General features: G+C 71.1%; 80 protein-coding genes (1 of these 80 running past the window's edge). 46 read left to right on the forward strand and 34 right to left on the reverse strand.

Annotation, left to right across the window (positions count from 1 at the left end):
* The 5 genes from JW592_RS15075 to JW592_RS33375 form a co-directional block, all read left to right on the forward strand.
* Nucleotides 1-237, forward strand: partial view of a GMC family oxidoreductase gene (locus tag JW592_RS15075; protein ID WP_209265576.1) — the final stretch only. It extends 1344 nt beyond the left edge of the window; 237 of the gene's 1581 nt are visible here — the last part of the coding sequence; its start codon lies off the left edge, out of view; its stop codon occupies nt 235-237.
* Nucleotides 237-1391, forward strand: coding sequence for a quaternary amine ABC transporter ATP-binding protein (locus JW592_RS15080; protein ID WP_209265577.1), 1155 nt, complete (start codon nt 237-239; stop codon nt 1389-1391). Before JW592_RS15075 ends, JW592_RS15080 begins: the two co-directional genes overlap by 1 nt.
* 70 nt (nt 1392-1461) lie before the next feature.
* Entirely contained in the window at nt 1462-3501 is a 2040-nt protein-coding gene (locus JW592_RS15085) for an ABC transporter permease (RefSeq protein ID WP_209265578.1), read from the forward strand.
* Between the two features lie 73 nt (nt 3502-3574).
* The gene (locus JW592_RS15090) at nt 3575-4534 is read left to right on the forward strand and encodes a glycine betaine ABC transporter substrate-binding protein (protein ID WP_209265579.1); all 960 of its coding nucleotides are present in this window, start codon (nt 3575-3577) and stop codon (nt 4532-4534) included.
* 154 nt (nt 4535-4688) lie between these two features.
* Nucleotides 4689-5759 carry a CopD family protein gene (locus JW592_RS33375; RefSeq protein ID WP_209265580.1) on the forward strand — a complete coding sequence of 357 codons (1071 nt, stop codon included), beginning with the start codon at nt 4689-4691 and terminating at the stop codon, nt 5757-5759.
* Between the two features lie 43 nt (nt 5760-5802).
* Here JW592_RS33375 and JW592_RS15100 read toward each other — a convergent pair whose 3' ends face one another.
* Both JW592_RS15100 and JW592_RS15105 read right to left on the reverse strand, forming a co-directional pair.
* Nucleotides 5803-6546: an isocitrate lyase/PEP mutase family protein gene (locus JW592_RS15100; protein WP_209265581.1), complete on the reverse strand. Its 744-nt coding sequence runs from the start codon at nt 6544-6546 to the stop codon at nt 5803-5805.
* Nucleotides 6543-7022: a carboxymuconolactone decarboxylase family protein gene (locus tag JW592_RS15105; RefSeq protein WP_209265582.1), complete on the reverse strand. Its 480-nt coding sequence runs from the start codon at nt 7020-7022 to the stop codon at nt 6543-6545. The genes JW592_RS15100 and JW592_RS15105 overlap by 4 nt, the downstream gene beginning before the upstream one ends.
* 46 nt (nt 7023-7068) lie before the next feature.
* Here JW592_RS15105 and pdxR point away from each other — a divergent pair, with 46 nt between their 5' ends.
* Nucleotides 7069-8604: a MocR-like pyridoxine biosynthesis transcription factor PdxR gene (pdxR, locus tag JW592_RS15110; protein ID WP_209265583.1), complete on the forward strand. Its 1536-nt coding sequence runs from the start codon at nt 7069-7071 to the stop codon at nt 8602-8604.
* Nucleotides 8605-8742: 138 nt separating this feature from the next.
* Entirely contained in the window at nt 8743-9324 is a 582-nt protein-coding gene (locus JW592_RS15115; protein WP_209265584.1) for a hypothetical protein, read from the forward strand.
* Nucleotides 9325-9545: 221 nt separating this feature from the next.
* On the opposite strand, the gene JW592_RS15120 is transcribed toward JW592_RS15115, so the two are convergent.
* A complete protein-coding gene (locus JW592_RS15120) occupies nt 9546-10286 on the reverse strand; it encodes a GntR family transcriptional regulator (RefSeq protein WP_229376056.1) in 741 nt (246 codons plus the stop codon).
* Nucleotides 10287-10438: 152 nt separating this feature from the next.
* Between JW592_RS15120 and JW592_RS15125 the strand changes: the two genes are divergently transcribed.
* Nucleotides 10439-10753, forward strand: coding sequence for a hypothetical protein (locus tag JW592_RS15125; protein ID WP_209265585.1), 315 nt, complete (start codon nt 10439-10441; stop codon nt 10751-10753).
* Nucleotides 10754-10873: 120 nt separating this feature from the next.
* Here JW592_RS15125 and rocD read toward each other — a convergent pair whose 3' ends face one another.
* Entirely contained in the window at nt 10874-12109 is a 1236-nt protein-coding gene (rocD, locus tag JW592_RS15130) for an ornithine--oxo-acid transaminase (RefSeq protein ID WP_209265586.1), read from the reverse strand.
* A gap of 211 nt (nt 12110-12320) precedes the next feature.
* Here rocD and trpS point away from each other — a divergent pair, with 211 nt between their 5' ends.
* The 3 genes from trpS (at nt 12321) to JW592_RS15145 (ending at nt 15219) form a co-directional block, all read left to right on the forward strand.
* Nucleotides 12321-13334, forward strand: a complete 1014-nt coding sequence (gene trpS, locus JW592_RS15135) for a tryptophan--tRNA ligase (protein ID WP_209265587.1) — start codon at nt 12321-12323, stop codon at nt 13332-13334.
* An 11-nt stretch (nt 13335-13345) separates the two neighbouring features.
* Nucleotides 13346-14026, forward strand: coding sequence for a 2'-5' RNA ligase family protein (locus tag JW592_RS15140; protein ID WP_209265588.1), 681 nt, complete (start codon nt 13346-13348; stop codon nt 14024-14026).
* Nucleotides 14027-14163: 137 nt separating this feature from the next.
* On the forward strand, nt 14164-15219 hold the full coding sequence (locus JW592_RS15145) for a YihY/virulence factor BrkB family protein (protein WP_209265589.1): 1056 nt from the start codon (nt 14164-14166) through the stop codon (nt 15217-15219).
* Here JW592_RS15145 and JW592_RS15150 read toward each other — a convergent pair.
* The gene (locus JW592_RS15150; RefSeq protein ID WP_504739932.1) at nt 15125-16393 is read right to left on the reverse strand and encodes a D-alanyl-D-alanine carboxypeptidase family protein; all 1269 of its coding nucleotides are present in this window, start codon (nt 16391-16393) and stop codon (nt 15125-15127) included. The two genes, JW592_RS15145 and JW592_RS15150, sit on opposite strands and share 95 nt — an antisense overlap.
* 386 nt (nt 16394-16779) lie before the next feature.
* On the opposite strand from JW592_RS15150, the gene JW592_RS15155 reads away from it, so the two are divergent.
* Together JW592_RS15155 and JW592_RS15160 are read left to right on the forward strand one after the other, a co-directional pair.
* Complete coding sequence (locus JW592_RS15155; protein WP_209265653.1) at nt 16780-17019, forward strand: SCO4848 family membrane protein; 240 nt, start codon at nt 16780-16782, stop codon at nt 17017-17019.
* A gap of 54 nt (nt 17020-17073) precedes the next feature.
* Entirely contained in the window at nt 17074-18501 is a 1428-nt protein-coding gene (locus JW592_RS15160; protein ID WP_209265654.1) for a metallophosphoesterase, read from the forward strand.
* A 55-nt stretch (nt 18502-18556) separates the two neighbouring features.
* On the opposite strand, the gene JW592_RS15165 is transcribed toward JW592_RS15160, so the two are convergent.
* On the reverse strand, nt 18557-19819 hold the full coding sequence (locus JW592_RS15165; protein ID WP_209265590.1) for an acyl-CoA thioesterase/bile acid-CoA:amino acid N-acyltransferase family protein: 1263 nt from the start codon (nt 19817-19819) through the stop codon (nt 18557-18559).
* A gap of 290 nt (nt 19820-20109) precedes the next feature.
* Here JW592_RS15165 and JW592_RS15170 point away from each other — a divergent pair, with 290 nt between their 5' ends.
* On the forward strand, nt 20110-20991 hold the full coding sequence (locus tag JW592_RS15170) for an alpha/beta hydrolase (RefSeq protein ID WP_209265591.1): 882 nt from the start codon (nt 20110-20112) through the stop codon (nt 20989-20991).
* Nucleotides 20992-21135: 144 nt separating this feature from the next.
* Here JW592_RS15170 and JW592_RS15175 read toward each other — a convergent pair whose 3' ends face one another.
* The 5 genes from JW592_RS15175 to JW592_RS15195 all read right to left on the reverse strand — a co-directional run bounded on the left by JW592_RS15175 (nt 21136) and on the right by JW592_RS15195 (nt 25312).
* Nucleotides 21136-21918: a succinate dehydrogenase iron-sulfur subunit gene (locus JW592_RS15175; protein WP_209265592.1), complete on the reverse strand. Its 783-nt coding sequence runs from the start codon at nt 21916-21918 to the stop codon at nt 21136-21138.
* On the reverse strand, nt 21918-23690 hold the full coding sequence (gene sdhA, locus JW592_RS15180) for a succinate dehydrogenase flavoprotein subunit (protein WP_209265593.1): 1773 nt from the start codon (nt 23688-23690) through the stop codon (nt 21918-21920). The genes JW592_RS15175 and sdhA overlap by 1 nt, the downstream gene beginning before the upstream one ends.
* 31 nt (nt 23691-23721) lie before the next feature.
* Nucleotides 23722-24219 (reverse strand): succinate dehydrogenase hydrophobic membrane anchor subunit, encoded by a 498-nt coding sequence (locus tag JW592_RS15185; protein WP_209265594.1) that lies wholly within the window; start codon nt 24217-24219, stop codon nt 23722-23724.
* 6 nt (nt 24220-24225) lie between these two features.
* Nucleotides 24226-24606 (reverse strand): succinate dehydrogenase, cytochrome b556 subunit, encoded by a 381-nt coding sequence (gene sdhC / locus JW592_RS15190; RefSeq protein ID WP_016469340.1) that lies wholly within the window; start codon nt 24604-24606, stop codon nt 24226-24228.
* 226 nt (nt 24607-24832) lie between these two features.
* Complete coding sequence (locus tag JW592_RS15195) at nt 24833-25312, reverse strand: 2-oxo-4-hydroxy-4-carboxy-5-ureidoimidazoline decarboxylase (protein WP_229376058.1); 480 nt, start codon at nt 25310-25312, stop codon at nt 24833-24835.
* A gap of 208 nt (nt 25313-25520) precedes the next feature.
* Between JW592_RS15195 and JW592_RS15200 the strand changes: the two genes are divergently transcribed.
* From JW592_RS15200 to JW592_RS15215, 4 genes are all read left to right on the forward strand, one after another.
* A complete protein-coding gene (locus JW592_RS15200; protein WP_209265596.1) occupies nt 25521-27182 on the forward strand; it encodes a beta-N-acetylhexosaminidase in 1662 nt (553 codons plus the stop codon).
* 114 nt (nt 27183-27296) lie between these two features.
* Nucleotides 27297-27545: an SCO4226 family nickel-binding protein gene (locus tag JW592_RS15205; protein WP_209265597.1), complete on the forward strand. Its 249-nt coding sequence runs from the start codon at nt 27297-27299 to the stop codon at nt 27543-27545.
* Nucleotides 27546-28146: 601 nt separating this feature from the next.
* Nucleotides 28147-28905 carry an RNA polymerase sigma factor gene (locus JW592_RS15210; protein ID WP_209265655.1) on the forward strand — a complete coding sequence of 253 codons (759 nt, stop codon included), beginning with the start codon at nt 28147-28149 and terminating at the stop codon, nt 28903-28905.
* The gene (locus tag JW592_RS15215; RefSeq protein ID WP_209265598.1) at nt 28905-30359 is read left to right on the forward strand and encodes a hypothetical protein; all 1455 of its coding nucleotides are present in this window, start codon (nt 28905-28907) and stop codon (nt 30357-30359) included. Before JW592_RS15210 ends, JW592_RS15215 begins: the two co-directional genes overlap by 1 nt.
* A 379-nt stretch (nt 30360-30738) precedes the next feature.
* Here the strand turns inward: JW592_RS15215 and JW592_RS15220 are convergent, their stop codons facing one another.
* A complete protein-coding gene (locus JW592_RS15220) occupies nt 30739-31641 on the reverse strand; it encodes a L,D-transpeptidase family protein (RefSeq protein WP_209265599.1) in 903 nt (300 codons plus the stop codon).
* 136 nt (nt 31642-31777) lie between these two features.
* Between JW592_RS15220 and JW592_RS15225 the strand changes: the two genes are divergently transcribed.
* Nucleotides 31778-33385: an acyl-CoA mutase large subunit family protein gene (locus JW592_RS15225; protein ID WP_209265600.1), complete on the forward strand. Its 1608-nt coding sequence runs from the start codon at nt 31778-31780 to the stop codon at nt 33383-33385.
* A gap of 198 nt (nt 33386-33583) precedes the next feature.
* Nucleotides 33584-34996: an amidase gene (locus JW592_RS15230; protein ID WP_209265656.1), complete on the forward strand. Its 1413-nt coding sequence runs from the start codon at nt 33584-33586 to the stop codon at nt 34994-34996.
* Here JW592_RS15230 and JW592_RS15235 read toward each other — a convergent pair.
* Nucleotides 34974-36320 (reverse strand): polysialyltransferase family glycosyltransferase, encoded by a 1347-nt coding sequence (locus JW592_RS15235; RefSeq protein WP_209265601.1) that lies wholly within the window; start codon nt 36318-36320, stop codon nt 34974-34976. The genes JW592_RS15230 and JW592_RS15235 overlap by 23 nt on opposite strands.
* Nucleotides 36320-37357 carry a glycosyltransferase family 2 protein gene (locus JW592_RS15240; protein ID WP_209265602.1) on the reverse strand — a complete coding sequence of 346 codons (1038 nt, stop codon included), beginning with the start codon at nt 37355-37357 and terminating at the stop codon, nt 36320-36322. The genes JW592_RS15235 and JW592_RS15240 overlap by 1 nt, the downstream gene beginning before the upstream one ends.
* Before the next feature lie 331 nt (nt 37358-37688).
* Here JW592_RS15240 and JW592_RS15245 point away from each other — a divergent pair, with 331 nt between their 5' ends.
* From JW592_RS15245 to JW592_RS15260, 4 genes are all read left to right on the forward strand, one after another.
* A complete protein-coding gene (locus tag JW592_RS15245) occupies nt 37689-39203 on the forward strand; it encodes a DUF6716 putative glycosyltransferase (RefSeq protein WP_307805427.1) in 1515 nt (504 codons plus the stop codon).
* 197 nt (nt 39204-39400) lie between these two features.
* Entirely contained in the window at nt 39401-40648 is a 1248-nt protein-coding gene (locus JW592_RS15250; protein WP_209265603.1) for an acylneuraminate cytidylyltransferase, read from the forward strand.
* 197 nt (nt 40649-40845) lie between these two features.
* On the forward strand, nt 40846-41799 hold the full coding sequence (locus tag JW592_RS15255) for an N-acetylneuraminate synthase family protein (RefSeq protein ID WP_209265604.1): 954 nt from the start codon (nt 40846-40848) through the stop codon (nt 41797-41799).
* 143 nt (nt 41800-41942) lie between these two features.
* Nucleotides 41943-43127 (forward strand): hypothetical protein, encoded by a 1185-nt coding sequence (locus tag JW592_RS15260; RefSeq protein WP_229376059.1) that lies wholly within the window; start codon nt 41943-41945, stop codon nt 43125-43127.
* 33 nt (nt 43128-43160) lie between these two features.
* Here the strand turns inward: JW592_RS15260 and JW592_RS15265 are convergent, their stop codons facing one another.
* On the reverse strand, nt 43161-43841 hold the full coding sequence (locus JW592_RS15265; RefSeq protein WP_209265605.1) for an NADPH-dependent F420 reductase: 681 nt from the start codon (nt 43839-43841) through the stop codon (nt 43161-43163).
* Nucleotides 43842-43925: 84 nt separating this feature from the next.
* Here JW592_RS15265 and JW592_RS15270 point away from each other — a divergent pair, with 84 nt between their 5' ends.
* From JW592_RS15270 to JW592_RS15305, 8 genes are all read left to right on the forward strand, one after another.
* Nucleotides 43926-44282 (forward strand): winged helix-turn-helix transcriptional regulator, encoded by a 357-nt coding sequence (locus JW592_RS15270; RefSeq protein ID WP_209265606.1) that lies wholly within the window; start codon nt 43926-43928, stop codon nt 44280-44282.
* A 156-nt stretch (nt 44283-44438) separates the two neighbouring features.
* Nucleotides 44439-45746, forward strand: a complete 1308-nt coding sequence (locus JW592_RS15275) for an amidohydrolase (protein ID WP_209265607.1) — start codon at nt 44439-44441, stop codon at nt 45744-45746.
* 397 nt (nt 45747-46143) lie between these two features.
* Nucleotides 46144-47175, forward strand: a complete 1032-nt coding sequence (locus JW592_RS15280) for a BMP family lipoprotein (protein WP_209265608.1) — start codon at nt 46144-46146, stop codon at nt 47173-47175.
* A 229-nt stretch (nt 47176-47404) separates the two neighbouring features.
* The gene (locus tag JW592_RS15285) at nt 47405-49129 is read left to right on the forward strand and encodes an ABC transporter ATP-binding protein (protein ID WP_372446509.1); all 1725 of its coding nucleotides are present in this window, start codon (nt 47405-47407) and stop codon (nt 49127-49129) included.
* Complete coding sequence (locus JW592_RS15290) at nt 49126-50307, forward strand: ABC transporter permease (RefSeq protein WP_209265609.1); 1182 nt, start codon at nt 49126-49128, stop codon at nt 50305-50307. Before JW592_RS15285 ends, JW592_RS15290 begins: the two co-directional genes overlap by 4 nt.
* Nucleotides 50304-51617 carry an ABC transporter permease gene (locus JW592_RS15295; RefSeq protein WP_209265610.1) on the forward strand — a complete coding sequence of 438 codons (1314 nt, stop codon included), beginning with the start codon at nt 50304-50306 and terminating at the stop codon, nt 51615-51617. The genes JW592_RS15290 and JW592_RS15295 overlap by 4 nt, the downstream gene beginning before the upstream one ends.
* Nucleotides 51618-51681: 64 nt before the next feature.
* Nucleotides 51682-52026: a cytidine deaminase gene (locus tag JW592_RS15300; RefSeq protein WP_209265660.1), complete on the forward strand. Its 345-nt coding sequence runs from the start codon at nt 51682-51684 to the stop codon at nt 52024-52026.
* 61 nt (nt 52027-52087) lie between these two features.
* Complete coding sequence (locus JW592_RS15305) at nt 52088-53362, forward strand: thymidine phosphorylase (protein WP_209265611.1); 1275 nt, start codon at nt 52088-52090, stop codon at nt 53360-53362.
* 31 nt (nt 53363-53393) lie between these two features.
* Here JW592_RS15305 and JW592_RS15310 read toward each other — a convergent pair whose 3' ends face one another.
* Entirely contained in the window at nt 53394-53681 is a 288-nt protein-coding gene (locus JW592_RS15310) for a hypothetical protein (protein ID WP_209265612.1), read from the reverse strand.
* A 547-nt stretch (nt 53682-54228) separates the two neighbouring features.
* Between JW592_RS15310 and JW592_RS15315 the strand changes: the two genes are divergently transcribed.
* Entirely contained in the window at nt 54229-55377 is a 1149-nt protein-coding gene (locus JW592_RS15315; RefSeq protein WP_209265613.1) for a helix-turn-helix transcriptional regulator, read from the forward strand.
* Nucleotides 55378-55458: 81 nt separating this feature from the next.
* Here the strand turns inward: JW592_RS15315 and JW592_RS15320 are convergent, their stop codons facing one another.
* From JW592_RS15320 to JW592_RS15345, 6 genes are all read right to left on the reverse strand, one after another.
* A complete protein-coding gene (locus JW592_RS15320) occupies nt 55459-55740 on the reverse strand; it encodes a hypothetical protein (protein WP_209265614.1) in 282 nt (93 codons plus the stop codon).
* A 73-nt stretch (nt 55741-55813) separates the two neighbouring features.
* On the reverse strand, nt 55814-60169 hold the full coding sequence (locus JW592_RS15325; RefSeq protein ID WP_209265615.1) for a DUF6531 domain-containing protein: 4356 nt from the start codon (nt 60167-60169) through the stop codon (nt 55814-55816).
* The gene (locus JW592_RS15330; RefSeq protein ID WP_209265616.1) at nt 60166-60699 is read right to left on the reverse strand and encodes a hypothetical protein; all 534 of its coding nucleotides are present in this window, start codon (nt 60697-60699) and stop codon (nt 60166-60168) included. The genes JW592_RS15325 and JW592_RS15330 overlap by 4 nt, the downstream gene beginning before the upstream one ends.
* A 2-nt stretch (nt 60700-60701) precedes the next feature.
* Entirely contained in the window at nt 60702-61040 is a 339-nt protein-coding gene (locus JW592_RS15335; RefSeq protein ID WP_209265617.1) for an SseB family protein, read from the reverse strand.
* Nucleotides 61041-61163: 123 nt separating this feature from the next.
* A complete protein-coding gene (locus JW592_RS15340; protein ID WP_209265618.1) occupies nt 61164-65474 on the reverse strand; it encodes a non-ribosomal peptide synthetase in 4311 nt (1436 codons plus the stop codon).
* A gap of 87 nt (nt 65475-65561) precedes the next feature.
* On the reverse strand, nt 65562-66860 hold the full coding sequence (locus JW592_RS15345; protein ID WP_209265619.1) for an MFS transporter: 1299 nt from the start codon (nt 66858-66860) through the stop codon (nt 65562-65564).
* A 103-nt stretch (nt 66861-66963) separates the two neighbouring features.
* Here JW592_RS15345 and JW592_RS15350 point away from each other — a divergent pair, with 103 nt between their 5' ends.
* Nucleotides 66964-67989, forward strand: a complete 1026-nt coding sequence (locus JW592_RS15350) for a LysR family transcriptional regulator (RefSeq protein WP_372446510.1) — start codon at nt 66964-66966, stop codon at nt 67987-67989.
* Nucleotides 67986-68897, forward strand: a complete 912-nt coding sequence (locus tag JW592_RS15355) for a class I SAM-dependent methyltransferase (RefSeq protein ID WP_209265620.1) — start codon at nt 67986-67988, stop codon at nt 68895-68897. The genes JW592_RS15350 and JW592_RS15355 overlap by 4 nt, the downstream gene beginning before the upstream one ends.
* A gap of 183 nt (nt 68898-69080) precedes the next feature.
* Here JW592_RS15355 and JW592_RS15360 read toward each other — a convergent pair whose 3' ends face one another.
* Nucleotides 69081-69956, reverse strand: a complete 876-nt coding sequence (locus JW592_RS15360; protein WP_209265621.1) for a prolyl oligopeptidase family serine peptidase — start codon at nt 69954-69956, stop codon at nt 69081-69083.
* Nucleotides 69957-70042: 86 nt separating this feature from the next.
* Between JW592_RS15360 and JW592_RS15365 the strand changes: the two genes are divergently transcribed.
* Together JW592_RS15365 and JW592_RS15370 are read left to right on the forward strand one after the other, a co-directional pair.
* Nucleotides 70043-71173, forward strand: a complete 1131-nt coding sequence (locus JW592_RS15365; protein WP_209265622.1) for an adenosine deaminase — start codon at nt 70043-70045, stop codon at nt 71171-71173.
* Nucleotides 71174-71381: 208 nt separating this feature from the next.
* Entirely contained in the window at nt 71382-71819 is a 438-nt protein-coding gene (locus tag JW592_RS15370) for a hypothetical protein (protein WP_209265623.1), read from the forward strand.
* A gap of 147 nt (nt 71820-71966) precedes the next feature.
* Here JW592_RS15370 and JW592_RS15375 read toward each other — a convergent pair whose 3' ends face one another.
* The 5 genes from JW592_RS15375 to afsQ1 form a co-directional block, all read right to left on the reverse strand.
* Nucleotides 71967-72170, reverse strand: coding sequence for a PspC domain-containing protein (locus JW592_RS15375; RefSeq protein WP_209265624.1), 204 nt, complete (start codon nt 72168-72170; stop codon nt 71967-71969).
* A 115-nt stretch (nt 72171-72285) separates the two neighbouring features.
* A complete protein-coding gene (locus JW592_RS15380) occupies nt 72286-72957 on the reverse strand; it encodes a VanZ family protein (RefSeq protein ID WP_209265625.1) in 672 nt (223 codons plus the stop codon).
* An 88-nt stretch (nt 72958-73045) separates the two neighbouring features.
* Nucleotides 73046-73696, reverse strand: coding sequence for a hypothetical protein (locus JW592_RS15385; protein WP_209265626.1), 651 nt, complete (start codon nt 73694-73696; stop codon nt 73046-73048).
* A complete protein-coding gene (locus JW592_RS15390; RefSeq protein WP_209265661.1) occupies nt 73693-75432 on the reverse strand; it encodes an ATP-binding protein in 1740 nt (579 codons plus the stop codon). The genes JW592_RS15385 and JW592_RS15390 overlap by 4 nt, the downstream gene beginning before the upstream one ends.
* Nucleotides 75433-75577: 145 nt before the next feature.
* Complete coding sequence (gene afsQ1, locus JW592_RS15395; protein WP_209243345.1) at nt 75578-76255, reverse strand: response regulator; 678 nt, start codon at nt 76253-76255, stop codon at nt 75578-75580.
* 203 nt (nt 76256-76458) lie between these two features.
* Here afsQ1 and JW592_RS15400 point away from each other — a divergent pair, with 203 nt between their 5' ends.
* Entirely contained in the window at nt 76459-77406 is a 948-nt protein-coding gene (locus JW592_RS15400; RefSeq protein ID WP_209265627.1) for a SigE family RNA polymerase sigma factor, read from the forward strand.
* A gap of 246 nt (nt 77407-77652) precedes the next feature.
* Here JW592_RS15400 and JW592_RS15405 read toward each other — a convergent pair whose 3' ends face one another.
* The gene (locus JW592_RS15405; protein ID WP_372446512.1) at nt 77653-78321 is read right to left on the reverse strand and encodes a uridine kinase family protein; all 669 of its coding nucleotides are present in this window, start codon (nt 78319-78321) and stop codon (nt 77653-77655) included.
* A 212-nt stretch (nt 78322-78533) separates the two neighbouring features.
* On the opposite strand from JW592_RS15405, the gene JW592_RS15410 reads away from it, so the two are divergent.
* The gene (locus JW592_RS15410) at nt 78534-79622 is read left to right on the forward strand and encodes an S-(hydroxymethyl)mycothiol dehydrogenase (protein WP_209265628.1); all 1089 of its coding nucleotides are present in this window, start codon (nt 78534-78536) and stop codon (nt 79620-79622) included.
* Nucleotides 79622-80227 (forward strand): MBL fold metallo-hydrolase, encoded by a 606-nt coding sequence (locus tag JW592_RS15415; RefSeq protein ID WP_209265629.1) that lies wholly within the window; start codon nt 79622-79624, stop codon nt 80225-80227. Before JW592_RS15410 ends, JW592_RS15415 begins: the two co-directional genes overlap by 1 nt.
* Before the next feature lie 90 nt (nt 80228-80317).
* Here the strand turns inward: JW592_RS15415 and JW592_RS15420 are convergent, their stop codons facing one another.
* Entirely contained in the window at nt 80318-81529 is a 1212-nt protein-coding gene (locus JW592_RS15420) for a pyridoxal phosphate-dependent aminotransferase (RefSeq protein WP_209265630.1), read from the reverse strand.
* Between the two features lie 89 nt (nt 81530-81618).
* Between JW592_RS15420 and JW592_RS15425 the strand changes: the two genes are divergently transcribed.
* Nucleotides 81619-82326 (forward strand): winged helix-turn-helix transcriptional regulator, encoded by a 708-nt coding sequence (locus tag JW592_RS15425; RefSeq protein WP_229376061.1) that lies wholly within the window; start codon nt 81619-81621, stop codon nt 82324-82326.
* Between the two features lie 198 nt (nt 82327-82524).
* A complete protein-coding gene (locus tag JW592_RS15430) occupies nt 82525-84651 on the forward strand; it encodes a SpoIIE family protein phosphatase (RefSeq protein WP_209265632.1) in 2127 nt (708 codons plus the stop codon).
* Nucleotides 84652-84692: 41 nt separating this feature from the next.
* On the opposite strand, the gene JW592_RS15435 is transcribed toward JW592_RS15430, so the two are convergent.
* The 3 genes from JW592_RS15435 to deoC are packed head-to-tail and all read right to left on the reverse strand — an operon-like array spanning nt 84693 to nt 87988.
* Entirely contained in the window at nt 84693-85577 is an 885-nt protein-coding gene (locus JW592_RS15435; protein ID WP_209265633.1) for an aldehyde dehydrogenase family protein, read from the reverse strand.
* On the reverse strand, nt 85564-87006 hold the full coding sequence (locus JW592_RS15440; protein ID WP_209265634.1) for an aldehyde dehydrogenase family protein: 1443 nt from the start codon (nt 87004-87006) through the stop codon (nt 85564-85566). Before JW592_RS15440 ends, JW592_RS15435 begins: the two co-directional genes overlap by 14 nt.
* A gap of 4 nt (nt 87007-87010) precedes the next feature.
* Complete coding sequence (gene deoC, locus JW592_RS15445) at nt 87011-87988, reverse strand: deoxyribose-phosphate aldolase (protein WP_209265663.1); 978 nt, start codon at nt 87986-87988, stop codon at nt 87011-87013.
* Between the two features lie 248 nt (nt 87989-88236).
* On the opposite strand from deoC, the gene JW592_RS15450 reads away from it, so the two are divergent.
* The 4 genes from JW592_RS15450 (at nt 88237) to JW592_RS15465 (ending at nt 90727) form a co-directional block, all read left to right on the forward strand.
* Nucleotides 88237-88854 carry a TetR/AcrR family transcriptional regulator gene (locus JW592_RS15450; protein ID WP_209265635.1) on the forward strand — a complete coding sequence of 206 codons (618 nt, stop codon included), beginning with the start codon at nt 88237-88239 and terminating at the stop codon, nt 88852-88854.
* Between the two features lie 73 nt (nt 88855-88927).
* Complete coding sequence (locus JW592_RS15455; RefSeq protein WP_209265636.1) at nt 88928-89482, forward strand: SRPBCC family protein; 555 nt, start codon at nt 88928-88930, stop codon at nt 89480-89482.
* A gap of 86 nt (nt 89483-89568) precedes the next feature.
* Nucleotides 89569-89910 (forward strand): hypothetical protein, encoded by a 342-nt coding sequence (locus JW592_RS15460; RefSeq protein ID WP_209265637.1) that lies wholly within the window; start codon nt 89569-89571, stop codon nt 89908-89910.
* 112 nt (nt 89911-90022) lie between these two features.
* Complete coding sequence (locus JW592_RS15465; protein ID WP_209265638.1) at nt 90023-90727, forward strand: PH domain-containing protein; 705 nt, start codon at nt 90023-90025, stop codon at nt 90725-90727.
* A 23-nt stretch (nt 90728-90750) separates the two neighbouring features.
* Here JW592_RS15465 and JW592_RS15470 read toward each other — a convergent pair.
* The coding region (locus tag JW592_RS15470; RefSeq protein ID WP_307805425.1) for an arylamine N-acetyltransferase family protein at nt 90751-91665 on the reverse strand (915 nt) is incomplete at its 5' end.

Here is a 91665-nt window from a genome sequence, read left to right on the forward strand (position 1 = left end):
CACCCGGCGGGCACCTGCCGGATGGGCGCCGAGGACGACGCGCTCGCCGTCGTCGACCCGCGGCTGCGCGTGCGCGGCCTGTCGGGCATCCGCATCGCGGACGCCTCCGTCTTCCCGACCATGCCCGCCGTCAACCCGATGATCGGCGTGCTGATGCTCGGTGAGAAGGCGGTCGATCTCATCCGACCCACTGTGTCCGACAACCGAGCTACTACGGCACCGGGAGGTGTTGCGTGATGTCCGAGGCCGCTGAAACCACCGCCACCGCCGAGAACGAGGACGCGCAGACGAACGTGAAGGCGAACGACAACGACACCCGGACCGGTCCCGTCTTCTCGGTCCGCAACCTGTGGAAGGTCTTCGGGCCCAAGGCGGACCGGGTACCGGGCGACCCGGAGCACGCCGCGCTCTCGCAGACCGAGCTGCGCGAGAAGACGGGCTGCACCGCCGCTGTCCGCGACGTCTCCTTCGACGTGCACAAGGGTGAGGTCTTCGTCGTCATGGGCCTGTCGGGCTCCGGCAAGTCCACCCTGGTGCGCTGCCTGACCCGGCTGATCGAACCCACAGCGGGCACGCTGGAGTTCAACGGCGAGGACGTCATCTCCATGGGCAAGGACGCCCTGCGCGAGCTGCGCCGGCACCGCGCCTCCATGGTGTTCCAGAACTTTGGCCTGCTGCCGCACCGCAGCGTGCTGGACAACGTGGCCTACGGCCTGGAGATCCAGGGCATGGCCAAGGCCGTACGCCGCGAGCGCGCCGCCGAGATGGTGGCCAAGGTCGGCCTGGAGGGCCTGGGCGAGCGCCGTCCCGGGCAGCTGTCCGGCGGCCAGCAGCAGCGCGTCGGCCTCGCCCGCGCGCTCGCCGTCGACCCGCAGGTCCTGCTCTTCGACGAGCCGTTCAGCGCGCTGGACCCGCTGATCCGCCGCGACATGCAGGAGGAGGTCATCCGGCTGCACCGCGAGGAGGGCCGCACGATGATCTTCATCACCCACGACCTGTCCGAGGCGCTGCGCCTCGGCGACCGCATCGCGCTGATGCGGGACGGCGAGATCGTCCAGCTGGGCACCCCCGAGGAGATCGTCGCCAACCCGGCCGACGACTACGTACGCGACTTCGTCCGCGACGTCCCGCGCGAGCAGGTCATCTCGGTGCGCCGCGCCATGCGCCCGGCGGACGCCGCCGAGGCCGCGACGGGCACCGAGATCACCCCGGAGACGCTCGTCTCGGACGCGATCGCGACCGTCGCGCGCACCGGCGAGCACTGCCGTGTCGTCGAGGACGGCCACGTGCGCGGCGTCGTCGACCACGCGAGCCTGCTGACCGTCGTGGCCGGTCTCGACAAGGACTCCGCCGGCGAGGACGGCATGGAACGGGAGGTGGCCGCCGTATGAGCACGGCAAGCTGTAGGAGCACCACACGCCACGGCGCCGCGCAGGCGGCTCATACCGGCGGGGGGCTGATATGAGTTCCCCGACCCTCACCAAGGACGAGACCACACAGTCCTCGCCGCCGAGCAGCGGCTCGTCCGGGCCCCGGACCACACCTGAAGCACCCTCGGCGCTCGCCCGCTTCGCGGCGAACCCCAAGGCCCTCGCGCTGGTCGTCGCCGCACTCGTGGTGATCGTCAGCGGGCTGGTCTCCGGTGACGGCACCTGGCCGCACTCGCTGACCGCCGATGTGAAGTCGCCGCTGAACGACCTGGACAACTGGCTGGTCGACAACCGCGACACGCACTGGATCTTCCTGTACTTCCTGCTGCACCTCAGCAACACCGCGCAGGTCTGCTACGACACGCTGCTCAGCCTGCTGGAGTCGATGAGCTACGTCGGCGTCATCGTCGTCGGCACCCTGATCGCCTGGGCCGCCGGCGGGGCCGACCTGTCCCGGCGCGCGCTGCGTACCGGCGGCACGGCACTCGCGGTCTTCGTGGTGTGCGGTGTGCTGGACGTGTGGGAGCCGACGATGGAGACGCTGGCGCTGATGATCGTCGCCGTCGTCTTCTCCGCGCTCCTGGGCGGCCTGCTGGGTCTGGCCTCCGGGCTCTCGGACCGCTGCGAGAAGATCCTGCGGCCCGTCTTCGACACCATGCAGGTGATGCCGGCGTTCGCCTACCTGCTGCCGCTCATCCTGATGTTCGACATCGGCGTACCCTCCGCGCTCATCGCGACGGTGATCTACGCGGCCCCGCCGATGGCCCGCCTCACCTCGCTCGGCCTGCGCCAGGCCGACCCGACCGCGCTGGAGGCCGCCACCTCGCTGGGCGCCGACGCCCGGCAGCGGCTGCTGACGGCACGGCTGCCGCTGGCCCGCAAGCAGATGATGCTGGGCCTCAACCAGACGATCATGATGTGTCTGTCCATGGTCGTGCTGGCCTCCCTCATCGGCGCCGGCGGCCTGGGCTCCGAGGTCTACGAGGCGCTCGGTGCCCTGAAGATCGGCGATGCGCTGGTCGCGGGCATCGCCGTGGTCCTGCTGGCCGTGCTGCTGGACCGTACGACGGCCGCTGCCGGTGAGCGGCTCGACGACGTCGCCACCTCGGGCATCTCGCGCACCGTGGAGCGGCTGCGGCTGGCCGTCTGGGGCGGCATCGTCGTGCTGATCGGCGTCTTCGCGGCCGTCGGCACCGCCATCGCCGGGAACGAGTGGCCCGAGGGCTGGGTCGTCGACTTCTCCAACTCCGTGGACACCGCCGTCGACTGGTTCACCGACCACCTCGGCTCCGGCATCCCCGTCCTCGGCGGCACCATCACCTGGGCCCAGGGCTTCACCGAGTACGTCCTCAACCCGCTGCGAGACGGCCTGCTGGCCACCCCCTGGTGGGGGCTGGCGCTGCTCGTCGCCGTCATCGGATGGATTGTCGGCACCTGGCGCGCCGCGCTGACCGGTGTGATCTGCCTGGCGCTGATCGGCTGGATGCGGCTGTGGGACGTCGCCATGGACACCCTCTCGCAGGTGCTCGCGGGCCTCTTCCTGACGATCATCGTCGGCGTGCTGGTCGGCATCCTCTGCGCCCGGGTGCAGCGGGTGGACCGCATCATGCGGCCGGTGCTGGACACCATGCAGACGATGCCGCAGTTCGTCTACCTGATCCCCGTGATCGCGCTGGTCGGCCAGAACCGCACCGGCGGCATCCTCGCCGCGGTCATCTACGCGGCTCCGGCGGTCATCCGCATCACCGCGCAGGGGCTGCGCACCGTCGACCCGGCGGCGATGGAGGCATCCACCTCCCTCGGTGCCACCGGCAAGCAGCAGCTGTTCGGTGTCCAGCTCCCGCTGGCGCGCAAGTCCATGCTGGTCGCGCTCAACCAGGGCGTCGTCCTGGTGCTGTCCATGGTCGTCATCGCAGGACTCATCGGCGGCGGCGCGCTCGGCTACATGGTGGTGCAGGGCCTCTCGAAGGGTGACCTCTCGCAGGGCTTCCCTGCCGGTATCGCCATCGTCTGCCTCGGCATCATGCTCGACCGCCTCTCCCAGCCGGTCGGAAAGCGCGTCCGCGACTGAGGCTTTCCCCCAGAAAGAACCCCGCCCCCGACGGATCTTCCCCGTCCGTCCCCCTTGAGAAAGAGAAATTCGCATGAGAATGAAGCGCATAGGCACCATCGGCGTCGCCGGCGCCGGCATCCTGGGCGTCCTCGCCCTCACCGGCTGCGCCGCCGATACCAAGGCGAGCGGCGGCGGCGACGACAAGGTCGTCCTGGCCGAGCCGTCCTGGGTCGGCGCGACCGCCAACGCGGCTGTTGTCAAGAAGCTCCTCGAGGACGAACTCGACGTGAAGGTCGAGGCCAAGCAGATGGACGAGCCCGTCGCCTTCGACGCGCTCAACAGCGGCAAGGCCGACGCCATTCTCGAGGACTGGCACGGCGTTCCGAAGAAGGAGAAGCTGTACGTCGAGAAGAAGAAGACCGTCGTTTCCGGCGGCGACCTCGGCGTGGTCGGCCACATCGGCTGGTTCGTGCCGAAGTACTGGGCCGACAAGCACCCGGACGCCGTCAAGGACTTCAAGAAGCTCAACAAGTACTACAAGGACTTCAGGACCTCCGAGAGCGGCAAGCTGGGCCACTTCATCGGCGCAGCGCCGTCGTACTCGCAGCACGACAAGGAGCTCATCAAGAACTTCGACATGAAGTTCAAGCACATCCCGTCCGGCGCCGAGGCGGCCCAGCTCAAGGAGCTGAAGCGGCTGTACGACGCCAAGAAGCCGTTCCTCACCTACTGGTGGGAGCCGCAGTGGATGAACGAGAAGATCGACATGGTCGAGGTGAAGCTGCCCAAGCACACCCCCGGCTGTGAGGTGCCCGCGTCCAAGGCGAAGTGCGGTTACGAGACCAACCAGCTCGAGAAGTTCTTGAACGCGGACTTCGCGAAGAGCAACAGCAAGGCCGCGCAGTTCATCAAGAACTTCCACTGGAGCACCGAGGACCAGAACGAGGTCGCCGGAATGATCGCCGGGGAGAAGATGGACCCGGAGGACGCCGCCGCCAAGTGGATCAAGGAGAACAAGTCCAAGTGGGAGAAGTGGATTCCCAAGAAGTAAGGCTCCGCCTCTCTGCGAGGCTCAGCTTCTCTCCGAGGCCCAGCCCCGCTACGAGGCCCAGCTTCTCTCCTTGAGGCAGCCCCACCGATACGCCCCCGCCCCCGTGACGCCCACCGTCACGGGGGCGGGGGCGTACTGGGGCAGAATGACCGGTGTGAGTCAGCGCCCTTCGTCCGCCCCGGCCCCTGTGGGCCGCGGGCGGCACCGGGCGTCGCGGGGCGGGCGGCGAAGACCCCTGCTGCCGCTGCTGCTGGTCACCGGCTGCGCCGCGATCCTCGTCGCCGTCGCGCTCACCGGCACCGATCTGGCAACGGACAGCACCGACGACCCACGGATACCCGGCGGCGGTACGACCACCCTGCTGCGGTCCGTGCTGCTGGCGGCGCTGTGCGTGCAACTGGGCGAGCTGGCCGGGCGGCGGCTGGCCCGCGATGTCGCCCGCACCCTCCCCGGCACCCAGCTGCCCGGCACCCAACTCCCCGGCACCGCGGCCGACGGCCCCCGGCAGCCCCCGGAATGGGCCGCGGGCGCGGCCCTCGCCGGGATGCTCGCCGCGCTGGGCCTCGCCTCCATGGCCGCCGCCGGGGACGGCCGACTGGCCGCGGGGCTCCCCGAACTGAGCGAGATCTACGCCACCCGTGACGGACTGCTGGCCTTCAGCGAGGCCAACGGCTTCCTGCTGGCGGCCCTGAGCGTCTTCCTCGGCCGGCCGGTGTGGGCGGCAGCGCCGCTGTCCGCGGTCCTCGCCGCCGAAGCCGTACGGGCCCACCCGGAGTCCGGGACCCCGGCCGTCGGCGTCTCCCTCACTCTCGTCCACCTCACCTGCACGGTGCTGTGGGCCGGGGGGCTCATCCAGGTGCTGCGCACCATGCGTGCCTGGCACGGCGAACCGGGCGCGGCCCGCGCCCTGCTTGCGGCCTACGCCCGCCGCGCCTTCTGGCTGTTCGCCGCCCTGTGCCTGACGGGCACCCTCAGCACCCTGCGGAAGCTGCCGTCACCCGGCGCGCTCACTTCTTCCGCGTGGGGCCGCACGCTGCTGGTGAAGCTGGCGGTGGTGGCAGCGGTCGCGGCGTGCGCCGTCGCGGCCCGGCGGGTCCTGATGCGCGACCGCGCCCGCACGACCTACGCGCATGTGCTGCGGCCCACCGCCTGGGAACTGGCCGCACTGGGCGGGGTGCTGGCGCTGTCGGCCCTGCTGACGGTGGCACCGGCGCCGCGACCGTAGGGCCGGCACCCCCGCAGCCCGCGAACAGCAGACAGCGGCCCCCTCACCGGTGCAGCTCGGCCGCCATCTCCCGTACGCCCTTGTACGCGTGCTCCGCGAGCCCGCCCCCGAAGGTGACCCGCGCGCAGCCGGCCGCCGCCAGCTCGGCGACGGAGGGCCCGCCGTCGGCGAACCGGGCCAGCCCGTTGACCGGCACCGGCAGCTCGCGGGCCAGCACGGCGAGGTCGTTGAGGGGTGCGCCGATCGGATACACGCCGTCAGCTCCCGCGGCGACATACGCGCGGCCCCGCGCCAGCGCCTCCTCCAGCGGCTTCTCGCTGCCCCGCAGATGGACATCGACGCGGGCGTTGAGGAACGGACCGTCCGGGCCGTCCCCCAGCGCCTCGCGCACGGCCGCCAGGAACTCGGCCTGTTCCCCGGCCGCCACCAGCTCGCCGTCCACCGAGTCCTCCAGGTTGCATCCGACGGCCCCGGCGTCCCGCAGCCGCTCGGCGATCTCGGACGGCGGGAGCCCGTATCCGCGTTCGATGTCGGCGCTCACCGGGATTCCGACCGCCCTGACGATCCGGGCGACGGCGGCGAACATCTCGTCGGCGGGGCACTCGCCGTCGGCGTATCCGAGTGAAGCGGCCACGCCCGCGCTGGGTGTGGCCAGCGCGGTGAACCCCGCCTGGGCGAAGGCGCGCGCGGCGGCCGGGTCCCAGGCGCCCGGCAGCACCAGCGCCTCGCCCGGCTTCCTGTTGTGGTGCAGCTCCCGGAGCCGGGCGGCGGCAGCGGTGCCGGTCATCCCGCGGAGCCGCGCGCGCCGTCGAGCATGCTCTGCGGCACCCCCCGCACCGTGACGCTGAAGCGGTTCCAGGCGTTGATCGCCACTATCTGCCCGATCAGCGCGGCCAGCTCGCGCTCGTCGAAGTGCTTGGCGGCCCGCTCGTAGACTTCGTCGGGCACGTAGCCGTCCGTCAGTTCGGTGACGGCCTCGGTCAGCGCCAGCGCGGCCCGCTCCCGCTCGGTGAACAGGTCGCCGACCTCCTCCCAGGCCGCCAGCAGATCCAGCCGCTGCTGCGTCTCGCCCTTCTTGCGGGCGTCGGTGAGGTGCATGTCCAGGCAGTAGGCGCAGCGGTTGATCTGCGAGGCCCGGATCTTGACCAGTTCAGCGATCACGGAGTCGAATTCTTCGGCGGAAGCGGCCTGCTGGAAGCCTCGCATCCCCTTCATCATGCTGGGGGCGACCTTCCAGAGGTCCATACGCGGTGTCGTCGTCATGCCTCTGAGCCTATGCCGGAGTGGGCCATCGGTATGGTCCACTTTCATGGCAGATTCGTGGGCCAATTCGACCTCGTCCGGACAGCACGGTTCGGCCCCGTCCGGGCGGCAGCGGCACCGCCAGGCGCGCCGGAGCGGCAGCGACCTCCACCTCGACCTGCCACCGTCCGCAGGCCCCCGGCCCCGCGCGGCGCTGCTGGCCGCACTGCGCGAGGCCGTCCGCACCGGGCGCCTCGCCCCGGGGACCCGCCTGCCCTCGTCCCGTACCCTCGCCGCCGACCTGGGTCTGGCCCGCAACACCGTGGCGGGCGCGTACGCCGAACTCGTCGCGGAGGGCTGGCTGACGGCGCGGCAGGGCTCCGGCACCCGGGTCGCGGACCGCGCCGAACCGGCACCCCCGCGCCGCCCGCGCCCCCGGGGCGGCACCGAGCAGCCCTCCCGGCTCTCGCTCAGCCGCCACCTGCGCCAGCAGCACCGCCCCGCCCACGATCTGCGCACCGGTGCGCCCGATGTCTCCGCCTTCCCCCGCTCGGCGTGGCTGACCTCGGCCCGTCGCGCGCTCACCGCAGCACCCGCTCACGCCTTCTCGCACGGTGACCTGCGCGGGGCCGTCGAGCTGCGGCGGGCACTGGCCGCCTATCTGGCCCGGGTGCGCGGCGTGCGCGCCGACCCGGAGCGCATCGTCGTCTGCGCGGGCTTCGCTCAGGGCGTCGCGCTGCTGGCGAGGGTGGTCGCCGGGGACGTCGCCGTGGAGGAGTACGGCCTGCCCTTCCACCGCGAGCTGCTGGAGACGACACCGGACCGCACCCGCCCCCTTCCGGTGGACGCACACGGCGCCCGTACGCACCTCCTGGACACCGACCCGCACTTCGGCGGCGTACGCGCGGTGCTGCTCACCCCAGCACACCAGTACCCCCTCGGCGTCCCGCTGCACCCCGACCGCAGGGCGGCCGTCGTCGACTGGGCGGGACGCACCGGCGGCCTGGTCGTGGAGGACGACTACGACGGCGAGTTCCGCTACGACCGTCAGCCCGTGGGCGCGCTCCAAGGGCTCGACCCCGAGCGCGTCGTCTACCTCGGCACCGCCAGCAAGGCGCTGGCCCCCGCACTCCGGGTGGCCTGGATGGTGCTGCCCGAACACCTGGTGGAGCCGGTCCTGGCGGCCAAGACGCCCGCCGAATGGACCACCGGCGCCCTCGACCAGCTCACCCTCGCGGACTTCCTGGAGTGCGGTGCCTACGACCGCCACGTACGGACCATGCGGCAGCGGTACCGGCGCCGCCGTGACCGGCTGGTCGAGCATCTGGCGGCGCACGTCCCCGAAGCCCGCGCAACCGGCATCGCCGCCGGTCTGCACGCCGTCCTCCGCCTCCCACCCGGCGTCACCGAGCTCGCGGCCCTCCGCGCCCTCGACCGCGCCGGCACGGCGCTCGACGCCCTCACGGCCTTCCGTCACCCCGCCGCACCCGGCGACCCGCCACCCCCCTCCCTGGTCGTCGGTTACGGAACCCCACCCGAACACGCCTACACAGCCGCCCTGGACGCCCTGTGCGGAACGCTGGCGCGCAGCCGTCACTCGTGACGGGGCCTGACGGCGCCGATCCGGAAACCGGCCGCGAGCCGGGCATACGCCGTCCCTTTGCACAGATGGCCAACTAGGGGGAGAGTTCCATGAATTTGCCGCGATGCGGTGGCTGATACCTCACTTGCGGGGTATTCGATGCAGATTCTCAAGGAATTCACGGGTGTCGACCACCGCCCCGCCAGGCACCCGGCCAGCCACCCCGACAGGAAGTCGCAAAAGCCCCCTCAAATTCCCTCGATGCCGACCACAAATCCAAGTTGCCCATGTACTGTTCAACTTCGACGCGCGGCGAACAGCGGCGTCTCGCGTTTCAAACGGGAGGAAGAGAAATTGAAGGTCAGGAAACTGATTGGGGTCGTGGTCGGAGCACTGGCGATGACGGCCATGGCGTCCGCGCCGGCATCCGCCGATGAGGCGGTCACCGGCGGCAACGTGGAAATGGTGATTTTCGGCAGCGGCTACCACGTCAGCTCGGTCACGATCCACGGGGTCCCCGAACCCCAGGGCCCGGCCCAGTACCAGTTCACTTACTACGCCACGACCTCGCCGACCAAGACGCACACAATGATTTGCGGCGGCAGCAGCACCGGGAACAGTTGCAGCCACAAATTCAGCATCAACGCCACATACGCGGGCGGTGCTGGAATCCGAAGCTGCGGCTCGATCAAGCGTGTCGACAACCAGCAGATCCTCGGAACCGCCTGCAAGAAGTGGTGATCGGCAACGGCCCGCAGGGCTGAGGCCAACGCGCAACTGAGTCCAACCCGACGGCGGATCCGCCCCGTTGGGCGACTCGACGACGCGATGAAGCCCCTGGCAGCAGGCGTCACGACCAAGCCCCACCGCCACCTGCCAGGAGCTTCTCGCGTTCGCCTCCACCCCGGCGTCACCGAGGCCGCAGCGCTGCGCACCCTCTGCGGGGCGCTGGCGCGCCGCCCTCAGGTATCGGTGGCTGCCCCACCTGGATCGGTCTCGTAGGAGAGGGTGAGCCGGGGCGGCAGGCACCATTCGCCGTAGAGGATCATGCCGTCCTCGTCGCTCCAGCGGTGCGCGCCTGCGAGAGTCGGCGCGCCTGGCGGGATGCCGAGGTGTCCGGCTTCGCGTCGGTCGGTCTCACGGGCGTGCATGTCGTCGCGCGCGTAGGTGGGGTTCCGCCCGGTGGCTTGAAGGACTTTCGGCAGCAGCCCGTGCACTTTGCCGGGCGCTGTGCTGAGCAAGTCCGGTACCAGCGCCGCGAAGTGGGCGGGAAACCAGTCGACGGCCAGCATCAGCCGGGCCTTGCCGCGCCCGACGACGTACTCCCGCCGGACGACCTGATCACCGTGGTCGAGGTCGAAGATCTCTCCCACATACAGCGGGGGCACAATCAGTTCCGCCGCTGTGACGACGACCGACTCATGGCCCGTCAGCACGCTCCCGGTCCTGCGTGCCAGCCCCGCGCGTTCGGTGGGCGTCAGGCTGACCGGTGCCTCGTCTGCGACGAATGTGCCGCGAGGCGACGTCCGTACGACGCCTTCGACCACCAACTGTCCCAGTGCGCGTTGCGCGGTCGCCCCTGCGCAGCGGTAGGACGCCGCCAACTCCTTGACGGTCGGCACCTTGTCCCCGGGCTCCAGCTCTCCGCTCAGGATTCGGTCCCGCAACTCCGCCGCGATGTCCATGAAGCGCTGCTCTGCCATACGACGCACGCTAACCGGTGTGCTAGTTCACTGGAAGCACCCAACGGCGAACCAGTACACCCCTGATGGGTGACAACTGGCGGATTGGCTTGCGAGTGACCTAGGACGGCTGGACAGTGAACTAGTACACCGCATCTGGCCAAGGAGCGCTGATGAGCCCCGAGAAGGAACCCCTCTTCCAGGAAGACCTCCGGCTGTTGCCGTGGACGTCCGACACGGGCAAGCCCTGCTATCTGGCACCCGGCGCCGACGACGGGATGATCTCCGCGTTGGCCGACGCGGCCGAGGACCGGCAGATCGGCGAGGCCGCACGGGTGCTGAGGGAGTGCGAGGCCGTCCTGGCGCAACCAGCCGCAGGCGCCCTCGCCTTGCGGCTGGCCTTGACGGCGGCGGCTCGCGCTCTCCGCGACGTGGCGCGCGTCGCGCACAGCCGGGGGTTGCGGCTCGGGGCCTGTGGTGAGGAGTAGCCGGCCCTCCGGAACGATCGCGGTGCCCCCTCACGACCCCGATCGGCACCCCACTGCGCCGCCTCCCGTGAAGCACGCACTCGGCGTGCGGGGTCGGCGAGCGCAGCAGGGGCCGACCCGCTACTTCGTCAGAACCGCCCGCAACTGCTCCAGGCCCCAGTCCAGGTCTTCCTTGGAGATGGACAGGGGTGGGGCGAGGCGGATGGTGGAGCCGTGGGTGTCCTTGACCAGGACGCCCTTGGCCAGGAGCTGTTCGGAGATCTGGCGGCCGGTGCCGTGGGAGGGGTCGATGTCGACGCCGGCCCACAGGCCGCGGCCCCGGACCTCGCGGACGGCCGAGCCGGGCAGCAGCCGCAGTTCGCGGTGGAGGTGTTCGCCCAGTTCCCTGGCGCGCTCCTGGTACTCACCGGTGCGCAGCATGGCGAGGACTTCCAGGGCGACCGCGCAGGCCAGTGGGTTGCCGCCGAAGGTGGAGCCGTGTTCGCCGGGGCGGTAGACGCCCAGCACCTCGTGGGTGGAGACGACTGCGGAGACCGGCACCACGCCGCCGCCGAGCGCCTTGCCGAGGACGTACATGTCGGGGACGACGCCCTCGTGCTCGCAGGCGAAGGTGGCGCCCGTGCGGCCGAGCCCCGACTGGATCTCGTCGGCGACGAACAGCACCTGGTGCGCGCGGGTCAGCTCGCGGACGCCCGCGAGGTAGCCGGGCGGCGGGACCAGTACGCCGGCCTCGCCCTGGATGGGTTCCAGGAGCACGGCGACGGTGTGCTCGTCGACGGCCGCCTCCAGCGCCGCGAGGTCGCCGTAGGGGACGATTTCGAAGCCGGGCGTGTACGGTCCGTAGTCGGCTCGGGCCTCCTCGTCCGTGGAGAAGCTGATGATCGTCGTCGTACGGCCGTGGAAGTTGTTGTCCGCGACGACGATCTTGGCCCGGCCCTCGGGGACGCCCTTGACCTTGTAGCCCCACTTGCGTGCCGTCTTGACGGCCGTCTCCACCGCCTCGGCGCCGGTGTTCATCGGCAGCACCATCTCCATGCCGCACAGGTCGGCCAGCTGCGCGGCGAAGTCGGCGAAGCGGTCGTGGTGGAAGGCGCGGGAGGTGAGAGTGACCCGGTCGAGCTGGGCCTTGGCCGCCTCGATGAGCCGCGGATTGCGGTGGCCGAAGTTCAGGGCCGAGTAACCGGCCAGCATGTCGAGAAAGCGGCGCCCCTCGACATCGGTCACCCACGCGCCGTCCGCTGTGGCGATGACGACGGGGAGCGGGTGGTAGTTGTGCGCGCTGTGAGCTTCCGCTGTGGCGATGCTCTGGGCGCTCGAAGCACCCGTGGCGCTGGAGGGGCTTGAGAGGGTGGACATCGTCGTCTCCGTTCCTCTGTGCATACCGGCGTGCCTGCCCGGTGGGGCCGCACCTTTCTATCCTCTGTCGACCAGGGGCGTCTGCTCCGGCGCCCGGCGTATTTCCCTGCGCCCCTCGCCCGGCCCATGTGCTCCCACCGGCCGGGCCCCGTGCCCCAGCTCACCCGAAACCGGGGCGCAGGCGGGTCCGGACACCTGAGAGAATGGCCGCATGGCCAATGATCGTCCTCGTGTGCTCTCCGGAATCCAGCCCACCGCCGGTTCGTTCCACCTCGGCAACTACCTCGGCGCCGTACGCCAGTGGGTGGCGCTCCAGGAGACACACGACGCGTACTACATGGTCGTCGACCTGCACGCCATGACGATCCCGAAGGACCCGGCCGACCTGCGCAACAACTCGCGGATGGCCGCAGCGCAGCTGCTGGCCGCCGGGCTGGACCCGGAGCGCTGCACGCTCTTCCTGCAGAGCCATGTGCCCGAGCACACCCAGCTGAGCTGGATCGTGGAGTGCCTCACCGGCTTCGGCGAGGCCGCGCGGATGACCCAGTTCAAGGACAAGTCCGCCAAGCAGGGCACCGACCACACCAGCGTCGGGCTGTTCACCTACCCCGCGCTGATGGTCGCCGACATCCTGGTCTACCAGGCGCACCAGGTCCCGGTGGGAGAGGACCAGCGCCAGCACCTGGAGCTGACCCGCACCATCGCGGAGCGGTTCAACGGGCGCTACGGCGCCACCTTCCCCGTCCCGGAGGCGTACATCCTCAAGGAGACGGCGAAGATCTACGACCTGCAGGACCCGGCGGTCAAGATGAGCAAGTCCGCCTCCACCCCCAAGGGCATCATCGAGCTGCTGGACGAGCCGAAGACCACCGCCAAGAAGATCAAGAGCGCGGTCACCGACACCGACACCGTCATCCGGTTCGACCGGGACAAGAAGCCCGGTATCAGCAACCTGCTGACGATCTACTCGACACTCACCGGCGCCGGAATCCAGGAACTGGAAGATAAGTACGCGGGCAAGGGCTACGGTGCGCTGAAGACGGATCTCGCTGAGATCGTCACGGACTGGGTGACGCCTTATCGTGACCGGACGCAGGAGTTCATGGGCGACCCGGCGACGCTGGACAAGATCCTGACCGACGGCGCCGAGAAGGCCAGGGCCGTGGCGAGCGAGACACTGCGGACCGTGTACGACAAGGTGGGCCTTGTGCCCGGCAGGCGGTGAAGGGAGAACCTATGGGCGCGGGAGCGACCGTCACCCTCGGCGTATCGCTCGCCGTCCCGGAGCCGTACGGCACACTGCTCCAGGCGCGGCGGGCCTCCTTCGGCGACGCTGCGGCCCACAGCATCCCCACCCACATCACCCTGCTGCCGCCCACCGAGGTGGCGGCCGCCGCGCGGCCGGCCGTCGAGGCGCACCTGGCGGGCGTGGCCATGTCCGGCCGCGCCTTCCCGGTGCGGCTGTCGGGTACGGGCACGTTCCGGCCGCTGTCCCCGGTGGTCTTCGTACAGGTCGTGGAGGGCGCCACGGCCTGCTCCCGGCTCCAGGAGCGCGTCCGCGACCCGGAGGGCCCGCTCGACCGCGAGCTGCACTTCCCGTACCACCCGCATGTGACGGTCGCGCACGGAATCCCTGAGCCGGCCCTGGACCGCGCCTACCAGGAGCTGTCCGAGTTCGAGTGCGCGTGGACCGCCACCGGCTTCGCCCTCTACGAGCAGGGCAGCGACCAGGTGTGGCGGCTCGAGCGGGAGTTCCCCTTCGCGCAGCACCCGAGCCCGAGCCCGAGCCCCGGCCATCCGCAGGGTGGCCCCGCGCTCGACGGCCCGCCGTCCCTGGAGATCCCGGCCCCGGCCGCGCCCTGCCGCCCGCCGCACCAGCGCCGTTCGTCCCTGCGGCCGCCCGCCGCCACGCTCTGACGGCCGCCCGTCGCCACGCTCTGAGGGCTGTCCGTCGCCACGCTCCAGCGCCGCGCCCGCGGCAGTCGGCGGGGGCCGTCGGCAGGCGGTAACGTCCAGCAACGGCTGAAGATCGCTGGGCTGGGCAGGTGGCTGGTGTGGAGAGAATGAAGAAGCTGCCGCTGGTCGGCCCGCTGCTCGGGCCGCTGACGGCCTGGTTCCGCGCGGTGCTCGGACGGCTCCGCACCACCCGCGTCTGGCGGATCTACCAGCACCTGGACGAGCGCAAGTGGACACGGCTGGCCGCCGCCATCACCTTCACCAGCTTCCTGGCGCTGTTCCCGATGCTCTTCGTGGGCGTGGCCGTCGCCGCCGCGCTGTTGTCCCACGACCAGACGAACCGGCTCCAGCACACCCTCACCGAGCAGGTGCCCGGCATCTCCGACCAGCTGGAACTCCAGTCGCTGGTGGACAACGCGGGCACCGTCGGAGGCGTCGCCGGCGGTGTGCTGCTGTTCACCGGCGGACGCTGGGTCGGCACCCTGCGCGAGAGCCTGCGCGCCCTGTGGGACCTGGAGGAGGACCCCGGCAACCTCGTCGTCCGCCGGGCCGTCGACATCGGCATCCTGCTCGGCCTCGGCGTCATCGGACTGGTCTCCTTCGGTGGCTCGGCGTTCGCGGTGACCGCAGCGCGGTGGGTCGCCGAGCAGCTGGGAGCGGCCCAGGGCAGCGCGGGGACGGTGCTGCTGCGCGCTGCCGCCTACGCCGCCGCCGTGGCCGCCGACTTCCTCCTGCTGTGGTACGTGCTCACCCTGCTGCCCCGCGTACGGCCGCCGCACCGTGCGACCCTGGCGGCGGCCCTCCAGGGCGCGGTCGGCTTCGAACTGCTGAAGCTGCTGCTGGGCGGCTACCTCCAGCAGGTCGCGGCCAAGAACGTCTACGGTGCCTTCGGCGTGCCCATCGCCCTGCTGCTGTGGATCAGCTTCATGACCAAGCTGCTGCTCTGGTGCGCCGCCTGGACGGCGACGGCCCCCGCGCCCGGCGGGGACCCCGATGCCCAGCAGCCCGTCGAGGACCTCGCCGTGGGCCAGACGGACACCTCATCCGACGGCGAGGACGTCAACGGCGGCGACGACGCGCCAGCTCCGGAAGCGGCCACCGGCGATGCACCCCGTACGCCACCAGAGCCAGGGCCACCAGAACACCGGCAGTGACTGCCAGCGCCGTCCCGGCACCGCCCGAGGGCTTGCTGTGGGTGTGCGCTGCCGCGTGGGCATCCGAGCCGCCGGCCTCGCCGCCCTTGCCCGCGGGTGCGCCCCCGCCCGCGGCGGCATTGCCGGGCGCCGCCAGCTCACCGACCGGCTGCACCTTGCCGTCCGCCGCGAAGCCCCAGTCCAGCAACCTGGCCGCCTCCTTGTAGACGCCGTGTGCCTCGCCGCCCTCCGGATGCATGACCGTCACCAGCAGCACCCGGTCACCGCGCTGTGCCACGCCGGTGAAGGTGTTGCCCGCGTTGGTCGTCGAGCCGTTCTTCACCCCGGCGATGCCCGGGTACGGCTTGATCCCGACGTCACCGGTCAGCAGCCGGTTGGTGTTCTGGATCTGGAAGCTCCCGCGCTTCTTCTTGCCGGTCTTCTTGTCCTTCTTCGTCTCACCGGGAAACTTCGCGGTGGCGGTGGCCGCGTACTCGCGGAAGTCCTTGTTCTGCAGCCCGGACCGCGCGAACAGCGTCAGGTCGTACGCCGAGGAGACCTGGCCCTTGTGGTCGTACCCGTCCGGGCTGACCACCTTGGTGTCATTGGCGTGCAGGGTGCGGGCCCGCTCGTTCATCTCCCGGACCGTCTTCTCCTTGCCGCCGTTCATGGCCGCCAGCACGTGCACGGCGTCGTTTCCGGAGCGCAGGAAGACACCGAGCCACAGGTCGTGCACCGAGTACGTCTCGCCCTCCTTGACGCCGACGAGGCTGCTGCCCTCACCCATCCCCTCCAGGTCCGAGGGGACCACCTTGTGGACGCGGTCCTTGGGCAGCTTCGGCAGCACCGTGTCGGCGAAGAGCATCTTCAGCGTGCTGGCCGGAGGCAGCCGCCAGTGCGCGTTGTGCGAGGCCAGCACCTTGCCCGACTCCGCGTCCGTGACGATCCAGGAGCGCGCCGAGACCTTGGTGGGCAGCTCGGGAGCGCCCGGCGCGAGGTCCACCTGGGTCCCGGGGCGGCCCAGCCGCTCGCCGCCGATGGTCGACATCTGCGCGGGCGGCTTGGGCTGCGACTGCTTGCCGGCCGGTTTGTTGTCGTCGGCGTACGAGGGCTGGGTCCCCGCCGCGGTCACCAGGCAGAGGACGAGTGCGGTGGAGGCAAGGCCACCGAGCGTGGTCGCGCGGCGCCTGCGCAAGACGCCGCGCCGGTAAGGGCGCGCGGCGTGGTCTGAATAATGCGAAGAAATGGGCACCCTGTGAACGTACAGGCCCTTCGGCGCGTTGGGGATGTCGCGCCCCTCCATGCGAAGCTTCCCGTCGCCCAACTCGCCCAGCCCGCTAGCCCAATGGGGGGTGGCCCGCCGCTCAGCCCCCGCCGTGTGACGGCCACGGGACCCCGCCGGACAGCCGATCCGGCCTACGCCCGGCTTCGCTGTGTCCGACGGTCTCGAGGCTCGGGGTCCCGGCCGCCGGGGTTCCGGGCACGGCGGTCATACTGGACAGCATGCGCGACACCTCCACCGCACCCCCCACCGCGGACCCCGGGCAGGGGCCGGAGCCCCGGGCGGGACGGCGGGCGGGCCTGGTGCTCTCCCGGCGTACCTCGTGGTTCCTGCTGGCTTTCGGGGTCTGGTCCTGGTTCGTCTGGATCACTTTCGTCAAGAACCTCTGGAAGGACAGCAGCGGACTGGCTTTCGACGACGCCGGTGATCCGACGGGTTATTTTTGGATCCACCTGCTGCTGGCGATCACCTCGTTCCTGCTGGGGACGGCGATCGGTCTGCTCGGGCTGCGCGGAGTGCGCGCTGCCCGGCGCGCCTGAGGCCGCCCGGGCAGGTCCGGGAGCGGGGGAGAGCGAGGGGGAGGGACGGTCGTGATGGTGGTTGTGTTCGTACTGGTCGGACTGGTGGTGCTGGGCCTGCTGGCCGGCAACCATCTGTATCTGTGGCGGCGCTTGGTACGTGACGTGTCCGCGCCCGGGAGCTGGTGGCGCCGGCTGGGCACGGTGCTGGCGGTGGTGCTGCCCGTCACCCTGTTCGGCGCGCTGATTTCCGGCCGCGCGAACGCCCCCTTCACGGTGGAGCGCGTACTGGCCTGGCCCGGCTTCCTGTGGCTGGCCTGCCTGCTCTATCTGACGCTGGCGCTGCTCGCCGGGGAACTGGTGCGGTTCGTGGTGCGCCGCACGCCGTGGGGGAGGGAGCGGCAGGCCCGGTCCCGGTCGGCGGAGCCGCCTGCCGCGGCGGAGGTACCGGAGGCGAGGGAGGCCCCCGCGGCGGCCGAGGCGCCCGCGGCGGCGGAGGTTCCCGCGGCGGCGGCAGCGGAGTCGGGCGGCGGCACCGGCACGGGCGGCGTCACGACCGAGCCCGGCGCTGCCACGCGTACCGCCCCGCGGACCGACCCGCCTACCGCCTCGCGGGCCGACGCGCCTACCGACCGGCGTACCGGCCAGGCCACCGTCCCCCTCTCAGCGCCCGTCCCCACCCGCCGAGTCTTCCTCGCGCGCACCCTCGCCGTGACCGCCGCCACAGCCGGTCTCGGCACCACGGCGGCCGGGGCCTACAGCGTGCTGAACGGGCCGACCCTCAAACACGTCACCGTTCCGCTGACCAAGCTGGGCCGCCGCACGCACGGCTACCGCATCGCCGTCGTCAGCGACATCCACCTCGGGCCGGTCCTGGGACGCGCCCACACCCGGCGGATCGTCGACACCATCAACAGCACGCAGCCGGACCTGGTGACGATAGTCGGCGACCTGGTCGACGGCAGCGTCGCCCACCTGGGCCCGGCCGCCGAACCGCTGCGCGAGCTGCGATCCCGCCACGGCTCGTTCTTCGTGACGGGCAACCACGAATACTTCGGGGACGCCCGCGAGTGGATCGACCACCTGCGCGAGCTGAACGTCCACCCGCTGGAGAACGCCCGGCGCGAGCTGCCGGGCTTCGACCTCGCCGGGGTCAACGATCTCGCGGGCGAGGACCAGGGCGAGGGCCCCGATTTCGCCAAGGCGCTCCGCGAGCGGGACACCGCACGCGCCTGCGTGCTGCTGGCGCACCAGCCGGTACAGATCCACGAGGCCGTCGACCACGATGTCGACCTGCAGCTGTCCGGCCATACGCACGGCGGCCAGCTGTGGCCCGGCAACTATCTCGCTGCCCTCGCCAACCCGACCGTCGCCGGGCTGGAGCGCTACGGCGACACCCAGCTGTATGTCACCCGGGGCGCCGGCGCGTGGGGCCCGCCCGTCCGGGTGGGCGCCGAGTCGGACATCACCGTCGTGACGCTGGCGGCCAAGCGGGAGGCTTAGCAGCCGCCTTCCTGGGAGGGGTGCCCCTTACGGGGCCCCGACCCCGACCAGCAGTTCAGCTCTCCAGCAGCCGCAGCACCCTCCGCCAGGAGTCGGCCCGTGCCACCTGGTCGGCGCGTGATGTGCTGACCACGGCGCCGTTGCGCCCGCCCTCCTGGCCGGGCTGGCCGAGTGGGAACCAGTTCACGTGGTGGCCGGCGTCCGGGTAGACCAGCTTCTTCGCGCCCTGCCGGGCCATGGCGGCGGCCGAGGCGGCCGAGCCCCACATCTTGTCGTTGCCGCCCGCGACGGCGAGCACCGTGCCGCGTACGCGGTCCAGCGGGATGGGCCCGGTCGGGATCGGCTCGCCGTGGTCGGTCCAGGCGGTGGTGCCGCTCAGATAGGGGCCGTTGACCTTGGAGGAGGGTGCGTAGGCGATCACGTCGTGGAAGACGGACGGGCGGCGCTGTCCGAGGAGCTGCGCAGCCTCGCTGCCGCGCGAGTTGCCCATCACGGCCAGCCGTCCGGGATCGGCGCCCTCCTGCTCGCGGAGCAGGTTCCCGGCGCGGGTGAAGTAGTCCAGGTCGATGTCGTCGATCCCGTTCGGGCGCCCGGAGCCCTTTCCGCAGCGGAAGTAGCACACCGACATGGCCGGGTGTCCGTGCGAGGCGAGCAGCGCGGCCGTGTACGTTCCGGCATTGCCGCCCTCCGAGCCGCCGAACACCAGCACGGGCGCCTTCCGGTCGCCGCCCTTCGGGGGCAGGTACAGATCGCCTGCGATCCTGTCCTTGGCGACGGTGAGTTCCCGGTGCTCCGTGCCCTTCTTCAGCCACTGCCGTACCAGGTCGTGGCGGGCGACGCGCTCGCCCTTGTCCTTGCCGGACAGGGCGGTGGCGCTGAGCCCGAGTTTGTAGGAGCGCTGTTGTCCGGGCGGGCCCGGGTGGTAGGAGAACGCCTTGCCGCTGCCGATCAACTGCTGTGCGCGTCCGCCCGTCGGCAGCATGCTCCCCAGCAGCCGCGCGCTTCCCTTCTCACCCAGGTCGACAGTGCCCTCGCTGTCCGCCGTACGGGAGGCAGAGGCCGCCCATCGGGTGCCGTGCCGGTCCTCGGCCCGGACGCCGATCTCGACCCGGGTGCGGGGGGCGAGTCCTTCGAGCCGTATCCGCACCGGTGCGTCCGCGAGAGCGACCGTCCCACCGGTCTCGAAGCGCACCGCGTGCTGCCCCGAGGGTTTCGCCGGGCCGCCCTTGTCCGCGCCGTCGCCGCCCGAGCAGCCCGCCGCGGTGAGCGCGAGAGCGAGGGCCGCCGTTGCCGTCGGTACGATCCGCATCCGTCCCATCGGCCGCACGATACGCACCTCGGTGGCGGCGCCGTCCAGCAGCCCGGGGCTGTCCGCGGTCCGCGGAGCCGTAGCATCACAGGAAGAATGTCAGGCGGCCTGACAGCACAGCGTCGGAGTCGCCGCAGGGCCGGCGGCGCCTTCGAGTGTTTCTTCGAAACCCTGGGTGAACCCACCGACCGGCACGGGCTGCCGCCCCGGCCCGTCGTACCGGCCCCGCACAAGTCGCCACCGTGCCCGCGCAGTACGACGTACGCTTCCTGCCCGACCACCACCGATGGAGGCCCCCCGTGACCGCTCCCAGTCCGGACCTGCTGCGACAGCTGCCCGCGCCGCATCCGGACGTCGCCCCCCTGCCGCCCGCCGTACGCCTCGGCGGCGTACGGCTGCTGCGTGGCGTGCCCTACGCGGTCCCCGACGGAAGCCGCCCCCTCGAACTGGACCTGTGGCTCCCCGAGGGACCGGCCGCTGCCCCCGCTCCTGTGGTGCTGTACGTCCACGGGGGCGCGTGGCGGCGCGGGCGTCGCGACGACATGGGCATGCGCACCCGCGACTGGGACCCCGCCCCCTTCGCTCGGATCGCTGCCGCGGGCTTCGCCGTCGCCTGCGTCGACTACCGCCTCAGCGGAGAGGCCCGCTTTCCCGCTCCGCTGGACGATCTGCGTGGGGCGCTGCGCTGGCTTGGGCAGCGGGCGGGGGAGCTCGGTGTCGACCCTGGGAGGGCGGTCGCCTGGGGGGAGTCCGCCGGCGGGCACCTCGCGGCGTTGCTTGCGCTGACGCCGGGGCCTGCGGCGCCTTTGGCGGGGGGCGTGGTCTGGTACGGCCCTGCTGATCTGACCACCGCGCGGGGAGGGTTCCGCCCGGATGACGCGGCCACCCCTGAGGCCGCGCTTCTGGGGGCCGCCCCCGCTGAGGCGCCCGCCTTGGCGCGGGCCGCCAGCCCCTTGCACCAGGTGCGGGAGGGGTCGCCGCCGTTCTTCCTCGCCCATGGGGAGCGGGACACGATGGTGGACCGCTCCCACACCGAGGATTTGGCAGCCGCGTTGAGGGAGCTCGGCGTGCGGGTCGAGCTTCGGCTCGTGCCCGGCGCCGACCATGGCTGGTACGGCGCCCCGGACGCGGAGGTCTCCGACCTCTTCGCGGCGTCCCTGGACTTCATCCAGGCCCTGTGAGACCCGGGGCACCCGCTTGTGGACGGACGCCCCGTTTGTGTCCCGGCTGGTGCCGAGGGCCGTGTCGGGGGCTTCTCCCCCGGACGGAGTCCGGGGGAGAAGCCCCCGACAACGGAGGCGGTCAGAGGGCTCGGCCCTCAGCCATTAGAAGCGGCGAGTGATGAGCGCTCGCTTGACCTCTTGAATGGCCTTGGTCACCTCGATACCCCGCGGACACGCATCCGTACAGTTGAACGTGGTGCGGCAACGCCACACCCCGTCCCGGTCGTTGAGAATCTCCAGCCGCTGCTCCCCGGCCTCGTCCCGCGAGTCGAAGATGAACCGGTGCGCGTTCACAATGGCCGCAGGCCCGAAGTACTGGCCGTCGTTCCAGAAGACGGGGCAGGACGACGTGCACGCCGCGCACAGAATGCACTTGGTGGTGTCGTCGAACCGTTCCCGGTCCTCGGCGGACTGGTACCGCTCACGGGTCGGCTCGTTCCCCTTGGTCACCAGGAACGGCATGACGTCCCGGTACGCCTGGAAGAAGGGCTCCATGTCGACCACGAGATCCTTCAGCACCGTGAGCCCCTTGATGGGCTCCACGGTGATCGGCTTCTCGGGCGAGATGTCCTTCAGGAGCGTCTTGCAGGCGAGCCGGTTGCGCCCGTTGATCCGCATGGCGTCCGAGCCGCAGATGCCGTGCGCGCAGGAGCGGCGGAAGGTGAGGGTTCCGTCCACCTCCCACTTGATCTTGTGCAGCGCGTCCAGGACGCGCTCCTTGGGATCGATCTCCAGCGTGAAGTCCTGCCACTGCGGCTCAGCGGCGACCTCGGGGTTGAACCGGCGGATCCGCAGCGTCACGGTGATCAGGTGCGCGGCAGCGGCGTTCTCCCCCGAGCCGGCGGGCCCGGCGGAGTCGTTCTTCTCAAGGGTCGCGGTGCTCATCAGTACTTACGCTCCATCGGCTGGTAGCGGGTCTGTACGACCGGCTTGTAGTCCAGCCGGATCGACTCGGTGCCGTCGTCGCCGACCTCGCGGTACGCCATGGTGTGCCGCATGAAGTTGACGTCGTCGCGGTTGGGGAAGTCCTCGCGGTAGTGGCCGCCGCGGGACTCCTTGCGGGCGAGCGCGGAGACCGCCGTGACCTCGGCCAGGTCGAGCAGGTTGCCCAGCTCGAGGGCCTCCAGGAGGTCGGTGTTGAAGCGCTTGCCCTTGTCCTGGACGCTGATGTCGCGGAAGCGCTTGCGCAGGGCGCCGATCTCCTCGACGGCCTCCTTGAGCGTCTGCTCCGTGCGGAAGACCATCACGTTCTTGTCCATGCACTCCTGGAGCGCCTTGCGGATCTCGAACACCCGCTCGTTGCCCGTGGCGTCGCGCAGGTTCTCGATCTCGTCGAGCACGAACTTCGCGGGCTCCTCGGGGAGTTCCACGTACTCGGCGGTGTCCGCGTACTCGGCGGCGGCGATGCCGGCCCGGCGGCCGAAGACGTTGATGTCCAGCAGCGAGTTGGTGCCCAGCCGGTTGGCGCCGTGCACGGAGACGCAGGCCACCTCGCCGGCCGCGTACAGGCCCGGGACCGGGGTCTCGTTGTCGGCCAGCACCTGGCCCCGCACGTTGGTGGGGATGCCGCCCATCGCGTAGTGCGCGGTCGGCTGGATCGGCACCGGGTCGGTGTAGGGCTCGATGCCGAGGTAGGTGCGGGCGAACTCGGTGATGTCGGGCAGCTTGGCGTCCAGCTGCTCCGGCGGCAGGTGGGTGAGGTCCAGGTAGACGTGGTCGCCCTCGGGGCCGCAGCCGCGGCCCTCGCGGATCTCGGTGTAGATCGCGCGGGAGACGACGTCGCGGGAGGCGAGGTCCTTCATGACGGGCGCGTACTTCTCCATGAAGCGCTCGCCGTCCTTGTTGCGCAGGATGCCGCCCTCACCGCGGGCGCCCTCCGTGAGCAGGATGCCCATCTTCCAGATGCCGGTGGGGTGGAACTGGAAGAACTCCATGTCCTCCAGCGGCAGCCCGCGCCGGAAGGCGGCGGCCTGGCCGTCACCGGTGAGGGTGTGCGCGTTGGAGGTGACCTTGAAGAACTTGCCGTTGCCGCCCGAGGCGAAGACGACGGCCTTGGCCTGGAAGACGTGCACATCCCCGGTGGCCAGCTCGTAGGCGACGACGCCGGCGGTCTTCTTGATGCCGTCGACCTCGTTGAGCAGCAGGTCCAGGACGTAGAACTCGTTGAAGAACTCCACGCCCTCCTTGACGCAGTTCTGGTACAGCGTCTGGAGGATCATGTGCCCGGTACGGTCGGCCGCGTAGCAGGAGCGGCGCACCGGGGCCTCACCGTGGTTGCGCGAGTGCCCGCCGAACCGGCGCTGGTCGATGGTGCCGTTCGGGGTGCGGTTGAAGGGCAGGCCCATCTTCTCCAGGTCGAGTACGGAGTCGATGGCCTCCTTCGCCAGGATCTCGGCGGCGTCCTGGTCGACCAGGTAGTCGCCGCCCTTGATCGTGTCGAAGGTGTGCCACTCCCAGTTGTCCTCCTCGACGTTGGCGAGGGCAGCGGCCATGCCGCCCTGGGCAGCGCCGGTGTGGGAGCGGGTGGGATAGAGCTTCGTCAGCACCGCGGTGCGGCTGCGCTTGGTGGCCTCGATGGCCGCGCGCATGCCGGCGCCGCCCGCGCCGACGATGACGGTGTCGTACTTGTGGATCTTGACGTTGTTCACGTTGCTCATCGGGAAAACCTCAGCCTTCAGCCCCGGTACGTCAGCGGATGTTCGGGTCGAAGGTGAAGATCACCAGCGTGCCCAGCAGGACGGTGAAGACGGTGGCGGTGTACAGCAGCATCTTCAGCCAGAAGCGGGTGTTGTCGCGCTCGGCGTAGTCGTTGATCACCGTGCGCAGCCCGTTGGCGCCGTGCAGCATCGCCAGCCACAGCATCAGCAGGTCCCACACCTGCCAGAAGGGCGAGGCCCAGCGGCCCGCGACGAACGCGAAGCCGATCTTGCTCACGCCGCCGTCCAGGACGAGCTGGATCAGCAGGTGGCCCAGGACGAGGACCACCAGCACGATGCCCGACAGCCGCATGAACAGCCACGCCTGCATCTCGAAGTTGCCGCGCGACGCCTTCGGCGTCTTCGCGGTCCGCTTGCGCGGCGGCTCGATCACGGGCGCGGGGTGGTCCACGTCGAACAGCGCGACGTCGTCAGTGGGCTCTTCGGCGCCGTCGTTCTTGGCGGCCTCGGTCGTCTCGGTCGTCGACATCACGCATCAGCTCCCGAACAGCTCTCGCAGCGTGTGCTGCAGGACCGGGTAGAAGGCACCGGCCATGAGGACGATCCACACGCCCATCACGGTCCACAGCATTTGCTTCTGGTACCTCGCGCCCTTCGACCAGAAGTCCACGGCGATGACCCGCAGGCCGTTGAGCGCGTGGAAGAGGATGGCGGCCACCAGGCCGTACTCCATCAGGTTGACGAGCGGAGTCTTGTAGATCGCGACAGTGTCGTCGTACGCCTCGGGCGAGACGCGCACGAGCGCGGTGTCGAGGACGTGCACGAACAGGAAGAAGAAGATGAGGACGCCGGTGACTCGGTGAGCCACCCAGGACCACATTCCTTCCCGGCCGCGGTACAGCGTTCCAGCCGGCACGGATAAACCCTCCGGGAGCGGATATTGGGGCCTGCCGGCTTCGGTAGGTCGGGCGGGCCCGGCCGGGTACGGTCCACCGGCCTCGGTCATCGTAGCGACGGGGTGTCGGCACGTTCGCCCAGGGGTATGCAGGTGTGATCAATCAGGCACGGACGGCCTATGTGTGATGTGAGGGGTGACACACGGCCTGCTCGGGCCGCGTGCCGCCATTTGCCCCTTTCATCGTTTACTCGGGTGAATCGGACCCGACCAGCCGTCCCAGCCGGCCCTGTGCGAGGCGCCGCAGTTCCTCGGCGGTCACGCACAATTCGTCCTCCGCATCGTTCTCCAACCGCAACCGGATGCCGGCCAGCGCCTGGTCCAGTCGCTCCTCCACCGCGAAGCCGTCCAGGCAGCACAGGAACGCGTGCCCGAACTTCCGCTCGTAGGCACCGTGAGCGGCCCGCAGGGCGGTGTGCGCAGCCAGGATGCCCAGCTGCGGCTCGCCCTCCAGGGGGTGCGCTGCCGACTCGTCGACCAGCGCCTCGCGCAGGTCGGCCGAGGTCAGGTCGTAGCTGGCCTCGTCGGCAGCCGCCAGCAGCGCCGCCACGTCCGGATAGGGGCGGTGCGCCACGATCCGGCGCGCCCAGCGGCGGCTGCCGCAGCAGCGCAGCAGCAGGGGCTCGACCGTCGCTTCGGCAGCGGTGTTGAGCCGCTCCAGAGACATCCGCCGTGTTCGCGGCTGCGATGGTGAAGGAGTGGGAAAGCTCATGCGCTCCGTATGGTCCGAAGAATCCCGAGGTCGGCCCGGCTTCGTCACCGTAGTGGTGAGCGGGCAAGATCGGCCGTTGGCACCGTGTTTTTCACCCGGAAGGGAACGCGTGGGAGCGCATAGCTGACGGGGAAGGGTTGAGAAGGGGAAATACCGTAGTCGTATGGGACGAAACTGGTCGAAGAAGTCCGGACGGGCCGATGCCGGGGCAGCCCGCCGCCCCAGCAGCCTGCTGGCACTCACCCTCGGCACCGCTCTTCTCGGGCTGGCCGGGCTCACCGGGCTGACCGCCTGCGGCGCGAACGGCGACGGAGGCGGCGAAGGCGACCGGGACACCCCCTCCGCCTCCCAGCGCGACGGCGACCGGCCGCCCAAGGGGCCCGACCGGCTCGGCCCGTCCCCCGTCGCGGTTCCCTCCGTACGCGAATGGAAAGCCGTACGCGGCCCCGGCTGGCAGCTGACGAAGCACACCCGCGTCATCGCCGCGCACGACTCGCTCCGCGACGAGGCGAAGCTGCTCGCCGACGAGCTGAAGGTGCAGGTCGCCAAGGGCCCCGCCCGCACGGACGACGTCGAACTGGACCGTGCCAAGGGCGGCGAGCAGGGCAAGCCCGGCGGCGGCCCCGAGGGCTACCGGCTCGTCAGCCGCGACGGCAAGGTCACCATCACCGGCGGCGACGACGCCGGGGTCTTCTACGGCACCCGCACCCTCCTGCAGACCCACCGCGCCCAGGGCCGTTTCGCCGAGGGCACCGTGCGCGACGCCCCGGACCGCCCGCAGCGCGGCTTCTCCCTCGACATCGCCCGCAAGAACTTCAGCGCCGACTGGATCAAGGCCCGTATCCGCGAGATGGGCGACCTCAAGCTCAACCAGCTCCAGCTGCACCTCTCCGACGACCAGGCGTTCCGCGTCGAGAGCGATACCCACCCCGAGATCGTCTCCGACCCCCACCTGACCAAGGCCCAGGTGCGGGACATCGTCGAGCTGGCCTCCTCCCGGCACATCACCGTCATCCCCGAGATCGACTCACCCGGCCACCTCGGCGCCGTACTGAAGGCCCACCCCGACCTCCAGCTGCGCAGCGCCTCGGGCGCCACGCCGCGCGGCGCCATCGACATCAGCAAACCGGCCGCGGCCGAACTCGTCGACGACCTGCTGGTCGAGTTCGCCGACCTGTTCCCCGGCAAGTACGCGCACGCCGGCGGCGACGAGTACCAGGCGCTGATGACGGAGAACCCTGAGCAGACCTACCCGGGCCTCGCCGAGGAGGCGCGGAAGCGGTACGGCAAGGACGCCAAGGTCCAGGATCTGGCCACCGCCTGGCTCAACGACCGCACCGAGACCCTGCGCAAACACGGCAAGACCCCGCAGGTGTGGAACGACGGCATGCACCGCGGCGGAGTCGTCAAGCCGGACAAGTCGCGCCAGGTCGCCTACTGGACCGGGCGTGAGGCGGGGCAGCGGCAGCCGGCCGAGTACCTGGAGGGCGGCTGGGAGGTCGTCAACCTCAACGACGAGTACCTGTACTACGTCCTCGGCCAGCCCAACAACTTCACCTACCCGACGGGCCGCCGCATCTACGAGCACTGGACGCCCGCGGTGGTGCGCGGCACCGAGCCGGTGCCCGGGAAGTGGGCCGACCGCAAGCACATCGTCGGCGGCCGGTTCGCCGTCTGGGGCGACCTCGCCGACGCGCAGACCACCGAGCAGGTCGCTCGCGGCATCCGGCTGCCGCTCGCCGCGACGGCCCAGAAACTGTGGGACCCCGCGAAGCCCGACCGCTCCTGGTCCGACTTCGTGAAGCTGGTCGACCAGGTGGACTGACCGCGCCCACTCGCTGCTCCCGCGGGGCCGCACCCGGCACCCTTCGGCCCGGCATGCGGGACGAAGGGTGCCGGGAGCACCATGGAGGGAGGAACGTCCACCACAGGAGCAGCGATGACACGGTTCATGGACGTACACCGCGGCCTCAAGGGCATCACGGCCGAGCAGCTCAAGGCCGCGCACCAGGCCGACCAGGAGATCGAGGGCGACGAAGGGGTCCACTTCGAGCGGGCCTGGGCGGACCCGGACTCGGGGATCGTCTACTGCCTCTCGGAAGCACCCTCGGCGGACGCCGTGCAACGCGTGCACGACCGCGCAGGCCACCCGGCAGACGAGATCCACCCGCTGCCCCTGGTCGTATGAGACCGGGGTGGGGGCGCTCCGGCAGGTGAGCCGGAGCGGAAAGCCGAAGACGACCGGGGTCGCCACCCCCCACAGGAGAGACCCCGGTCGCCGTCGGACACGGGCTCACTACGCCAGCGGCTTGCCCGTACTCCCCTCAGCGTCACTGCCGCGCAATCTGTTACGCCCTCCTCCCGCACCACTCCGCGCGCGCGTCACCACGCGAGCCCCGGCGCGCGCGACGCCCGCTCCGCGAGCGCGCGACGCCCGCACTCGGGCACGCGCGACGCCCGCTCGCACAGCGCGACGCCCGCTCGGCGCGGGCGTCGTCCAGGACACAGCGGGCGTCCCCGGCTCGGCTCCGTCCCCGGCTCGGCTCCGTGCCCGGCTCTGCTCCGTGCCCGCGTCACGGCCCGCACCGCGCAGCGACGGCGGGCGACCAGGTCCTCACACACAGCGCCCGGGGCGTCCACCACTGACTCCGGCATGGACGAGCGTGCACACTTGGCCTTAGCGTGCTCCTCGCGCCGCGCCAGGTAGACCGAGCCTGGCAGCCGGGACGCTGACCCACGGCAACGGCGCACGGCACAGACACCTTCGCGGAGTGGGGCGAGACACGAGCGTGCAGGGGGACGACGCGGAGCTGACCGCTGCGGTACGCGCGGCGCAGGAGGGGGACGAGGCCGCCTTCCGCACCGTCTACCGCTCCGTGCACCCGCGCCTGCTCGGCTACGTCCGCACACTGGTGCCGGACGCCGACGCGGAGGATGTGGCCTCCGAGGCGTGGCTGCAGATCGCCCGCGATCTGCCCCGCTTCAAGGGCGACGCGGACCGGTTCCGCGGCTGGGCGGCGCGGATCGCCCGCAACCGGGCGCTCGACCACCTGCGGATGCGCGGGCGCCGTCCCGCCGTCGGCGGCGACGAGAGCGAACTGACCGGCCTGCCCGCAGGAGCCGACACGGCGGACGAGGCGCTGGAGGCCCTCGGTACGAGCAGCACGATGGCCCTCATATCCCAACTCCCGCGCGACCAGGCCGAGGCGGTCGTGCTGCGGGTCGTGGTCGGCCTCGACGCCAAGAGCGCCGCGCAGGTACTCGGCAAGCGGTCCGGCGCCGTACGGACGGCCGCGCACCGCGGACTGCGCAAACTCGCCGAACTGCTGGAAGAGGGAGCCCCCGGGCAACCCGGGAGCGCGCCCGACGGCACGGGCGGGCAGCTGGGCGACCGGCCGGTGACCGACGGCGCGGTGGAGGACTCGATCGGCGGCTCCGGAAAGCGCGGCGCGGGGCCCAGGCCGGGCGGGGGCGTGACCAAGGGCCGTGCTCGTGGCATGGCGCGCGGTGTGACGCAGAAAGCCACACGAACGCTGAGGGAAACGTGATGGCGGACGACCGGTACAGCTGGCTGGATGAGGAAACCGCGGAGCGTTTGCTCCGCGGGCTGCCGGTCGACGCCTGCGAGGGCGACGACCCGGGAACGGGCTTCGCGCCGGGTCCCGAGCGGGGTTCCGGATCCCGTGCAGACACGGTCGAAGGGGCGGCCGAGGAGCCGAACGCCGGACCAGGGGCCGCCGGGTCACGGGCCGCCGGTCGGCCCGGCGGGTACGAGCCCTCCGCCGTGCCGCAGGAGTCCACGGTGCCGGGCGAGCCCCGCGAGGCCGCCGTGGCGGGACGTACGGGCCGGGCCCGCCGGAGCGGGCGATCCGGTCGAAGAGCCGAGGGCCGTCTCGACGTGCCCTCCCACGACTGGTCCCGCGAAGCCGACCGCCGCACGGTCGTCCGGCTCGCCGCCGCGCTGGACGAACTGTCCACCGCCTACACCACGCCCACACCCACCTCCACCGCACCCGGAGCCACCCCCGTCGAACTCCCCGGAGAGGCCGCGGCGCTCGACGCGTTCCGCGCAGCCCGGGTCGGCGCGCCGCGCGGCGTATCCGGTGCGGCGCCGGTGAGCCCGCTCGGGGGCGGCGGGGCACCGGGCGGCGCCCGCAGCCGGGCCCGCCATCTCCTGACCGGCAGGCCACTGCGCGCCGGCTTCGCCGTCGCCCTCGCGGGCTGTGCGCTCGGCGGTGTGGCGGTCGCGGCCGGTACGGGCATGCTGCCCACCCCCTTCTCCAACGGCGACGCGCCGTCGGTCAGCGTCTCGCCCGGCGGCACCTCCCAGGGGAAGACCCCCGCCAGCGGAGGCGCCAGCAGCGACGGCGAGACGCCGGGCAGCGACGGCAAAGGCGACCGGCACAGCGGCGCCGGCCAGGCCGGCGGCCACGACGGTGACGGCAAGGGCGGCGACGGGGACAAGTCGCGGGACGGCTCCCGCGATCTGGCCGACTCCGGCGGCGCCGGGCGTGACAAGAACGACAAGGACGACAAGGACCGGGACAACGGCAAGCAGCCCGGCTCCGGCCGTCACCTCGACGACTCCCAGAAAGACGCCATCGCCACCGCCCTGTGCAAGGCGTACGCGGCCGACAAACTCGATGCCGACGACCGCCGGAAGCTGGAGCGCGCGGCCGGCGGCCGCACGGTGGTACGGAAGTTCTGTGCCCAGCACGGCAACGCAGGCTCCGGCGACGGAGGCAGCCGGGGTGGCGCGTCGGGCGGCGGAGGCCAGGGCAGCGGCGACTCGGGTGGCTCCGGCGGTTCCGGCAGTGACGGCGGCGGACAGGGCAGTGGCAGTGACAGTGGTGGTGGCGGAGGGGGCGGCGGATCGACCGGTGGTGACGGCGACCCTCCACCCCCGGGTGACTCCGGCGGATCGGCCACCGGTGGCTCCGGCGGGGCGGACGGCGACGCGTCGTCCCCCTCCAGCACGCCCTCGTCGAGCCCCACCTTTTAGCGGTACGCGGCCGTGACGGGCGCCACAGCAGAACACTGAGCCGACGGTGTGACACTTTCGCCGGGCACGGCGCTGAAGAGAGTGAGCCGACTGGTCATCGGCGGCGCGGTAAGCCCGAGGTTCCCCCCGTACCTCTGGGTTCGCGCGATGGCGCGGGTGGGACACGTTCCCCCGGTCCCACCCGCGCCCCCTTCGTTCCGGTCTTCCGGGCACTTCTTCTCCGGCCCGTCCCTTTTCCCCGGCTGCGGCGGTGAGCAGCCGATGCCATGGCGGCGGATGCTCGCCGTAGGTGCTCGTGATTGGCCGGCTGCGGGCATGCCGTGGTTGCTCGCGCAGTTCCCCGCGCCCCTGCGGGGCGCCCCTTCCGGGGCGCCCGGGGTTACTTGTATACGACCACCTTGTCGCCCGGGTGGATCTCGGCGAAGACCTTGGCGATCTTTTTCTTGTCACGGACGTTCACACAGCCGTGTGAGGCTCCGGCGTAGCCGCGGGCTGCGAAGTCGGCCGAGTAGTGCACCGCCTGGCCCCGGCTGAAGAACATCGCGTAGGGCATCGGGCTGTCGTAGAGGGTCGAATGATGGTGGCGGCTCTTGAAGTCGACCTTGAACCGGCCTTCCCGGGTCGGCGTGTACGCCGACCCGAACCGCACGTCCATGGCCGTCCGCACCTTCCCGTCGACCATCCACGCCGCCGTGCGGCTCGTCTTGCTGATGCACAGCGCGCGCCCCGTCAGACAGCGCGGGTCGGGCTTGGCGAGCGGCCGGCTGGTGGGCGGGTACAGCTCGGTGCGGGTGGGCTGGTGGGTACGCGCGCGCAGCGCGCTCAGCACCGCGTCGGTGACCTTGCCCGTACGGGCCATTCCGCGCTGCTGCTGGAACGCGGAGACCGAGGCGGCCGTCACCGGGCCGTAGTAACCGGTCGGGTTCCGGTGGAAGAGGCCGAGCTGCCGCAGCCGCGCCTGGAGTTCGCGTACGTGTGCGCCGCGCGCGCCGGGTGCCATCCGCACGCTCTGTGCCACCGGCTGTGCCGCTTCGGGCTTGCGCGGTGGTGACTTCGGCTGTGCGGGCTGCCGCACCGGCTTCGGTGGCGCGTTCGTGTGCGCGGGCGCCGTCGACGGTCTCGACGGCGGCTTTCCCGGCACCTGTTGCGGTGCCTTGGAAACGCGGACAGCCGGCGCGCCCGCGCCCTCCTCGACCTGGCACCCGGCGAGGGCGCCCGCCGACAGCAGTACCGCCGTCGAGGCCGCTACGCCGCGCCAGGCTGCTGATCCCCTCCTGTGCATCCCCCCACCCCCGGAAGGTTCAACGGATGTACGTGTCCATCAATGCCCAGCGCGCCGCCCTCGCGAACCTGTGGTGTGCCGGGGGATGCTGGGAGGGACGCCCGCCGCGCGCCCACGCGTCCTCTGGAGGCTCTTGATGACACGTCCCACCGATTCCGGCCGTCGGCTGACCGAGTCGGGGCTGCCCGTCGAGCCCGTCTACGGACCGGACGCGCTGGCGGGCTGGGATGCCGCCGTCCGGCTGGGGGAGCCGGGCGGCTACCCGTTCACGCGGGGCGTCTACCCGACGATGTACACGGGGCGGCCGTGGACGGTGCGGCAGTACGCGGGTTTCGGTACGGCGGCCGAGTCCAACGCGCGCTACCGGCAGTTGATCGAGCACGGCACCACGGGGCTGTCCGTCGCCTTCGACCTGCCCACCCAGATGGGGTACGACAGCGACGCTCCGCAGGCCGCCGGTGAGGTGGGCAAGGTGGGGGTGGCGATCGACTCCGTCGAGGACATGCGGGCGCTGTTCGACGGTATCCCGCTGGGCGAGGTCTCCACTTCCATGACCATCAACGCGCCCGCCGCGCCACTGCTGTTGCTCTACCAAATCGTGGCCGAGGAGCAGGGGGTGGCGCCGGGCGCGCTGACCGGCACCGTGCAGAACGACATCCTCAAGGAGTACATCGCGCGCGGCACGTACATCTTCCCGCCGAAGCCCTCGCTGCGCCTGACGGCGGACATCTTCCGCTACTGCGGCGCCGAGATGCCCCGCTGGAACACCATCTCCATCTCCGGCTACCACATGGCCGAGGCAGGCGCGACGCCCGCGCAGGAGATCGCCTTCACGCTGGCCAACGGCATCGCGTACGTACGCGCCGCGGTGGCGGCGGGGATGGACGTGGACGCGTTCGCACCCCGGCTGTCGTTCTTCTTCGTGGCCCGTACGACGCTGCTGGAGGAGGTGGCCAAGTTCCGTGCGGCGCGCCGGATCTGGGCGCGGGTGATGCGCGAGGAGTTCGGCGCGCGCAACCCCAAGTCGCAGATGCTGCGGTTCCACACGCAGACTGCGGGTGTGCAACTGACCGCGCAGCAGCCGCAGGTGAACGTCGCACGGGTCACGGTGCAGGCGCTGGCCGCCGTACTGGGCGGCACCCAGTCGCTGCACACCAACTCCTACGACGAGGCGCTGGCGCTGCCGTCGGAGTCGGCGGCCCGGCTGGCGCTGCGCACCCAGCAGGTGCTGGCGCACGAGACGGACGTGACCGCGACGGTCGACCCGTTCGCCGGCTCGTACGCCGTCGAGTCGCTGACCGACGGCGTGGAGGAGGCGGCGCTCGACCTGATGCGGCGGGTCGAGGACCGGGGCGGCGCGGTGGCCGCCGTCGAACAGGGCTTCCAGAAGAACGAGATCGAGCGCAGCGCCTACGCGGTCGCACAGGAGATCGAGAACGCCGAGCGGGTGGTCGTCGGCGTCAACCGCTTCCGCACCGAGGGGCAGGAGGAGCCGTATGTGCCGCTCACCGTGGACCCGGGGCTGGAGGAGGCGCAGGCCGGCAAGCTGGAGCGGCTGCGCGCCCGACGGGACGGTGCCGCCGTACGGTCCGCGCTGGACGCGCTGCGCACCGCTGCCGAGGCGGAGGAGGAGAACGTGCTCCACCCGATGAGGGAGGCGCTGCGCGCCCGGGCGACGCTGGGCGAGGTGTGCGACGCGCTGCGCGAGGTGTGGGGCGCCTACACCCCGTCGGACGCCTTCTGAGGCGCGCGCCTCCCCGTGCGCCGCCCGCGCCCCCACCAAGTTGTTACTCACGGGTTTCAACGGGGCCGGGGATCGGGGACAGTAGGCGCAGGCGTGACCGACGACCGACGAGCAGCCTGCGAGGTGTGCGTGGCGACCGATATCAGGACCGGGTCCGCCGACGAGCCCGGCGCGCACGGGGAAGGGGCCACCCGGCCGCTGCCCGGCCTGGCCGCCGCAGCGGCGGCGCTGGCGGCGGGCGAGACGACCTCCCGTGAGCTGACCGAGCGGGCGCTGGCCCGTATCGAGGCGACCCGGTCCACGCTGAACGCCTTCCGCCTGCTGCGCGCGGAAGCGGCGCTGACCGAGGCCGAAGCCGCTGACCGTGCGCTGGCCGGCGGCGAGCGGCGGCCGCTGCTGGGCGTGCCGGTCGCGGTCAAGGACGACACGGACGTGTGCGGCGAGCCCACCGCGTTCGGCTGCGCCGGGACCTTCCCGCTCAAGACGGCCGACGCGGAGGTGGTGCGCAGACTGCGGGCCGCCGGAGCGGTCATCGTCGGCAAGACCAACAGCCCGGAGCTGGGCCAGTGGCCGTTCACCGAGGGCAGCGCCTTCGGCGACACCCGCAACCCCTGGAACGGGGCCCACACCCCGGGCGGCTCCTCCGGCGGCGCGGCAGCGGCCGTCGCGGCCGGGCTGGTACCCGCGGCGCTGGGCTCGGACGGCGCGGGCTCGGTGCGCATCCCCGCGGCGTGGACGCACCTGGTGGGCATCAAACCGCAGCGCGGCCGCATCTCCACCTGGCCTGACCCAGAGGCGTTCAACGGCATAACGGTCTTCGGCCCACTGGCCCGTACCGTCGAGGACGCGGCGCTGCTGCTGGACGTCGCAGCGGGCAATCGGGAGGGCGACCTGCACCGGCCGCCCCCGGTCGATGTGCGGTCAGCGGTCGGCCGGGACCCGGGGCGGCTGCGGATCGCGCTGTCCACCAGATGGGCGTTCACCGCCACCCCGAAGCGGCTGGACGCGCGGGTGGAGGCCGCCGTACGCGCGCTGGCCGAACGGCTCGCCGCGCTGGGGCACGAGGTGGAGGAGGCCGATCCGCACTACGGCCCGATCGGACTGACGTTCGTACCACGCGCGACAGCGGGCATCCGCACCTGGGCGATGCGCACCCCGGAACCCCGCCTGCTGGACCCCCGCACCCGGGCCGCGGCCCGCACCGGACGGCTGCTGGGCGGCCCGGTGCTGCGGGCCGCACGCGCCGCCGAGGGGCCGCTGCGCCGCCGCGTCGGCCGGATCTTCCGCAGCTACGACGTCGTCCTCACCCCCACCACCGCCACCCCGCCGCCCCGGATCGGCGACCTGGCGCGGCTCTCCGGCTGGCAGACCGACCGCCGCATGATCGCGCACTGCCCGTACGCCTGGCCGTGGAACGTGCTGGGCTGGCCCGGCGTCAACGTCCCGGCCGGGTTCACCCGCCCTGACCACCTCCCCGTGGGCGCCCAACTCCTCGGCCCGGCCCACAGCGAACCCCTGCTGATCTCCCTCGCCGCCCAACTGGAAGCCGACCAGCGCTGGTACGAACGGCGGCCACCGGAGCAGCGCCTCAGCCCAGGGCGGCGCGCTTGAGGGCGCGGGCGCGGCGGGCGACGCGGCGGACCGCGCGATTGCGGGGCACGAACGCGAACTGCCGGGGTACCGCGCCGGGCAGCGCCAGCGCGGTCAGCCGGCGGCGCTTGAAGTAGCGGCGGGTCGCCGGGGACAGGCTGGCCGCCAGATAGCGCTCGGCCTCCGGGCGCAGCTGCGGATGGATCTGCGGCTGCATACAGAACCCGACAGCACGGATCAGGCCCGTCAGTTCGCGCGCTGAGGGCGGAGTGAAACCGGCTCCGGCGGCCTCCGCCTCCAGCTCGGGCAGCAGCGCGTCCACCAGCGTCACCGGTACGCGATTGCTGTTCTGGTACGGCGTCACCCGCTCCAGCAGCAGCTCGGTGCCGGTGCGCGCCACCGGCAGGCCGTAGAACGCCGAGGCGGTCAGCAGCGCCGTCGAGAAACAGCCCACCACCAGCGCCGGACGCATCCGCTCGTACAGCGCCTCGGCCAGCACAGGCGAGTCCAGCACCGTCAGGTCGACGCCCAGCTCGCCCGCCTCCTTCTCCAGCGCGCGGGACCAGCGGGCCGGAGCCACGGGGTGCGGCTTGAAGACCACCTCGCGGTGCCCGCGCGCGGCGGCACCCCGCAGCATCCGCAGGTGCAGCCGCTCCTCCTCGTCAGGGGAGAGGATGTCCAGCGCCGAGAGGTACTGGCCCAGCAGCAGCGCCGCGCCCGTGGGCGCCTCGGTCACCGAAGTCGGCACGTCCCGCGCCACCTCGGCGAGCACCGCGCGGAAGGCGTCGGTGGAGACGAGTTCGGGCTCCACGCCGAACTCCGAGAGCAGCATCGGCGTCAGGCCAGGCACCAGGTCCAGATGGAGCAGTCGGCGCGCCCGCGAACCCACCAGCGGGTCCAGCTTGTTGCGGGTGGGCCCGTAGCTCATCAGCCCGTCCGCGTACACCTCGATCGGCGCGTCGGGGAACAGCCGTGCCACCGCCAGCGCGGGCTCCACCTGGATCGACTCCAGGACGAGCGTGATCTCGTCCTCAGGGCCTTCGCCCAGGCCCCACAGCAGCCGCAGATACCGCTCCCACAGCGGGACGTCGTCCCCGCGGGGCGACCAGCCGGCCGGGTGGAGGGGCCGGATCGTCTCGTTCCACGACAGCAGGCGGTCGAAGCGGCCGCGCAGCCGCTCGAAGCCGGGCATGGTGTCGAGCGACGGCGCCGTCTCCGGATTGGCCGCGTTGTTGCTGACCAGCAGCAGCCGCTGGTCGGCGGGTTCGAAGTGGTCGGCGTCGACGGCCGCGGCGAGCGTGGCGGCGCCGTAGAGGGTGGAGGCGAAGAAGATCTGCGTACGCATCAGGCCGCCACCTCCGTGCTGCCGGTGCTGCCGGTGCTGCCCGTGCTGTGCGGGCCGTGCGGTGTCGTGGGCCGGGCCGGGCGCCTGCGGAGCCGCCGCAGCCGGGCGGCGCGCTCGTGGTCCATGGAATCCAGCGCCTCGGTCAGCAGGTCCGCCGGCAACCGCTTGAGCGCTGCCGCGCCCATGGCCCGCAGCTTGCGCGCCACCTGCGGCTCGAACCTGTCGCTGCTCAGATGGTGCGCGAGGATCGCGCAGTAGGTGCGGATCGCCTTCGGCAGCAGCTGCTCGGCGTCCCGGTCCTGGGCCGTCTCCTCGATCACCTGATCGAAGGCGCGGATGAAGTCGAGCTGCCTCACATCACCGATCTGGGTGAGCGAGGAGGCGACCCCGCGCCGGTAGAAGACGCCCAGCAGGCCCACGGCGGCGAACGAGCGGGCCTCGCGGTGCAGCCGCCAGATCCACGGCCGGTCCTCGGCCGTGCGCAGCCCGTCGGTGAAGTGCAGCAGCCCCTCGTCCAGCAGTCTGCGATGGTAGATCCCGGCCCAGGCGTAGGCGTAGTCCACCGAGGTGCTGCGGGTGGCGGGCAGGATCGCCGCGCGCGGGTCCTGCACCACGCCCCTGCGACCGTGCGGCACCCGCGCCAGCGTGCGGGAGCGGGCCGTGCACTGCACATGGTCCGTACGGACGAAGTCGCAGCCCAGCCGCTCGATGCAGGCGACCAGCTCCTCGTAGTAGCCGGGCGCCAGCCAGTCGTCACCGTCCAGGAAGGTGACGAATTCGCCGCTCGCCCGGTCCAGCCCCGTGTTGCGCGCGGTCGCCAGGCCGCCGTTGCGCGAGTGCCGGGTCCGGATCACCCGTGCGACGTCTCTGAGATCGCTTTCGGCGCGTTCGAGAATCTCCGGCGTCTCGTCCTTGGAAGCGTCGTCGACGAGAATGAACTCGAAATCCTGACGCGCGTTGGCTCGGAGACTCCGCAGGGTTTCCGGGGCGTATGACTGCACGTTGTAAAACGGCACGATGACGGAGAGCTTGACCACCCGAGGGACCTTAGAGTTCGCGCCCCGCCCCGTCTTGACCTCGGGCGGGCCCGTGGGTGAACGACGCGTGGCGGGATGATGAACGGCCCGTCGGCGCCAGCGGGTTGGGCATTCGTCGGTGTGCTGTTAACCGGCTGTTGCCTTTACGTTGGGCCGCCTTCCCCAATCCCTTCCTAGCGTCGACGACGTGTCCTCCCGAGAAATCCTCTCTGCCTCCACCGACGCGCAGACCGCCGCCTCCGTACTCGTATCGAACGAGCGGTCGGCGCACGTTTCGCGCGAACGGTCGGAGTCCGTTTCGCACGAGCGGCCGGTGCCCGGCCGGGTGGCCGTGCTGGCGGATTCCGACACCCGGTGGAAGTGGGGTGTGCTGACCGCGCGCAGGCTGGCCCCCGAGGCCGCCATCGACGGCCTGCTGCTGCGGGGCCGCGCCACGCCCACGCCGCGCCAGCTCGCGGAGGTCGGTGTCACCGTGGACACCCTGCGTGAGGTCACCACCGCCGAGTTCCTCGGTACGGCCACCGCACCCGGCGCCTACGACATGATCGTCCTGGCCTGCGTCGGCGGCGCCGTCCAGGCCATGCTGCACGGACTGGGCCGGGCCGTGACGGGAGCCGCCGAGGAAGCTGCGGCGGAGGGCGCCGGGGGAGCCGTCGGGGGGCGGCTTGCGCGGCGCCCCGTGATCGTCACCGGGTACGTGGGTGTCGTCTACGAGAAGCTCACCGACGGGCTGCTGTTGCGGCACGGCGCCGATCTCGTGCTCGCCAACTCGCCCTACGACGCGGACCGGTTCCGCGCCGTGTACGAGGGGGTGGGCACGGACGCCAGGAGCGTGGTGGAGTGCGCGCTGCCGTTCCTTGAGGGGACCGGCGGGGCGGATGACGCGGCAGGGTCGGAAGGTGCGTCGGGGCCGGAAGGTGCGTCGGGGCCGGAAAGCGCGGCGGGGGATGCGGCGAAGGCTGCTGCGCCTGCTGCGGATGTTGTGCCTGCTGCGGATGCTGTTGTGGGGGGCGCTGCGGACGGCGTGGCCGGTGACGGTCGGTTCACCGTCGTCTTCGCCGTACAGCCGTCCGTCCCGGCCGGCCGCGCCGACCGTGCGTACCTGCTGCGCCGGGCAGTCGGCCACGCGCTGCGGCACCCCGAGCGCGACGTACTGATCAAACTGCGCAGCAAGCCCGGCGAACACACCACGCACATCGAGGAACTCCCGTACCAGAAGCTCGTCCGAAAGCTGCCGGGCACCGGTGGCGGGGAGAGTGGCGGACTGCCGCCCAACTGCCGCCTCGTCTACGGCAACATGGGCGAGATCCTCGACCGGGCGCAGCACACCGGCGGACTGCTGGTGACCGTCAGCTCCACCGCGGCGCTCGAGTCACTGCACCGGTCGCTGCCCACCGCGATCCTCACCGACCTCGGCGTCCGCGAGGCCCTGGGCAACCACTACTTCACCGGCTCCGGCTGCCTCGCCTCCTGGGACGAGCTCGATGACGGCCTGCTGCCGCAAGCGGATGAGAAGTGGGCGCTGCGGCAGGGAGTACGCGGCGGTGACGGTTTCGCGGCCGCGCGTGACCGGGTCGCCGCGCTCGCAGCGCGCGCCGGGCTGCCGCCGCTCGCGCCGTACTACACCGTCCGGACAGCGCCCGGCTATCTGCCCGGCATCCTGCGCCGCTACGGACTCGCACCGGACGGCACCCCGGTCGGCGGCCCCGCCGGTGACGCGGCGGCGGGGCAGGGAGCGGCCGGGCGCGGGGTGGTGCGGCGCGTCGTCCGCGAAGCGGCGCGGGGCGCCTACCGGCACGGGGTCCAGCGGGTTGCCCCGCTGATCCGGAAGGCGGGCGAACTGTGATGCCGCGCGTCGTCCGGCCGGCGTCGGACCCCTCCGAGGCGGTCTCGGCCGCTGCGGTGTCCTCGGCTGCTGCGGTGTCCTCGTCCGGTTCCGGGTCGTCCTCGTCCGGTTCGTCTCTCTCCGTTTCCGCGTCGGCTCCGGGTCTCTCCGCGTCGATGTCCGATCTGTCCGAGTTCCAGCCTCACTCAGGAGCCAGCATGTCCCCAGCCCCCGCCGTGCTCGCGGTGATACCCGCCCGGGGCGGGTCGAAGGGCGTGGCCGCGAAGAACCTCGCCCCGGTCGCGGGCGTTCCGCTGGTCGCCCGCGCCGCCCGCGAGTGCCTGGCAGCGCGGAACGTGACCGACGTCGTCGTCTCCACCGATGACACCGCCATCGCCGAGGCAGCCCGCTCGGCAGGCGCCGAGGTGGTCGAACGGCCCGCCGACATCGCCGGTGACCTGGCCACGAGCGAGGCAGCGGTGCTGCACGCCATGGACGTGTACGAGAAGCGGCACCGCAGACCGCTGCAGACGGTGCTGCTCGTGCAGTGCACCAGTCCCTTCCTCGTACGGGAGGACGTGGAGCGAGTGGCGGCGGCCGTCATCGACGACGGCGCGGACAGCGCGCTGACGGTGGCGCCCTTCCACGGCTTCGTATGGCGGGACGGTGCCGCGGCCGGCGAGGGGGCTGTCGAGGGGGCGGCTGGGGGAGGCGCGGGCGCCGGCGCGGCGCACAGCGCGTACGGCGTCAATCACGACCGTGCCGTGCGCCCCCGGCGCCAGGACCGGCCCGAGGACCTGTTGGAGACCGGCGCCGCGTACGCCATGGACGCCATGGGGTTCCGCGAGTCCGGCCACCGGTTCTTCGGACGGACGGCCGTCGTCCGTACCGACCCGGCGCGCGTCCTGGAGATCGACGACCCGCACGACCTCGACCGCGCCCGCGCGCTCGCACCCCTGCTCGACGCCCACCGCGACGGGCCGGGCGCGCTGCCGACGCGGGACGACGTGGACGCGGTCGTACTGGACTTCGACGGCACCCAGACCGACGACCGGGTCTACATCGACGCCGAGGGACGGGAGACCGTCGCCGTGCACCGCGGTGACGGACTCGGTATCGCGGCGCTCCGGCGCTCGGGTCTGGAAGTGCTGATCCTCTCGACCGAGACCAACCCGGTTGTGGCGGCTCGCGCCGCCAAGCTGAAGCTGCCCGTGCTGCACGGCATCGACCGCAAGGACCTCGCGCTCAAACAGTGGTGCGAGGAGAAGGGCATCGCGCCCGAGCGCGTGCTGTACGCCGGCAACGACGCGAACGACCTGCCGTGCTTCGCGCTCGCGGGCTGGCCCGTCGCCGTCGCCGACGCCCACGACGTGGTGCGCGCCGCCGCCCGGGCCGTCACCACGCGGGGCGGGGGAGCGGGGGCCGTCCGCGAGATCGCGGGGTGGTTGGTGGGGGCGGAGTTGTGAGGGGGCGTGGGGGCGTACGCGTACCGCAGCTCGTTGGTTGGGCCCACCCATAAAGGGAGCCCGCCGGAGCCCGACGCCCACACCCGCCACCTCCTGACCTGCGAAAACCCTACCCCGCCCCACCCACCACACCCCCCGAAAACCACCCACCGACCTTCTGCACCCACCCAAGAACGAAACCCCCGGAAATGGTGAACATGTCCAGCAACGCCCGCACCCGCACCCGCACCCTCGGCACCAAGACCGTCGGCCCGGACCACCCCGTCTACGTCACCGGCGAGATCGGCATCAACCACAACGGCGACCTCGACAACGCGTTCGCCCTCATCGACGCCGCCGCCGAGGCCGGCTGCGACGCGGTCAAGTTCCAGAAGCGGACCCCCGAGATCTGCACCCCACGCGACCAGTGGGACCTCGAGCGGGACACCCCATGGGGCCGCATGACGTACATCGACTACCGGCACCGCGTCGAGTTCGGCGAGGACGACTACCGCGCCATCAGCGAGCACTGCGCCAAGCGCGGCATCGACTGGTTCGCCTCCCCGTGGGACGAGGAGGCCGTGGCCTTCCTGGAGAAGTTCGACGTGCCCGCGCACAAGGTGGCCTCCGCCTCGCTCACCGACGACGACCTGCTGCGGGCCCTGCGCGCCACCGGCCGCACGATCATCCTCTCCACCGGCATGTCCACCCCGAAGCAGATACGGCACGCGGTGGAGGTGCTGGGCAGCGAGAACATCGTGCTCTGCCACGCGACGTCCACCTACCCGGCCAAGGCCGAGGAGCTGAACCTGCGGGTCATCCACACTCTCCAGGACGAGTTCCCGAACGTGCCGATCGGCTACAGCGGTCACGAGACGGGCCTGCAGACCACCCTGGCCGCCGTCGCGCTCGGTGCCGTCTTCGTCGAACGCCACATCACCCTCGACCGCGCCATGTGGGGCTCCGACCAGGCCGCCTCCGTCGAGCCCCAGGGCCTCCAGCGCCTGGTGCGGGACATCCGCACGATCGAGGAGTCCCTCGGCGACGGCGTGAAGAAGGTCTACGACAGCGAACTGGCACCCATGCGCAAGCTGCGCCGCGTCAAGGGCGTCGTGGCCGAGGACGCCGAAGCCACCAGCGAGACCGAGACCCGCGAGCCGGTCACGGTCTGACGGCACCAACCCCGGGCCGCCCCGGGGCCACAGCCCACCCGGGGCCACCCCCCCCCGGACCCCCGGCCCCCGGACCCATCACAGGGCCCATCTCACCCCACCGGATTCACCCACCCCCACAGCGGAACGGAGCGTATGCGCACATGTCCCGTAGCCGCTCCGTCCAAGGAGCCGAGCCGGCCGAGCTCCAGTCAGCGGCACCGTCCGCGTCCGAACCCGGGGGTGGAGCCGATCCCGGGGAGGGAAAGCGGGACGGGGCTCTCGCCATCGTCGAGAGCCCCGTCCAGCTCCTCAACGTCCTCGAATGGGCCCACAACCACCCCGCCCCCGACACCGCGAAGCCCCTCACCCTCGTCGTGCTGCCCCCGCGCGACCCGATGACCCGCGGCCAGTTGCGCCGCATGGCAGAGCTGGCCCGGGACGAGGGCATCACCGTCAGCTGGCGGGAGGCGCGCGACGGCATGGGAGGCGCCGTCACCAGCCTGCTGTCCCTCGCCCGCAGGCTGCGCAAGGCCCGCACCCTGGTCATCGGTGACCCTTTCTCGCGCTACGTGCAACTCCTCCTCGCCCTCACGCCCGCCCGCGCCGAGCGGCAGATCACCGTGGTGGACGACGGTACGGCCACCATGGAGTTCGTCTCCCAACTGGCCAGTGGCGAACGCTTCGTACGCTGGCACCGACGCGGCGTACGCGGAGGGGCGCGCGGTCTCCTCTTCGCGCCCGTCTCCCGCCGCGCCCGCCGCCGCCTCACTCCGCGCCCGGATGGCAAGCGCCCCGTCGAGGTCTTCAGCTCGATGCCCGTGGAGCCGCCCGCGAACGTGACCGTGACGGCCAACGAGTTCGCCTGGACCCGCGCCCGCTTCGGACCACCCCGCCTCACCAAGGGCGCCGACCTGGTGGGCACCTCCCTTGTGGAGACGGGCGTGGTCGACACCGAGCGCTATCTGGAAGCTGTCGCCTCGCTGGCCCACGAGTACGGCGCCACCCGCTACTTCGCGCACCGCCGCGAGAGCAGCGAGAAGCTCCAGCAGGTCAGCGCCGCAACCGGACTGGAGATCGTCCGCCCGGACCTGCCACTGGAGCTGGTCGCCCGCCGCGGCCCCGTCGGCCGTACGATCCTGAGCTTCCCCTCCACCGTCGTCCACACCCTCCCCCTGGCGCTCGCCGGGACAGCGGTCACCGTCGCGGTCTGCGATGTGGACCCGGACTGGCTCACCCGTACCGCCTCGCCCCGAGCCCAGGGCTTCCTCGCCGGGGTCACCGGCACTGCCCGGGGCGTCCGCCGCCTCCCCTCCGCCCTCCCCACCCCACCGGGCCAGAGCGCCTGAGGCTTCCGAGCCGGCCGGCCCTCAGCCCGGCTCTCAGCCCGCCTCTGACCCCGCCCCCGGCTCCGGCCCCGCCCCAGCCCCCGTCGCATACGCCAACGGCGGCGCTATCGCCTGCGCGTCCGCGCCCTCTCCCACCCACAGTCCGATGAACAGCGCGGCCGTCGCCTCCAGCAGCCCGGCTCGTTCGAGTCCGCCCCCGGCCACGGCGTCACAGCCCACGTCCCGCACCAGTTCGCCGACGAGCGCGCAAGCCCCCGAATCGTCGCCGCAGACCGGCACCGCCAACGGCCGTCCGTCGAAGACCGGCGGGTCCATCCGCCATACGTCCTCGTGGCACAAATTGAACGCCTTGACGACCCGTGCGCCCGGCGCAGCCGCTGCCAGCCGTTGTGCTGCCGAGGGGCCGCCGTCAGTCAGCAGCCGGAAGCCAGGTCCTACCGGGTTGGAGCAGTCGACCAGCACCTTCCCGTCCAGGGCCGCGCCCAGCTCAGCGGCCACCTCCTGGCCCACGCCGTACGGCAGCGCGGCCAGCGCCACCTCGCCGAACCCGGCTGCCGCACGCAGGCTCCCGTGGCGAGCGCCGCCGATACGTGCCGCGAGCCGCCGCGCCTTTCCCTCGTCCCGTCCTCCGATCAGCACCTCGTGCCCGGCCCGCACCCAGTGCGTGGCGAGTGCGTCCGCCATGTTGCCTGTTCCCAGTACGCCGATGCGCATCAAAAGCCCTCCTTGTCAGCTGGGTCAGCTGGGTCAGCTGCTTCGGTAAGGACACTAGGAAGCCGCTCAGGCACCATTTGGTACGTGACGACCGACGCCTTCCTCGCCGACTGCCGGGCCCGCCTCGCCTTCGACCTGCTCTCCAACACCTGGAACGCCGTGGTCCTGTGGGCGCTGCGCGAGGGCCCGTACCGCCATGGCGAGCTGCGCGAACGCATCGGCGGCATCAGCTCGAAGGTGCTCACCGAGACGCTTCGGCGCCTGGAGTTCAACGGTCTGGTGGAACGCCACGCCCACGCGGAGACCCCGCCCCGCGTCACATACGAGCTCACCTCCCTCGGCCTCACCCTGCTCGGCCCCATCGGCACCATCGGCGCCTGGGCCTTCGCACACGGTGACGAAGTCATGGCGGCCCAGGACCGGGCGACCGGGCTCGAGTGACCCCGTGGCTGTCCACGGGGCGTGGGCAAAGCGCGTAGGTATACCCATCCGCATCTGGACATAACCGCCGCCCAGCCTAGATTTTCTTCCCCTGGGAGGTTGAACTTTGGTGGATCTCTAGTGAGTTGCGGTGTCAAGGGGCCTACTCTTCGGACCATGAACGAACTCCTGTCCCCTGCAGCACCGGAGGTAGACGCACGCGGGGCCGCCGGCGTACTTCCCGAGCTGCCCGGCCGGCTGACCGAATCCCTCCGCCGTGAGCTCATCGCTTTCCGTCGCGACCTCCATATGCACCCAGAGCTGGGCAACCAGGAGTTCCGCACGACCACGGCCATCAAGACAAGACTCGAACGTGCGGGTCTGCGTCCCCGAGTGCTGGCCATGGGCACAGGACTCATCTGCGACATCCACCCCGAGGCGGGGGCAGGGGAGGGGGCGGGCGAGCAGGGTGCCGCCCCCGAGGCCCCGGGCCCCGGCGAGGGCGCGGCGCCGCCGGCCATGCTGGCTCTCCGGGCCGACATCGACGCGCTGCCCATTCCGGACACCAAGGAGGTGCCCTACCGCTCCACGGTCCCGGACCGGGCCCATGCCTGCGGGCACGATGTGCACACCACCGTCGTGCTCGGTGCCGGGCTGGTGCTGGCCGAGCTGGCTCGCGCGGGCGTGCTGCCCCGCCCGGTGCGGCTGCTGTTCCAGCCGGCCGAGGAGGTGCTGCCGGGCGGCGCTGCCGACGCGGTGGACTGCGGGGTGCTGGACGGGGTCGGCTCGATCCTTGCCGTGCACTGTGATCCACGGGTTGACGTGGGCCGGATCGGGCTGCGCGCGGGGCCGATCACCTCGGCCTGCGACCGGCTGGAGGTGGTGCTCAGCGGCGCCGGCGGGCACACCGCGCGCCCGCATCTGACCACCGATCTGGTCACGGCGGCCGCCAAGCTGGTCACCGAGGCGCCGGCGCTGCTGGCCCGCCGGGCGGACGCGCGCTCGGGGCTGTCGCTGACCTGGGGCCGGATCGAGTCCGGGCACGCGCCGAATGTGATCCCGCAGCGCGCGGAGCTGTCCGGCACACTGCGCTGCCTGGATCTGCCGACCTGGCGGGAGGCCCCCGACCTGGTGCACGCGGCCATCGACGAGCTGGCGACGCTGCACCGGGCCAAGTGCGAGCTGACGTACGTACGAGGCGTTCCCCCGGTGGTCAACGAGCCGTCGGCGACGGCGCTGCTGCGGGAGGCGATGGCGGCGCGCTCGGGCGCGGCGTCGGTGGAGACGACGGAGCAGAGCCTGGGCGGCGAGGACTTCTCCTGGTATCTGGAGCATGTGCCCGGCGCGATGGCCCGGCTGGGGGTGCGGCCCGTCGGCGACCGCCGCAGCCGCGATCTGCACCAGGGGGACTTCGACGCGGACGAGACCGCGATCACCACCGGCGTCGAACTGTTCACCGCCGCCGCACTGCTGCACCGTTCGTGACGCCCGCGAACTGAGACCGGCGACGGCCGTGCCCGAAGACGTCCGCTGCACGTACGGCGCCGTCCGCGGCGTCTGCCGACGGCCGCGTCCGGAACGGCGCCGAACGAGCACCACCGCCCCCTCCCACCGGGAAGCCCGCCAGGGAACCACACCAGGAAACCCGCAGGGAAACCCCACCGGGAAACCCTCAGGGGAGAAATCCCGAACCAGGGGAAATCCAAAACGGGCAAAAAGGGGCAGCAGTGTGGAATTCGGCGCCGTTCGCGACGATCCGATAACAGCGGTTCCCGTCTTCTTCTGCTGGTTATCTACGCGCGTTAATCTGTGGCCGTCTCAAGGGCCGGAACCCTACTGCGGTGCCGGAACCGGTGCTCCACGACTCGTAAGGGGACTCCTGTTGCGTCGGGTAACAAAGCTGGCTGCCGCGGTCACCGCCACCGCGGCTCTCGCACTGACGGCCACCGCGTGCGGTGAGAGCTCTACGGAGTCGGGTGGCAAGAAGAACAAGGGCGTCGGGCTCGCCTTCGACGTCGGCGGCCGCGACGACCACTCGTTCAACGAGGCGGCCGCCCGCGGTACGGACAAGGCCGAGAAGGAACTCGGCGTCAAGACCAAGGAGATGACCGCCGGCAACAACGAGACGGAGGAGACCCGCGAGCAGCGTCTCACCTCCCTCGCCAAGGCCGGCTACAACCCGGTCATCGGTGTCGGCTTCAACTACGGCAAGTCCGTCAACAAGGTCGCCAAGGAGTTCCCCGACACCACCTTCGGTGTGGTGGACGAGCAGTCCCACGCCAAGAACGTGGTCGGGATGACGTTCGCCGAGAACGAGGCGTCCTACCTGGTCGGCGTGGCCGCGGCCAAGAAGACCAAGACCAACAAGGTCTCCTTCATCGGCGGCGTGGACAACGCGCTCATCCAGAAGTTCGAGGCCGGCTACGTCAAGGGCGTCAAGGACACCAACCCCAAGATCAAGGTCGAGGTCGACTACCTCTACAAGGAGTCCGACAAGGGCTTCAACGACCCGGCGCGCGCCAAGAACATGGCCAAGGGCATGCTCGCCCGCGGCAACGACGTGATCTACACGGCGGCCGGCCAGTCCGGCGCCGGCTCCATCGAGCAGATCAGCAAGAAGAAGGGCGCCTGGGCCATCGGGGTCGACTCCGACCAGTACCGGCAGAAGGGCCTGGAGAAGTACAAGGACGCCATCCTGACCTCCTCGGTCAAGAACGTCGACGTCGCCGTCTACGAGCTGATCAAGAGCGTCAAGGACGGCAAGCCGCTGAAGGGCAACCAGACCTTCTCCCTCAAGGAGAAGGGCGTCTCGGTCGCCACCTCCGGCGGGTTCATCGATGACATCAAGGGTGACATCGACAAGGCCACCGAGAAGATCGTCTCCGGCGAGATCAAGGTCCCGACCAGGCCCTGACCCGGACCTGCCCTGAGCGGCACCGTACGCAGCGCGGCGCGCGAGAGCCGCGGCGCGTACGGTGCCGCCCGTAGTCCCTCACCAAGAGCCGCCGCGCCCGCACGCGAAACCGGACCGCGTGCCCGCACGCGGAATCAGACCGTGTGCCGGAACGCACACGCGGAACCAGACCGTGTGCCGGTGCCGTACATCAGCGGCCTCAGCGCCAGCAAGGGAGCGCGTCAGTCAAGTGTCCAGCGAGTCCAGCGGCAGCAGTGGCGCGCCGTCCGGTTCGGGCCAGGAGTCCGCGGCGGCCGTCGAACTGCGCGGCATCACCAAGCGGTTTCCCGGCGTCGTCGCCAACCGCGACATCGACATCCGGGTCGAGCGCGGCACCGTGCACGCTCTTGTGGGCGAGAACGGCGCCGGCAAATCCACCCTCATGAAGATCCTCTACGGCATGCAGCGGCCGGACGAGGGCACCATCAGCGTCGACGGCGAGGACGTCACCCTGCACAGCCCCGCGGACGCCATCGCCCGCGGCATCGGCATGGTCCACCAGCACTTCATGCTGGCCGACAACCTCACGGTGCTGGAGAACACCGTCCTGGGAGCGGAGAAGCTCTACGGCATCGGCTCCCGCGCCCGTAAGAAGGTCATGGAGCTGTCGGACGCCTACCAGCTCGGTATACGCCCCGACGTCCTCGTCGAGGACCTGGGTGTGGCCGACCGGCAGCGGGTGGAGATCCTCAAGGCCCTCTACCGCGGCGCCCGTGTCCTCATCCTCGACGAGCCGACGGCCGTCCTCGTCCCGCAGGAGGTCGACGCGCTCTTCGCCAACCTCCGCGAGCTCAAGTCCGAGGGTCTGACGGTGCTGTTCATCTCGCACAAGCTGGGCGAGGTGCTCTCGGTCGCCGACGCGATCACCGTCATCCGGCGCGGTACGACGGTCGCCTCCGTACGGCCTCAGGAGACGACGCCCAAGCAGCTCGCCGAGCTGATGGTGGGCAGCGAACTGCCGTCGGCCGAGACCCGCGAGTCGACCGTCACCGACCAGCCGCTGCTGCGCGTTACGGACCTGCACCTGTCGGCCGCCGACCCCGACGGCGGCCTGCGCACGGTGCTGGACGGGATCTCCTTCACCATCCACAAGGGCGAGGTGCTCGGTGTGGCCGGTGTGGAGGGCAACGGGCAGGCCGAACTGGTCGAGGCCATCATGGGCATGAGCGACCCGGACGGCGGCAGCGTCACCCTCGACGGCCAGGACATCTCCCACGCGTCCACCCGCAGCCGGCGTGAGAGCGGCATCGGCTACATCCCCGAGGACCGCCACCGGCATGGGCTGCTGCTGGAGGCCCCGCTGTGGGAGAACCGCATCCTGGGGCACGTCACCGAGAAGCCCAACACCAAGGGCCCGGCGTTCGGTATCCCCGGCGCGCCGCACCTGCTCGCGCTCAAGGAGGCGCGGGCCGACGCCGAGCGGATCGTCGAGGAGTACGACGTACGCACCCCCGGCATCGAGGTGTCGGCGGCCAGCCTCTCGGGCGGCAACCAGCAGAAGTTCATCGTCGGCCGCGAGATGAGCCACGACCCCAAGCTGCTGATCGCCGCGCACCCCACCCGGGGCGTGGACGTCGGAGCCCAGGCGCAGATCTGGGACCAGATACGCGCTGCCCGCCGTGAGGGCCTGGCTGTGCTGCTGATCTCGGCCGACCTGGACGAGCTGATCGGACTCTCGGACACCCTGCGGGTGATGTACCGGGGCAAGCTGGTGGCGGACGCCGACCCGGCGACGGTCACCCCGCAGGAGCTGGGCTCGGCGATGACAGGCGCGGCCACCGGCCACCTGGAGCACCGCGAGGAGCACCGCGAGGACGGCCCGGCGCCGGATACCGAGGACGCCCAAGGCGCCGAGGACGCCGAGGACGCGCGGGACTCCGACAGCGACACCTCCGAGAGGGGAGGCGACAAGTGAGCCGTCTCAAGGACAAGTTCAGCGCCCAGGCCGTGCTGCAGGCGCTGGCGGCGCCCGCGCTCGCCCTCCTCACGGCGTTCGTGCTCTCCTCCGCCGTCATCGCGGCGACCGGCAAGGACCCGTTCCACGCCTTCTACGTGATGATCGACTTCGGCTCGAAGAGCGACAGCCAGGTCTGGATCATCAACAAGGCGATCCCCTACTACCTGTCAGCGGCGGCCGTGGCCATCGGCTTCCGGATGAACCTCTTCAACATCGGCGTGGACGGGCAGTACCGGGTGGCCGCGTTCTTCGCCGCGGTCGTCGGCGGCGCCCTCGCGCTCCCCGGCGTGCTGCAGATCGGCGTGATCATCGTCGTCGCCATGGCGGTCGGCGCCCTGTGGGCGGGCATCGCGGGCGTACTGAAGACCACGCGCGGGGTCAGCGAGGTCATCACCACGATCATGCTGAACTCCATCGCGGGTTCGCTGATCGGCTACTTCCTCTCCGAGGACAAGCTGGCCGTCAAGGACGGCAACCTCTTCCACACCCCGACCATCCCTGAAGCCGCCCGCTTCTTCCTCATCCCGACCTCGCCCGACCCGATCTACGGCACCGTGGTCATCGCCGCCGTCATCGGACTGGCCTACTGGTTCGTGCTCGGCCGCACCCGCTTCGGCTTCGACCTGCGCGCCGTGGGGCGCAGCGAGTCGGCTGCCTCTGCCAGCGGCGTCAGCGTCCGCCGGATGGTCGTCACCAGCATGGTGCTCTCCGGCGCCGTCGCCGGTCTGGTCGGTATGCCCACGCTGCTGAACAAGTCCTTCAGCTACGGCACCGACTTCCCCACCGGCGTCGGCTTCACCGGCATCGCCATCGCCCTGCTGGGCCGCAACCACCCCATCGGCATGGCACTGGCCGCGCTGCTGTGGGGCTTCCTGGAGCGCACCGGCATCCAGCTGGAGTTCGAGGGATACGCGCAGGAGATCGTCGGCGTCATGCAGGGGATCATCGTGCTGTGCGTCGTCATCGCGTACGAGATCGTCCGCCGCACGGTGCTGCGCAGGCAGCAGAGCGCGGTCGGCGCCGAGCTGAGCGCACAGGGCACACCGGGCGCCCCCGCAGGCCCGGACGCCGCGGAGGCGCAGGACGGAAAGAGCGCACAGAGCACCCAGTCCAAGAAGGCGGGGACCACCGCATGAGCACCACTACGTCCGCGTCGTCTGCGTCGAAGAACGCCCCCGCGGCGCCCGCCGCCCCACGCGGCAAGCGCAAGCTCTCCTACCCGCTCGTCCTGCTGCTCATCGCGGGAGGTCTGCTGCTGCTCTCCCTCGTCCGCCTCATCACCGGTGACGAGCAGCTCAGCAACAGCGACCAGTTCGCCTCCGCGCTGAGCGCAGCCGTCCCCATCGGGCTGGCCGGACTCGGCGGACTGTGGGCCGAACGCGCCGGTGTCATCAACATCGGCCTCGAGGGCATGATGATGCTCGGCACCTTCGCGGCCGGCTGGATGGGCTGGCAGCACGGGCCGTGGGCCGCCATCCTGGCCGGCATCGTGGGCGGCGCGCTGGGCGGGCTGCTGCACGCGCTGGCCACCGTCACCTTCGGTGTCGACCACATCGTCTCCGGTGTCGCCATCAACATCCTCGCGCTCGGCCTCGTCCGCTATCTGGCCAAGCTGTGGTTCGGCGCCGAGGGCAGCGAGGCGGCCGCGGCGGGCGGCAACGACAAGCAGTCCCCGCCGATGGACAGCATGCCCACCTTCACCGTCCCCGGCCTCGCCGACGGACTGGCCGCCATCGAGAAGCACCACTGGTTCCTCGTCTCCGACCTGGCGGGCATCCTGCGCGCCCTGGTCGACGACGTCTCCTGGGTGACGGTGCTGACGGTGCTGCTGTTCGTCGGCAGCTTCTACGTCCTGTGGCGCTCCTCGTTCGGACTGCGGCTGCGCTCCTGCGGCGAGAACCCGGTCGCCGCCGAGTCGCTGGGTGTGAACGTCTACAGGTACAAGTACGCGGCGCTGGCCGTCTCCGGTGCGCTGGCCGGACTCGGCGGCGCGTTCCTCGCCGTGGGCGTACACATCTACCAGGAGAACCAGACCGGCGGCCGCGGCTACATCGGCCTCGCCACCATGATCTTCGGCAACTGGCGCCCCGGCGGCGTGGCCATGGGCGCAGGGCTCTTCGGCTTCATGGACGCGCTGCGCGTCGTCGGAGGCGGCACCACGGTGCACGCCATGCTGCTGCTGATGGCCGTCCTGCTGGTCGTGCTCGCCGTCTGGAAGCTCCGCGCGGGCCTGCGCGGTGCCCGCGGCGCCCGTATCCAGGCCGCCGTCAGCCTCGTCATCGCCGTACTGCTCGTGCTGTGGTACACGGCGACCGACACCGTGGCACTGGAGTTCGTCGAGATGACGCCGTACGTCACGACGCTGCTGGTGCTCTCACTCGCGGCCCAACGCCTCCGCGCGCCACGCGCGATCGGCAAACCGTACCGCCGGGGCGAGGGAACGTAGCGTGGGGGCCGTGCACAAGGCGGACATCGACTGGAACACCCTGCGCGGACAGGCACGGCAAGCCATGTCCCGCGCGTACGCCCCCTACTCCGGCTTCCCCGTCGGCGCTGCCGCGCTGGTCGACGACGGGCGCACGGTGACCGGCTGCAACGTGGAGAACGCCTCCTACGGAGTCGGCCTGTGCGCCGAATGCGGCCTGGTCTCCGAGCTCTTCGCCACCGGCGGCGGCAGGCTGGTCGCCTTCACCTGCGTCGGCGGCGACGGCTCCGTCGTCGCCCCCTGCGGCCGCTGCCGCCAACTGCTGTGGGAACACGGGGGCGGCGCACTGCTGGTGGAGGCGCCCTCGGGCGTACGCCCCCTGTCCGAGCTGCTGGCCGAAGCGTTCGGCCCGGAGCAGCTGGCCCGCTGACCTGCCCGCTGAACAGGCACCCGCACCCTCCGGGCCGGTCGAAAGAAAGAGGTACTCAGGCATGGACGCCATCTCCGTCATCCGCGCCAAGCGCGACCGCCACGAGCTGACCGGCGAACAGATCGACTGGATCATCGACGCCTACACCCGCGGAGTGGTCGCCGACGAGCAGATGTCGGCGCTCGCCATGGCCGTCTACCTCAACGGCATGAGCCGTACGGAGATCTCCCGCTGGACCGCCGCGATGATCGCCTCCGGCGAGCGGATGGACTTCGGCGCGCTGCAGCGCCCCACCGCCGACAAGCACTCCACGGGCGGCGTCGGCGACAAGATCACCCTGCCGCTCGCCCCCCTGGTGGCCGCCTGCGGCGCCGCCGTCCCCCAGCTGTCCGGCCGCGGCCTCGGCCACACCGGCGGCACCCTGGACAAGCTGGAGTCCATCCCCGGCTGGCGCGCCTCGCTGACCAACGACGAGATGATGAACGTCCTGCGGGAGACCGGTTCCGTCATCTGCGCGGCCGGCGACGGCCTGGCCCCCGCCGACAAGCGCCTCTACGCGCTCCGCGACGTCACAGGCACCGTGGAGTCCCTCCCGCTGATCGCCTCGTCCATCATGTCCAAGAAGATCGCCGAGGGCACGGGCGCGCTGGTCCTGGACGTCAAGGCGGGCTCCGGCGCCTTCATGAAGAACGTCGACGATGCCCGCGAACTGGCTGCCACCATGGTCGAGCTGGGCCACGATCACGGCGTCAAGACGGTCGCCCTCCTCACCGACATGAACACCCCTCTCGGCCTGACGGCGGGCAACGCCCTGGAGGTCCGCGAGTCGGTGGACGTCCTGGCGGGCGGCGGCCCCGCCGACGTCGTGGAACTCACCCTCGCCCTGGCCCGCGAAATGCTCGACGCGGCGGGCCTGCCGGACGCCGACCCCGCGAAGGCGTTGGCCGACGGCTCCGCCATGGACGTCTGGCGCCGCATGATCACCGCCCAGGGCGGTGACCCGGATGCCGAGCTCCCCAAGGCGCGCGAACACCACGTGGTGAAAGCGGAGACCTCCGGCGTACTGACCCGCCTGGACGCCTACGCCGTCGGCCTCGCCTCCTGGCGCCTCGGCGCGGGCCGCGCCCGCAAAGAGGACCCCGTCCAGGCCGGCGCGGGCGTGGAACTGCACGCCCGTGTGGGCGACCACATCCCCGCGGGCGCCCCTCTCCTCACGTTGCACACGGACACCCCGGAAGCCTTCGCCTACGCGGAGCAGGCCCTGACGGACGCCTGGGACATCACCGACTCGCCCTCGTACAAGCCGACACCGCTGATCCTGGACCGCATCGGGTAGGACGCTGACGGCGGACGGGCTCGCTGCGGGGCTACTGGACGTCCAGGCAGTCGGCGCACGTGACGCGCCGCTGCCACTCGTCCACCTCGCCGACGGCACCGCAGAGCGGCGTGCCGTCGCGCACCTTGTGCACGGTCATCACGTCGTCTCCGACCGTGCCCGGCACCCAGTCGGACGCGCCTTGGATCTTCCTCCGCATCTTGGCGAGCAGTCGGGCCCGCTCCGCGCTCTGCTTCCGCGCGCCGGCGTCGTCCTTGTCGGCCAGCGCGTGGCGCGGCCCGTTGCCCTTCGGACGCTGCCAATCGAGAGGGCGGCTCATTCCTGCCCCCTTCCGTCGGCGGCGGACAGTGCGCCGTGTTCAGGATGCCGCTTCAACAAGACATCGCAGTCGGTCACCCGGCTGAAGTCCCCCACACCCCTCGCCGTATCCCTCTCCCGCTCCAGCTGGGCACACTCGGCACACTGCGTGTCGCTCATACGGGCATCACCCGCCGTGCCTCCTCGAGCCGTCGGGCTGTCTCGCACGAGGTACCGGGCGTGCAGACACCGCATTCCTGCCGGTGCATCACGTAAGCCGCCTGAAGCTGCGCGATGTCCGCACTGCGCGGGTGGTCGGATACATCAACTGGAATCGCCTCCGATCCCGCGGCCGACGACTGCCACCTGGTCCGCTTCATGGCTCTGCCTTCCCTTTTCAGGTGGGTATCCATGGTCCCCCGCAGCCGGTGGCCCTTCGGGGGCGCCATGGCTGGCCACTTCACCGGAGAAGAGGGATCAGCACCACGGCGGAACTGCCGCATCCAGGCTGCACTTTGGCTGCACGAGGTACCCTGACCAGGGGAGACGGCAGCCAAAGGAGTACGGGCATGGCGGGTAAGCGGCAGCGTCTGACACAGCGCCGGAAGTCATGCGGCTATACACAGGAGACGTTCGCTGAATCCCTGCGAGTGGATCGCACGACGGTGCAACGCTGGGAACGCGGCGAAGTCGACCCTCAACCGCACCAACGGCCGAGAATCGCAAAGATTCTGGGAATCGCACCCGAAGAGTTCGACGCGCTACTGGAACCCGATACGCCGAAGCTGTGCGCGCTCAATGGGCGCAAGGGTGAAGATCTCGCCCTGGCCATCCGAGAGTTGTCACAGCACCTCGTGGCACTGGACAACGAATTGGACGGTCTTCCCATCGCAGACACGGCAGCGCGTTCCTTCAAGAAGGTGCACCGTCGTCTGGGAGAGGGAGACTACGACCACAAGGCGGAGCACGACGTTCAGGCAGCGGCAGCAGAGTTGGCCGAAGTCGCAGGCTGGGCGCTCTTCGACGCCGAGGAGCAGGCTGCTGCCCGCAGGCTCAACCAGGAAGCCCTGTTGTTGGCGAGGCTTTCCGGGGACCGGGAGATCGAACTTCTGATCTTGCAGAACATGGCCATGCAGGCAGGATGGGTGGGGCGTCCCCGAGAAGAGCTGGCAATCGCGCGAGCTGTTATCGAGCAAGGGCGGATCTCACCCCGCGTCGAAGCCATCTTCAGACTCCGCGAGGCCAGGGGGCTGGCGGGGACAGGGCAGGAACGCGAAGCCGTTCGGACCTTCGACCGTGCCCGGTCTCTCCTCCAAGACGGTGAGCGGCGCGACGACCCCCCTTGGGCATGGTGGGTCACCACGGATGAGCTCGACGGGCAGTTGGGGTCCACTTTCCAGGAGGCAGGCCAATGGAAGCGGGGGATTCCCTACCTTCAGCAAGCCGTGCAACAGAAGGCAGGAGCAAAGGTGGGCTACAGGTCCATTTCCGCCGCCCGTCTTCTCGGCTGCTACCTGGAAGAGCACGCATGGCGGGACGCCGAACGCCTGGCTGAGTCAATTGTGCCCAGCATCGGTGAGACGTCATCCGCCCGCACGCTCGGATTGCTCAGCAGCACTGCGAATCGGGGGAAGTCCGTCCGCACCGCGCCGAGCAATCTGCGGGATGCGCTGCATCGGATCGATTCCATGATGCAGGAAGATCCATGCGAGATCTGACTTCTGCTGCTGGGCGAACACATCGAGCAGAGGTCACTGCGCGTGGTGGGAAGTCGCCGTCTGTGAATTGATCTTCGTGTGTTAAGTGCGGGCGCGCAGCCACTGCGATCCTTTTGTGGTGTTTGCCAGCCACCACAATCCTCCCATGGGTTTCCAGTTGCATGCTTCGCAAGCTCGCTTGAACTTGTCGAGGATCTGGTCAATCGGCTCTTCCCATGCTTCGAATCCACTTTCACCCAGCTCTCCGATTTCCATGAGCCCGTCATCGAGCAATTCCTTCAGGAGGGCCAGGGAAACCTCTCGGAAGTCCCCGCCATGAGCGCTTGTGTGATCTTCTGCTGTCCCGATGAGGAAGTCAACCATCACCCAATCGTCTTCGCCTTCCCGTAGTATTTCCTCTGCTGACCTTGCGAGGCTTTCTCTCACCTGGGTCTCTCTATTCCGGCGGCTCAATGTGGACCTTTCGAGGTTTATTGCTTTCCGGGTAGATCATGTCTATAGTTTCGCCGCCTGAAGTGGAAGATGTCCTCCATTGGATCACTGTGCCGTCTTCCAGTTTATAGACTTCGGGGACCTTGGGGCCGCGTGCCGGTAGCTTTTCTGCTCCCTCTGTCCACTTGTCGAACAGGTTACGGAGCTCCTCCGGTGTGTCGACGAGCCCGGTTCGGTTCGTCGAACCCTTGCGGAGGGAACTGAACTCTGTCCTCACTTCCTTAGGGCACTTGGCCAGCCCCAGCGGGTCAGAAGACGTACAGGGATTTTCGACGAATAGCTGGTGATTGGGCGCTGGGCTGAGCCCCAGCGGGTCCGGCGTCAGATAGTGGGCCGTTTCCGGGTCGTAGTAGCGGAAGTAGTTGTAGTGGAGGCCCGTTTCGGGGTCAGCGTATTGGCCGGGGAAGCGGAGGGGGCAGTTCGCTGCTCCCGGTGGGTTGGGGAGCGGTGTGCCCCAGAGGGTGGTGCGGGATTGCCAGGCCAGGTTGCCGTCAGAGCTGAGGAGCTCGGTTGGTGTGCCCACCACGTCCGTGACGATCGCGTGGAATGCGGGGTTCTGTAGTAGGGGGTCGCGGGTGGTCTGGCCCAGGGGGCGGTGGGTTCCTGGGGAGTAGTCCCAGGTGGTTGTGGTGCCGGTGTCGGTCGTCTGTTCCGTTACCCGGGTGCCGTCCCAGATGAAGACGAGGGAGCGGCCGTCGGGGCCTGACTTGGATATGCGGCGGCCCAGCGGGTCGTAGGCGTAGTGCCACTCCTCCCCGCTCGGGTTGGTTGCCGAGATCAGGCGGTCCTCGGTACTCCAGGTGTAGGTCCAGGTGCGGGTCTGGCCGTTGAGGAGCTTGCGGGTCTTGCGGATCAGGCGGCCCGCGGTGTCGTGTTCATAGGTGGTGCGGCCCGCCCGGCGGATCAGGGTGCCATCGTGCACGCGTTCGCCCGCCGCCGAGTGGGTGGGGGCCTGCGCGTGGGACTGGTTGCCTGCCGCGTCGTAGGCGTACTTCTCCGTCCAACCGTGCGCCTGGACGCCGGTGACGCGGCCCGCCTTGTCGAGGTCGAAGCGGCGGGTGCCGGATGTCAGTTCGCGGATCTCGGTGATGTAGCCGTCCGGGCGGTAGGCGTACGCGCGGTGCTGGAGGAGATCTCCGTCGGCCTCCTCCACCGTTTGGCGAGTGAGACGGTCGGCTGCGTCCCATGCCTGGGTGAGGGTCACCGCCTCGGTGAGCCAGCGGTGGGTCTCGCGGCCCGCCGCGTCGTGCGTGAAGGACAGCGCGCCGCCGTCGGTCGTCAGGGAGAGGGGGCGGTCCGCCGCGTCGTAGGTCCAGGTGGAGGTGTGCCCGGAAGGGGTGGTTAGGCTGGTGTGGCGGCCCGCAGCGTCGTACGCGTACGAGACCGTACGGCCGTTGACCGTCTCCGACAGGACGCGGCCCAGTTCATCCCGTTCCAGCGTCACCTCCGCCGCCGCGTTCGCCGTACGGGCGAGCGCGCCCGCAGCGTCGTACGCGTACGTCGTCACCTCGCCCGTCGTCTCGTCGCGCTGCTCGACGGGTCGGCCCAGCGGGTCGAGCGCGTACGTCAGCCGCTCGCCCAGAGCGTTGGTCCGCGCGACGATGTTGCCCGCCGCATCCAGTTCATACGTCTGCGTCGCCCCGTTGAAGTCGGTCTCCGCGACGAGGCGGCCCACCGGGTCGTACTCGTAGTCCCACGTCCTGCCCTGGGGGTTGGTGACCTGGACCAGGCGCAGCTCGGTGTCGTACGCGAAGGCGTACTCCGCGCCGTCCGGGTCGGTGCGGGTGACGGGCAGGTCGAAGTGGGTGTGGGTGTAGGTGGTGGTGTGGCCGGCGGCGTCGGTGTGACTGACCAGGTTGCCCTCGCCGTCCCACTGCCAGGTCTCGCGGCTGCCGTCCGGGTTCTCGCGCCAGGCGGGCCTGCCCTCGATGGTCCAGCCGTGGCGGGTGGTGTGGCCCAGCGGATCGGTCACCGCTGTGACGCGCCCGTGCGGTCCGCGTCGGACATGGGTGGTGTTGCCGAGTGGGTCGGTGAGGGCCACCGGGAGACCCGCGGCGTTCGGGATGACGGTCGTCGTGTTGCCGAGCGGGTCGGTGATCCCTACGAGGTGGCCCGCGTCGTTGTAGGCGTAGTGGGTCGCCGCGCCCGTGGGGTCCGTGGTGGAGGTGCGGTTGCCGCGGTCGTCGTAGGTGTGGCGCCACACGCCGCCGTTGGGGTCGCGGATCTCCAGCGGGAGGCAGTCGTCGTCGTGTACGGCGGTGACCGTGCTGCCGTCCGGACGTTCGATGCCGGTGAGATTGCACAGATCGTCGTACGTGTAGCGGGTGGTGCGGCCCAGGGGGTCGGTGACGGCGACGGGGAACCGGTTGCTCTCGTCCCACTCCGTGCGGGTCGTATGACCGAGGTTGTCCGTCTCCGTCACGATCTTGTACGCCTCGTTGTAGACGTAGACCGACTCGTGGCCGAGGGAGTCGATGTAGCGGGTGGTGCGCACCGCCTCGTCGTAGAAGAAGCGGCCGGAGAACGTGCCGTTGGGACCGACGGTACGCAGCACGCGCCCGCGATGGTCGTAGACGTAACCGAACGTGGCGCCGTTGCGGTCCTCCCACGAGGTGATGCGGTGCTCGTCGTCGTAGCGGTAGCGGAGGGGAAGACCGGAGGAGTTGACGACCTGGACCAGATCGCCCGCAGCGTCGTACAGGTAGGAGGCCAGTGTTGTGCTGCGCTCGCCGTCCTTGCCGTGCAGTAGGCGAAGCCCGGTGATGCGTAGCAGCTCCGGGTCGGTGTCCACGGCCACGTGGTAACCGCCTGAGTGGGTGACGTCGCGCGGGGCCCCCTCCTCGTCATAGGCGACGGTGATCCGGTTGCCGGACCGGTCGGTGATGGCTGACAGGGCCAGTTCCCGGCCGCCCCCGGCGGGCAGCGGAGTGAAGTGCAGGATGCGGTTCCGCTCCGGGAGGGTGACCGTCATGGTGCTGTCGGGCTTGCCGTCCCAGCGCAGCGGCCAGTGCGGACCGCTGGTGGGCGAGGTGGGAACCTCCGGCTCGGGTACCGGGTAGGTCAGCACCCTTCCGTCGTCCGCCACATAGACGATGCCCTGGTCGTCCAGTTCGAGACGCTGGTCCAGCGTCCCCGCCCAGGTGGGGCCGAACCAGCCGCCGCACGGGTGGCCTGATACGTAGTGCCGCTCCAGGGCCAGCGGAAGAACGCCGGGGAAGTCCACATCCGTCGCCGAGGTGAACATCTCGCCGGTGGCCGCGTCGACGGGCTCGTTGAGGCCCGTCTTGTCGCCGTTTCCCTTGTTGGCCTTCTCCGGGTCGCCGTCCGCGTGCTCCCGGGCGCTGCCGTCCCGCCGTAGCGCCCGCTCGCGCCCCGCCAGCCGCTTGGCGGCGTCCTTGGCGGCGGAGGCTCCCTTGCGCAGGGCGCTTCCTCCCCCTGTGGCCAGTGCGAGCAGCAGGTCGGGGGTGAGCTGGCCCGCCGCGCGGTACGGGTGGCGCTGCCACTCATCCCAGTTGCTGACCGCCTTGGCGAACTCCCTGGGGTTGTGGGCCGCGTACGCAACGCCGTCGGCCATCCCGGCGATTTGCATGGATGCGCCGCCGTAGCCGTCTTCGACCAGGTATTCGCCCTGCTTGTACAGACCGTGGAGGCTGTCTCCGACACCGCCGAAGAACTCTCCCAGCTTCTCCTTGACATAAGCCCCGCCTTTGGGCGAGTCAGGGGCCTTCTCGGCCGCCTTCTTCAGCTTGTGCTTGGAGGCGTCGACGACGCGTTGGAGCTCGTTCTCCAGGATGTCCAGGCGCCGATAGCAATCGCTGAGGGCGGAGACGCCAGGATTCTCGTCCGGTGGCTTGTCCGGCAGGTCCTCGTCACCACGGGCCACGGCCGCGTCGTACTTGTGGGACTGCTCGACGTATTTCTTGGAGGCTGCCCGGGCAGCGTCCGCGTCCGCGATGATCGGCTTGACCCGCTTGTGCACGGAGCGCAGCTTGTCGGCGTAGGCGTCCAGGGCGCCGGCGGCCGAGGTGAAGTACTTGTGAGCTGCTTTGAGTTCCTTCGGCAGTACCTCGATGGCGTCGTTGAAGCCACGGGAGGCGGCACCGGTCCACGCCATCCGGGTGAGGACGTCCAGCTTGCCGTCCCCCTCCTTGAACGCTCCCGCATAGGCGCGGAGTTTGACGACGAGGTCATCGATCTTTCCGGGGTCGCCGGGGATGACTTCGCCGGGTTCGGCGTGCGGTGGTATGCGTTCTGTGGTGCTGCCCGGCGCCCCGCCCTCGGTCGCGTCCTTCGAGCTCACCGGAGTTCACCACCGTCGCCGACCCAGCCCTGTCCGCCTTCGACCCGGCGGCTGGGGCCGTCCTTGCGCTCGGCGTCGTCCTCCCACTGTTCCTGGAGGCTCTTCGGCGCCGGGTCGAATTTCCCCCGGTCCCCCTGCTTCCAGGTCTCCAGGCCGTGGTCGCCGACCGGGAGTTTGGCCATGTTGTCCTCCGTCGGTGAGAAGTCCTTCACCCGCAGCAGGTCGGCCATGATGTAGGCGGAGATGACCCGTTGCAGCGTCCTGAGGATTTCTTCCGTGTGCTCGGCGAGGCGGCCCATGCCGAAGCCCCACTCGGAGAGCACGTCCTTGGCGGGCTTCTCGATATCGATGGTCGCCGCGTAGTGGATGTCTGCGGCCATCGACTTCCAGTCGTTCTTGATCCTGTGGGCCGCGATCACGGACTCCTCCAGCGGATTCATGACCTTGCGGACCGAGGCGATCTCAATCGCGTACCCGTCGCCCGGCTTCGGGCCGCCCCCGCCCTCACCGGCCTTGCCGTCTCCCGCCACCCCTACTCCCCCCGGAGTTCGGCCGTCTCCTCCATCGCTTCGGTGTCCAGCAGAAATGGACGCGGCCCCAACGGGTCGACAAGCGCCCGCACTCCTTCCGGCAGCAGCTCCACCAGGTCCTCAGCCGTGGTGGATGCCCACTCGCACGCGCCTGCGAAGAGGGCGAGCCGCTCCCAGGAGGTGAAGACCGGTACGACCGGGCCCTCCACGGTCTGAGAGACGAAGAAGCCCGGCTGTTCGGGCCGCTGGAAGTAGAGCCGCAGGGAACGCAGTTGTGCGAGGCGCTGTTCCGGAGACATCCCAGCGACGCTCTCTTGGCGCACCAGGTCACGCAGCGACACCGCTTGCTCCCCCCTGTTCGCACCGTCACCGGACGGACACCAACAGGTATGGTCGCACACCCGTCCTGGCGCCGTCGGCGCGGTTTCCCGGTCCGGCTCCTGAGCCGTCGCAGTTGCTCCGGGCTACTCCGGGTTGGTCAGCGACGGACTCAGTAGGCGGCCCACCTCGGCCATCACATCCGGGCGGCCCATGGCGGAGTGGGTGCAAGGGAGGTGGTGGAGGGTGAGGGTGCCGGTGAGGTAGGGGCGCCAGGCTTCGGGGGTGCGGGCTTCGAGGGCGCGGGCTTCGCGGGCCGGGGGGTCCTCCGGCGCGGCCTCGGTGGCGCTGAAGTAGTGCGCGTCGCCCCGGTAGACGGCCGGGGTGTAGGTGGGGCGCAGGGCCGCGTAGTGGCCCAGCATGCGGGTGACGGCGCTCAGTTGGGCGTCGTCGGCCAGGTCGTGACCTACGGCCTCGGTGACCAGGCGGTGGACGACGGCCGGGTCGGCGTCAAGGTCGAGGGGCGGTGTCCGGTCGAGGGGTGCCGAGTCCAGCAGCGCCAGGGTGTCGACGTTCTCGCCCTCCTCCTGCAGGCGAGCGGCCACGGCGTGTGCCAGTGCGCCGCCCAACGACCAGCCCAGCAGCCGGTAGGGGCCGTGCGGCTGTACGGAGCGGATGCGTGCCGCGTACTGGGCGATCAGCTCGGGAAAGGTGCCGACGGGCTCGTCCGTCGGGCGCAGGCCCTGCGCCTGGAGGGCGTAGACGGGGACGGACGGCGGCAGATGCGGCGGGAGGGTGGCGTAGCACCAGCCGAGGCCGCCTGCTGGGTGGACGCAGAACAGGGGCGCCGCCTCGCCGGCCGTACGCAGCGGCAGCAGCATGTCGTACGCGTGCTCGGCCGGCGGGCCGGGTTCGGCGGCCACGTCCAGCAACTTGGCCAGCTGCGCCACGGTGGGCGCCTGGTAGAGCGCGCCGAGTGAGAGCTCCGTGCCGAGCTCGGCGTGGACGCGGGCCAGCAGCCGGGTGGCGGACAGCGAGTGGCCGCCCAGTGCGAAGAAGTCGTCGTCGAGGCCCACTTCGGGTACTTCCAGGACCTCGGCGAACAGCGCGCACAGGGTCCGCTCCGGGCCGGTGGCTGCCGTACGCGGCTGCGCGTTCCTGGACGCGCGGGTGGCCTGGGCGGGCAGCGCGGCGGCCGACAGCGCCGCACGGTCCAGCTTGCCCTGCGGTGTCATGGGCAGCGTCTCGTGGGTGTAGAAGGCGGCGGGCACCATCGCGGAGGGCAGCCGGGAGGCGGCCCACGAGCGCAGCTCGGCGGGGTCCAGCTCGGCCGGCTCCGGCGGGGGAGTGGGGGAGGGGCTGCCCTCCTGGGGTGCGGAGTGGCGGTTCTCCCCGGGCGCGCGCCGACCGGGCTCGGGCGCCCGCCGACCAGCTTCGGGCGCGCGCCGCCCCGCGTCGGCTGTCCGCCCTGCGTCGGCTGTCCGCCCTGCGTCGGCTGTCCGCCCTGCGTCGGCTGTCCGCCCTGCGTCGGCTGTCCGCCCTGCGTCGGCTGTCCGCCCCGTGTCCGCCGTCCGCTGCGCCGGCACCACGTGTGCCGCCAGATGGACCGGACCGCCGGACGGATCGTCCCCGGCCCGCTGTGCCGCGACGGCGACCTGCGCCACGTGCGGGTGCCGAGCCAGTACGGTCTCGACCTCCTGCGGTTCGATGCGTACGCCGTGCACCTTCAGCTGGGTGTCGGTGCGGCCGAGATACTCCAGCACACCGTCCCGCGTCCACCGCACCCGGTCCCCGGTGCGGTACATGCGCCCGTTCCGGCCAGGCGCGTTGCCGTCGTCGGCGAACGGGTCCCGGACGAACTTCTCCGCCGTCAGCTCGGGAGCACCCAGATAGCCGCGGGCCACCTGGGCCCCGCCCAGGTGGAGTTCGCCGGGCACACCCGGGGGCACCAGGCGGCCGTGCCGGTCGAGTACGTAGGCGCGCAGGTTGTGGCCGGGGCGGCCGATGACCGGGTCGGGCCCCTCGGCGTCCAGGCGGCACCACACGGCGTCCACCGCGCACTCGGCGGGGCCGTAGCAGTTGTACGCGGCGACGCCGGGCAGGGCACGCAGCCGCTGCCACAGGGCGGGATCGAGGGCCTCTCCGCCGATCAGCAGGGTGCCGGGGCGGTGGCTTCGGCCGGGGCCGAAGAGGCCGGCGGCGAGCAGGGCCCGCACATGGGTGGGGGTGAGGGCGAGCAGGTCGATGCGCTGCTCCTCGACGCGGGCGGTCAGGGCCGCCGGATCGTGGCGCACCTCGTCCTCGATGAGGTGCAGTTCGTGCCCGGCGGCCAGGCACAGCCACGCCTCCCAGGAGGCGTCGAAGCAGAACGAGGCGGTCTGCGCGGCTCGCAGCCGGCGTCCGGTCGTCCCGGTGACCTCGGCGGCCGCGGGGGACAGCAGTGCGGTGCGGTGGTCGTGGTACAGGTTGGCGAGCTGCCGGTGCTCGACCTCCACGCCTTTGGGCCGCCCGGTGGTGCCGGAGGTGAAGGCGAGGTAGGCCACGTCGTGCGGCCGCAGGGCGCGTGGCCGGTCGCCGTCGCCGGGGTCGGTTGCGGGTCGGCGCGCCAACTCGGCTTCGGTCGCCGCCGCGTCGACGACCAGCACGGGTGCCCCGCCGGACGGGACGGCGACGCAGACCGGTTCGCCGCCTCGGGCCGTGGGCGTGGAGACCGGTGCGGCGCCTCCGCGCCGGGCGGCCAGCACGCACACCGGTGCGGCGTCGGCGAGCATCTGCCGGGTGCGTTCGACCGGGTGGTCGGCGTCGAGTGTCAGACAGGCGGAGCCCGTCTTGAGGACGGCGAGCAGCGCGACGGCGTAGTCGGCCGAGCGCGGCAGCGCGAGTGCGACGGTGGTGCCGGGGCCCGCGCCCCGCGCCAGCAGCAGGTGCGCGAGCCGGTTGGCCCGCGCGTTGACCTCGCCGCGCGTGAGGCTGACCGCGTCGGCGCCGGACCCGCACACCAGCGCGGTCGCGCGGGGCTCCTCGCGTACCCGCTCCTCGAAGGCGGCGTGCAACGGCAGGTGGGGCAGCGCGCGCTCGGGCCCGCGCCCCCAGGCCAGTACGCGCTCCCGCTCCGCCGCCGTCACCAGCTCCACGTCCTCCAGCGCTGTCGTCTCCGTGGCGGCGGTGAGGGTGCGCAGCAGGTGGAGGAAGCGGCGCTGGTGCGCGGCGATCGTCTCGGCCGGGTAGATGTCAGGGTCGGCCTGGAAGTCGATGCGCAGGGAGCCGTCGCAGGGGCGGTCGTAGACGTTGACGGCCATACCGGTGACCGGGCCGTTGGACAGGTTGTGCAGGGTGGCCGGGTGGCGGCCGAAGCTGATCTGCGGATCGTGGAGCATCACATTGAGGCCCCAGTCCTCCATCCGCCCGGCGGCCGGGCGCCGCGCGTGCGGGCCGCGCACCAGGTTGACGTACGAGTATCGCTGGTGCCGCAGCAGGGCCTTGGCCTGCGTCGCGGTCTTGCGCAGCAGATCCCCCACCGTCCCGGACGACGGCTGCGGGACGCGCAGCGGAAGCACGTTGGCGACCATGCACGGTACGTCGCGGGTCGCCGGGCCGCGCGCAGCGACGGTCACATCCACGACGGCGTCGTCCCGCTCGTCGTCGGACAGCCGGTGCACATACAGCGCCAGCGCGGCCATGGCCGCCGTCGCCAGGCCCGTACGGGCTGTGCGGGCCAGCGCCCGCAGCGCGTCGGCGGTCTCCGCGTCCAGGTGGCCGGTCTCGCGTACGAAGGACGGCGCCGGCTTGGGCAGCCGGGCCGCGGTGGCGGGCGCGGAGACGGCGCACCTGGCCAGTTCCTCGGCCCAGTAGGCGCGGTCGCGCTCCTCGCGTTCGGAGTGCGCGTAGGCGGCTTCGTCCTCCAGCGCCTGCCGCAGCGGACCCAGCCGCGAGGGCGGCACCGCCTCGCCGCCCTCCAACGCGCTGTAGATCTCCGCGACCCGCGGCACGAACAGGCTGGTGGCGTAGCCGTCCATGAGGATGTGGTGGCTGCACATGTAGAAGAGGAAGCGCTCGTCGGTGACACGCAGCACGGCGAACGAGAAGAGCCCGGCCCGGTACATGTCCATCGGGGTGCGCAGGTCCTCCCACATCCAGGCCAGCGCCGCCGCATCGGGATCGGCCTCGCCCCGCAGGTCGACCCGCGGGAACCGCCAGTCGGCGCAGGGGTCGATGATCTGCCGTACGCCGTCCTCGCCGTTCGGGCCGGTGGGCACGAACCGCACGCGGAGCGCCTCCGTCTCGATGACGGCCTGGCGCAGGGCCCGCTCCAGCAGCTCCACCTCGACGGCGCCGTGGATCTCGATCACTTCGGCGGGCCGCAGGCAGGGGCTGTCCGGAGCGAGCTGCTGCGTGAACCACATCCCCGACTGCGCCGCCGTCAACGGCAGACCCTCACCGATGTCGAACCTGGCCATCCGTACCAACTCCCGATCGCAGCCTCACGTCTGGGAGCACAACGAGAGGGGCAGGCGAGAGGGCACCTTCCCGGTGGGGACCCCAGCTCAGGCGCGTGCCAGAACCGCCGCGCGCCGGGTTGCGTACAGGGTGATCCCGGCAGCGAGCACCATGGCGCCCAGCGCCAGCGCCACGGTTGCGGCCCAGCCGCCGGCCGCGAACGCCACGGCGCCGAGCGCCCCGCCCAGCGAGCTGCCGATGTAGTAGCTCATCTGGTACAGGGCCGAGGCTTGCGCCGCCCCGTGGGTGGCGGTGTGGCTCACCGAGCCGGAGGCGACCGCGTGCCCCGCGAAGAACCCGGCGGTGATCAGGACGAGACCCGCGACGACGGCCACGATGCTGTCCGCGAGGCTGATCAGCAGGCCGGCCGAGGCGGTGCCGATGCCCAGGTACAGCGTGCCGCGCCGGCCGAGCCGCGCGTTGAGCCGGCCCGCCGTCGCCGAGGCGGCCGTCCCCACCAGGTAGATGACGAAGATGGAGCCCACCAGGCCCTGGGAGAGTCCGAACGGCTCGGCCACCAGCCGGTAGCCGATGACGGTGTAGACGGCGCCGAACACCGTCATGAACAGCAGCCCGATCGCGTACAGCCGCATCAGCAGCGGGTTGCCCAGGTGCGCGCGTACGGTCGCGGCGACCCGGCGCGGATGCAGGGGCGCGGGGGTGAAGTGCCGGGCCGGCGGTACGAGAATCCGGAAGGCGACCGCGCACAGCAGCGAGGTGACGGCGACCGCGCCCAGTCCGGCACGCCAGCCCCACGCCTCGGTGACCCAGCCGGTGAGGATGCGCCCGCTCATGCCGCCGACGCTGTTGCCCGCGACGAACAGCCCGACGGCGCCCACCAGGTGCCTGGCCCTTACCTCGTCGGAGAGGAACGCCATCGCCGAGGCGGGTACCCCGGCGACCGCGGCGCCCTGCAGCGTCCGGAGCGCGATCAGCACCGGCAGGCTGGGCGCGAACGGGATGACGAGGGCGAGGGCGACCGCGACCGCCATGGAGACGGTCAGCATCCGGCGCCGTCCGAAGCGTTCGGAGAGCGCGGCCAGCGGCAGTACGGCGACGGCCAGTCCGATGGTCGCGCCGGAGACCGTCCAGCTCGCCTGCGCGGGCGCCGCGTGCAGGGCGCGGGAGATCTCGGGGAGGAGTGCCTGGGTGGAGTAGAGCAGTGCGAACGTGGACAGACCGGCGGCGAACAGCGCCAGGCGCATCCGCCCGTGCCCGGGGTCACCCGGGCTCAGCTTCGTCGCGTCGGAGGTCGCGGATACGGCGTCGGAGGTCTTGGATACGGCGGGGGCGACAGCTGAGGCGTCCACCTGCTCGGTGGACGCCCCGGTATCAACAGCGGGCATGCCTCGAACGTACGAGCAGGCGTTTCATCCGTCCAATGCATGAAAGTGCGACAATCGATCCCCTGATGCATCACAGCAGCTAGCCGCCTTCCGTGGGAGCCCAGTGTCACCGTCACGCAACAAGAAAGACATCTCCGTCACACCGCCACCAGGCACCGCGGCGCTCCCCGCCTTCTCCCTCGCCCCACGTCTGGCGCAGTTCGCCGCCGTGGCCCGCCACGAGCACGTCACCCGCGCCGCCGGCGAACTGGGCATCCCGCAGTCCTCGCTCAGCCGCGCCCTCGCCCGGCTGGAGGAGGACCTGGGCGTCGCCCTGTTCGCCCGGCACGGCCGTACGCTCTCCCTCACCCCCGCGGGACGGACCTTCCTCGCCTCGGCCGAACGCGCGCTGACCGCCCTCGAACAGGGTGCCGAGGCCGTACGGTCCGACGCCGACCCCGCCACAGGCAAGGTCGCCTTCGGCTTTCTGCACACCCTCGGCTGGGAGACGGTCCCCGAACTGCTGCGCGCCTTCCGGGCCGACCACCCGCGGGTCCGTTTCGCGCTGGTGCAGAACTACGGTGACGCCATGCTCGAGCGACTCCGCGCCGGCGAGCTGGACCTGTGCCTCACCTCGCCCATCCCCGAGGCGCCCGACCTGGTCGCCCGGCGCCTGGACGAACAGCGGCTGCGGCTGGTCGTACCGGACGACCACCGGCTGGCGGCCCGTAAGCGGGTCCGGCTGGCCGAGGCGGCCGAGGAGTCCTTCGTGACCCTGGAACCCGGCTACGGTATGCGGCGCATCCTCGACACCCTGTGCGCCGAGGCCGGGTTCACGCCCCGGATCGCCTTCGAGGGCGAGGAGGCCGAGACCATCCGTGGCCTGGTCGCCGCCGGGCTCGGCGTCGCCCTGCTGCCGCCGCCCGTCTTCCCCCGACCCGGGGTGCGCGAGCTGACCGTCACCGCGCCGCGCGCGGTCCGCGAGATCGGGCTCGCCTGGTCGGCCGGGCGTCCCGACACCCCACCGGTCGCCGCCTTCAAGAAGTTCCTGCTCAGCCGCAGGGGCCAGCTCCTGCGCACCCAGTCGGCCTCCGGCCCCGATACCTCACCTGACCACCCCGCCGGTCCACGCCCCCAGGAGGCACCGTGACCCCGCACGAGCACCCCCACCCCCACCCCCACGCGCACTCCCACTCCCACGGGTCCGGTTCCGCCACCGAACCCGACTGGGAAGCACTCGGCACCCACCTCGAACGCGAGGCCGAGCTGAAGGCGGGGTTCATCGAGGAGGCGGCCGGCTGGCTGCGCGATCTGCTCGGCCACCGGGACGTCACCCGGGTCCTGGACCTGGGCAGCGGCCCCGGCGTCACCACCACCGCGCTGGCCCACGCCTTCCCCGGTGCCGAGACGGTCGCCGTCGACAGCACCCCCGGGCTGCTGGAGCGCGCCCGTGCCCGCGCCGAACGCGAGGGACTCGCCTCCCGTATCACCCTCCGGGAGGGCGAACTCCCCACCGACCTGCCCGGCCTGGGCACCGCCGACCTCATCTGGACCAGTAACGTCGTCCACCACCTCGGTGACCAGCGCGCAGCCCTGGAGAGCTTCGCCTCGGCGCTGCGTCCTGGCGGCGTGCTGGCGGTGCGTGAACGGGGTCTGCCCACCCGCTTCCTGCCCCGCGACATCGGCATCGGCCGCCCCGGACTGCAGGCGCGGCTGGACGCGGCCGAGGAGGACTGGTTCAGCGAGATGCGCGCCCAGCTGCCCGGTCACACCCGCACCGTCGAGGACTGGCCCGCGCTGCTCGTCGCTGCGGGGCTCGCACCCACCGGCAGCCGTACGTTCCTGACCGACCTGTCCGCACCACTGGACCCCGTCGCCCGCACCCATCTGCGCGACCGCGTCGCCCGCTTCCGTGAGAGCCTTGCCGACAGCCTCTCGGCAGAGGATCTCGCGACCCTCGACACCCTGTTGGACGACGCGTCCCCGGACGGCATCCTGCGCCGCCCTGACGTCTTCTTCCTGACGGCGACGACGGTCCACACGGCGGCCCGCACGTAGGGCTCGGTCGCCCTCTCACGGGCGCGGGGAACTGCTCCCCCAGACTCCGTCCGGGAGGTGCCCCCACAGCCACCACGCACGGGCGGCCTGCGGACGGCGGAGGAGGCACCCCCTCACCAGTGCACCGGGAGGGGGAGGCGAGCCGAAGCATCCCGTGGCGCGCTGTGTCGCGCCATGACGCGCCTACCGCAGGTTCTTGCCGAAACCACTGGCCAGCGGCATCCGCAGCCCCAGCGGCGGCGGAGCGGCCAGCGCGTCGGTCAGCGGGCGGCACAGATCGCCGCCGCAGAGGGTGCCCAGGACGAAGTCCTGGGTGAGGGCTGCGACTTCGGCGGCGTAGCCGCGCAGCCCGTGCCCGTCGGTGTGCACCTCGAAACGGCACACCTGCGCGTTGACCTTCTTCGCGCGCTCGGCGAGGCGGAAGGAGAGCTCGGGGTGACACCGGGTGTCGTTCGTCCCGTGCACGATCAGCACATGGCGGCCCCGCAACTGCTGCACGGGCTCCTCGTCCCCGCCGTCCACGGGCGCCGCTCCGGCCCCGTCCGCGGGCTCGCACAGCAGGGGTCCCAGGGCCGCCACCGAGGCCACCGCCTCGTGGCCGGCCGTGCGCAGCGCCGCCAGGGCACCGATGTCGGTGCCGACCAGGCAGACGGGCACATCCCCGTACCGACGCACCACTTCCGCGACGGCGCTCTCAGCGTCGGCCGCGCACGCGGCCGCCACCCGGCTCACGCCGTCACCGTGACCGTGACCGGCACCGGAGGCCGCACCGGAGGCGGAGGCGCCCACGCCCGCGCCCACGCTCGGGTCCGCACCCCTGCCGCCGTGGCGGTAGTGCACGATGTGCGTGATCACGGGGTCGTCGTCCGAGGTGGTGCGCGCCAGCCGACGGGCCAGTGGTACCGCGGAGACCGTGGCGGCCAGCGCGGCGCCCCGGCGCGTTCCGCCCGTCCGCCCACCGCCCGGCAGTACGAGGACGACCGCGTGCGGGGCCCTTCCCACGGCCCCCCGGGGCCGTCCCAGTCGTGTCTCCCTCTCGGGCAACGCTCGCTGAGCCATGGCGCAACAATGGCACGCCCTCACGCGTTCGTAAGGCGGTTCGCAAAGCACATGCGTTCTACGCGCGTAGGCGCTACAGTGCCGTGATGGCAAGCGATTCCCCGAACACCGTCCCCACCCGGGAGCAGATCCGCCGCGCACCCAAGGTTCTGCTCCACGATCACCTCGACGGCGGGCTGCGCCCCGCGACCATCGTCGAGCTGGCCCGCGAGACCGGCTACGACGCGCTGCCGGAGACCGACGCGGAGCGGTTGGAGGTCTGGTTCCGCGAGTCCGCCGACTCCGGCTCGCTGGAGCGCTATCTGGAGACGTTCACGCACACGGTCGGCGTGCTGCAGACGCGCGACGCGCTCTTCAGGGTGGCCGCCGAGTGCGCCGAGGACCTGGCAGCCGACGGCGTGGTCTACGCCGAGATCCGCTACGCGCCCGAGCAGCACCTGCTCGGCGGGCTGACCCTCGAACAGGTTGTCGAAGCCGTCGACGAGGGCTTCCGCGAGGGCGAGCGCCGCGCCCGCGCCGGCGGCAACCGCATCCGGGTCGGCGCGCTGCTGACCGCCATGCGGCACGCCGCCCGCGCCCTGGAGATCGCCGAACTGGCCAACCGCTACCGCGATCTGGGCGTCGTCGGCTTCGACATCGCCGGGGCCGAGGCGGGCCACCCGCCCACCCGCCACCTGGACGCCTTCGAGTACCTCAAGCGCGAGAACAACCACTTCACCATCCACGCGGGCGAGGCGTTCGGTCTCCCGTCCATCTGGCAGGCCCTGCAGTGGTGCGGCGCCGACCGGCTCGGGCACGGGGTGCGCATCATCGACGACATCCAGGTCGCCGAGGACGGCACCGTCAAGCTGGGCCGGCTGGCCTCCTACGTGCGGGACAAGCGCATCCCGCTGGAGCTGTGCCCCACCTCCAACCTGCAGACCGGCGCCGCGCCGTCCTACGCCGAGCACCCCATCGGGCTGCTGCGCAGGCTGCACTTCCGTACGACGGTGAACACGGACAACCGGCTGATGAGCGGCACGAGCATGAGCAACGAATTCGAGCAGCTCGTGCACACATTCGGCTACACGCTGGACGACATGCAGTGGTTCACGGTCAATGCGATGAAGTCCGCGTTCATTCCTTTCGATGAACGTCTCGCCATGATCAATGACGTGGTCAAGCCCGGGTACGCCGCGCTCAAATCCGAATGGCTTTTCCAGGAAAACCCTCACTGACCCCGGGTGACCAGGGGTTCAGCCGTCGTCGCGCCTCGCGCGCGGGGCGGCTGAACTCACTCGGAAGGCCCCTTTGAAGCAGTGTGGAACGGCGACTTACGGCGGCGTCGGCTTGTTTGCGGCTCCTCGGAATTCCTGGCTACGTTCGCCAGGCTGCTCAAGCCCCCTCCGGGCTGCTCAAGCCCCCGTTCCGAGGACGTAAACACTGATGAAGCAGGTAGCCAAGAAGACCCTGGGCGTCGCCGCGATGAGCGCGGCGGTCGTCGCGGCGGGCGCCGGTACCGCCAACGCGCTCCCCCTCGACACGATCGGTACCCCCACCGATGTGCTCGGCTCCAAGGCGGTCGGTGCCAGCGGCCGCGCCCTCGGTCCGGTCGCCAAGAGCGCCGCCATGACCGCCGGCAAGACCCTCAAGGAGCTCCCCCTCGAGGAGGCCACCCAGGGTCTGCCGGGCGGCCTCTCCCAGCCGGTGGGCGTCGCACAGGAGGCACTCGCCGGGACGCTGACCGGCACCCCGCTCGACGGCACCGAGACGGTTGCCGACCACGCCCGTAAGGCGGCCAAGGGCAAGAGCTCCAGCCCGGGCGGCGGCATGATCGGCGGCCTGCCGCTGGGCAAGGCCCTTCCGATCGGCGGCTCGCACTGAGCGAGCACCCGGTGTGTTCCTGACGCGCGGACGGCGGGTGTCCTGTGGGCCACCCGCCGTCCGTGTTGCGCCTCGCTCCCGGGCGTCGGCCCCCAGGCACCGGCTCCGGGCGTCGGCCACCAGCAGGAGCCCCCTACCAGGAGCCCGCTACCAGGCGGAACTGTGGGTGCGGCCCTCCTCCGGGAGGAGAATCCACAGCGCCAGGTAGACAAGGAACTGCGGCCCCGGCAGCAGACACGAGGCGAGGAAGATCACCCGCATCGTGGTGGGTGTGGTGCCGAACCGGCGGGCGAGCGCGGCGCACACGCCGCCGATCATCCGGCCTTCGGTGGGGCGGGCAAGTGTGGACATCAGGACGGCTCCTTCGCTGTCCGGTCTGCACGGCGCTTCGCGTTCGCGGCGCGGTACGGCTGTCGTCGCCGTACTCCTTCGACGGTAGACCGGACTTCCCGGACGAAACCTCGCCTCAGGGTGCCATTCCGACCCTGGTCGTTCTCGGGGTCGAACCCTGACTTTTCTCCTTACGCTCGCCGAGCCCGCCCCGGGGCGCGACGGCATGCGACCGCTGCTCCCGCTCTCCGAGCCGGTCGCCGTGGCCCCCGTAGTCGCCGTCCCGGTGCCGCAGCCAGCGGCGCAGCAGCGGGAAGAGCAGACCGGCCGAGAGCGCCACGCCCGTGGTGTTCAGCAGCACCGAGTCGATGTCGGCAACGTGCCCCGGCACCCCCGTCTGCGCCAGGGTGAGGACGACCGACACCATCGCCCCCGCGAAGACCGTGCGTGCCACGGTGCCCGGCAGCCGTCGGTGCAGCCGCCCGGTGGCCAGCGGCAGCAGCACCCCGAACGGCGCCAGCAGCAGCAGTCCGCCGCCGATTCCCTCCAGCGTCGCCCGGGGCCCCTCGGCCAGGTCCGAGCGGATGCTGGCCAGCGGATGCAGATTGGCCGGCGCCACCCAGGGCACCGACAGCGGGCGCAGCGTCAGCCAGCCGACGAGACACAGATGCGCCGCCAGCAGGAGGAGTCCCGCGAGGCGGATTCGGGTGGCGGAGGGTGTCGGGCCGCCGGAGCCTAGGCGCTGCACGTCATGGAAGACGCCGACGCGTTCCGCTGTGGTTCCGGGGTGGTGTGCCGAGCAGGTCATGGCTGTGTCACACGACGGTTCCGCACCGTGCTCCGCCCGGCGCTCCGTGACGCGTGCGGCGCATGCGTCACCTGCGACGCATGCAGCGTCACAGGTGGGTGCCAGCCGTCTCGGCGGACTGGGGATGGGTGCGCAGCGCGGAGCCGCACTCGTAACGCCGGAGCGGCGAGCCGTCCCCGTCGTTCCCGTCCCCGTCACCGTTCCCGTCCCTCTTACCGCTGCCGGCGGGTCCGCCCAGGACCACACCGCCCTCGGCGTCGGCGGCCGAGGTGTCCGCGTAGGTGCACACGATCTGCGCCAGCGCGTACGGCGGCAGCTTGTCCAGCGGCTCGCTGAGCCGCAGCGCCTCGTCCGGGTCGCCGTCCGTGCCCTTGCTGATCGTCAGCCTCCTGGGGACGGCGGTCTCGAAGCCTGCCGACTTCTCGACGGTCTGCGGCGGCTTCCTCAGCTCGTTCAGCAGTTTGCGGGCCACCGGCAGCCGCTCCGCAGAGGAGCGCCCGCCCGGCATCCGCACCTCCCGCTCGACGGGCGAGACGCGCGAGCCGCACACCAGATAGACGCGGACGACGGAGGCGGAGCCGCCTCCCTCGGGGCTCTCGCGGTCGTCAGACAGCACACAGCCCACCCGGGAGGGTGCAGCGCCGGCGTCCACCGGTACGGAAGTGGCGCGGATGCCGCAGCCGGTGGCCAGCGAGGCCAGGGCACACAGCAGCGCGAGCGCGGCGACACGGCGCCTCATCGATCGTCCCCCTCCCCGCGCCCCCGCGCCTGCGGGCCACCCGATTCGCCGTCCGAGCCGTTGTCCGGCCGGTCGTCCGGGCCTACGCCGCTGTCACCGGCGCCGCCCGCGCCAGGGGTGTCGGTGCCGTTCTCGTCGTTGCCGTCGCCATCGCGGCTTCGGTCGCTCCCGCTGGTGTCACCGTGCACGTCGTGCACGTCGTGCTGGTCGTGCTCGCCGTTCTCGCGCTCCTCGGCGATCCGGCGGGCGTCACGTGGGAGCCGGAGGGTGAAGACCGCGCCGCCCTCGCCCTCGGGCGCGTTGTGCGCGGTGATCTCGCCGCCGTGGATATGGGCGTTCTCCAGCGCGATGGACAGGCCCAGACCGCTGCCCTCGGAGCGGGGGCGGGAGGCGCTGGCCTTGTAGAAGCGGTCGAAGACATGCGGAAGCACATCCTCCGGGATGCCGGGCCCCTGGTCGGCGACCTCGATCAGCAGCGCGTCGTCCTCGGTGCGCACCGAGACCCGCACCGGGGAGCCGCCGTGCTTGAGGGCGTTGCCGATGAGGTTGGCGAGGATGACATCCAGGCGGCGCGGATCGAGCCGCGCCATGATCCCGCGGTCCGCGTCCAGTTCGACCGCGTCCAGCCAGGCGCGGGCGTCGATGCAGGCGGTCACCTGGTCCGCCACGTCCACGTCGTCCAGCACCAGCTTGGCCGTACCCGCGTCGAAGCGGGTGACCTCCATCAGGTTCTCCACCAGGTCGTTGAGCCGCCGGGTCTCGCTCACCACCAGCTGTACGGCGGGCGCGATCATCGGGTCGAGGTTGTCCTGCTCCTCCTCCAGCACCTCGGTGACCGCGGAGATCGCCGTCATGGGTGTCCGCAGCTCGTGCGACATATCGGCGACGAAGCGCCTGCTGGACGCCTCCCGGGCGCTCAGCTCGGCAACCCGCTGCTCCAGCGAGGCCGCCGCGTCGTTGAACGTACGGGACAGCTCCGCCAGCTCGTCCGTGCCCGAGACCCGCAGCCGGGTCTCCAGCTTGCCCTCGCCCAGCCTGCGCGCCGCCTCTCCCAGCCGCCTTACGGGCCGCAGCACGGTCGTTGCGGCGGCCTGTGCCAGCAGCATCGCGCCGATCAGCGCCAGCGCGGTGGCGATCCCCAGCGACCAGGCCAGCGAGTTGAGGTCGTCACGCTCGGGCCGCAGGGACTTGAGCAGGTACCCGGTGGGCGTCGGCTCCTCGCCGATCACCTTGGCGCCGCCGACCAGGTACGGGTCGCCGTCCAGCGTGATCCGCTGCCAGTACAGGTGGTACGGGTGCTTGTTCTTCTTGTCGACGGAACGCTTCTTGGCGACGGCGCTGCGCAGCCGCTCGGGGACGTCCCCAAGCGTGAAGTCGTCCACGTTGGAGGCCGCGGCGCACTTCTTGCCGTCCTCGGTGCGGTCGATGAGCAGCACCTGGTAGTTCTGCGAGCTGCGTGCCATCTTCGCGGCCGCCTCGCGCAACTCCTGGCAGCTGAGCTTGCGGGGGAGGTTGCCCGCGTTGTCCTCCATGGCCTTGCGGAAGTCGTTGAGGGCCGCGTTCTGGGCACGGGTGAGGACCGCGTCGCGGTTGAGCCAGTAGGCGATGCCGGAGGCGGAGACGGCGGCGGTGAGCGCCACCAGCGCGAAGACGACGACCAGGCGCAGCCGCAGGGTGGGCAGTACCCCGGCGAGCCGGGTGCGCAGGCGCTCGCCGAGAGAGGGGGCCTCGGTCACTCGGCGGTCCCGTCCGCCGCGGTCCCGTACGCCCTGTCCCCGCACGCCGTGGTCGTACACGCCGTGGTCCTGCAGACCGTGGTCCCGCACGCCGTGGTCCCGTTGGCCGTACGCGTCGACACTGCGATTCCGTTCGTACGTCGGGTCACTGCGGGGCGTCCAGTCGGTAGCCGACGCCGCGCACGGTACGGATCAGGGTGGGGGAGGAGGGCACGTCCTCGACCTTGGCGCGCAGCCGCTGCACACAGGCGTCCACCAGCCGCGAGTCGCCGAGGTAGTCGTGCTCCCACACCAGCCGGAGCAACTGCTGCCGCGAGAGGGCCTGCCCCGGCCGCCTGCTCAGCTCCAGCAGCAACCGCAGTTCGGTCGGCGTCAGTTGCAGGTCCTCGCCGTTCTTGGTGACCGTCATCGCCGAGCGGTCGATCACCAGCGAGCCGAACGTCGCCGAGTCGTTGGACTCCCGTTCGCCGCGCCGCATCACGGCACGGATGCGCGCGTCGAGCACCCGACCCTGGACGGGCTTGACGACATAGTCGTCCGCACCCGACTCCAGGCCCACCACGACGTCGATGTCGTCGCTGCGCGCCGTCAGCAGAATGATCGGCAACTGGTCCGTGCGGCGGATGCGGCGGCACACTTCGAAGCCGTCGATGCCGGGCAGCATCACGTCCAGCACGATCAGGTCGGGGCGCTGCTCGCGCAGCAGTTTCAGGCCGTCCTCGCCGGACGCGGCGGTCACCACGCGGTGCCCCTGGCGGGTCAGACCCATCTCCAGGGCGGTACGGACAGCGTCATCGTCCTCGATCAGCAACAGGAAAGGCACGCGCGCCATTCTGGCCCATGGCGCCCCCATACTTCGACCGGCGGTCGTCGCAGGGCAGCGACACGCCCCCCGGCCTGCGCGTTGTGTGGCCCGCCGCCCCTTGTGACACCGCTGTGACAGACGGGGGACCTGGCGATGAAATGAGGGCGGCAGTGTGTACGGGGTCAAGCAAGCGATCGGGTTCTGCTCCGAGGGGGCGCGAGATGAACACACTGCACGGCACCAACACGAGCGCAGTCCTTCACACGCGTCTGCACCTCCCTTCGGTTCCCGTTTCTTCGAACCGGTCCGGTTCGCAGAGCCGGCCGGGCGAGAAGTCCGGCGCCGAGACGGGTACCGCCCTGCTGGAGCGGAGCCGGGAGCTTGTGGGCGGGCGAGGATGTGCCCGCGGTGCCGGACGTGTGCGGCCGCGGACCGTCTTCGGCCCCGCCGTCGAGGGGCTCCGGGGGGACGCCCCTGGGGGGAACACGGGGGAACAGGGGGAAACCCGAGGGGAGACGGGGAACACGGGGGAGAACGGGAGCGAGGGGAACTCCCGTAGGAGTGGCGATTACAGGGAGGCGGCCGTTCTCGGCACCGCCGGGGCGTACGTGGGGGACGCTGCCTCGGACGGTGAGACGGACGCGGACGCCGAGGCGGCGTTCACCGCGTACGTACGCGAACGCCGGGCCTCCCTGTACGCCACCGCCTACCACCTGACCGGCGACCGGTACGAGGCCGAGGACCTGCTGCAGAGCGCGCTGTTCTCCACGTACCGGGCCTGGGGCCGGATCAGCGACAAGGCCGCCGTCGGCGGTTACCTGCGGCGCACCATGACCAACCTGCACATCAGCGCCTGGCGCCGCCGCAAGCTGAACGAGTACCCGACCGAGGAGTTGCCCGAGACGGCCGGCGAGCAGGACGCGATGCGCGGCACCGAACTGCGCACCGTCCTGTGGCAGGCCCTGGCCCGCCTGCCCGAACTCCAGCGCACCATGCTGGTGCTCCGCTACTACGAGGGCCGGACGGACCCTGAGATCGCGGACATACTCGACATCAGTGTCGGCACGGTCAAGAGCAGCATCTGGCGCTCCCTGCGCCGCCTCCGCGACGACGAGGTCCTCAGCTTCGGCCGCAACCAGGAAGAAAGCTTCGACGAACTGGTCGCCTGACCGCGCGACCGTCCGCCGAAAACGATCGTCTGCCCCCGCGGGGACACGGGGGCAGGCGATACGGGGGAAACGGGGGAAGGGAAAAGGGGAAACAGGGGGGCAACGGGGAACACCGGGGGGACAAAAGAGCGGTTCCGGGGAGGGTCACACCCTCCCCGGAACCGCTCTTTCACGTGCTCGCATGCTGGTCAGCGGAGAGCGACCGGGAGGGAACGCACCGTCGGGAACGTGGGGTTCCGTCTTGGGTCAGGGGGCAGCTTCGCGGAGGTGGGTGATGCGGGCCGCGGCTTGCGGGTGGGCGCAGGGATGGGCGCTCAGGGCGTGGTGGCGGGCGACGATGGCGGGCTCGGCGCGCAGGAGGCGGAGGCCGCGGGTGAGGAGGGTGGGGAGCGGCTTGCGGGACTCGCGGATGTCGCGGACCAGCCGGCGGCGGAAGGTCGTCAGAGGGTGGCCGCGCAGGCAGATGGCATCGGCGAGCAGGCCGAGGGCGGTGCAGCGTGCGGTGATGTCGGCGGCGAAGATGCCCTCGGCGATGAAGAGCGGGGAGCCGGCGAGATCCAGCTGCTCCTCGCCGGTACGGGTGCTGCGGGAGATGTCGTAGAGGGGGACCGTGGCGGTGCCTTCGCCGCAGAGGCGGGTGATGGCGCGTACGGCGGCGTCCGCGTCCCAGGAGAGCGGCGAGTCCCAGTCGACCTCGGTTCCGACGAGGGGGAGGGTCGGGTCGTCACCCTCCTTGTAGAAGTCGTCCAGGCGCAGGACGGGGAGCCCGCTGCGCGCCGCCAGTCGGGTCTTGCCGGAGCCGGAGGGGCCCGTGAGCAGGATGACCCGGGCGGCGGTGGCGGGGGCCGCAACGGGTGCCGGGACCGCGGGGGTCGCTCGCTCGGGTACGTCGCATACGTCGCTGGAGTCGGTCACGGGCAACCATTGTCCGGCATCCACCGGGTGGAATCGAAGGCGCGTGCGGCAACCCAGGGGAAGCGTGTGCGGCGATCGCGGGTAGCGGTCCGTGAAATGGACGCGGCTGGAATTCGTCCGCACCGACGCGCGCCCGCCCCTCCCGGAAACCGTTCCCGAACAGCGAGAATGGCGCCCCACAGCAACCTGATGGAAGAGGGAGGCCCGCACGTATGGCTCAGGAAGTACGCGGGGTCGTCGCGCCGGGTAGGAACGAGGCGGTGCGGGTCGAGACGATCGTCGTCCCCGACCCGGGCCCCGGCGAGGCAGTCGTTCAGGTGCAGGCGTGCGGCGTGTGCCACACGGACCTGCACTACAAGCAGGGCGGAATCAGCGACGACTATCCCTTCCTCCTCGGACACGAGGCGGCGGGCGTCGTGGAGGCGGTCGGCGACGGGGTGACGGACGTCGAGCCGGGCGATTTCGTGATCCTCAACTGGCGTGCCGTGTGCGGACAGTGCCGGGCGTGCAAGCGCGGGCGGCCGTGGTACTGCTTCGACACCCACAACGCCGAGCAGAAGATGACCCTCAAGAGTGACGGGCGCGCGCTGGAGCCGGCCCTGGGAATCGGCGCCTTCGTCGAGAAGACGCTGGTCGCCGCCGGGCAGTGCACCAAGGTGGACCCGGCCGTCTCGCCCGCCGTCGCCGGGCTGCTGGGCTGCGGCGTGATGGCCGGGATCGGCGCGGCGATCAACACCGGGCAGGTGACCCGCGGGGACACCGTCGCCGTCATCGGCTGCGGCGGCGTCGGGGACGCGGCCATCGCGGGGGCGCGGCTCGCGGGTGCGGCGAAGATCATCGCGGTGGACATCGACGACCGCAAGCTCACCACGGCGGAGAAGATCGGCGCCACGCACGTCGTCAACTCCGCCACCGCCGACCCGGTCGCGGCCATCCGCGAGCTGACCGGCGGCTTCGGCGCCGATGTCGTCATCGAGGCGGTGGGCCGTCCGGAGACGTACGAGCAGGCGTTCTACGCCCGCGATCTGGCGGGCACCGTCGTGCTCGTCGGCGTACCGACCCCGGAGATGAAGCTGGAACTGCCGCTGCTGGACGTCTTCGGGCGGGGCGGCTCGCTCAAGTCCTCCTGGTACGGCGACTGTCTGCCCTCCCGGGACTTCCCGATGCTGGTCGACCTCCATCTGCAGGGACGGCTCGACCTGGGCGCCTTCGTCACTGAGACGATCGCGCTGGACGAGGTCGAGAAGGCGTTCGAGCGCATGAACGGTGGCGATGTGCTGCGTTCGGTGGTGATGCTGTGATGGCGGCCCGCATCGATCACCTCGTCACCAGCGGGGAGTTCCGGCTGGACGGGGAGACGCACCAGGTCGACAACAACGTGTGGATCGTCGGGGACGACCGGGAAGTCGTCGTCATCGACGCGGCGCATGACGCGGACGCCATCGCGGCAGCCGTCGGGGAGCGTACGCTGCGCGCGATCGTGTGCACCCACGCGCACAACGACCACATCGACGCGGCGCCCGCGCTCGCGGAGCGTACGGGCGCGCCCGTTCTGCTGCACCCGGACGATCTGCCGCTGTGGGAGATGACCCACCCAAAGCGGGCGCCCGACGGCGAGCTGGCGGACGGCCAGGTGGTGTCGGTGGCCGGTACGGATCTGACCGTGCTGCACACTCCCGGCCACGCGCCGGGTGCCGTCTGTCTGTACGCGCCGACCCTGGGCACCGTCTTCACCGGCGACACGCTCTTCCAGGGTGGCCCGGGGGCGACGGGGCGCTCCTTCTCGGACCATCCGACCATCGTCCGCTCGATCAAGGAGCGGCTGCTGACGCTGCCGCTGGAGACTGTCGTACGGACGGGGCACGGGGACAGCACGACGGTGGGGGAGGAGACGGCCAACGTCTGACCTGGCTCCGCGCTGCCCCGCCCGCCCCATGGGCGCCCACCGTCTCGCCGGTGGGTGCCCCATGGGGAGCGGCAGATGGGGGAGCGCCGCCTACTGCTGGTAGCTCTCCAGGAAGCGGCCGATGCGGGAGATCGCCGCATCGAGGTCGTCCGCCCGCGGCAGCGTGAGGATGCGGAAGTGATCCGGGTGGGCCCAGTTGAAGCCGGTGCCCTGGACGACCTGGATCTTCTCGCGGAGCAGCAGGTCGAGGACGAAGCGTTCGTCGTCGTGGACCTTGTGGACCTCGGGGTCCAGCCGGGGGAACGCGTACAGGGCGCCCTTGGGCTTCACGCAGCTGACGCCGGGGATCTCGTTCAGCTTCCGCCAGGCCACGTCCCGCTGTTCGCGCAGCCGCCCGCCGGGCAGTACCAGGTCCTCGATCGACTGGCGGCCGCCGAGTGCGGCCTGGATGGCGTGCTGGGCAGGCGCGTTGGGGCACAGCCGCATGGAGGCGAGCATGCCCAGGCCCTCCAGATAGTCGCGGGCGTGCTGTTTGGGCCCTGAGACCAGCAGCCAGCCGGAGCGGAAGCCCGCCACGCGGTACGCCTTGGAGAGGCCGCTGAAGGTGAGGCAGACCAGGTCGGGGGCGAGCGTGCCGACGTGGTGGTGGACGGCGTCGTCGTAGAGGATCTTGTCGTAGATCTCGTCGGAGAAGACCAACAGCCCGTTGCGGCGGGCCAGGTCGAGGATGCCCTCCAGCAACTCGCGCGGGTAGACGGCACCGGTGGGATTGTTGGGGCTGATGATGACGACGGCCTTGGTGCGGGGGGTGATCTTCGCGGCCATGTCGTCCAGGTCGGGCAGCCAGTCGGCCTGCTCGTCGCAGACGTAGTGCACGGCCTTGCCGCCGGCCATCGTCGTCACTGCCGTCCACAGCGGGAAGTCCGGTGCGGGGATCAGGATCTCGTCGCCGTCCTCGACCAGGGCCTGTACGGCCATGGAGACGAGTTCCGAGACCCCGTTGCCCAGGTAGACGTCGTCCACGTCGGCCTCGGGGAAGCCGCGCTCCTGGTAGTGCTGGGCCACCGCACGGCGGGCCGGGAGGATGCCGCGCGACTCGGTGTAGCCGTGTGCCTGGGGGAGCATCCGCACCATGTCCTGGATGATCTCCTCCGGCGCCTCGAACCCGAACAGCGCTGGGTTGCCGGTGTTGAGGCGGAGCACGCTGTGGCCTGCCTCCTCCAGCGCGTCGGCCTGTTCGATCACCGGGCCGCGGATCTCGTAACAGACCTCGCTGAGCTTGTTCGACTGCCGGAACTCCATGGTGCCCCGCCCTCCTGGTCCACATCTGGCTACTTGGTTCTACCAAGCTGGCACTTGGAAAGTCCAACTTAATGTCTAGACTGAGCGGCATGCCGAGCCACGCGAGTACGAGCGAGAGAACGACCAACCCGGGGCGGTCCCGGCGCAGTTACGACCAGTTCTGCGCCATGGCGCGCGCCCTCGACTCGGTGGGGGACCGCTGGACCCTGCTCATCGTCCGCGAACTGCTGGCCGGTCCGCGCCGTTACACCGACCTGCACGCCGACCTGCCCGGCGTCAGCACCGACGTACTGGCCGCGCGGCTCAAGCACATGGAGGGCGAAGGGCTGGCCGAACGCCGCCGCCAGCCCCGCCCGGCGTCCGGCTACGTCTACGAACTCACCGAGCGCGGCCGCGCGCTGCTGCCCGTGCTGACGGCCCTCGCCGACTGGGGCGCCCCCGCGCTGGGCAAGCCACGCGCCACCGACGCCGTGCGCGCCCACTGGTGGGCGCTGCCCCTGCGGGACGCCGTGCAGCGGGCGGTCGGGCACGAGAGGGCGCTCGTCGATGTCGTACTCCCCGAAGGTACCTTCCACCTGCGATTGGGTGACGCCAAGGGCGGCTCGCTGTACGGCGAGGGCCCGGCGTCCGAGGGCGCCGACCTGCGACTGGAGCTGGCTGCTGAGGAGTGCGTGGCGCTTGCGGAGGGCTCGCTGGCGCTGGCGGACGGCGTCCGGGCGGGGGCGGTACGGGTGGCAGGGGCGGGTCCGCTGGCGCGCTCTTTGGCCACGGGTGGCCGGCAGGCCGAGACGGGGTAGCGGCTGCACTGCCAGGCACCCGTACGGGCCGAGGCGGGATGCCGACACGGCGCAGTGGACGTATCGTCCGTATATGGGTGACGTGTGGTGCCGCTGGTGCGGTACGAGGGTCAGGAGCAGCGCCGAGGCCACCCGCGGCAGCTTCCGCTTCGGGTACAGCCGCAGCGCCGCGTCTGTCGACCGTGGCAGGTGACGACCATGCATCCCCCCGAAGGAGCCACCGACCACGGCGGAGGGCTGCTGGATGCGCTGCTGGCCAACCTTGTGCGGGACACCGGCGCATCGGTGGGAGCGGTGTTTCTGCTGCCGCCGGGAGAGCGTGCGCTACGGCCGGTAGTGGCTTCCGGTTTGTCCCGGCAGGTCCTCGCTCCGTGGAACCGGGTACCCGTGGACGCCGAGATCCCGGTGACGGACGCTGTACGCAGGCGGCGTCTCGTGTGGCTGACCGGCCAGGAGGAGATGGCCCGCCGCTACCCGCGGGTCGGCTTCGTCCTGCCGTACGATTTCATGCTCGCCGCAGCGCCGATCACGGGCGACACCACCGTGTGGGGTGGCATTGTGCTGCTGTGGCCCGTCTGGCACCCGCCGCAGCTCAGTGCGGCCGAGCAGGAGGCGATCACCGCCTGCTGTCGGCGTGCGGCAGAGCTCCTGCAACAGGCCGCCGACAGCGGCCGTCCGCTGGAGATCCCTCATGAACCTCGTCTGCTGCCCGCGCTGCACCCCCACACGGCCGACCCCGCCCGGGCCATGGCCGCCCTGGGTTTCGCCGAGCGGCTGCCCGTGGGCTGCTGCGCGCTCGACTTGGACGGCCGTCTCACCTTCATCAACTCCGCAGGCGCCGAACTGATCGGCTCCAGTGCCGCCTCTCTCCTGGGCAAACGGCCCTGGGAGGTGCTGCCGTGGCTGTACCATCCGGTCTTCGAGGACCGCTACCGAGAGGCGATGTTCTCCCGGCAGCCCACTGCCTTCACGGCCGAGCGCCCTCCCGACTCCCGGCTGTCCTTCCAGCTCTACCCGGACGACAGCGGTATCAGCATCCACATCACCCCCACCGCCAAGGAACCGACCGCCACTGATGACGTCGGCGCTGCGGCCCTGTCCACAGCCGGGCCCGTAGGAGCGACGGCGCTGTACCACCTCACGTACCTTGCCACCGCCCTCGCCGAGGCATTCGGAGTACAGGACGTGGTCGAAACGGCAGCCGACCAGATCGTGCCGGGCTTCGGCCCGAAGGCCATGGCTCTGCAGATCCTGGAGGAAGGACGACTGCAGCTCACCAGCCACCGCGGCTACAGCCCTGAGCTGGTGGCCCGCTTCGGAGGGACACCGCTGCACTCCGGCACTCCTGCCGCGCGCGTCGTCACCACAGGTGTGGCGAGCTTCTTCGCCACCTTCGCCGACCTCAAGAGGGCCTACCCGCAGGCGCACGAGGACGACATGGCCTCGTGGGCCTTCCTCCCCCTGACCGTCTCCGGCAGTCCGGTCGGCTCCCTGATCCTCGCCTATGACGAGCCCCACCCGTTCCCGCCCGCCGAGCGGGCCTTGCTCATGTCGCTGGCCGGGCTGATCGCCCAGGCCGTGGACCGCGCCCGCCTCTACGACGCCAAGCACGCTCTCGCCCACGCCCTGCAGACCGGTCTGCTGCCGCACGCCCTGCCGCGCCTCTCCGGCCTGGAGGTCGCCGCCCGTTACCAGCCCGCCGACCACGGTGTCGACATCGGCGGTGACTTCTACGACCTCATCCGCTGCACACCCACGACGGCCGTCGCCGCGATCGGCGACGTGCAAGGCCACAACACCACTGCCGCCGCCCTGATGGGACAGGTCCGAACCGCCGTCCACGGCCACGCCGCCGTCGGTACCTCCCCCCACGAGGTCCTCGCACGCACCAACCGCCTGCTGACCGATCTCGACCCCGGACTGTTCGCAAGCTGCCTCATCGCGCACCTCGACCTCACAAACCACCGCGCGCTTCTGGCCACGGCCGGCCACCCCCCGGCCCTGCTCCGCCACCCCGACGGGCGCACCGACATCGTTCACCTGCCCCCAGGGCTGCTGCTGGGCATCGATCCGGACGCCGGATATTCCACTACCGAGGCCCCCCTCCCGCCCGGCGCCGTCCTCGTCCTGTACACCGACGGGCTCGTCGAGTGGCCCGGCTGCGACATCGACGACGCCATCAGCGCACTCGCCCGCCACCTGGAAGCAGCCGAACCCGAGAGTCTCGAAGCCCTGGCCGACGGCATCCTCCGGCAGGCCGAACGGTCGGCACCCCGCCATGACGACATCGCCCTGCTCCTCATCCGCGCAGCCGACGGACCATGACCGCTGCTCTCACACGGCCATCAGGTGACGTACGAACGCGGTCAGGCGCCGATCGGATGCCAGACCGTCTTCGTCTCCAGGAAGGCGGTCATCCGCTCAAGGCCGGGTTCGGCCGCCCAGTCGTCGCCGTCCGGCCGCAGCACCCGCTTCAGGTTCTCAGCAGCGGCGCCCTCCAGCTCTGCGGCCAACTCGGCGTCGGCGCCCGCCAGGTCGATGGCGTTCACGTCCTGGTGCGCGGCCAGCGGGCGGGCGAGTTCGGCCGTGTCGCCGGAGAGCATGTTGACCACGCCCCCGGGCAGGTCCGAGGTGGCCAGCACCTCGGCCAGCGAGAGCGCGGGCAGCGGTGCCGCCTTCGAGGCGACCACGACGGCCGTATTGCCCGTGACGATCACCGGTGCGAGCACTGACACCAGCCCGAGCAGCGACGAGCTCCGCGGCGCCAGCACGGCCACCACACCTGTCGGCTCCGGTGTCGAGAGGTTGAAGAACGGCCCCGCGACCGGGTTGCCGCCGCCCACCACCTGGGCGAGCTTGTCCGACCAGCCCGCGTACCAGACCCAGCGGTCGATCGCCGCGTCCGTCCGCGCCTGTGCCTTCGCCTTCGACAGCCCCTCGGCCGACGCCACCTCGGCGGCGAACTGCTCGCGGCGCCCCTCCAGCATCTCCGCGATCCGGTAGAGGATCTGCCCCCGGTTGTAGGCCGTCGCGCCCGACCAGCCGCCGAACGCCTTACGGGCCGCGACCACCGCGTCCCGCGCGTCCTTACGGGAGGCGAGCGGGGCATTGGCCAGCCACTGGCCGCTCTTCGCTTCCGTCACCTCGTACACCCTGCCGCTCTCGCTGCGAGGGAACTTGCCCCCGACGTACAGCTTGTAGGTCTTCAGTACGGACAGCCGCGCGCTGCTGTGCGTATCAGGCGTGCTCAAGGTAAGCCTCCAGACCGTGCCTGCCACCCTCGCGGCCGTAGCCGGACTCCTTGTAGCCGCCGAACGGCGAGGTCGGATCGAACTTGTTGAACGTGTTGGCCCACACCACGCCGGCCCGCAGCTGGTTGGCCAGCTTCAGGATGCGCGAGCCCTTCTCCGTCCAGATACCGGCGGAGAGGCCGTAGGGCGTGTTGTTGGCCTTGGCGACCGCCTCGTCCGGCGTACGGAAGGTGAGCACCGACAGCACAGGGCCGAAGATCTCCTCACGGGCGATCCGATGCGCCTGGCTGACGCCCGTGAAGACCGTGGGCGCGAACCAGTAGCCCTCGCCCGGCAGCTCGCACGGCGGCGACCAGCGCTGGGCACCCTCCGCCTCGCCCGCCTCGGCCAACTCGGTGATCCGGGCCAGCTGCTCGGCGGAGTTGATGGCGCCCACATCGGTGTTCTTGTCCAGCGGATCACCGACCCGCAACGTGCCGAGCCGCCGCTTGAGCGCGTCCAGCAGCTCCTCCTGGACCGACTCCTGGACCAGCAGCCGGGAGCCGGCGCAGCACACCTGCCCCTGGTTGAAGAAGATCCCGCCGACGATGCCCTCCACCGCCTGGTCGAGGGGCGCGTCCTCGAACACGATGTTCGCGCCCTTCCCGCCCAGCTCCAGTGTCAGCCGCTTCTCCGTCCCCGCCACCGTCCTGGCGATCTGCTTCCCCACGGCGGTCGACCCGGTGAACGCCACCTTGTTCACATCCGGGTGCCCGACCAGCGACGCACCGGTCGCACCATCACCCGTGACGATGTTGACGACGCCCTTGGGCAGCCCCGCCTGCCGGCAGATGTCCGCGAAGAACAGCGCCGACAGCGGCGTCGTCTCGGCCGGCTTGAGCACCACCGTGTTGCCGGCAGCCAGCGCCGGAGCGACCTTCCAGGCCAACATCAGCAGCGGGAAGTTCCACGGGATGACCTGCGCGGCGACCCCCAGCGCACGCGGATTCGGCCCGCATCCGGCATACGCCAGCTTGTCGGCCCAGCCCGCGTAGTAGAAGAAGTGCGCCGCCACCAACGGCAGATCGGCGTCCCGCGTCTCCCGGATCGGCTTGCCGTTGTCCAGCGTCTCCAGCACCGCCAGCTCACGCGCACGCTCTTGAACGATCCGCGCGATCCGGAACAGATACTTCGCCCGCTCGGCCCCCGGCATCGCCGACCACGCCCCGAACGCGGCACGCGCAGCCCGCACCGCCGCGTCGACATCGGCCTCGTCCCCGTACGCGACCTCGGACAGCACCTCTTCACTCGCCGGCGCCAGTGTCTTGAACACCTTCCCGGCGGCCGCCTCACGGAACTCCCCGTCGATGAAGAGTCCGTACGACGACGCGATCTCGACGACGGACCGGGACTCGGGCGCGGGCGCGTAAGCGAACAACTTTGCGTTCATCGGCTCAGTCCACCGTTACGTAGTCGGGACCGGAGTAGCGCCCGGTCGAGAGCTTCTGGCGCTGCATCAGCAGATCATTGAGCAGACTTGATGCCCCGAACCGGAACCAGTCCGGACTGAGCCAGTCGTCTCCCACCGTCTCGTTCACCATCACCAGGTACTTGATCGCGTCCTTGGCCGTCCGGATCCCACCGGCGGGCTTGACCCCCACCTGACGCCCCGTGGCAGCCCGGAAGTCCCGTACGGCCTCCAGCATCAGCAAGGTGTTGGGAGGCGTGGCATTCACCGCCACCTTCCCCGTCGAGGTCTTGATGAAGTCGGCCCCGGCGAGCATGGCCAGCCAGGAGGCCCGCCGGATGTTGTCGTAGGTGGCCAGCTCCCCGTTCTCGAAGATCACCTTCAGATGGGCCGCGCCGCAGGCGGCCTTCACCTCCTGGATCTCCTCGAACACCTGCATGTACCGACCGGCCAGAAAGGCACCCCGGTCGATCACCATGTCGATCTCGTCGGCGCCGGCGGCAACCGCGTCCCGCGTATCGGCCAGCTTCACCGGCATCGCGGCGCGCCCGGACGGGAACGCCGTGGCCACGGACGCCACATTGATCTCACCCGCCCCCAGCTCGGCCAGCGCCTCCTTGGCGACGGCCGCCATGTCCCCGTACACACAGATGGCGGCCACCCGGGGCGTCGAACGATCTCCCGGGTCCGGCCGGGCGCCCTTGGCACACAGGGACCGCACCTTGCCCGGCGTATCGGCCCCCTCCAGCGTCGTCAGGTCGATCATCGAGATCGCCAGATCGAGCGCGTACGCCTTGGCGGTCGTCTTGATGGAACGGGTCCCCAGCGCGGCGGCCCGGGCCTCCAGCCCGACCGCGTCGACACCGGGAAGCCCCTGCAGAAAGCGACGGAGAGCGGCATCGGAAGTCACGACGTCGGAGAGGGAGCCCCTCCCCGCGTCGCGAGGGGCCGCATCGGTAGGCATGCTCACCAGAGCACCATATCTACGCGCGTAGTGACTGTCACCCCTCCCCACTCGACCACCCACCGAAAACGTCACCCCTTGAACAGGTGACGAAACAAACCCAAGCCCCCCCAGCACGACCACCCCAAACGCCTCCCCGTGGTCACCGAACCCTGGGCCCGCCCTCCCGATCGACAAGCCCGACTTGCCGCTCCAGTGCCGCGGGGGACGAGCAACCCGGCAACACGGCATGTGGTAGCACTGCGTCCATGAAGGGCAAGCCCAGTGACCGTGCTGGCTATCACCATGGCGACCTCCCCGCCGCCCTCACCGCGGCGGCCGTCGAGCTCCTGGACGAGCGCGGAATGGAGCAGGTGACCGTACGGGAAGTGGCGCGCCGCGCAGGGGTCTCGCCGGGCGCCCCGTTCCGCCACTTCGCCGACCGCCAGGCCCTGCTGACGGCGGTGGCCGACCGCGTTCTGGCCGACTTCGCTGAGCATCAGCTCCGCACGGTCGCTGAGGCCGAGCGGTCGATGATGCGCGCTCTGGGCCTGGGGTTCGTCCGTTACGCGATCCGCCACCCGCGCCGCTTCGAGCTGATCAGGACCAGGGTGTTCGGTGGCAGTCAGCCCGTCGAGTTGCACCAGCGCCTCGCGGACATCGAGCGGGTCTTCACCGAGATCATCGTCGCCGACCAGGAGGCCGGGGTGCTGCGGCCCGGTGACCCGGCGATCGTGGGTCTCGCGGGACAGGCCGTTGTCTACGGCCTGTCCCAGATGATCGTCGACGGATACCTGCCGCCGGACCGCGCTGAGCAGCTCGCCGAGCAGGTGCTGGACACCTTCGGCATGGGCATCGCCAACGTCCCTGATTCCAGGGAGGGTTGACCCGCGCTCCAAGCCTTGACCCGCGCTCCGGCCGCTGATGTAATCGTTGATTACATCAGCCGAGGAGGCGCCGATGCGCGTGCCACGCCCGTCCCGCATACCGCGTTTCCCGAACCCGGCGGCCACCGGCACGGTCACCATCAACGCGACCCCGGCTGCCGCGTACCGCGTCGTCAGTGATCCGCTCCTGCTGACGCGGCTCGGCGAAGAGGCACACCGCGCCCGCTGGCTGGGCGGCGCTACGACCGCCGCGGTGGGTGCCCGTTTCCGCGGCTACAACCGCAACGGCTTCAGACGCTGGTTCACCAACTGCCGTATCACGGACGCGGATCCGAACCGGAGGTTCGCCTACGAGGTGGCGGCGCCGCTCGGAGTCCCCATCTCCCGGTGGCAGTACGACATCGCGTCCGTACCGGACGGCTGCTGCACCGTCACCGAGACCAACTGGCTGCGCGTGCCGCTGTGGTTCATTCCCTTCGCCATCCTGATCACGGGCGTCCCCGACCGCATCGGCGTCAACGAGCGCCACATCACCACGACCCTGAAGCGCCTCAAGCACCGTCTTGAGGAGTCACCCCTGCCCGGCACGGCGGGCAACTCGGGGGGCGGTGAGCGGCGCACGGGGTGACCAGCACAGCGACTCGGTGAGTCACACCAGGAAGGAGACCCGCACATGAAAGATGTACGCGACTTGCTCGACCCTGGCGCGTGTGTGTGAACGGCGGACAGCGAGTGGTGGTGTCGCTTGCGGCGGCCGGTTTGTCGACGGCTGTGCTGACGGGATGCGGCGACGTGGAGGGGAAGATCGGAAACTACGACGACGTCACGGTCTGGCCGGCTGCCGACCCCCGGGGCCGGCAGCCGGTCGGCAGGCTGACCACGCTCACCCCGGTGACGGTCGAGTGCTACACACCGGGTGAAACGGATGCGTCCGGATACGGCTACGGCGCGACGTACAAGGTCTCCTACGACGGCGGATCGGGCTATGTCGCCGCGAGCACGTCGATCATCAGCGACGACGGCGAGGTGTCCCCCGACCGGGTACCCGAGTGCTGAGGCGCCGCCGCTTCCGGACCTGTCTTCCGGCCGATCGGTCTTCGGTCCGTTCGGGCTCTTCGATGCCGTACCGCAATGTCCGTCATGCGGACGGTCCGGCACAATCGTTCGCATGACGAGCGAGGACAGTGAGGACAGCGGGGACAAGGGCCGGGGCGACGGCGCGGGAAGCGGCGGGCAGGAGTTCCCCGACCGGGTGTACCGCTCGCCCGCCGGAATGGCGGGCGGTATCGCGCTGCTGGCCATCGGCCTGTGGCTCTCCATCGACGCGATCATCGGCGGCGAGGGCCGCACACCATGGCTCGCGCTGGCCGGCCTGCTGTTCACCGTACCGCTCGTGGTCGCATTCACCCTGCGCCCCGCCGTCTTCGCGGGGGAGCGCCGGATGCGGGTCCGCAACCCGTTCAGGACGATCGAGGTGCCCTGGGGAGCCGTGGAGGCCGTACGCGCCGGATACTCCAGCGAGGTCGTCGCCGACGGAAAGAAGTACCAGCTCTGGGCCATCCCGGTCTCCCTCCGCGCCCGCAAGAAGGCGACCCGGCACAACGAGCGGATCGCCTCGGGCCGCCCGCCCGCTGCCGGACCCGGTGGACTGTTCGGCGGGCGCGGGGTGCCGCAGGTCGCCGCTGGGGACGCGGACACGGCGGAGAAGCGGGCCCCTTCCGACCAGACCATTGACGAGCTCCGGGAGCTGCTGGAGACGCACGGCGAGAAGGATGCGGCCCGGGGCGCGGTCGCCGTCCGCTGGGCCTTCGAGGTCATCGCCCCCTCCGCGGCAGGCGCCGTCCTCCTGGCCGTCCTGTTGGCCACGGGCTAGCCGGGGCTGAGCGGAGCGCCCCGTCAGGGGCGCGGGTCGTGCGCCTCCATCTTCGCGACCACCAGCTCCGCCTCCCGCTCGGAGAGCGCCAACCCGAACGTTCCGGACAGCAGCCCGGGCAGCTCCTGCGGCTGCACGGTGCGCTTCTCGTCCGGCTCCGCCCCGGTGTTGGTGGCGGCGTGCATCGTCCAGGTGAGGCCGTCGAGCCGGTCGGTGCGCTCGGGGCGGATGCGCTGGATGAAGAGGCGGCGGTTGAAGGGGGAGTGGTCGCTGGTGGCGATGAAGTGGTTGCCGAGCTGGTAGTCCACCGGGTACTGGGGGTTCTCGGTGAAGTTGTGCCGCACCATCCAGCCGCCCCGCCCGTCCGGCTGGTGCAGCGCCCAGCCGTCCGCGCCCGGAGTGATCTCGGTGCGGCGCAGCAGGAAGGGCCGGCCCTCGATGGTCACCTCGTTGCCTGCCTCGCCCTCGACCAGCTCGATCGGGGCGAGAGGGCTGCCACCGTAGCCGATGTCGCTCAGCCAGCGACGCCCGTCGATGTCGACGAGCAGCATGGCGTGCGTCGCCGGAAGGATCTTCTCAGCGCCCAGCTGCACCCGCCCGCTCACCGCTGTGAAGCGGAAGCCCATCCGCTCCAGCGCTGCCGCGTAGAGCGTGGCGTGTTCGTAGCAGTAGCCGCCGCGGCCCCGTCGGACGAGCTTGGCCTGGAGGTCGGCCAGGTCCAGCGAGACCGACTGGTGCAGAAAGCTGTCCAGGTTGTCCCAGCGCACCGAGAGCACATGTGCCCGGTGCAGTGCCCGCAGGGTCTCCAGCGAGGGGTCACGCTCCCCCTCGTACCCGAGTCTGTCGAGGTACGCCTCAAGATCGAGCTGCTCACCGTGCCACATGGTTGTCGACCCTCCTGCCTGGGATTCCGTTCGGGCGGCCATCCGCCTGTCCGG

The organism is Streptomyces spirodelae (genome assembly GCF_017676385.1).
GTDB lineage: Bacteria > Actinomycetota > Actinomycetes > Streptomycetales > Streptomycetaceae > Streptomyces > Streptomyces spirodelae.

Bases quoted from the DNA above. Each gene is read 5' to 3' on its own strand.
- JW592_RS15345 (WP_209265619.1), bottom strand. From the start codon at position 66,860: ATGCCCGCTGTTGATACCGGGGCGTCCACCGAGCAGGTGGACGCCTCA.
- JW592_RS15385 (WP_209265626.1), bottom strand. From the start codon at position 73,696: ATGAGGCGCCGTGTCGCCGCGCTCGCGCTGCTGTGTGCCCTGGCCTCG.
- trpS (WP_209265587.1), top strand. From the start codon at position 12,321: ATGGCCAATGATCGTCCTCGTGTGCTCTCCGGAATCCAGCCCACCGCC.
- JW592_RS15085 (WP_209265578.1), top strand. From the start codon at position 1,462: ATGAGTTCCCCGACCCTCACCAAGGACGAGACCACACAGTCCTCGCCG.
- JW592_RS15185 (WP_209265594.1), bottom strand. From the start codon at position 24,219: ATGTCGACGACCGAGACGACCGAGGCCGCCAAGAACGACGGCGCCGAA.
- JW592_RS15255 (WP_209265604.1), top strand. From the start codon at position 40,846: ATGTCCAGCAACGCCCGCACCCGCACCCGCACCCTCGGCACCAAGACC.
- JW592_RS15320 (WP_209265614.1), bottom strand. From the start codon at position 55,740: ATGGTTGACTTCCTCATCGGGACAGCAGAAGATCACACAAGCGCTCAT.
- JW592_RS15400 (WP_209265627.1), top strand. From the start codon at position 76,459: ATGAACACACTGCACGGCACCAACACGAGCGCAGTCCTTCACACGCGT.
- JW592_RS15305 (WP_209265611.1), top strand. From the start codon at position 52,088: ATGGACGCCATCTCCGTCATCCGCGCCAAGCGCGACCGCCACGAGCTG.
- JW592_RS15455 (WP_209265636.1), top strand. From the start codon at position 88,928: ATGCGCGTGCCACGCCCGTCCCGCATACCGCGTTTCCCGAACCCGGCG.
- JW592_RS15215 (WP_209265598.1), top strand. From the start codon at position 28,905: ATGGCGGACGACCGGTACAGCTGGCTGGATGAGGAAACCGCGGAGCGT.
- JW592_RS15420 (WP_209265630.1), bottom strand. From the start codon at position 81,529: ATGGAGTTCCGGCAGTCGAACAAGCTCAGCGAGGTCTGTTACGAGATC.
- rocD (WP_209265586.1), bottom strand. From the start codon at position 12,109: ATGTCCACCCTCTCAAGCCCCTCCAGCGCCACGGGTGCTTCGAGCGCC.
- JW592_RS15300 (WP_209265660.1), top strand. From the start codon at position 51,682: ATGTCCCGCGCGTACGCCCCCTACTCCGGCTTCCCCGTCGGCGCTGCC.
- JW592_RS15080 (WP_209265577.1), top strand. From the start codon at position 237: ATGTCCGAGGCCGCTGAAACCACCGCCACCGCCGAGAACGAGGACGCG.
- sdhA (WP_209265593.1), bottom strand. From the start codon at position 23,690: ATGAGCAACGTGAACAACGTCAAGATCCACAAGTACGACACCGTCATC.
- JW592_RS15205 (WP_209265597.1), top strand. From the start codon at position 27,297: ATGACACGGTTCATGGACGTACACCGCGGCCTCAAGGGCATCACGGCC.
- JW592_RS15115 (WP_209265584.1), top strand. From the start codon at position 8,743: ATGCAGATTCTCAAGGAATTCACGGGTGTCGACCACCGCCCCGCCAGG.
- JW592_RS15340 (WP_209265618.1), bottom strand. From the start codon at position 65,474: ATGGCCAGGTTCGACATCGGTGAGGGTCTGCCGTTGACGGCGGCGCAG.
- JW592_RS15125 (WP_209265585.1), top strand. From the start codon at position 10,439: ATGAGCCCCGAGAAGGAACCCCTCTTCCAGGAAGACCTCCGGCTGTTG.
- JW592_RS15200 (WP_209265596.1), top strand. From the start codon at position 25,521: ATGGGACGAAACTGGTCGAAGAAGTCCGGACGGGCCGATGCCGGGGCA.
- JW592_RS15220 (WP_209265599.1), bottom strand. From the start codon at position 31,641: ATGCACAGGAGGGGATCAGCAGCCTGGCGCGGCGTAGCGGCCTCGACG.
- JW592_RS15465 (WP_209265638.1), top strand. From the start codon at position 90,023: ATGACGAGCGAGGACAGTGAGGACAGCGGGGACAAGGGCCGGGGCGAC.
- JW592_RS15425 (WP_229376061.1), top strand. From the start codon at position 81,619: ATGCCGAGCCACGCGAGTACGAGCGAGAGAACGACCAACCCGGGGCGG.
- JW592_RS15370 (WP_209265623.1), top strand. From the start codon at position 71,382: ATGAAGCAGGTAGCCAAGAAGACCCTGGGCGTCGCCGCGATGAGCGCG.
- JW592_RS15120 (WP_229376056.1), bottom strand. From the start codon at position 10,286: ATGGCAGAGCAGCGCTTCATGGACATCGCGGCGGAGTTGCGGGACCGA.
- JW592_RS15165 (WP_209265590.1), bottom strand. From the start codon at position 19,819: ATGGGACGGATGCGGATCGTACCGACGGCAACGGCGGCCCTCGCTCTC.
- JW592_RS15260 (WP_229376059.1), top strand. From the start codon at position 41,943: ATGTCCCGTAGCCGCTCCGTCCAAGGAGCCGAGCCGGCCGAGCTCCAG.
- JW592_RS15295 (WP_209265610.1), top strand. From the start codon at position 50,304: ATGAGCACCACTACGTCCGCGTCGTCTGCGTCGAAGAACGCCCCCGCG.
- JW592_RS15275 (WP_209265607.1), top strand. From the start codon at position 44,439: ATGAACGAACTCCTGTCCCCTGCAGCACCGGAGGTAGACGCACGCGGG.
- JW592_RS15225 (WP_209265600.1), top strand. From the start codon at position 31,778: ATGACACGTCCCACCGATTCCGGCCGTCGGCTGACCGAGTCGGGGCTG.
- JW592_RS15175 (WP_209265592.1), bottom strand. From the start codon at position 21,918: ATGAGCACCGCGACCCTTGAGAAGAACGACTCCGCCGGGCCCGCCGGC.
- JW592_RS15160 (WP_209265654.1), top strand. From the start codon at position 17,074: ATGGTGGTTGTGTTCGTACTGGTCGGACTGGTGGTGCTGGGCCTGCTG.
- JW592_RS15265 (WP_209265605.1), bottom strand. From the start codon at position 43,841: ATGCGCATCGGCGTACTGGGAACAGGCAACATGGCGGACGCACTCGCC.
- JW592_RS15415 (WP_209265629.1), top strand. From the start codon at position 79,622: ATGGCGGCCCGCATCGATCACCTCGTCACCAGCGGGGAGTTCCGGCTG.
- JW592_RS15315 (WP_209265613.1), top strand. From the start codon at position 54,229: ATGGCGGGTAAGCGGCAGCGTCTGACACAGCGCCGGAAGTCATGCGGC.
- JW592_RS15140 (WP_209265588.1), top strand. From the start codon at position 13,346: ATGGGCGCGGGAGCGACCGTCACCCTCGGCGTATCGCTCGCCGTCCCG.
- JW592_RS15365 (WP_209265622.1), top strand. From the start codon at position 70,043: ATGGCAAGCGATTCCCCGAACACCGTCCCCACCCGGGAGCAGATCCGC.
- JW592_RS15100 (WP_209265581.1), bottom strand. From the start codon at position 6,546: ATGACCGGCACCGCTGCCGCCGCCCGGCTCCGGGAGCTGCACCACAAC.
- JW592_RS15235 (WP_209265601.1), bottom strand. From the start codon at position 36,320: ATGCGTACGCAGATCTTCTTCGCCTCCACCCTCTACGGCGCCGCCACG.
- JW592_RS15105 (WP_209265582.1), bottom strand. From the start codon at position 7,022: ATGACGACGACACCGCGTATGGACCTCTGGAAGGTCGCCCCCAGCATG.
- JW592_RS15380 (WP_209265625.1), bottom strand. From the start codon at position 72,957: ATGACCTGCTCGGCACACCACCCCGGAACCACAGCGGAACGCGTCGGC.
- JW592_RS15410 (WP_209265628.1), top strand. From the start codon at position 78,534: ATGGCTCAGGAAGTACGCGGGGTCGTCGCGCCGGGTAGGAACGAGGCG.
- JW592_RS15195 (WP_229376058.1), bottom strand. From the start codon at position 25,312: ATGTCTCTGGAGCGGCTCAACACCGCTGCCGAAGCGACGGTCGAGCCC.
- JW592_RS15250 (WP_209265603.1), top strand. From the start codon at position 39,401: ATGTCCCCAGCCCCCGCCGTGCTCGCGGTGATACCCGCCCGGGGCGGG.
- JW592_RS15310 (WP_209265612.1), bottom strand. From the start codon at position 53,681: ATGAGCCGCCCTCTCGATTGGCAGCGTCCGAAGGGCAACGGGCCGCGC.
- JW592_RS15360 (WP_209265621.1), bottom strand. From the start codon at position 69,956: ATGGCTCAGCGAGCGTTGCCCGAGAGGGAGACACGACTGGGACGGCCC.
- JW592_RS15450 (WP_209265635.1), top strand. From the start codon at position 88,237: ATGAAGGGCAAGCCCAGTGACCGTGCTGGCTATCACCATGGCGACCTC.
- JW592_RS15375 (WP_209265624.1), bottom strand. From the start codon at position 72,170: ATGTCCACACTTGCCCGCCCCACCGAAGGCCGGATGATCGGCGGCGTG.
- JW592_RS15090 (WP_209265579.1), top strand. From the start codon at position 3,575: ATGAGAATGAAGCGCATAGGCACCATCGGCGTCGCCGGCGCCGGCATC.
- JW592_RS15430 (WP_209265632.1), top strand. From the start codon at position 82,525: ATGCATCCCCCCGAAGGAGCCACCGACCACGGCGGAGGGCTGCTGGAT.
- JW592_RS15440 (WP_209265634.1), bottom strand. From the start codon at position 87,006: ATGAACGCAAAGTTGTTCGCTTACGCGCCCGCGCCCGAGTCCCGGTCC.
- pdxR (WP_209265583.1), top strand. From the start codon at position 7,069: ATGGCAGATTCGTGGGCCAATTCGACCTCGTCCGGACAGCACGGTTCG.
- deoC (WP_209265663.1), bottom strand. From the start codon at position 87,988: ATGCCTACCGATGCGGCCCCTCGCGACGCGGGGAGGGGCTCCCTCTCC.